Genomic DNA, 107916 nt, shown 5'->3' with positions numbered 1-107916 from the left:
TCATCCGCGTTTCAATCTCAGCCCGGTAACCAGCCTGCATCGTCTGTCCTCCAGAATGACCGCATCTTACCAGCGTCGCTTTGCACCGGCCAGGGTCACTTCGAGAAGTTATTTCTCACCCGTTCCTAAGATGGCTTTGGACGAGGCCCCGAATATCGTTCGGGGCCTTTTTTGGTTTTTTTTGCAATCATTTAACTGCGCGAGTCGCCCGCCCACTCTGGAAAACTCCATGACCACATATCGTTTCGAATGCATCGAAGGCCACACTGAAGGCATGCCCGTGCGGATGGTGACAAAAGGCGCACCCATCTTGAAGCGCGCTTCGATGGCCGCCGTTCGGGAAGCCTACCTCGCTGAATATGACTGGATCCGCCGCGCCCTCATGATGGAGCCGCGTGGACACGCGCATATGTCAGGCACGATCCTGTATCCGCCGATGTCAGCCGATGCGGACATGAGCCTGCTCTTCATTGAAACGTCGGGCTTCCTGCCGATGTGCGGCCATGCATCGATCGGTTCGATCGCGTTCGCCATCGAAACGGGTCTGGTCACGCCGCGTCAACCGGGAAAAGTCGTCGTCGATGTGCCAGCCGGTCAACTGTCCGCACGCTACGAGATGGACGGCAACCGCGTGAAAGCCGTTCGCTTCACCAACGTGCCGAGCTTCCTGCTCCATCGCGATGTCGAGGTGAATCACCCCGTACTCGGGAAACTCGTCGTGGACATTGCTTATGGCGGCAACTTCTATCCGATCGTCGAAGTGCAGCCCAACTTTCCTGGCTGCGAGCATTTCTCGCCCGAGCAACTGCTGGAGTACGGTCGGCAGATGCAGGAAGCGGTCAACCAAACGATCGACGTCGTACATCCCGACAAGCCTGCGATTCGCGGCGTGAAGCATTGCATGTGGACCGGCGCGCCACAAGCGGAGGACGCAGATGGCCGTGCGGTCGTCATTGCCGGCGCGACGCTGATCGACCGATCGCCTTGCGGAACGGGCACGTCCGCGCGTGTGGCGCAACGCTTCGCCAGGGGGCTATTGCGCGAGGGGCAGACCTTCACTCATCAGAGCCTGATCATGAGCGCTTTCGTCGGCCGGGTCGAAGCGGTCACCAGGCTTGACAGCGGTCTCGACGCGGTACTGCCAAGTGTCGAAGGACAGGCCTGGATCACCGGCCGGGGCGAACACTACGTGGATGACTCGCAGCCTTACGCGCATGGGTTCAGCCTCGACGAATTCGCGCGCTGAGCCGCGTCCCTTGCGTCGATGAGGGAGGCGCATGAAAAAAGCCGGTTCTGCAAATGCAGAACCGGCTTTTGCTTGTTAAGCGATTCACGCTGCGCGTTTGACCAGATCCCTAAGCTCCACCGGGAACAGCATATCTCGCGCGAAGGAATCATCGGTGCGAAGCAGGTCCGCCGCTTTGTGCACACCGAAGAAATCGAGAAACAACGGGGTTTGCAGAATCAACATGTCGAATCCAGGGAGAACCGCCATTCCCTTATCCATAGCGGCTCTGAGCAGCGGCGTGGGTTGATTCTTCATCAGGATGTCGCACACCTGCGCTTTCGGTGCGAGGCGATCGGTCGGCACAGGCAGCGGATCGCTCGTCTTGAGACCCAGCGGCGACGCATTGATCACGACTTCAAACGCGGCGGGATCATTGCTCTGCTGCACAGAAACGGGTACGCCGTACTGCTTCTGGATCGACTGAGCCAACTGGCGTGCCTTGGCGGTATCGGGGTCGTACAGACCGATCGAGGACACCGCGCCTTCCGACAGCGCAGCCGCAATAGCGCTTGCCGCACCGCCCGCGCCAACCAGGAACACCGACTTGCCGCGGTATTCCATCGCATAGCGCTCCATGGACTTGACGAAGCCGAGCCCATCGAACAACTCTCCTTCAAGTTCGCCGGCCGCATTGCGTCGAATGGCATTGACCGCGTTCGCAACCTGCGCACCCTTCGAGCGACGGTCGACGATCGACGCGGCCGCCGTCTTGTGGGGAATCGACAGAACCATGCCTCGCGTCGTTGGCGAACTGAAGAGCGAGCGCACCGTCGCTTCGAGATTCTCCGGGGAGACCTGTAGCGGGACCATGACCGCATCTTCGTCGCAAAGGGGCAATACCTTGTTGAAAATCTCCGGCGTACGCACCTGTTCAATCGGGTCCGCCACCATGAAGAAAACGCCAGTTTTTCCGGTAATCATGAAAGTCCTTCGTCATTCGTATCACTAACTGTGATGTTGCAGGGGAGGCGTCGAAAACGCGTCACTTCTTCGGAAAGCCTTCGCCCCAGGTATCGCTCAGCATGAAGCCGGCCGCCAGCGGATCGTCGGGGTCGACGCCGATCTGCTCGACGCTGTAAATCCACGCGCGCCCGCTGATGCGAGGCAGCACCGCAGCCTTGCCGCCCACCTCGGTCTTTCCGAGCAACTCGACGCCGAACTCGCTTCCGATCGTCGAGCGCGACTTGAGCTTTCCTCCCACGTCCACTTTCCCGCGAGCGGCAAGCGTTGCGAGATTCGCGGAACTGCCCGTGCCACACGGAGACCGGTCGATTCTCCCTGGCGGCAGTGTCGTGCAGGTTTGATACTCCACGTCACTCACGCGGTTGCGGAACATCACGTAAGCAATCTGGTTGATCTCCGGATAGAGCGGATGCTGAATCCTCACCTGTTCATTGATGATGTTTCGCAACTTGACGCCGAGGTCCGCCAGCTGACGCGCATTTTCCGGGGCGATGGCGAGTTTGACCTGCTCCACGTCGACGAGCGCGTAATACACGCCGCCGAAGGCGATATCCACCTTGATCTTGCCAAATTCCGCTGTTTCAATCGGCAGATCGAGATGCTCGACAAAGGCCGGAACCATGTTCAGCGATACCCCGACGCAGCGACCATCACGGCAGGTGGCTCGCGCAGTAACGAGGCCCGCCGGCGTGTCCAGCACGACGGTGGTTTCCGGCTCCTGCATCGGCACGATTCCCATCTCTAGCAGAGCCGTCACCACGCAAATCGAATTGCTTCCCGACATCGGATGCGCCTTGTCGGACTGAAGCACGATGAAGCCCGCGTGCGCCTCCGGGTGCGTCGGAGGCAACAGCAGGTTCACCGACATCTGCAGGCAACCGCGTGGTTCGAGCACGACGAGCTTTCGCAGGCTGTCGTCGACCTCGTTGAGGTAATTCATCTTGTCGAGCATCGTCGTGCCGGGGACGTTCACCACGCCACCCGTGATGACTTTTCCGATTTCGCCTTCGCAATGCACACCTACCAGTTGAAGTGTCTTTTTCCAGCGCATGATTGACTCACCTTAGAAATGTATTTCGTATCCGACGTTGCGTCGGTCATCAAAATCCGTCGTCAGAAGCGATACGCACTGAACGCCGCCAGATCCTGCTTCGGCGTTCGACCCATGGCCAGATCAGCAATCAGACGGCCTGTCGTCGCTCCGAGCGTCAAGCCCAGTTGCCCATGACCGATCGCCATCAGCACATTCGGCAAACGTCGCGACCGGTCGATGATCGGCTTCGTATCCGGCAGAAACGGCCGATAACCGACACCGAACTCGTGCTGGTCGGTCTTGAGTTGCGGCAGAACCCGACGCGCCTTCTCGAGGATGATTTCCGCGCGCCTGAAATTCGGTTTCGCGTTTCGCCCGGAAAACTCGATCGTGCCGCCGATCTGCAAACCGCGACGCATCGGCGTAAAGCAAAATCCACCGTCGGAATAGATCACCGAATGCCGGAAATCGACGCCGGGCTCGGGCAGAAGCGCCTGGTAGCCGGCCACGCCCTCGAGAGGAGCGTTGATACCGAGCTGGGAAAAGAAGCGTGTAGCGCCAGCGCCCGCAGCGAGCACCACCTGCGTCGCGCCAACGCGTTCGCCATTTGCAAGCGTGACGCCTGTAGCGCGCCCCGCGCCTTCATCGATCGAAACTGCCGTGGAACGAATCCGTCGTCCCCCCCGGCTTTCGAAGCTCTCTGTCAGCGCCGCGATGAAACCCTCCGTATCGCTCACGAAGCGCCACTGCGGCAGCAGGATGCCATGCGAAAATCGGCCGCGGAGCGCCGGCTCGAGATCGCCAATCTCCGACGCATTGAGCACCTGCGAAGAGAATCCGAGCGACTCGCGAAGCTCCATATGACCGCGTTCGCGTTCCACACCCTCGGGTCCGTCGAACACCTGCATGATGGGCCGCTGAACGAGGAGCGCCTTGTCGTCGCAAGCATCGAGCAACGGTGCGTAATCCGCGAACACCTCCTTCGTCAGCGAGGCCATCGAGCGGGCGATGCTGTCGATCTTCGAATGCCGTGCGCAGGACATGAAGCGAAGCAGCCACGGAATGATTCCAGGCAGTGCGCTCGGCCGCAGCGCGAGGGGACCCGTCTGATCCATCAGCCAAGCCGGCACTTTCATCAGAAGGCCCGGTTTCGAGAGCGGAATGATCTCGCCGACCGAAATCTGTCCGCAACTCCATTTGGCCGTGCTGTCGCCTGTGGCCGCCGGATCGATCAGGGTGACCTGAATGCCGTCGCGCTGAAGGTAGAGCGCGCAGCAGATTCCTACGATTCCGCCACCAATCACAACCGCCTGCTCAGTCGATGCGGGAGCCGCCGAAGGGTGGGAGAAATGCTCTCGAGGTAGCGAGTTCATCTTCGATAGTGTCCGTGCTGCAAATTGAATCGGATTTTTTTATTGAATACCCTGGGCGCTCAATATGCAAAGCGGCGCAGGAATCTCGTCTCGATCAAACCAACCAGACGAGTCAACGGAAAGGCAACCAGAAAGTAAATAATTCCAACCGTGGTGAGGAATTCGAGCGGACGTGCCGTGGCGTTCGAGATGCTCTGCCCCACGTACATCAGGTCGGCGACGCCGACAGACGATATCAGCGCGCTCTCCTTGAAGAGACTGATCACGTTCGACAGCAGCGGCGGAATGGCGCGGAGCAAGGCCTGCGGAAAGATCACGTGGATGATCTTGACCTGAGGTGAAAGACTGAGCGCAAAACATGCGTCATGCTGTTCACCCGAGATCGATTTAAGCGCGCCGCGAAATGTCTCACTGGTGATCGCCGTCATGTACAGCGTCAACGAGATGATGACCGACAGGTACGGCGGGATCGGCAGACGAAACACCACGGGAAAGCAGAAAAAGATCCAGAAGAGCTGTATGAGCAGCGGCGTGCCGCGAAAAAGCTCCACGTACAACCACGTCGGCGCCTTCACGCAGCGCGACGGCGACAGCCGCAACAGGCTGACGACGAAGCCGAGCAGGCTTCCCAGTATTGCGCAGCCCCCCGTGAATGCCACGGTGAGGGCAAGGCCCTTCAGAAGCACGAGCCAGTATGAGCCGATGATCCCGACATCGATATTCATTGCCATCCCCTTAACGCTGTACGGCGGCGTCTTGCCGACGCTCGATCACATGAACCAGACGCGAGATCGGAAGCGACAGCGCGAAATAGATGAGCGCGACGACCGAGTAGGTTTCCAGCGGTCGGTAAGCTTCGGTCGCGAGACTCTTCGCGACGTACATCAGGTCTGCTACCGCGACAATGGCGACCAGTGCGCTCTGCTGGAGCGTGCCGATGCCGTTGGTCATCAGCACGGGCAACGCGCTGCGCAACGCCTGAGGCAGAACCACGAAGAAGGTGCGCTGCCACGGCTTCAATCCCAACGCGACACAGGCATCGAGATGCTCCCGTGGGACGGCCTGCACCCCAGCGCGATAGGCCTCCGCGTTGAAGGCTGTCAGGTTCAGCCCGAGTGCGAGCACACCCATCGCGATAGGGTCGATGAAGAAATCGACCATCATTGGGATGCAATAGAAGAACCACACGATCTGCAGCAACGCCGGCGTGCAGCGGAAGAATTCGATAAAGAGCTGCGCCGGCCAACGTACGAACTGCCAGCGGCTCATCACCAGCAGGCACAGAAAGAAGCCGAGCACGAGACCCATCACGTTGGCAGCCAACGCCAGTTCCAACGTGACCTTCAGACCCTGCAACAGCGCGTCCGCGCTTCCCTTCAGAAAACTGAAATCAAACTGATAGCCCATGACCCGCCTCGCTCAATCCAGATGAAGGACCTTCTCCAGAAACTCGCGCGTGCGAGCTTCCTTCGGGCATTTGAACATCTCGGCGGGCGCCCCTTCCTCGACCACCTTGCCGCTCGCACAGAACACCACGCGCGTCGCGATGTCTCGCGCGAAATGCATGTCGTGCGTGACGATGATCATCGCCATCTTCTGCTCGGCCAGTTGCAGCATCACGTTCTGCACTTCGATGACCATCTCCGGATCGAGCGCGGAGGTCACTTCGTCGAAGAGCATCAGCTTGGGCTCCAGCATCAACGCTCGTGCAATCGCCACGCGTTGTTTCTGGCCACCGGAAAGCTGGCTGGGGTACGCTTGCAGCTTGCTCTCGAGTCCGAGCCGAGCCAGATACTTCCGTGCGCGCTCCGTCGCCTCCGCCTTGCAAAGCCCCAGCACCTTGACCGGCGCGAGGATCAGATTGCCGAGCACCGAGAGATGCGGAAACAGCGTGTAGTGCTGAAACACCATGCCGATCTGTTTTTGCAGCTTCGGGTCGATCCGTTTCGATCCGCCCACGTCAACCCCACGAATATAGGGCTTGCCCTGAAACGAAATCTCACCGCCCTGCACACCTTCCAGACCCATCAGCACGCGAAGCAGCGAACTCTTGCCGCTCCCGCTGGGGCCGATCACGACCAGGCGATCGTCGGCGCGCATGTTCAGGCTCATGCGGTCCATGACGACCAGATTTTCGCCGTATGACTTGTACACGTTTCTCAACTGCACAAAATCACCCGACATCGATGGCAAAGACGAGACGGTTCCCGGCCCGGTCGAGCTTGCCACCGGTTGTACTTTTATCTGAGATAACGACATGAGGATCTCCTCCGGCGGAGCGCGACGCTGGCGCTCGCAACTTCGTTCAAACGCTCGACCGAGCAATGACGTCTCACCCGTCGGCTGAACCTGATGGGGCCGCGATCTCCGCGGCCCCATCAATCCAGGCCGCTTATTTCGACGCGGCCACCGTTTCTTTCACCGACACATCAACGAGATGATTCACGGCACCGGATTGCTTCTGCTTCTCGATGAACTGATTCAGTAGGGCGACGTCTGCGGCAGGCGTATCTTTGCGAATCCCGAAAGCAATGCCTTGCTGGGCCAACAGAGGGTTCGGCTTGAAGGCTTCCGCCCAGTCCGGGTGCGCGCTGACCAGCAGCTGGTTGGTCATGTTATCGTCGGCGAGCAGATCGGCACGCTTGGACATCAACGCGAGGCGCGTCTCATCGAAGCCCGGCAAGCGCATGATGGTCGCCTGCTTGAGCACCGCCGAGATCGCCTTATCCTGCGCTGTGCCCGACATCACCGTGACCGTCGTGCCCGGCTTGTCGATGTCGGCGATCGTGTGGATCTGCTTAGGCACCTTCGGGTTGTTCCTGTTGTAGGTGAAGGTCACGCTGTAGTCGAGCACGGGCTCGGAAAATGAAATCGCCTTGCGTCGCTCCGGCGTGTCATTGAGCGCCAGCGAGAGGTCCCATTTCTCGGATTGCAGTCCCGCGACGATGTTGTCCCAGGTGGTGTCCACATACTCGACCTTGACCTTGAGGACCTGCTCGGCGAATTGACGGCACAGATCCGGAAACACGCCGCTATAGGCGCCCGTTTTCGGGTCCTTCATCGTGTACGGAGGCGAGGTGGCAACACCGCAGCGAAGCACGCCCGCCTGCCGTACGCTTTGCCAGGTGGAACTGTCCTGCGCGTAGGCACCCGAACTGGCGGCGAGCGCGCCAAACACCGTTGCGCCGACCAAAGCGCGACCAAGGATTCGAGACATCTTCAACATGATCAACCTCTAGTGATAAGGGGATTCAATAGATCGTTTTGTTTGTTGCTACACGCTCAAGCCTTACTTGAGTTCAAAAATGCCCTCGAGCTCGACCGCCACGCCTCTCGGCAGTGAGACGCATCCCACGGCGGCACGCGTATGCCGGCCAGCGTCGCCCAGTACCGCCACCATCAGATCCGACGCGCCGTTGATTACCTTCGGATGGTCGCTAAAGTCTTCCGTCGCGTTGACGAAGCCGCCAAGCCGGACACATCCCGCGACACGATTGAAGTCGCCCTCCACCGCGCGGTCCACCTGCGCCAGCATGTTGACCGCGCAGAGTCGCGCGGCGGCCTGACCGTCCTCGATCGAGACGCTTTTACCGAGCTTGCCGACGTACTGATCCACGCCGTCGAGCACGGGCACCTGACCGGACACGTACAGGAGGTTGCCCACCTTCTTGACCGGCAGGAAATTCGCACCAGGCTTGGGCGCGGATTGTGGCAACGCGATGCCCAGTTCGTGCAGGCGGTCTTTCAAACTCTGATTCATCGAGTCATCTCCTCTTGATTACTTCGCGTTGCGTGCCGCGTTCGAACGGGCCCGGTCGATCTGATCGCCGTCGAACACGACCCTGTGACGCTCCTGCGCGTATTGGCGGGTGATCTTGCCGTTCGCGAGGTCCGCTTCGATGCGCTCGAATGCGCGTGCCAGCGGATCGCCATAACCGCCGCCGCCTGCCTGTTCGTGACGGATGATCGCGCCCCGGTGCAGCGTCCGCGTAAACTTGCTGGGCAGCGGCGACAAGCCTTCAGCCGAGCGCAGATAGTTCGCCGAGCAGGCACCCGAGCCACCGCCGAACAGACCATAGGGCGCATGATTCGCGCGATCCGAGCGGATCTGCGCGACCACTTCTTCCGCTTCGATGCGGTATTCGCGCACCAGCCCGAGGCCGCCGCGATACTCGCCGGCACCGCCCGAATCCGTGGCGAAACCGTACGCTTCCATCACGATCGGATAGCGCGCTTCGAGCGTCTCGATCGGCATGTTCGACATGTTCTGCGACGGGTTGGTCACGCCTTCGATGCCGTCCTTGTTGTAGCGGCCGCCCCAGGCACCATTGATCATGTCGACCAGGATGAACGGTTCGCTCGAGCCTTTGGCATAGCCGCTCAATGCGATGACCGTATTGCCGCCTTCGCCCGCCGCCATCACCTTCTTCGGTGCGATCTGCGCCAGCGCACCGAGCACACAATCGACAACGCGATAACCCGTCAGCGCGCGCGCAGCGACCGGCGCTGGCATGCGCGGATTGAGGATCGAGCCTTCCGGTGCGGTGATCTCGATGCAGCGATAAACGCCTGCGTTATTGGGCACATCGGCTTCGAGCGCGCAGCGCACGCTGAGATACGTCGCCGACTTCACGAACGAGAGCGTTGAGTTGATCGCGCCGCGCACTTGCGGCGACGAGCCGGCGAAGTCGACGCTGATCTTCGATCCCGCGACGGTGATCGCGCATTTGATGGGGATCGCGTCCTCGGAGAAGCCATCGTTGTCGATGTAATCCGTGAACTGGTACACGCCGTCGGGCCATGCCTCGATCGCTTGACGCGTCAGCCTTTCGCCGTAGTCCAGCAGCTCGTCGAAATAGCTTTGCAGGTTCTCTTCGCCGTAACGATCGATCATGCGGAGCAGTTCGCGCTCACCGATGTTGCAGGTGGCGAGCTGCGCGTCGAGGTCGCCGAGCACGAGGTCAGGCAGACGCACGTTCTTCTTGATGATGTTGATCAGCGTCTCGTTCGGCTCGCCGCGCTGGTAGAGCTTCGTCGGCGGAATGCGGATGCCTTCCTGGAAAATCTCGGTTGAATCGGCCGCGTTGGAACCGGGCACGCGTCCACCGACATCGCAGTGGTGGGCGATGACCACCGAGAAGCCCTGCAGCCGTTTTTCATGAAAGATCGGCTTGAACATGAAGATGTCCGGCAGGTGCATGCCGCCTTCATAGGGGTCGTTCAGGATGATGACGTCGCCGGGCTCGACGGAGGCGGCGTACCTGTCGATGATCACGTCCACCGCATCGGGCACAGCGCCCAGATGCAGTGCCACCGTTTTCGCCTGCGCGAGAATGCGGCCTTTGGCATCGCACATCGTGACCGAATAATCGAGCACGTCGCGAATGATCGGCGAACGGGCGGTGCGCATCACGGCGAAGGCCATGTCGTCGACGATCGTGTCGAGCGCGTTTTTGACGACCGCGAAAGTGATCGGGTCAACGTTACGTTGGGTCATGACTACTCCAGTGAAATCAGTCGAGTGAGGCAATCACGCTGCCTACCTTGTCGGTGCTCACGCGCCAGCCCCGCGGGATCACGATCGTGGTATCGGAGCTTTCGAGAATCACAGGCCCCGTGAGCGGCTTGTCGAGTTTGGAGCGCGGCACGATGGGCGTATCGACCCAGCCGGTCTTGCGGTCGAAATAGACACGACGCGTGCTCTTTTCCTCGCCGCTTCCTGCTGATTTCGCGCTACGGATGTCGTTGAAGTCGAGCGTGCTGGTCGCAATGCCGCGTGCGAGCAGGCGGACGTTCGCGCATTCGATCGCATCATTGGATGCGTAGCCGTAGATCGCGGCGTAGGCGTCGCGGAATCCCTGGCGCAAGACTTCACGCGAGCCGTCGGTCAGTTCGGCGGGAATGCGGACCGGAATCTCGTAGTCCTGCCCTTTGAAACGCATGTCGAGATCGAACACGTATTCGATGCGGTCGGTCGAATAGCCTTCGTCCGCCAGCGCACGGCGCGCGTCCTCGCGCATTTCCGTCACGACGTTCGCGAGTGCATCGATGTCCAGCGTATCGAGCAAGCTCAGCGACGGCCGTACGAAATAGCGCTCGACGGCGCCTGCCAGCATGCCCATCGCGGTAAAGACGCCCGGCGCGGCAGGGAACACGACGCGCTTCATGTCGAGTGCGCGAGCCAGATCGCATGCGTGCACGGGACCGGAACCGCCGAACGCAACGAGCGTGAAATCGCGCGGATCGACGCCACGCTCCACGGTCACCGCCTTGATGGTCCGCGCCATGTTGACGTTCACGACTTCGCGAATGCCGACCGCGGTCTCCTCGACACCGATGCCCAACGGCTTCGCGAGCAACTTTTCGACTGCATCGCGCGCGGCCTGAATGTTCAGCTCCATCGTGCCGCCCGCAAGCTTCTGCGGCAGGAAACCGAGAATGGCGTTCGCATCCGTGACGGTGGGCTTTTCGCCGCCGATGCCATAGCACACCGGTCCGGGGAACGCACCCGCCGACACCGGACCGACGTTGAGCAGGCCGCCCGCATCGGTCCACGCGATCGAGCCCGCGCCGCTGCCCACTTCGGCGACGTCGATGGTCGGCACGCGCATCATGTAGCCGCCCGCCTTGATGAAGCGGCTCGGCGTCGAGATACCAGCCCGGAATTCGTACTCGTTGGTGCGCGCCAGCTGCCCCTCATGAATCAGCGACGCGGATGCGGTCGTACCGCCCATGTCGAAGACGACGAGTTCTTTCTCATTGATCGCGTCACCGAGCCGCCCCGCGCCGACCACGCCTGCCGAGCGACCGGACGAGATGAAAAACACCGGTGTGTCCTGAGCGATCCGCGCGCTGGACAAACCGCCATTCGAATTGCTCACCAGCAGCGGCGCATTGACGCCGATCCGCTCGAGTCCCGACTCCAGACGTTGCAGATAGGTCCGCAATGCCGGCAGCACATAGGCATTCACGACCGTCGTCGAGGTGCGCTCATACTCGCGCAGCTCGGGCAGCACCGAGATCGATGCCGTCACGCTGATGTCGGGGAACGCTTGCTGGAAGGCTTCCAGCGCCGCCTTTTCGTTCGCGCCGTTCTTGTACGAATTGATGAAGCAGATCGCGACGGACTCGACACCTTCGCTCTGGAAGAACTTGCCTGCCGCGATGACCTGGTCGACCGGTGTCGGACGCAGCACATCGCCGGATGCCAGCACCCGCTCATCAATCTCCAGACGATAGCGGCGCTCGACGAGCGGCACCGGCTTGTCCCACGAAAGGTCGAACATGGTCGGCGTGCGCACACGGCCGATTTCGAGGACATCCCTGAAACCCTTCGTCGTGATGAGGCCGCACTTCGCGCCGACCTTCTGCAGCATGGTGTTCGAACCGACCGTCGTGCCGTGCAGCACCTCGGTGACATCGGACGTCTTCATCCCCGCCTGTTCGAGGATGCGCCGCACACCCGTCAGCACCGCCTCCTCAGGCGCCGCGGGCGTCGAAGAGACTTTCGTGAAAGTCACATAACCCTTGTCGTCAAGCAACACAAGGTCCGTGAAAGTGCCGCCGATGTCGACCCCAATTCTCGCGCTTGCCATATCGATTCCCGATCGTTCTCGAGCCGTCTGAGGCCATCAGACCTTGGTGTTGGCTCGGATTCCAAGTTGAAGGTGCACGCCGCTTACCGTCTGCGCATTCCAGAAATAGCGGTACGCCGGCTCACATGGAATTGATGATTGGCGACAATAATTTGCTGCGGCTGTCGACACAGCCCCTACAGCTCCTTCGCCGCGACAAGTGCATCTCGTCCATGGATCGCATTGTCGATCAAAAGCCGACAATGTCAACGTGAAAATTAAAACCGATGGTTCGATTTGATGCGAAACTCCCTTCACATAAGGGTTTCAGCCTTGAACCAGGGTAAACATGTGTCGGCAATGAAACGCAGGATTTCTTGACATACGCATCTGCCAGCACGATCATTGTCGTCATTAGGTCGACTTGAATAAGTCGCTTTGGTGCGGGCAGGCGCAAAAATCGCCGGCCATCTAGGAGAGGAAAATGTCGGTCAACCAAGAAGTGGTCGTCGTAACGGGCGGCGCAAGTGGAATTGGCGAAGCCTGCGCGCGTCGCTTCGCTCGCGCCGGGCATCGTGTGATCCTGGCGGACGTGAATGCCGCCGGCGGGAAGCGTGTTGCCGAAGAACTGCGGGCCGAAAAACTGGACGCCCATTTTCATCAGGTTGATCTGGCGAGCGAAGACGACGTCGCCACGTTCGCATCGGTGGTGATTGGGGAATACGGTGCGCCCCATGCGCTCGTCAATGCAGGGGGCATCCTGCAGAACGCCGTGCGCGTGCTGGACATGGATCTCGCGGAATTCGACCGCCTGTTCCAGATCAACGTGCGCGGGACATTGATCGCATCGCGGGCATTCGGCGCTTCCATGTGCGAAGCAGGCCGCGGATCGATCATCAACCTATGTTCGATGACGACGTTCCGCTCGTCCGCACAGGTCGCCTATACCGTTGGCAAATCAGGGCTCAAAGCGTTGACGGAAACCATGGCCGCCGAATGGGGCCCGCGCGGCGTTCGTGTGAACGCGGTCGCGCCGGGCTACACGCTGACACAGGCAATGCAGGCGCGCATCGACTGTGGTCAACGTGATCCGAATGCCGTGATCGAACGTTCGGCGCTGCGCCGCTTCGTAAAGCCATCTGACGTCGCCGACGCGGTCTACTTCCTTTGTTCGGGCGAAGCCGCCGCGATTACCGGTGTCACGCTACCGATCGATTGCGGCTGGCTCGTCTCAACGGCCTATCTGGCGTTCGCATCGCAACCTGAGTAACGCCCAACCATCATCCGCTGAAGGAACTGTAATGCCCATCATTCACGTAGAAATGCTCGCAGGAAGGACACTGGAGCAAAAATCCGAACTCGCCGAGGCGCTCACGCGCGAAACCGTCCGCATCACTGGATGCACCCTCGCTGATGTGCAAATCGTATTCGACGAAAGGGCGCACGCAAGTTGGGCGATCGGAGGCCGGCTGGTTTCCGGTCATGCAACTGCTCACACGCAAAAAAGCTGAAGATAGCGCGAGCAAGGAAGCCTGCCGTGAAGACTTACGTTCCCGGCCGGCTTGTTTGTGGTGAAACCGAACTGAAGCAATCGCGCGAAGCGCGCCTTACTTCATGCCTACTTGCTCGTCGGATAGTTGATGGGCATCTGGGCCGTCAGGTTTCTATCGAGGAATTGCATGAAGCGGCCTTTGAACTGAACCGCGTGCTGGTGTGCGGTGGCCTCGGCCCAGTCGGCGTCGCCTGCTTCGATCGCGGCCACCATCTCCGTATGGTCGCTCGCCATTTGCTCGGAGCTCATGTTCGCGAGGGTCTGAAACTGGAAGTGAAGGTTGAGCATCCGTCGCCCTTCTTCCAGCAACCGGCGATAAATATCTGCGAAATACACGTTCCTTCCAGCCCTGGCGACAGCCATGTGGAACTCATAGTTCTTCTCGATCATCTCCAGGCTATTGTGCTTTTTAATACTCGACGCCGCCGCCTTTTCGTATGCCTTCGCCGCCAGGCGAATGGTCTGGATATCTTCATCGGTTCGGTGCAGTGCAGCGAGGCGGGTCGTCACGCGCTGCAACAGATCCAGTGCATCCAGAAATTCCGGCACCCGGCCGAAGTCCATGGGCGCAACGACGTTGCCCCGATTCGGAAGGATGTTCACGAGCCCTTCCGCCGACAGACGAACCAGCGCCTCGCGCACGGGCGACCTCGAAACACCGAAGCGTTCCGCAACGCCCATCTCGTCGAGATGCGTCCCGGGAGCAAGCTTCATCGTGAGGATTTCGTTGCGCAAGGTGACATAAACCCGTGCCGTGCCGGTTTCCTTGGCGCCCTGAATGTCCGCTACCGTCTCTTTTGCCATTTTCCTGTCCGCCATGTCTGTCGCAGGGCCGAAAATTGTTCGAACCATTGTCGACTTAATGCCGACAATTGTACTCTTCTTTTTGAGCGCATGGAGCGAATGACGATCGGGTTTCGAGATGCGGCGTAGATAGTTGTGGATTGTCTACAATGATGAATTCCAACGATAGCGATTCTGTCTGGCTGAAGTGGCGCAGTTATCCAGGTGGGAGCAATTCAAATGTCCTCTGTTCTGAATGTACCCAAGGTCGTCAAGCGGTCCATGGGATCGCAAGCTGTCGACATCCTTCGCGAATCGATCATCAGCGGAGATTTGCCCGCTGGCGCGCGAATCACTGAAATTCAGCTCGCGGAGCAGATGGATCTTTCGCGCGCGACTGTCAGAGCCGCGCTGCATCACCTGGCCAAGGAAGGGCTCACGACACTCGTTCCGTACACGGGCTGGACGGTCATCACCCTGAACCCGAAGGACGTCTGGGAGCTTTACACGCTGAGGTCGAGCCTGGAGCGTCTTGCCGCCCAGCTGGTGGCTGCCAAGCTGAACGTCGCGAAACGGGACAAGATTCGCAGCTGCTTTGCTGCTCTCGAACGCGCTTGTGCCACCTCGAACGAACGCGCCATTGCCGAAGCAGACTTTGCGTTCCATAAGGCCATGATCGATCTCGCCGATCATGGACGACTGAAAAGCCAGTACGAAGTCATCGAGCGTCAGATTCGGATCTATATCCGCTCGAGCGATTCCCTTGTCGAGAATGGAGACGCGATCGTCGAACAGCATCGCCCGATCGCCGAAGCGATTCTGGCAGGGAATGTCGACGAAGCGGGCAGACTGGCCGAAGCGCACAACATGACCGAGGGAAAGAAACTCACTGCTCATCTGGCGAACCGCGACTCGCCGGCGATTGGGCGAAAGCCAGTGGATCCCGCCGGACGCCTCAAGAACCTTAAAGCACGTCGAGGCAAGACAAATTGACAAGCGCCCAATGGATCCGCGATTTCTGCCTGTTGGCCGGCCGCGCACGCTAACGGCTGATACACCCCTTTGCACAAAAAATTGCCTGTGGAGCACTCATGTCTCTTCGTCACTTTGCTCTTGCGATCATCCTGCTTTTCTCTTTCGACGCCGGCGCGCAGGAAATCGGAAAGTCGGAAGATGTGGTGGTAGTCAAGATAGGAATCGCCGCACCACTGACCGGCTTTTCGGCATCGAACGGAAAGGATGTCGAGAACGCCGCTCGTCTCGCTTTCGAGCAAGCCAACGCGCAAAGTCTCAAAATCGGTGGAAAGAAAGTCGCATTCCAGATCGACGGCCAGGACGATGCCGCGGACCCCAAAACCGCCGTGCTGGTCGCGCAGCGCTTTGTCGACGAAGGTGTGAACGGGGTCATTGGTCACTACAATTCCGGATGTTCGGTCGCGGCATCCGCGGTGTACCGGCGGGCCGGAATTCCGCAGATTTCGCCGACGTCGAGTTCACCTTCGTACACCGCGCAAGGCTTCGAAACCACCTTTCGGACAATCAGCAATGACGATCAGATGGCGCTGCTCGCGGCAACCTATTCGGTTGAGCGGTTAGGGGCGAAGCGTATCGCGGTCATTGACGATAGCACCGACTACGGCACAAACCTCGTGACGGAATACGTAAAGGCAATTCAGAAGCGTGGCGCTCAACTCGTCACCTGGCAGTACACCACGGCGAACTCCATCGACTTCCGAGCCCTGCTTACGACGATCAAGGGTTTGAACCCCGACCTGATCTTCTATGTCGGTCAGGACATTCAGGCCGCGGGCCTGGCGAAACAGATTCGTCAGCTAGGTATCAAGGCCAGGTTCATGGGGGAAGGTGGATTCACGAACGACCATTTTCTTCAACTCGCCGGCCAGGGCGCGAAAGGAATGCTCAGCTGGGAATACGGGCTTCCGCGCGACCGGATGCCTCGCGCGGCCGAACTCGACGCCAGGCTGAAGGCCCGGTTCGGCGTTGGGATCGTGCAGTTCGCCCCGCTCGCCTACGACGCCGCATGGGCAATGATCAATGCAATGAAAGCGGCCGACTCGACCGACCCAAAACAATACATCAAAGCCCTGCGATCGAATTCCTTTGACGGAATCACCGGCACGATCGCATTCACCCAGACAGGCGACCTCAGAAACGCTTCGGCAACGCTTTACGAAGAACAGGATGGGAAATGGGTCGTTTTAGCGGTAGAGAGGATCCTGACAAAGTGATCTGCACCCTCTCTTCGCAGATGGCAGGCGCCGCTCAAGCAGGCTCGCTTCCGGGCCACGGCGCTACGGCATTGCGGGCCCACTCGCACTGCAACTCCAATCCCGGCAGTGCTGGAGCAAGTCTTGAGCGGACAACGGGTCCGGTGAGCGGCATCAAGCCAGGAGCGAAAGCGAGCGCGAGTACGCTCAGGCCATCGCTTTGGCGCACCAGGCTACCTGGCGCTCGAGGACGGATTCGGCTGATTCGCCGACCAGTTCCCGATAGGTAGCAGGCGCGGTCGCGCCTTCGGTATTGACGAGCAATACGCGGGAACCGCCATCAAGGCCAACTTGCCTCGCCAACTCCTGGTCCTGCAGCAATACCATGAGACCGGCGAGACCTGCTACGCCCGACTCGCCAGCGACGATCGGTGCATCTGCATCGCTGCCTGCCGCCAGGATACGCATGTCGTTCACTGCATCGTCGTCGCTGATCGTCATGAATGCATCGACGCCAGGCTGCAGAAACTTCCATGCGAGCGGCGACGTTTCCCCGCATGCGAGCCCTGCCATCACGGAGTCGACGGTACCCGTCGCACGTGCGGCTCGTCCGGCCAATGCGCTCTGATACAAACAGTCCGCCTGCTGTGGTTCGACCACGACGAATCGCGGACGATGCTCGCCATGGAATTCCCACAGGTAACTGACTAGTCCTGCCGCGAGGCCACCGACACCGCCCTGAAGAAACACATGTGTGTAGGCCGGCTGGTTCGGCTGGCTATCGCTCTGCTCCACAATCTCCGCGGCAATCGTTCCGTAGCCTTGCATCACGTCACGCGGGATGTCTTCATAACCGTCGTATGACGTGTCGGATACGACGCGCCAGCCGTTCAGAGAAGCCAGGCGGGCTGCTTCTTCAACCGACTCATCGTAGTTTCCGGTGATCCGGACAATCTCCGCACCATAAGCGGCAATCGCCTTCTCGCGCTCGACGCTGACATTGGCGTGCAGCACGATCACACAACGGCAACCCAGCGTCTGCGCGGCGGCAGCCAGACCCTTCCCATGATTGCCGTCCGTCGCGCTAACCACCGTGAAATGCGTCAGCAGATCCCAATAGCGCCCTTCGAACAGGCCACGGGCGTCGAGATCATGGTTCGGCCAAAGCCGCTGAATCAGGCGGACCAGTGCAACAGGCGCACCCAATGCCTTGAAGCTACCCAGTACAGAGCGCGCCGACTCGTCCTTGATGCCGATGCTGTCGATCTTGAGCCTGGCGGCCAACCCAGGCAACTCACGCAATGGGGTTAGCTCGGGGGAAATCTTGTCCCAGCAGGAAAGCCAGGCACGGCTTTCCTGTGCTTTCCCGATGCTGAGAATCTCTTTTAACTCACCGGGATACGAGGTGCGCGTTGCACGTGGATTGACTACCAGCATGAGCGTGATACTCCAGTAATGAATGATATGAATTGGCGAACAGGTACCGGCCTCACTTCTCTGCGAGGCGCCTGAGCACGACATCCAGCAGCACGTTGGCGCCATTGATGAGCTGATCGTCGTCCGTGTGTTCGCGCGGGTTGTGGCTGATGCCGCCGCGGCTCGGCACGAATATCATCGCGGCCGGCGCGATGCGCGCCATCATCTGGGCGTCATGGCCGGCGCCCGATGTCATCCGACGATGCGTGAAGCCCAGGCGCTCCGCCGAAGCTTCGACCGCATTTGCCAGTGCGACATCGAATACGACCGGCTCGAAACGGACCAGGCGTTCGGTCGTGATCCTCACGCCCTCCTTTTCCGCTACCGCTATCAGGAATTCCGCGAGGCGCCGCTCGGCGTCCTGCAGGCGATGTTCGTCCGGATCGCGCAGGTCCACAGTGAACACCGCCTTGCGCGGAATGACGTTGATGACGTTCGGCTCGATGCGCAGCATGCCGATCGTGGCCAGCGTGGTGCCGGCAGCAACGGCCAGTTCCCGCAGGAACGTCGAAACGGCAGCGGCCACCCAGCCCGCATCATGACGAAGACGCGTCGGCGTCGTACCGGCGTGATTCGCGTTGCCCTCAACGGTAATCTGCTGCCACGAGATACCCTGGAGGCTCTCGACGACGCCGATGCGGATGTTTTCAGCTTCGAGAATCGGGCCCTGCTCGATGTGCAGTTCGAGATACTCGTGCGGAACGATTGCGCCGGGCTCGAGCTCGCCTGCATAGCCAATCCGCTCTAGCTCATCGCCAAGGCGGGTGCCGTCGATGCCAACCGTATCCAGCGCTGCCTCGACGGAAAGGCCGCCGGCGTACACCAGCGAGCCCATCATGTCCGGCTGATACCGGACGCCTTCCTCGTTGGTGAAGGCGCCGATAGTGATCGAACGCGGCGGCCTGATACCTGCCTCACGAAACGCCCGAGCGACGGCAAGTCCGGCAAGCACACCATAGCAACCGTCAAGTGCGCCCGCATTCTTTACGCTGTCGATGTGCGAACCCATCATCAACGGGCGCTGGCGGCCATCATCGGAATCGGACCGCAACGTGCCGAAGATATTGCCGATGCGATCGATACGGACATCGAGGTCCAGCTCGCGCATCCATCTGACGACAAGATCGCGACCGGCGCGCTCATCGTCAGTGAGTGCGATGCGAGTCCGTCCGTCGACCTCGCGATCGGCGCCCAGTTCGCCGAGTTGATGGAGTTGCCGAAGCAGAACCGCACCGTCGAGTTTTGGTGAGGAAGATACAGAGGTATTCATTTATATCCCTTCAATCTTTAGCCACACGGCAACTCGAGCCGGGCGATCTCGGCAAAATACCGGGCGCCTGTCAGAAGGATCGCGTCATTGAAATCGTAAGTGGCGTTGTGCAACGGCGTGCCGCCCTCGCCCGCCAACTCGCCATTGCCAATAAAGATGAAGTTGCCGGGAACGACCTGCAGGAACGCGCCAAAGTCTTCCGAAATCATCATTGGCTGAATATTGGCGTCGACGCCATCCGTTCCCGCGACATTGCGCGCCGCCTTGACCGCGACGTCCACGTATTGCTCCGGGTTCACCGTCGGAGCGAACTCGTGTGTGTACTCAAAAGTGCAATTGGCCCCGAGCGTGCGGCAAATGCCTTCGCATACTTCACGCATGCGAGTCTCGAGCAGAGTCTGGACTTCGCGCGAATAGCTTCGCGTATCGCCCTTGATGATGACGTTCGACGGAATGACGTTTCTCAGGCCGTCAGCCATGAATTCCGTACAGGAAATTACTGCCTGCAAACTCGGGTCGAGATTGCGCGATACGACCGTCTGCAGTGCCATCACGATCTGCGAAGCGATGACGATCGGATCCACCCCCATGTGCGGACGTGCGGCGTGCGTGCCCCGCCCCTTGATGTGAATGACGAAGTTGTCTTCACTCGCCATGATGCCCCCCGGACGCGTTGCAAACGTTCCCGCGCGCATGCCCGGCATGTTGTGCGCGCCAAAGATGGCATCGACTGGAAACCGTTCGAACAGGCCGTCGGCCATCATCGCCTTAGCGCCACGGCCATGCTCTTCTGCCGGCTGAAAGATGAAGCGGACAGTGCCGTTGAAATCGCGCCGTTCGGCAAGAAGTCGCGCTGCCCCCAGGATCATCGACATATGCCCGTCGTGCCCGCACGCGTGCATTTTTCCGGCGCTGCGCGAAGCATGCGCCCGATCGGGTGCCTGCTCCGCGATGTTCAGCGCATCCATGTCGGCGCGCAGGCCGATAGCCCGCCCCCCGTCTCCGACCGTCAGGTTGGCAACGAGTCCAGTTCCGCCGATGCCGCGGTGCACCTCCAGTCCGAGCGTCGTGAGAATGTTCGCTACATAGTCAGACGTATTGATTTCCTCGAAGCCAGTTTCGGGATGTTGGTGCAAATACTGGCGCCAGCTCTTCAGCTGGCCTTGCAGAGTGCTTTCCATTGTCGGACGTCCTTGCTCATGAAGTTCGTGGAATGCTCATGTCGGTGCAGGAAATAATATTCCTCGGGATGCTAGAAAAAAGCTCTAAATCGACCCCTCTCATGCAAAAATATATCTCTTTCTCAAGCTTCCAGCCGAAACGCCATGACACTCAGCCTGGACGATTTTGATCTCAAGCTATTGATGGAAGTCCAACGCGACGCGCACATTCCTCAGAACGAACTGGGCGCGCGCGTCAACCTGTCGACGGCCGCCGTCAATCGCAGATTGCGACGGATGTCGGACGAAGGCATCATTCGCAACTACGCCGCGATCGTCGCGCCCGAAAAGGTCGGCTATCCTCTGACGATCATCGCGACGGTCGAGGTCGAGAGCGAGCAGATCGATCTGCTCGATTCGATGAAGCGCACGTTCGCACAGTGCCCGGAAATCCAGCAGTGCTACTACGTCGCGGGAGAATGGGACTTCGTGCTGATTCTGACGGTCCGCAACATGGACGAGTACACGGCCCTCACGCGACAACTGTTCTTCTCAAACAACAACGTCAAACGCTTCAAGACGCTGGTGAGCATGAGCAACGTGAAGGTAGGGCTCGGTGTACCCGTGGCTCCCGTGGGAGGCTGAGGCCGTCAACGCACGACTGACTTGTCGGTCCAGTTGCCCTGATCAAACTGGCGAACGGTAATTGCGCCGTTACGGATATCCCCCTTCTCGTCAAACTGGATGGCGCCCGTCACGCCGTCCAGCTTCGAGGCCCGCAGCTTCGGCAGATACACCTTGGGGTCTGTCGATCCCGCAGCCTGCATTGCGTCCGCCATCGCAAGCACCGCGTCGTAGGCATACGGGGCATACAGCTGCACGGGAACACCGAACCGCTGCTGATAGCGTTTGAAAAATTCGGGTCCTTGCGGCATCTTTGCAGGCGGCACGCCCGCGAGGGTGCAGTAGACGTCCTTGTCCATCGAAGACCCGGCCAGTTTGATGAACTGGGGCGTGCACGCTTCGTCGCCGGCAATGAACTTCACCCTCAAGCCAAGCTTTTGCGCCTGCTGCACGAACGCCGCTGCTTGCGTGTCGCCACCCGTGAAAGCAATACCTTCTGGCTGACGGCTCTTGATGGTGGTGAGAATCGCCATCCAGTTCGTTGTCTTGTCGGTGCCGTATTCGCGAGCGACCACGCTGCCTCCGGCGGCTTTGACTGACTTTTCGATCTCATCGGCAAGACCTTGACCGTATGCCGTACGATCATCGACAAGTGCAATTTTGCGCGCGCCAAGATCGTGGACCAGATACGCACCGATGACCGAGCCCTGTCTCACGTCATTCGCAACCATACGGAAAACGTTCGTGAATCCTTGCTGCGTGAGCTTCGGATTGGTTGCCGATTCGGTGATCATCGGGATACCTGCATCCGAGTAGCTTTTGGAAGCAGGTATCGATGTTCCAGAGTTCGCGTGGCCAACGACGCCCGCCACGCCATCATCTACCAGCTTCTGGGCGACGGTTACCGCCGTCTTGGGATCGGCCGCATCGTCCTGGGAGTCGAGCACGAACGTAACGTTTTGCCCGCCAATCCGGATCTTTCTGCTGTTCAGATCTTCGATCGCCAGCCGCACACCGTTTTCGTCATCCTTTCCGATGTGGGACAGCTCGCCGGTAAGCGGGGAAACCTGCCCGATCTTTACCGTCAAATCCGCGTGAGCCGCGAGAGGTTGCAGGACAAGAGTCAAAGACGCGAGACATATCAGTGGCCGGGGTGATTGCATGGTCGTACTCTCGATAGGTTGGCTGGAAATCGGATCGACAGAACGGATCGACAGAACCTACGACCCGTTGGGCCAGGCAACACTGCGCTGGCCTGCAATCATCCTAGTGATGCGAGCCGGTAGCCAAAATCAGCCGCGACGACCTTTCTGCAAATTCCTATCGAAATACGAGCACTTTTCGATATCTTTTCCCATGCTTGCCTTCCGAGCAGCGCCACTTTCCGGGCAGCCTCGTCCATCGCGCCGCTATCCAGGCGAGATTGCACGCGGCCCCTTTCTTCCGGGGCCGGACATCCTGCTAAGACGGGCACGGATCAAATGGAGCGCATCAGCCCGCCATCGACCCGGATGTTCTGTCCCGTGATGTACGCCGCGCCGTCCGACGCGAGAAACGCAACCGTTGCCGCGATCTCTTCGCTGGTGCCGTATCGTTGCATCGGAACGCTTTGACGACGCTCTTCCGTCGCGGGAAGACTGTCAATCCACCCGGGCAGGACATTGTTCATCCGGATGTTTTCACTCGCGTGCTCGTCTGCGAATAGCTTGGTGAAGGCAGCAAGACCTGCCCGAGCGACCGCCGACGTCGGAAACATCGCGCTTGGCTCAAACGCCCAGGCCGTCGAGATGTTGATGATGACGCCCGCGCGCTGTTTCTTCATGTGCGATACGACGAGGCGAGTCGGTCGAACCACGTTCAGGAAGTATGTGTCGATTCCCTGGTGCCATTGCTCATCGGTAAGCTCGAGCAGCGCGGCGCGTGGACCGTGCCCTGCGCTGTTGACTAGCACGTCGATACGTCCCCAGCGCGCAATGGCCAGGTCGACCAGTTTGCCGATGTCGTCGTTCGACTGGTTGGAGCCGGTCACACCGATTCCACCGAGTTCCGATGCTAGCGCCTCGCCTTTGCCTGAAGACGACAGCACCCCAACCTTGTAGCCATCTGCGCTGAGCCGTCGAGCGACGGCGGCACCCATACCCGAACCACCCGCCGTGACCAGCGCGACTTTCTCGTCTGCCATGTTAGCTTCCTCCAACTATGGTTAAAAAGTCAGGTACGTTTTCGTTCACATGTCGGAATGTAACTGACCCGACGCGGCGAAATTCCCCGAGGCGAACCAGCACTACAGCGCGCGAATCTCGTTGTAAAGTGACTCGCTGAGAACCACACCATCGGCAATGCTTCTAGCTCGTGCCGCAAATCTTCGTTGCGAAGGCAATCTCGCCCCTTGCTCCACGATCTTATCGAGCAGAAGCTCCGCGTGCTCCTGATTCTCGCGAGCTGTCCCAACAGCAAAGCGCTCTAGCGAAAACGCAAGTATGAGTTCTCCTCGAGGCAGCGGCACCCCACTTTCAGCATACGACTGCAGCGACTCGAAACTCATCGAGTCGCTCAACAAAGGTCCGGCAAGAAGCTCAATCATTGCCGACAGCGCCGAGCCCTTGTGCGAACCGAATGTGAGCAACGCGCCCTCCAATGCTTTCCCGGGGTCATTGGTTGGCTGACCGTTCTCGTCGAGCGCCCAGCCGTCGGGCAGCGACTCCCCTTTCTTTCGGGCAAGTTCAATCTCTCCGCGGGCGACCACACTGGTGGCAAAATCGAAGACAAACGGATTTTTACCATGTCGAGGCCAGGCGAACGCGAACGGATTGTTTCCGAGCAGCGGCTTCGTTCCTCCTGCCGGAGCGACACAGGGGTGGGCGGGCGTCATCGCCATCGCAGCGACACCATGCTCAGCCAGGTGTTCGACTTCCTGCCAGAGAGCGGAGAAGTGGTAGCAATGATTGATGGCCAATGCGGCGATGCCGCTCTCTTTCGCTTTGCGAACGAGCAGTGGGGACGCCTTTTCGAAAGCCACTTGAGCAAAGGTCGACTTTGCATCGACGCGCACCAAGCCAGGCGCTGCATCAATGACCTCCGGTTCAGCGTTGCCCGAGACTTTCCCGGAACGCAACGCGTTGACGCAGGTAAGCAGACGATACACGCCGTGAGAATGGCACTCGTCTCGCTGTCCTGCCACCAACGACTTTGCGACCGCAGTTGCGTGGGATTGAGACATGCCGTTGCGCAGAAGCACCTCACACGCAAGCCTGTACAACTCATCGAGATTGAGGCGGACCGTGCTGGATTCCATCAGGAGACTCACGCGTTATATGTTTGCTCGATCCGACTTTACATTGGGTCGTCGTCGAGCGGAGACTTCGGCGTCACATCACTGTTTTGCGAATCCTGCTAACGAATATAGCTACCACCGTTCACATCGAGAGTCGCGCCGTTCAGCGACGCTTGCGACGGCCGCAAGACAAAGCAAACCAGTTCTGCCACTTCCGACGGTGCAGCCATTTTGCCGATTGGGATATCGGCGACTGCAGCGGACATTCCATGTTTTTCAACGAAGTCCTCTGCCATATCGGTTAGCACCCACCCAGGCGAGATATTCACAGCGGTTATGCCGTCGGTCCCAAATGAGCGCGCGATAGATTTCGTCAGGTTCGCAAGCGCAGCCTTGGTCGCGCCATAAGGCATGGCATTGGCCGCGTAGCCCCTCTGGGCCGCCCGACTCGACATATTGACGATCCGCCCACCGCCGTGCAATTTGAAGTGTTTGACCGCTTCACGACACAAGTCGGCTGCAGCGAAAACATTCACTTGAAACTCCTTCTGCCAAACGGCGCGCCACTCCGCAGGGCTGGCGTCGACCGTGACTTCAGTACGAATACCAGCGTTGTTGATTAGGCCGTGAATGTGACCAGCAATGTCGATGGCTCCGCGCCAGAGTTCAAAAGGGCCGTCGGCAGTCGACAAGTCGCCCTGAATGATTGCGCCGTTGCCTTCGATGCGAGCTAAAAGTGACTGCGCTTTCGCTCTGTCACGACCGTAGTGGATGATTGGCCGCGCGCCTTCAGAAGCGAGCCGCTCGACGATGGCAGCGCCAATACCGCCTGTAGCGCCGGTGACGAGAATAGTTTGACCATCAAGCGGTTTGTTCAATTCAATCCCTCTGCCTAAGGACTCGCCGGCGGTTCCCCTCTGCCACGGACCACCGCGGGCTGCCTGGACGAGTCATCGATAACTCGCGTGTCTCCGGCAACAAGCGCGCCGCCATGCTCCGCAACCTGATAGCGCGTCTTCGCCGGAACTAACGCAGTTTATGGGGCCCCTCGATACCGAGGGGCCCTCAACGGTCATTGCTTTAACTCTTCCTGATGTACCAGCCCCAAGGTTCTTCGCCGACGAATCTGGTCACCTGCTTGGTCTCGAGGTAGTTATCGAGGCCCCAGCGACCCAGTTCGCGGCCGATGCCAGATTGCTTGTAACCGCCCCACGGCGCTTCGGTGAATGTTGGCTGCGAGCAGTTAATCCAGACAATGCCGGCACGCAAGGCAGCGGCAACCCGTTCGGCGCGCGCATCATTCTTCGACATCACAGCCGCGGCAAGACCGAAGCGCGAATCATTGGCGAGCGCGACGGCCTCTTCTTCAGTCTCAAACGGACGCACGCAGACGACCGGACCAAAGATCTCCTCGACCCATGCATCGCTGTCGAGCGGCACATCCGTCAGGATGGTCGGACGCAGGTAGTAGCCCTTGTCGAAGCCTTTGGGGCGCGTCCCACCCGCAGCAACCGTCGCACCCGCTGCCTTCGCGGCTTCGATGGCGGCCACAACCTGCTCGTGTTGGTGCTTCGAAACCAGCGGTCCAAGAAGGACACCGTCGTCAAGACCGTTGCCAACCTTGATGCGGTTTGTTTCTTCAATCAGTCGTGCAAGCAGCTTGTTGTAAATGCCCTTTTGCACCAGGACACGCGACGTGGCCGAGCACACCTGCCCCTGGTTCCAGAAAATGCCGAACATAATCCACTCGACGGCCTGTTCAATGTCAGCATCCTCGAAAACAACGAAGGGCGACTTGCCACCCAGCTCGAGGCTCACGCGTTTGATGTCGCGTGCTGCGGCTGCCATGATTTGCGAACCAATCGGGCCTGAGCCTGTGAAGGCCAGCTTGTCCACGCCCTTGTGGTCGATGATCGCTTGACCGGCAACAGAGCCAGAGCCCGTGAGGATATTCAGCACGCCAGGCGGCAGTTCCGCTTCGTGCGCAATGGCTGCCAGCTCCAATGCCGTCAGCGAGGTCACTTCCGCGGGCTTCAGGACCACCGTGCAGCCTGCGGCGAGTGCCGGCGCCACTTTCCATGCCGCCATCAACAACGGGTAATTCCACGGGATGATTGCGCCCGCCACACCGATGGGCTCCTTCACGGCCTTCGACGTGAATCGGCCATCGGACAGCTGGATTTTTTCTTCGGGGTGGTTGTCAAGCTCTTCTGCGAGACCCGCGTAATATTCGAAGCAGCCCGCAGCATCACCAATGTCCCACATTGCTTCCGGAAACGGCTTGCCGTTATCGATGGATTCGAGACGCGATATTTCTTCCTGACGCTTGCGGATGCCCTTCGCAATGGCTCGGAGGTATTTGGCGCGCTGAGCACCGCTCAGTCTGGGCCAACCGTCGTGGTCGAACGCCCGACGCGCGGCCTTGACGGCAATGTCCACATCTTCAGCCGAGGCAGCGCTGATTGTCTTAATGACTTCTTCCGTTGCCGGATTGATGACATCGCGCGTCTCGCCGTTGACGGGCTTGACCCACTTGCCATCGATGTAAAGTTCGTTTCGCATAAAGATTGCCTTGCCGATAGTTCAAATCAGTTAAAACCGGTCGACGCGATAGGGCCTCATGTCTACGGGCGGCGTAACGCCTGTGATGAGGTCGGCCATCAATCGGCCCGTGGTCGCGCCATACGTGAGTCCGAGGTGTCCATGCCCCGTGGCGTAAAACACGTTGCGACGCCTGGCCGACCGCCCCATGACAGGGACCGTGTCCGGAAGCGCTGGCCGATGACCCATCCACTCGCTGGTCTGTTCGGCCTTGAGTTCGGGAAGCGCCTCCCTGGCTCGCTTCACAAGAACCTTCGCTCGTCGATAGTCCGGGGGTGCGTCGAGGCCTGCCATTTCCACAGTGCCACCGACGCGAATGCCACCCGCAGTAGGCGTCACCATGAAGGCTTTGGCGGGCCAGATGATCGAATGCTTCATGGAGATGCCCGGCGCCATGATCTGCGTGTGATAGCCTCGCTCGGTTTCGAGCGGGATGTGCTCATTCAGTAGCGCAGATAGGCGACCGGTGAATGCTCCGGCGGCCAGCACAACCTGGCTCGCCTCCAGTAGGCGACCGTCTTTCAGTCTGACCGCCGAGATTCCATCTTCGGCATGCTCGAAGCCGCCGACTTCGCCTTGTTCGATTCGACCACCGAGCACCTTGAATTGATCTGAAAGCGCTACGACTAGCTTGTATGGGTCCGCGATAGACCGGTTGTCCGGAAAGAGAACGGCCTTCCCAATTTTGTGCGTCAGCGCTGGCTCCAGGTCACGAATGGCACTCCCATCCAGGACCTGATGCTGGAATCCAAAGCGCTCAAGGATTTCGATATGCTCGCGGTCGGCCCGGAACTCCGCCTCGTCGGTGTACAGGCTGAGGCAGCCTTCCTTGCTCAGCATGTGCTCGAGGCCGGTTTCCTTGAGAAGCGCGTCCAGGTCCTGGTAGACGCGGCCGCACAGTACCGCTCCAGCGGCTTCCAGCTCACGCAGCTTTGAAGGCCGGCTCGCAGAGAGAAAACGCATGAACCACGGTATGAGCTTCGGCATGTAGCCGGGTCGAATCCGTACGGGACCTTCTGGGTCCAGCATCCACTTCGGCATTTGCGCCCAAACTCCCGGGCGCGATGCCGGCATGAATTCCGTCACTGCAATACTGGCCATGTTGCCGAACGACGCCCCTTTACCAGGCGCGTCCCGGTCGACAAGTACAACCGACTGGCCGCGTCGCTGCAGGTCGTACGCGATGGTGGTTCCAATGATTCCAGCGCCGATGACAACGATAGGTGCCACAAATACTCCCCGCGAACGCTTGCAATTGGCTGGAGATCTCGCTCCAGCCGCCAATGACCACTACCAGTTCAGGATGGGCTCCATCGCTGCCCGGAATGCCTTCTTTTCTTCGTCCGTCAATTCTCCCAGAGGCGCACGGGCATGACCGACCGGCGTGCCCTGCAGTTCGCAGCCGTATTTGATTTTCTGAACGAACTTGCCGCTCTCGAGGATGTTCATGGCACGATAGAGCGTTGCCATCATTTCACGCGCCTTGTCCAACTCGCCGGAGCGGAACACACGGTCAAGGTCACAGCAAGCCTTCGCCATGCAGTTGGCCGGACCGCAAATCCAGGTGTCCGCGCCCCAGAACATGAAATCGAGCGCGACGTCATCGGAGCCAGAGATGAGGTCAATGCGGCCTTTGTAACGCGAGTAGATGTCGATAGCGCGCTGGAGAACTCCCGAGCTTTCCTTGATGCCGATGACGCGCGGGTCATCAGCAAGCGCGTCCATCAGCTCGAACGAGATTTCGATGCCATCCTTCGGCGGATAGTTGTAGAGGATGAGGTTGACGCCGGTCTCGTCCAGTACGGTCCGGTAATGCGCAAGGAGTTCTTCCTGTGTCGGACGAGTGTAGAACGGCGTTGCCAGAAGGACCGTGTCGTAGCCGATTTCCTTTGCTTTCGCCGTGTTCTCTATGACTTCGCGGGTTGCTGGTGCGTTCGTGCCCGCGATAAGGGCCTCATTGTCGTTGGCGAAGTCCTTCACGAACCGGAGCACCTCTTCGCGCTCCTCGTTCGACATCGAAAAGTATTCGCCGGTGGAGCCCAAGGGTACCCAACCAGTCACTCCTGCAGCACGCAGATTGAGCATGTGCTTCTCGAGCGCCTTAAAGTCGACCTTGTTGTTCGCGTCAAACGGCGTCACCAACGCCGGCATCACACCAGACAATTTCATCTCATTCTCCATCACAATTTCGTCATCGATTTCCGAAGCCTTCCGGTCTGCCCCTGCGCCTCGGTCTAACAAATGCTTTGCACCCAAATTCCGAATCAACCTACGGCGCCGCCCCCATTAGTAGTCCTCCGTATGGGTGCGATACCGCTTGCCCTGAGAACCGGTCCGAGGTGAGCGCCAGGTCTTACCCTGGCTGATGCGTCTGCGGCAGGAACCATGCTTGGCCGACGCTGGAAGTGCACCTGGTTCCAGCCCCAGCGGCTGGCGTCGAGACAGCCTTCCAAATACACCAATCGGTATGTTTGGCTGTGTGCAAGTATGTATGCAGTTTAGGAAGGTCATCTTCTCGTGTCAACTTGGCGATTGCCGTACTCTGCCTTTGGTAAAAGTCTGCTTTCCCGGCGCTGCCGGCGTGGTCATTTTTCAATTGAAATGGGCGATAAACAGTAAAAATCACTCACTCACATGGAAAACGATCGCACAGGCAATTGTGATTTACTGGTCCGTTCCTACCGTTCAGGCTTCCTGCAGCCTTGGAGCGGCCGTCCAACCCACCGACTTGCGCGGCAATTGCGAGTCCAGCCTCGATTTCAGCGACCGCCTCAACGAGAATGCTGCCAATGCCGGCGTTACCGTCAAAATCAAGGCGCCGGGATTTTAAAATTCAACCTGTGCAAACGGACTAGCGTTATCGAGCCAGTCAAATCGCGCGTCTACGGTGCCGCCGGGCGCGTCAGGATGGTGTGATGTTGCTGTGTGCCCTTCGATGGGGTTGCTGGAAGCATGGCTCTCTGCCGGTGCCAACGCGCCCTCAATGGCAAGTTCCTGAGCAGCCGTACTGTCGTCGAGATTTGTACGAGTCATTAGTGTGTTCCTTGTCTGGTAGCACGGGAATCGATTGCATTCGAAGTCGCCTTCCGCGGATCGGACCGGGATTTGTAATCTGGAGGCAAAAAAAGGGCCGGCGCCTTCGGTACGGAGCCGGCCGAAATCACTCACGCTTCTCGCTTACCCACAGTGAGTTCACTCCTGAAGAATCAAATCGGTCCTGACCTGCGCTGGAATTACTTTGCGACCGGCATCGTGAATTCAGCGCCCTTGCTGATGCTGTCGGGCCAGCGCTGCATCACGCTCTTGTATCGCGTATAGAAGCGGATGCCTTCTTCGCCGTACGCATGATGGTCGCCGAAGAGTGACTTCTTCCAGCCGCCGAACGAGTGCCATGCCATCGGCACCGGGATCGGCACGTTGACACCGACCATCCCCACCTGGATCTGACGCGTGAAGGCCCGGGCGACACCGCCATCCGACGTGTACAACGACACACCGTTGCCGAATTCGTGTGCGTTAATCAGCTTGACCGCACTGGCGAAATCCGGAACACGGATGACGGCAAGGACCGGCCCGAAAATTTCTTCCTTGTAGATTTTCATGTCGGTACGCACATCATCGAAAAGGGTGCCCCCGATGAAGAAGCCGTCTTGCGCTGCGACGGGATGAGCACGCCCGTCCACGATGAGCTTTGCACCTTCTGCTTCGCCCGACTCGATGTAACCGGAGACTTTCGCCTTATGCTCAGCCGTCACGAGCGGACCCATTTCCGCATCGAGATTCTCGCCGTTCTTGATGACCAGCGAATTCACGCGGGGAATCAGCTTTTCGATCAGCTGGTCACCCGTATTGCCAACGGCGACCGCCACCGAGATAGCCATGCACCGCTCGCCCGCCGAGCCGTAGGCTGCACCGATGAGTGCATCGACGGCCTGATCGAGGTCAGCGTCAGGCATCACGACGAGGTGATTCTTGGCGCCACCGAGCGCCTGGACGCGCTTTCCTCGCTTCGACGCTTCCGTATGGATGTACTCTGCAATCGGCGTGGAGCCGACGAACGAGATGGCCGCCACGTCCGGATGCTCGATGAGTGCATCGACCGCAACCTTGTCGCCGTTCACGACATTGAACACTCCGTCCGGCAGACCGGCTTCCTTGAGCAACTCGGCAAGGCGTAGGGAAGCCGACGGGTCGCGCTCCGACGGCTTCAGAATGAATGTGTTGCCGCAAGCGAGCGCCACGGGGAACATCCACATCGGGACCATGACCGGAAAATTGAACGGCGTGATGCCGGCCACGACGCCCAACGGCTGACGCAGATTCCAGTTGTCGATGCCGCCGCCGATCTGGTCGGTGAAGTCCGTCTTCAGGAGGTTCGGGATGCCGCACGCAAACTCGACGACCTCGATGCCGCGGACGACTTCACCCTGAGCGTCGGTGAACACCTTGCCGTGCTCGCGGGTGATGAGCATCGCGAGTTCGTCGTGGTGCCTGTTCAACAATTCCTTGAACTTGAACAGGATTCGCGCACGCTTGAGCGGTGCCATCTCGCTCCAGCTCGGAAACGCTGCTGCTGCGGCCTGCACGGCGCGGTCGACTTCCTCCACAGAAGCAAGGGCGACTGCGCCAGTGACTTCCCCGGTGGCGGGATTGAAGACGTCCTTGAAACGGTCGCTCGACGGAGCGACGACCTGACCATTGATGAAGTGGCTGACCTGCTTGGCGGAGAGGTTTGCCGTTTCGCTTGCTACGTTCATTTGAAGACTCCGGGATTCCAGTTTGGCCATGACGGCCGGGCGATTCAACTCAGGCCACGTCGCGCAAGGCGTTGCGCACGGTGGAGAAGATCTGGTCAATCTGCTTCTCATCGACGATCAGCGGCGGCGAGAAAGCGAGGATGTCGCCGGTGTAACGCACCAGCACACCGGCTTCGAAGCACTTCAGGAAGACCTCGTAGGCGCGCGCTCCCGGCGCACCCGGACGCGACTCGAGCTCGATGCCTGCGACCAGGCCTAGATTGCGGATGTCCTTCACGTGCGGGGCACCCTTCACTTCATACGCCGCGTCTTCGAACACGCCGGAGAGCTCTTTTGCACGCTCGAAAAGCCGGTCGCGCCTGTAGATGTCCAGCGTTGCAATCGCCGCGGCGGCAGCTGCCGGATGCGCGGTGTAGGTATAGCCGTGGAAAAACTCAATCGCGTTCTCGGGGCCGGCATTCACTACAGTGTCGTGAATCGTGCGGCTTGCCGCTACGGCACCCATCGGAATAGCCGCGTTGTTGATGGCCTTGGCCATCGTGATGATGTCCGGCTTGACGCCGAAGATTTCGCTCGCGGTTGCGGCGCCAAGGCGGCCGAACGCCGTAATCACTTCATCGAAAATCAGCAGGATGCCGTGCTTCGTGCATATTTCGCGCAGTCGTTCGAGGTAACCCTTAGGCGGAACGAGCACACCGGTGGAGCCGGCGAGCGGCTCGACAATGACCGCTGCGATGGTCGAGGCATCGTGCAACGCAACAAGTCGCTCGAGCTCGTCAGCCAGATGGGCACCCCAAGTCGGCTGGCCTCGCGTGAATGCCGTTTCTGCAACGTTGTAGGTGTGCGGCAAATGGTCCACGTGCGGCATCAGGTTGCCGGAGAACGCCTTGCGATTCGGCAAGATGCCGCCCACAGAAATGCCACCGAAGCCCACACCGTGGTAGCCACGCTCGCGGCCAATGAAACGGGTACGTTGACCTTCGCCGCGAGCACGGTGATAGGCGAGCGCCATCTTCAACGCCGTATCGACCGACTCGGAACCGGAGTTGGTGAAAAAGATGCGGTCAAGGCCGGCCGGCATGAACTCGGCGACCTTCGCTGCAGCCTGGAAGGCCAGCGGGTGTCCAATCTGGAACGTTGGCGCGTAGTCCATCGTCTCGAGCTGCTCGCTCACGGCACGCGTGATTTCGGTACGGCCGTGACCCGCATTGACGCACCAGAGTCCGGCCGTCGCGTCCATCACCTGACGGTCATCGACCGTCGTGTAGTACATGCCTTTGGCAGCCTTGAACAGTCGCGGCGCAGCCTTGAATTGGCGGTTCGCGGTGAAAGGCATCCAGAACTTCGTCAGGTCCAGGTTCGGTTGATTCGCGCTCATTTGGTGACTCCGTGAAGGTGAGCCAACTTTATCCAGGTAGCGCGCTACAATCACTGGACAGCATGCAATGAGCAGTCAGACCGTATTGATTATCCTCTTCGAACTGTATTGAAATGTTCAAGCTGAACCTGTCGCGCTCCCGCAAGAACGAAGGCACGCTGGTGGACCAGATCGTGTCGTCGATCGAACAGGAACTCAGACAAGGTACATTTCCGGCGGGCACTGCGCTTCCCTCAGTCCGCGCCCTCGCGAAGAGCCACAATCTGAGCACCTACACGGTCTCCGAGGCCTATCAGCGTCTCGTTTCACTCGGCCTGGTGATCGCGCGCGCCGGCGCTGGCTACCGCATTGCTACACCGGCGGCGAAACCACCTGCCGCCCCTGCGTGGAGTGCACCTAGTCTCAACAAGGCGTGGTTGCTGTCCGATGTTTTCGCGGACAAGACTGTGCCCATCAAAGCTGGCTGCGGATGGATACCTAACGACTGGATAAACGAGAGCGGTCTCCAGCACGCCCTGCGTGTGGTCAGCCGCGTGCCCGGGCCGCGTATCGGGGGCTATGGTCATCCGTACGGACTCGCGTCTTTGCGCGAACACATCGCAAATTCACTGAGAAGGTACTCGCTGTCTGTCGGCAGCGATGATGTTCTGCTGACCCAGGGCGTCACGCAGGCATTGGACCTGATCGTTCGCACACTGCTGCGACCCGGCGACACTGTGCTCGTCGAAGATCCGTGCTACTGCAATCTGCTCGAGATCCTGAAAGTCGCCTTCGTCAATGTCGTCAGCGTTCCGCGCACGCCCGAAGGCATCGACAGTGCACAGCTTGAAGAGGTCGTGAGGGCCCACAAGCCGAAGATCATGTTCGTCAACACGGTTCTGCAAAACCCCTCTGGGACTTCGCTGAGCGCTTCCTCGGCCTTCCGGCTTTTGCAGATTGCCGACCGTGAAGGCATCTGGATTGTTGAGGACGACATTTCGCGTGAGCTCGCGCCTGCGGGCGCGCCCTGCCTTGCCGCGATGGAGGGTTTGCAACGCGTCATCTACGTGTCTGGCTTTTCGAAAACCATCACGCCCGCAATGCGGGTCGGCTATATTGCAGCCAGTCGCGAGCTGCTGTCTCGCTTTGCGTTGACGAAGATGGCGGTCGGACTAACGTCGTCCGAGGTGACCGAACGTGCCGTGGCGAATGTTCTGATCGAGGGACACTACGACCGACACACAGCACATATCCGGGAGCGGCTCTTCAACGCTCATGCCAAAATCACGCAGTCGATGCTCAGCGCCGGTCTCGAGGTATTTCACACGCCGAACGCAGGCCTTTTTCTATGGGCCAGATTGCCGATCCGGCCGGAAGACAGCATTGCGGTCGCAAACAAAGCCCTCAAAAAGGGAATCTGGCTCGCCCCCGGCTCATACTTCCGCCCTGGCGAGCATACGTCCGAGTGGTTTAGGTTTAACGCGGCCACATCTGACGCTCCCGAACTCTGGACATTTCTGGAGGGCTTGCGGGGAAGCGCTTCTCACCAGTAACAAAAAAGGCCGCTCCTTTGTTAAAGAACAGCCTTCGGAGGAGCTAGGCTGGCGATTAGAGGATAGCCAACGATTCCGTCATGTTCTGCCGCATGTAGTCAAGGAACCGTTTCTGGAACAGCATCGTGTGCTCGTGTGCCAGTTTTTCGGCTTCGTCGGCATCCCGTTGTGCAATCGCGTCAATCATTTCCGCGTGATCCCGACCGAGCTTCGTCGCGGTCGGCGACGTAACGGTGAAGTCGAAGTGAAGATGCAGGAGGCGCTGCCCTTCTCCAAGCAGACGTTCGTAATACCCAATAAAGTACGGATTGTTCGCCGCATGGGCGATGGCGATATGAAGAGCTTTGTTCGTCTCCGACATTGCCTGGAAGTCGCCGCTTTCGACCGCCTGCATGTACTCCTCATCTGCCATTCGAATGCGCTTGAGGTCTTCTTCCGTCCGGTGCTGGGCGGCCAGCCGCGTCACCGCGCGCTGAATCAGGTCCAGCGCCGAGATGTACTTCGGGAACTCTTCAATCTCGAAAGGCGTCACGAGCGTCGTGCGGTTCGGGAGAATCGTCACGAGACCTTCGCTGATGAGGCGCGCAAGCGCGTCGCGCACCGGTGAGCGCGACAGACCAAACTGCGCCGCCAGAGAGACTTCGTCGAGCGGCGCGCCTGGCTTGAGCTTCAACGTCAGAATCTGCTTGCGCAATTCCTCATAGATATACCGCCCGCCGTGTCTGCGGACGGTGGATTCTGTCTCCGTTCCCTTGCTCATCGCTTCACCGCCGTAGTCGTGGGCCCGAAATGCCGGGCGCGCCTTCAAGTTTATCATCGTGTGGGCTCCTGCCGCCTCAGGCCTTCGGAAAACCGGAACCCCAGGTATCACTCAGCATGAAACCGGCAGCCAGCGGGTCGTCCGGGTCGACACCAAGCTGCTGGATGCCATAGACCCAGGCCCGCCCCTGCACTCGTGGCAACACGGCAGGCTTGCCGCCGACTTCGGTCTTTCCTCGCAGCTCGACAACGAACTCGCCGCCGATGGTCGAGCGCGACTTCAACCGGCTGCCGACGTCGACGAGACCGCGAGCCGACAAAGTGGCCAGATTGGCCGAACTGCCCGTGCCGCACGGTGACCTGTCCACCCGACCAGGCGGAAGCGTTGTGCAGGTCTGGTAAAGGTCTTCGCTCACCCGGTTACGGAACATCACATAGGCGACTTCGTTGATTTCCGGGAAAAGCGGATGCTGAATCCTGATCTGGCTGTTGATAACGTCCTTCAGCCCGACTCCGAACTCGGCAAGTTCGCGCGCGTTCTCGGGCGCAATCTTCAAACCCACCTGCTCGACGTCGACGAGTGCATAGTAGACGCCGCCAAATGCGATGTCCGCCTTGATTTTGCCAAACTTCGGCGTGTCGAAAATGAAGTCGAGTTCCTCGACGAACGCCGGCACCATATCGAGTGAAACGCCCGTGCAACGACCGTCACTACATGCGGCTCTTGCCGTGACCAGACCCGCCGGCGTGTCAAGGACGACCGTTGTTTCAGGTTCCTGCATCTCCACCATGCCTAGTTCCAGCAGCGCCGTCACAACGCAGATGGCGTTGCTCCCGGACATGGGGTGCGCCTTGTCCGCCTGAAGTACGATGAAGCCCGCGTGAGCTTCGGGACGCGTGGGCGGCAACAGGAGGTTCACAGACATCTGCAGACAGCCTCGCGGCTCGAGGACGACGAGCCTTCTCAGGCTGTCGTCGACCTCGTTGATGTAGTTCATCTTGTCGAGCATCGTCGCACCCGGGATTCCGATGACTCCCCCGGTGATGACTTTGCCGATCTCGCCTTCGCAATGAACGTCGATGATTTGAAGCGTCTTTTTCCAGCGCATGATTGACAGACCTTACTTGATGTACCAGCCCCAGGGCTTATCACTGTCGTACCGCGTGATCTGCTTGGTTTCAAGGTAGTTGTTCAAACCCCATTCACCAAGTTCGCGACCGATTCCGCTCTGCTTGTAGCCGCCCCACGGCGCCTCGGTGAAAGTCGGCTGGCTGCAGTTAATCCAGACAATCCCCGCGCGCAATGCCCTCGCCACGCGCTCGCAACGCGTGTTGTCACGCGACATGACCGCGGCCGCAAGACCAAATCGGGAGTCGTTCGCCGAGCGCACCGCCTCTGCTTCGTCATCGAACGGACGGATGCAGACGACCGGCCCAAAGATTTCTTCGTTCCAGACCCAACTGCCGGCCGGAACGTCCGCGAAGACGACCGGCTCCATGAAGTACCCCTTGTCCAGGTGAGCAGGTCGGCCGCCGCCGACCACTAGCCGGGCGCCTTCGGTCACGCCACGCTCGACCGCCTCGCGAACCTTCTCGTACTGGCCTTTGCTCACGATAGGCCCGAGCAGCACACCGTCTTGCAGGCCATTGCCGATGGTGAGCTTCTGGGTCTCTTCTTTCAGACGCTCCAGCAGGCGGTCATATATTCCACGCTGCACCAGCACGCGCGAAGTAGCGGAGCAGACCTCCCCCTGGTTCCAGAAAATGCCGAACATGATCCACTCGACCGCCGCCTCGATGTCGCTGTCATCGAAAACGATGAATGGTGATTTCCCACCCAGTTCGAGGCTGACATTCTTGATGTCTCGCGCAGCGGCCTGCATGATGCGGCTGCCGGTAGGCACGCTGCCTGTAAATGCAAGCTTGTCGATGTCCGGATGCTCGGCGAGCGGAGCGCCAGCGTCCTTCCCAAGGCCCGTCAGAACGTTGAGGACACCAGGCGGCAGGTCGGCGGCGGAAACGATGCTGGCTAACTCAAGCGCCGTGAGAGGTGTCAATTCCGACGGTTTCAGAACCATGGCGCAGCCAGCCGCTAACGCGGGGGCCACTTTCCATGCCGCCATCAGCATCGGGAAGTTCCATGGAATGATTGCGCCCGCCACACCGACTGGCTCCTTGCGAGCAACCGAGCTGAAGCGCTCATCAGAGAGAGCAACCGGCGTCTCGGCATTCTCATCAAGCTTCTCGGCCAGGTTTGCATAGAACTCGAAGCAGCCGGCGGCATCGCCCACGTCCCAGAGCGCCTCCGGAAGTGGCTTGCCGTTGTCCCGTACTTCGATTTCCGCCAGTTCCTGCAGGCGGTCACGAATACCTCTACCAATGCGACGGAGGACCTCGGCACGTTCGCCGCCGCTCATACGCGGCCAAGGACCTTCGTCAAATGCCTTCCGTGCGGCTTGCACCGCAAGGTCTACGTCTTCGGCGGTCGCAGCCGCAACCTTTGCAATAACCTGTTCGCTGCTCGGATCGATAGTCTCAAAGCTGCCATTCTTGACTGGCGCTACCCAGCGACCATCGATAAAAAGTCGTTCGTACGATTTCATGATTCAGCCTGCAATCGATTGGTGGGATTTGATGAGCTTGTTGTCGACCGCCTCAAGCCAGGTGTCTGCCAAGGTGAAGCCGGTCTGAAACCTGTCCGTGGGGTCAACGCCAACCTGCGAAATCGAGGTAATCCATGCCTGTCCCGACACCACTGGCACGATTGCATCGTAGTTGCCAACACGTGTCGTCGACGCAACCCGGCTTTCGAACCGTGACCCCGTGATGGATTCGTGAATGAAGGTCTCACCGACGTCGATCAGACCACGCGCGTGCAGCACACTGAGGCGCGCTGACGTTCCCGTTCCGCATGGAGAACGGTCGCATCGTCCCGGCGAAACAATCACCGTGTTGCGCGCGAAGAGCTTGCCGTTCTCCCGCTGGAGTGGCCCCATGAACTGGGTGTTCGTGACGCCCTTGATTAGCGGATTGAGAGGATGTGAAAACGGCAACTGGTCTACGGCTGCTGCCTTGATTTTCTGGCCGAGTTCGCAAAGCTCGCGCGCTACATCCGGCGTGATGCTGAAGCCAAGAGACTGCGCGTCGACCAGAGCGTAAGTCATGCCCCCATACGCGACATCGATCTTGATACTGCCGAGGCCCTTCACTTCGATATCGGCATTCAGGTTGGCGACGAAGGCCGGTTGATTCGTGAACTCGACGCGCGTTACTTTGCCATTCGAACACTCGCAGCGTGCGTGGATGAGTCCGGCTGGCGCCTCCAGTATGAGTTCGGTCACCGGTTCGTGCATCTTGAGGATGCCAGTTTCCAGCAGCACCGTTGCCACGCACATGGTGTTCGAGCCTGACATCGCGACGTACTCGGTGGACTCTCCAATCACGTAACCCATCTGCGCGCGCGGGTCCGTCGCAGGCAAAATGAAGTTGACGTTGTGATTCACGGAGCCGCGAGGCTCGAAAAGACAGATTTTGCGGAGCTCGTCGCCATACTCCTCAAGGTAAACCATCTTCTCGAACATCGTGTTGCCTGGCACGTCAATCAGACCGCCCGTAACGACGTTGCCGACCTCGCCTTCCGCATGGCAACCGACCATCGTAAGCGTCCTGTTCCAGCGCATCGCTCTTGTCCTTGATAGAGTGCCGGCGGACTGCTCCGCCGGCTTCACGTTTACGCCTGGGCGGCTTCGAAGACCTTGCGGAAGTCAGCCTTTTCCTGTTCCGTGAGAGGCTGCAGAGGCATGCGGGCAGAGCCCACCTTGAAGCCTGCGAGTTCGCAGCCATACTTGACCTTCTGCACAAACTTGCCAGCTTCCATCGTCGCCATGACCGGGAAGAGCGAGCGCATCACGTCCTGGGCGCCGCGAATGTCGCCGGCGGAGAACTTGTTGTAAAAGTCCACGACCGGCTTCACGAAACAGTTCGCCGGACCACAAATCCAGCTGCTCGCACCCCAGAGGAAAAAGTCGAGCGCCTGGTCGTCGGAACCGCAGGACAGCTGGTAGTTATCCTTGTACGTCTCGCCAATTTCGATAGCCCGCAGCAGGTTGCCGCTGCTTTCCTTGATCCCCACGACGCGCGGGTTGTCCTTGAAGGCATCCAGCACGCCGAAACCGACCTCCACATTCGTGCGAACCGGGTAGTTGTAGAGGACGACGTTGACGTCCGGCACTGCTTTCAGAATGGCTTCGTAGTGGCCGATGAGTTCTTCCTGTGATGGCAGCGCGTAATACGGCGGAGCGATGAGAACGTTCTCGTAGCCTGCGTCACGGACCAGTTGCGTTTGCTCGATCACTTCGCGAGTACACGAACCATTCGCACCAGCGATGAGCGTGCCGCGATCACCGACGACTTCGAGAACCGTCTTGAGAATCGCGCGACGCTCGTCATGGGCGAGAGCGTAGTATTCGCCCGTCGAACCGAGAGGGACAAAACCGGCGACGCCGGCCTTGAGTTGAAACTCAAGAATGTTGGCGAGAACGTCGTGGTCGACTGCACCGGCAGTGCTGAACGGGGTAACGAGTGCGGGCAGGATGCCTTTCATCTGCATGTGTTTCTCCAATAACATCAGTAGACGGGTAAGGTTAGTAAGCGAAGCGCCTGAGGAATCGCGACTCGACTACGCCAACGAGGCGCGTAAGCGGAAAAGCCACCAGGAAGTAGATGATGGCGACGGTCGTCAGAAACTCGACCGGCTTTGCTGTGCTATTCGAGATGTTCTGCCCGACGAACATCAGGTCCGCTACGCCCACCGACGAGATGAGCGCGCTCTCCTTGAACAGACTCACGACATTCGAGAGCAGCGGCGGAATCGCGCGCAGCAGCGCCTGAGGGAAAATCACATAAAGGATCTTCGCCTGGGGCGTCAGGCTCAAAGCAGTACAGGCATCGTGCTGTTCGGCGGAAATGGACTTCAATGCGCCCCGGAACGTCTCGCTGGTGATGGCCGCCATATACAAGGTCAAGGAAATTACAACCGAGACATAGGGTGGTATATCGACCCGGAAGACGACCGGAAAACAGAAGAACACCCAAAAAAGCTGGATGAGCAGCGGCGTGCCGCGGAAGAACTCGACGTAAAGCGTCGTCGCACCTTTGAGCAGGCGATTGGGCGACATGCGAAGCAGGCTCAGCACAAACCCGGCGAGACTTCCGATGACGGCACAGCTACTCGTGAACGCAACGGTAAGACCCAGCCCTTTGAGCAGGACCAGCCAGTAAGGAAGAACAGCTGAGAAATCGAGGTGCATGGCATTCTCCTCAACGCTTGACTGCCAGGTCCTGACGCCGCTCGATCACATGGACGAGCTTTGCGATGGGCAGGGACAGGGCAAAGTAGATGAGCGCGACAACCGTGTAGGTTTCGAGCGGCCGATAGGCTTCCGTCGCGAGACTCTTGCCGACATACATCAAGTCAGCGACCGCGACGATGGCGACGAGCGCGCTTTGCTGCAGGCTGCCGATGCCATTGGTCATGAGGACCGGCATGGCGCTGCGAAGAGCTTGAGGCAGCACGACATACAGGGTGCGTTGCCACGGCTTGAGACCCAAGGCGACGCATGCGTCGAGGTGTTCCTTGGGGACCGCCTGGACGCCTGCACGGTAGGCTTCAGCGTTGAACGCGGTCAGGTTGAGACCAAGCGCGAGCACCCCCATCAAGATGGGGTCGATGAAGACGTCGACCATCATCGGAATGCAGTAAAAGAACCAGACGATCTGCAGGAGCGCCGGCGTGCAGCGGAAAAACTCGATGAACAGTTGAGCCGGCCAGCGCACGGCGACCCATCTGCTCATTGCCATGAGACAGAGAAGGAAGCCGAGCACAAGCCCCATGAGGTTCGAGGCGACAGCAAGCTCGATGGTGACTCTGAGGCCATCGAACAGTGCGCCGAAACTGCCCTCGAGAAAGCGGAAATCGAAGTGGTAGTTCATGTTCGGACCTCAGTCGAGATGCAGCACTTTCTCGAGGAACTCACGCGTGCGAGCTTCCCTGGGGCACTTGAATATTTCGGCCGGAGCGCCTTGTTCGACGATTTTTCCGCTCGCACAGAAGACCACGCGAGTGGCGATGTCACGCGCAAAGTGCATATCGTGCGTCACGATGATCATCGCCATCTTCTGTTCCGCAAGCTGAAGCATCACGTTTTGCACTTCGATGACCATCTCCGGGTCGAGGGCCGACGTGACTTCATCGAACAACATCAGCTTGGGCTCGAGCATGAGGGCACGCGCAATGGCCACCCGCTGCTTCTGGCCGCCGGAGAGCTGGCTCGGGTATGCGTGGAGCTTGCTTTCAAGGCCGAGCCGGGCCAGATACTTGCGAGCTCGCTCAGTCGCTTCTGCTTTGGTGATGCCGCTGACCTTCATCGGGGCGAGGATGAGGTTCCCCAGGACGGACAGGTGCGGAAACAGCGTGTAGTGCTGGAACACCATGCCAACCTGCTTCTGCAGCCTGGTATCGATGCGCTTCGACTTTCCCGAGTCGGCTCCGTAAATGTAGGGCTTGCCCTGGAAGCCAATCTGGCCGCTCTGGACGCCTTCGAGGCCCATCATGACGCGAAGCAGCGAGCTTTTACCGCTTCCGCTCGGTCCGATGATGACTAGCCTGTCGTCGGCGCGCATGTCCAGGTTCATGTGGTCCATGACGACGAGGTTCGGACCGTAGGATTTGTAGACGTCTCGAAACTGCACGAAATCGCCGAAGGTTGAGTTGGCTGATTCGAGCGCGCCCGACGGAATATCGGGTTGACTGATCAGCGGTTGCGAAGAATGCATGGAATCTCTCCAGCGAACGCGCCCGCGGGCGCGTGGTGTGTGATTCGAATGAACAACGGCTGGCGACCGTGCCAGCCGCTGCCAAGTCAGTACTGCTTGGTAACTGGCGGATAACGATCTCGCGATCCTGTTCAATCTATGCGCAGTCTTGCGTACTGCGTTACGCCGTCAAACTTGTCGGAGTCTGATCGACGCGTGATTCTGCAAACGTACTCGGCGCTGCGCATTTCATGCGCGGTGCGCGCCGGCGGTGGCTTTACTTGTTTGCGACCAGCATGGCGTGAACAGACACCTTGATGAGGCGGTCGACTGCGCCGGATTTGACCTGTTCCTGCACGTATTTGTTGAGTACGGCGATGTCAGCGGCCGGCGTTTCCTTCTTGACACCGAAGGCGACTTCCTGTTGCGCGAGCGGCGGCTGCGGACGAATGACTGCGGCCCAGTCGGGATGCGCTTCCGTCAGAAGCATGTTGGTGATGTTTGCGTCAGCGAGGAGGTCCGCGCGCTTCGACATGAGAGCGAGGCGGGTCTCGTCGTTACCCGGCAATCGCATGATGCGCGCCTGCTTCAGCGCGGCCGAAATCGCCTTGTCCTGCGCAGATCCCGACATGACCGCGACGGTCACTTCCGGCTTGTCAATATCGGCGATGGTTTGAGCGCCCTTGGAAATCTTTGGATTGTTCCTGTTGTAGGCAAAGGAGACGTTGTAGTCCGTGGCAGGGGCGGAGAAGGAAATGGCTTTTTCGCGTTCCGGCGTGTCATTCAACGCCATCGAGAGGTCCCACTTGTCGGACTGCAAACCGGCGACGATGTTGTCCCAGGTGGTATCGATGAACTCAACCTTTACCTTAAGCACGTCCCGCCCAAAGCTGCGACAAAGGTCCGAAAAGAATCCACTGTATTCGCCCGTCTTCGGGTCACGCATCACATAGGGCGGCGCGATGGCCGCGCCGCAACGGAGAACACCAGCTTTCTTGACACTTTGCCAGGCGCTGGCGTCATCCGCGTGAGCCGGGATGCCAACAGCGAGAAGACCGGTTACAGCCAGGCACGTCAAAGCGTGCCGGGTGAAGCGAGCAAGCAGAACCATAATTACCTCCCGAGGTCATCGGTAAATCGTTGAAGTGAACCCGATCATCACACATTCCTGAGCACTTTTATGTGTGCATCGTTGCACACAGACTAGGATGCGCGATCTAGACTGTCAACCAGGCAGACGCCATGCGAGTTGTTGTTTTGGGCAGTGGAGTCGTCGGTGTGACGAGCGCGTTTTATCTCGCACGTGCAGGACACGAGGTCACCGTCATCGACCGCGAACGAGGTCCCGCGCTGGAGACGAGTTTTGCGAACGCGGGGCAGATTTCGCCCGGCTACGCGGCGCCGTGGGCAGCGCCGGGCGTGCCGCTCAAAGCCGTGAAATGGATGTTTCAGAAGCACGCACCGCTCGCGATTCGCCCAGACGACGCGGACAAGCAGTTCCAGCTGCAGTGGATGTGGCAGATGCTGCAGAACTGCACGGCCGAACGTTATGCCATCAACAAAGCGCGCATGGTGCGCCTCGCCGAATACAGCCGGGACTGTCTGCAAGCGCTACGCGCTGAGACCGGCATCCAGTACGAAGGTCGAACGGGCGGCACGCTTCAGGTTTTCCGGACTCAGCAACAGTTTGACGGCGCAGCCGTTGGTTCAAGTAACTTTGTTCCCGTTTTGCAAGTAATTTTGTTCCTCGCCCCCTTGGTGTCGCGATCGAGGCTGACCCAAAAACACGCGCACCTGCGCAGCGGCCTTCGGGTATTTGCGGGTTGTATCGGGCGCTTGCTGCGGATCACGTCCATGATTGGCTCCCGGGCAGCATCTTTGCAATGGTATATGAGGACGCCAGAGACTGCATTCGTCATCGGGGCTGCCGGTCACCATGTACCTCATCGCCAGCGCGAAGACAAAATCAGCATTCAGGTGGCCGTCTTTCGCCACCCGGGCGAGGTACATGCACGAACCGGCCCTTCGGGTTCCTTGACCCACCGGATGAGCGACAATCCGTCGTCGGTTTCCAGGAGGCGGATGCAATATTTTGGGTCATCCCGTTGCCCAGGTGGACGCCCACGGTCAATGTTATCCAGCCACACCGAGACAGCGCTGCGTGTGGCCTCGACTTCCCACTCTGCCGCCTTTTCGAGAAACTCCGAGAGCGGTGAACCGTGCAACCACGCGCAACACGATGCTATCTCCTGATCGGTATAGAGGTACCCCTTGGTTGATATCTTGGAATCCTTTACATATCGGATAAGCCCCGCAGCACGCATTTCGTGAGCCAGTCCGACGAAACGCGCCAGTTTTTGAGTTGGATTTCGGCCGATTTGCCCCGGATCCTGATGCGCCCAACAGAGATCAAGTTCAGCGAGAGCAACGTCAAATGGGCATCGGAACGACCAGTGTTTGCTTTCCTCCCTATGCGTCCTGACCCAGTTGGGGTGCCACCCTTCAACCGTCAGTTTCCATTCACAGCGACAGATGCCGTGGCGTTCCCGGAGGGAATCCTGGGCATGCCTGGCGAGGGTGACAAAAGAAGGCGAAGCCACGGAAAACGCGCTGATGCACTTGTAGAAGTCAAGGACGCTGGCGAATCCGAGACCTCGTGACCGGAGATGCTCGAGCTTGATCCTGGTCTGCGGTGGAAAACGACAGGTCTCCATGCCCCAGGTGTCTCCAGGTTTTACAAGGAGAGACTCAATTACTTCAGGCATCGGCACGAGAGCACGCAACTGGCCAAAAGCTTGGGCCAATGAGAGGTTTCCCAGAAATCCATCGTCTCCTGAGCGCCATATCTCTCTTCGCGCCATGTGTGCTGCGGCCAGGCTAGCGCGGGTGACCCAGTCTCGAAGAAGCGACAGATATTCATCTTCGCCAGAAGGAAAAGAGTTGTTGCAATGGGGCCAAGACCCGCAGTGCTCCTGCATCACGATTTTGAGTGCAGCCATGTGTCCGGCCGCGACGGAACCTGCATGCACTCCGACCCATGCGTCTTTCAGTTCGCACATATGGAACGGACATCTGGAAAGCCAACCCAGCTCATGCAGATAGCTGTGGTAGCCGCGCTGTGCACATGCGTCGCAATAGCGCACGCAATGACGATCGCGCCTGTTTGGCGGGGGGCCGTAGTGCCCACAATTTACGAACACGACGGACGGCGAAATGAAAGCCTGAACATCAGGCAACGCTTCGTGCAGGATCTCCGACAGACGAACTGCCTCCTCGTGCGGCAGCGGCGAATCTGGATCCGGGGCAATGCTCAGGAACCTCAAACACCTGTCGCTGCTGATACCGTTCAACTCCCGGAAACGGACAAGGACCGACAGCCTGGACTCATACGGGCGGAGATTGCCGGGCCACCAGTTGACGGAGGGATACGCAGCCATATCCGTCAGTTGCTGTTGGCGATTATTCGCATGTGATCCGAAAAATTGGATTTCGCGAGTTCACGCAGCCAGTTTTCGTAGGACGTCACCTCGTCCCAGGTCTCGCCCACGGCCAACTGGAAGAGTATCGCCTCGGTTGCCCTGGCGACATGCTGCATGGGAAACTCGAAATGCCGGCGTGCAGATTCGGGCGAAAGCTCAATAAGCGCTTTCCATAGGTGACTTGCGCAGTCCGCGAGCCGGCGCCCTTCCCTGAATTCGCCCGGTGCGAAGTATTGCAGGTATGAAACGCTGCTCCCAGGTGGCCACTCAGAATCGATGTCGTAGCCGTTGAGCACGTATGCGATTTCGTCCGGCGGGCGCAGACCATGAAACCGCGCATGCGCAGCCATAAAACGCGCGGCCAAGTGGGCGTTGCCCGTGATCGCCATATACTCATGACGATAGTTCAGCTGGTGCGAGCCGACGGAAAAAACGCTCAGCAGGTAGCCTTCATAATCGAGGTCATTCTGGATACCGAGCAGCCATTTCCACTCCCGGAACGTGATATCCTGCGCTTCGTCAATGATTAGCATCACGTAATTTCGCTTCGCGTTATTCGCAAGAGCAATGAAGCGCTGTTTGCAGAGGTAGATCCCTTCCGCTTTTTTCGGCGGTTTCGTCGGATGGGCGAATTCGAAGTGTGAAGCGAGCAACAGTTGATGCCAGAATCCCGCCTCGCTTGTCTGACTGTCCGGACGGCGGTTCCACACCACCAGTGGCACCACGGCGCTAAAGCGCTCTTGCAGCACCTTTTCAACATACCACTGTACGCAGCGCGACTTGCCCAGCCGCGAGGCGCCATAGATGTAGCCGCCCGGTCGTTGCTGGTCGATCCATTCGCCGATCTGCTCGATCATTTCGTGCATGGGTGGCGTATATACCGCGTACTGCTTCGTCACGATGCAATGTCGCGGATCGACGCGCTCGGGCAGGGAGAACCGCATGGCCTACCGCGATTCCGCCATTCGACGTGGCGGGAGCGTGGCGCCGGGACCCGCCTGCTTCGGTGGAGCCGCCGCGCCGTGCCGCACCGGGCTGCGTGTGGCCTTACCGCCCGTGCTGTCGTCGCCGGAAGCGTCGCTGGCCGCCTGCTGGCCCCGAGCCATCGCTGCGTCCAGCATGGCAGCCCCGATTGACGGGTCGGCAGCCGCAGACAATATGCGCCGTGCTTCCAGGTAGGCCGGATGGACGGGCAAGCGGTGATGCGCGTGGCTTTCTACATAACGCATGAAGGCATCGATGGCATCTGCGCCCGCCGGGATCGTGAACTGCCCGCGCGAACAGGCCTGACGGATTGCAGCTCGAACGGAAAGACTGTGCGGCGAGATGTTCCAGGGCGGCGCCGCCCGCAGCACGCCGAGCAACATGCCGTCGAGCGTGGAGGCGAGCGCGACCCGGCAATCGTCCTCCTTGTGACAGACCACCCAGATCGCGGACCCGACGAGGTCGTGCCGATTGTGAAGCACCTCGTTCGTGTAGCGTCCGTAATAGAACTCGACAAACGGGGCGCGCCCCGTCTGCGCGCCGCCGCGCACGATACAGCGCTTGCGAATGCTCAATAGTGCGTCTACAACGGCAGGATCGGCTCGACGCAAGGTTTGCTGCGAATGCTGATACAGGAACTTCGCATACGCCAGCGGCGTCCGGTTGCCGATGCCGCTGTGTGGCGTGGCGTTGTAGTTTGCGACGAGCACGTCAAGCAACTCTTCCGCATACTCGTACTGGAATCGGCTCGCCAGGGCAACCTCTTCCGGCTGCCGGCCCTTGCGGTCCTGAGGCTTGCCGCCAGTGGTGTTGGAAAGGCGCTGAAAGCCCTGTCCCGCCAGGTTACGAAAAAAAAGCTTCGATAAATGGCCGATCGTCCTTGCTTCGACGTTTCGAAAACGAGTTTTTTGGGTCAAGTACCGTGGCGCCAACCGCATCGCGCAGCGCATCGCGCACGTGCTGGCAGGTTTCCGCCAGGGCGCCGTCTACGCTGGTTTCATCCCAGCACAGTCCGGCGAAATCGTCGCCAAGCCCCGAGAGGAGCCCGGCTTCGGACAGATACGGTTTGTCGCAGAAACTCACTGGGCGCACGCACCACCTGCTCAATGCCCGTTTGAGCGCGCGCAGGACGTCGTCTTTTGATACTTCCCGCCTCATGCTGAGGTAGTAGCCGAGTACCGCGCGCGAAACCACCTCAAGGATCACGATGACCCACAGGCGATGAACGATCTTCTCCTGGAAACCGCCCCCCATCAGGGGAAGCGACACACAAAAGCGTCCGTCGAGTTTGTGTGCATCCATCTCGACACGCTGCATGAACTTCATAACCGGCCGTCCAGCGCCGTCCCCGGTCTTCAGCTTTAAGACCAGGTCCGGGCCGCCGCTCGTCGCGGCTAACGCTCTTGGGTTCGCCGACAGCACGCTGTCAACATACCGGCCAATCGAGACATAACCCAACCTTGCCGTATTAAACAGCCACTCGCCGCGCTGCTCATACCCAAGGCCACGAAGTTGGTCGAGAAACCATGCGCAATGGCGCCTTTTCGACTGCTTCGTTTCGACCAGCCGCTTGCCTGAGACGCCCGCCAAAATACGTGCTTCGAATGCGTGGCGAAGCTCTGGCCAGGCATCGAGTAGTGCCTGCAGCGCGCCAGCGGCGCCGCCACCGAAATGATCGAGCTGGATCTTCCGACACCGCCGGTAGTGCTTGAGCCGCACCCACGGCACCAGCCCCCGCCATCCGTAAGGCCGCCCGTCTGGATGGGTTTCGAGGCAACGTTCACGAATCAGACGATAGGCCTGTTTTGCGCCAAGTGAGGTACGCCGCTTGATGGTGTCGGCCGTCGCACCGGAAAGATACAGCGAGACCGCTTCCTTCCTCGCAAAATACAGCGCGCGCCGGCCGCCTTCGAGCGCACCCTCATCGGGACTGACCCACTGCGATGTGTCGATAGTTCGCCTGCCCATCGTCCGGGTGGAGCAGTAAAGGCTGTCGTCAACGTCGCCTGCTTCCATGGACGCTCCATAGCGCCCGCTCGGCGATAGCCAGGGGGCGGATGCCTATAAGACCATAGAGCGCTTTCGCAGGAATGCAAGGCGAAGATTCAGCCGCACTGTCGAAAAAGATACAAAATTGCTTGAACTGTCGGCCGAAGGAACAATTTTGCTTGAACTTTTTGCAAGCAATTTTGTTCTCGATAGTCGTGGAAGCCGCTAATTTCCGGCCGTCTAGTGGTAACAAAATTGCTTGCACCGACGCATCCGGCGTCGCGCTGTCGCGCTTTAGGCGGATCCTCAATCGTTGCGGCAAGGGAAATTGTTGCCGACTTTGCTTCGTTGGACGAGTGACCGTTTGTGGGCCGCCTGTAGTCCAAGGCCTAAAACTGCGGCTTCAGCTCCAGACACAGATCGCTTGATTTAACGCCGACATTTATTGGGACGGCCCACAAAGGTTCATGCAGCCGGGAGCGTTCTAACCGGAAATCTGCGCCAAAGACAAGGTTCCCCGAAAAGAAGCGCGGGAAAAAAGTCCCATGCGGGTGCATGGGACAAACGGGCGTCATCCCGTGGAGACCGGTTAGAAACGTTGCTCGGATGAAGATGCAACTCACCCTCGCAACGTTCCACGCAATTTAGAACTTGTGACGCAGACCAACCAGAACGAGGCCTTGCTTGTCCGAGCCGGCGTCGACGTCATTCGAACCGATAACAGCCTGGGCGGCACCAAGGCCATTTTGCCCGCTGGCCTTCGCGTAGGAAAAGACGGTATACACGTCGGTTCGCTTGCTGATGAAATAGTCGGCGCCTATGGAGACCGTATGTTGCTTCGCCGAAGAATCACCATGAGAAGTCATATAGTCGTAGCCGATTTGGCCCTGCAGCGCGGGCGTAACCTGCCAGACCGAATAGACTTCAAAGTTGTGATATTTCTCGGAGTTGGCGAACGTTGACTTGGCGTCGGCGTTGTACTGCGAGAAGCTGTAGTAATCGCCCAGCGTAAACTGACCAAGCACGTAGTTGCCACCTGCCCGGGTGATGTTGATGGAACGTGCCGAAGCGTAAGCGTTGTTGACAGAACTGTTGAAGAGCGAGTCTGCCGACGTCGTTCCTCGAATTGAAAGCGCTCCATTGCCGTTGTCGATATGTAGATATGCGGCGGCCAACGACAGTGCGCCATTGCTGTAGCTCGCGCCACCGCTGTATGTCTGTCCAGACCCAACAGCGCCAGCGACACCACCGAACGAATACAGCGCTTCGACTTGCAGACCACCCCAGTTCGGGCTGACCCACTTCACAGCATTGCTGATTCGGATGCTGTTGTCGGCGTTATCAATGTCTCCCGGGCTCGTGAAGAAACCGCCGAGCCAGTTGTCGCCTGAGACAGGCTGCACTAGGTCCACCGTTGGGTCGTACTGGCGTCCCAACGTGACAGTTCCCCAACCATTTCCGGTCAGGCCGACATAGGCCTGGCGTCCAAACATCCGACTACCCTGCCCAAGCTTGCCGTTCGTGGAGTTGAAGCCGTTCTCAATCTGGAAAATTGCCTTCAGGCCACCGCCCAGATCTTCAGTGCCCTTCAAGCCGAACCGTGGACCGGACTGCGCGCCACTCGCCATTGCAATCTGCGTGGAATGGCCTTCACTGTTGTGGATGTACATGAGGCCCGTATCTACCACGCCGTAGAGCGTGACCGTGCTTTGCGCATGCGCCTGGCCTGCTAGCGCCGCGAGCCCCGAAATGATTGCTGTCGTTGCGAATTTTTTCATTTTTTTCCAAATCAATTATTAGTAATACTATTAGTTGTACCATGTGTACCGTTAAATAATGTCTCCAGACAACGGGGAGACACGACCGCCATCCAAAGGAAGAGCTGGCTCGACCTTCTGTACTGCGAAACGGAGCGTCAAAAGTGCCGCAGGTCCTTGACATAGGCGCCAGCTGAGACATTGGCCCGTGGCCTTCGAATACAACGAGCAGCCCTTGTTCCCGAGTGACTACAGAGGCGCATCCATCAGAAACGATGGGCAATTCATCTCGATTATTGAAATCGGATTCGAGGAGGTACTGGTCGCGCTTCAAGCACCGCTGGAGCGCCTCCTGGCATTCAATAGCCCGTGAGTGGCATCATATCTACCGGCAGCGCCGCAAAGTCCACAGTCACCTTACATTCGGAAAACCATAAGTGAATGACCGCAATCCTGCGCGAAGCCGTATGCGCGTCCCATTTATCGCGTCTGTGCAGAAACGCGGCGAATGCAAGGAACGTCTTTAGATACTTACGCATTGTGCATCCTGCCTAGGAATCGGCGCGCCCGTGCAGCGACATGGGCGGCGCTTACCATTCGTGCGTCGTCTCAATAGACTGAGAACGGAAAGTACTTTGCGTTGATGGTCTTGTACGTTCCGTCCGACAGAATCTGCTTGATTGCCACATTGAATTTGTCGCGCAGGTCGTCTGAGTCCTTCCGTACAGCGATTCCCTTGCCTGGGCCGAAGTATTTTTCGTTGCGGATTTCGGGGCCCACAAACTTGCAGCACGAACCATCTTTGGTCTTGGACAGGAATTCGTAGAGCAGAACCGAATCCGACATCACGAGGTCGATGCGGCCAGCTGCGAGGTCCATGTTCGCATCATCGACAGACTTGTAGGTCTTGATGGTCGAGTTCTTGTACTGGTCCTGTAGATAGGTGGCCTGCGTGGTCGAGCCCTGCACGCCAATCGTCTTTCCTTCCAGTGCCTTGGGCGACACGTCCTTGATGTCAGTGTCCTTGGCCGCTATGAAGCGTGCTGGCGTGGCGTAATACTTGTCAGAGAAATCGACCTTTTGCTTGCGCTCATCCGTGATAGCCATCGAGGAGATGATGGCATCGTACTTGCCCGACATAAGGCCAGGAATCATGCCGTCCCACTCCTGGGTGGTGAACTGACATTGAACCTGCATCTTCGAGCAGAGCGCTTTCGCTATATCAACATCAAAGCCGACAAGTTGTCCCTTGTCCATGTAGTTAAACGGCGGATACACGCCCTCAACTGCGACACGAACAACCTTCCAATCTTTTGCCTGGGCCGAAACCGTTGCGATTGCCATCACTGTTGCGGCAGCCAAGCGGACTAAACGCTGATTCATCGTAGATATCCTCAAAAACATGTGGTTCCGTTGTGCGAGAGGCTCCTTCGCAACTGCTTGAATTCGCTAACGTGAAAGCAGTGTAACGCGCCAAAAATATAGCAATATATCGGTGTATTCCTTTGTGTCGCCTACGATGCGCAGCGAGGTCAAACACCCGCCAAAGCTCAGCGCTTGCCGCGACGCATGGATGGCGATGGTTCAACAAACACAGATGCGAGAGAACGAGCTTCCGCTGTTTGGCTCAGTGCTTCGTGGATGCCGTCGCCGAGAGTTGTTCTCAGGCTGTCTGCATCACGAAGAAATCGCTGAGTACCCGCGAGAGTTCTTGCGGGCATTCGCGCATGGGGTAATGTCCGGTCTGAGGCAATAGCACCAGGGTAGACTGCGGATACCAGCGAAGCGCCGTATCTTTCATCCTGCCCTCCGAACAGCCGGGGTCGACGTCACCCACCACCACGAGCGTTGGAACCTTCGAACCTTCCGCCTCGCTCTGGAAGTTGGTTCCTGCCCACGACTCGAGATATCCAAGCAGTCCGGCTTCAGATGTGGATGACACACTTGCCGACAGAAGGTCGTCCAGCCACGCATTGTCGCGCAGGCCGCCAGTGTTCAGATCAATGAGTTCGCGGCGAGCTGCCGTTTCGCGGATAGCCTTCGAGAGTAAGGCGCGTCGAGCATCGTCCAAGGTCGCCCCGCAAGCAGGAACGGGCGCTATCAGGGCGACCGACTGCAACCGGTCAGGCACGTCGACCATGAGGCGCTGGGCCACCATGCCACCCATCGAATGACCGACAACGTGGAATCTTTCCCACCCTAGTTGGGCAGCGACGCAAAGAACATCGTCAGCCGCAGCCTCGATTGTCTTCGGACCGCTCTCGCCTACCCGACTTCCATACCGACGGCAGTCGATAAATGCGTACGTGAACCGCTCCGCATCGATGAACGGAAGCAATGGGTCGAATAGGTGACTGTCGCCCATCCAGCCGTGTGCGACGATTACGTGGGTCGGTCCATGTCCACAAACAAACGTCGGGTGCAGAGGCTTAATTCCTCCGTCTCCTCGAAATGTGTCAGCCATCCTTCTCTCCTGGTTTCTCGATTGAACTTAGTAGCCGCCCGTCTGTGCGGCGGGTGTCTCGCTAATGACAGACGCCATTCCTTCGCGCACCTGTCGCACGCTGGCTGTTGCCGCCGCCGTTAGCAACCGGACGTCGTTGGACACGGTGACGAGGTCAAAACCCCACCCTAGCGCTTTGAGCGCATACTCCGGGGACCCGCAATGCAGCGCCGCGCGGATTCCGGCGCTATGTGCGGCCGTCAGGATCTTTTGAATTGCATCAGTCACTTCCGGTTCTTCGCGGTCGAAGCCTGGCTGATACTTCTTTCCGGTCAAATCAATGGCGAGGTCTGCGGGCCCGATGTAGACAGCATCAAGGCCTGGGGTCGCCACAATCTCGTTCAGGTTGGACATTGCTTCGCTTGTCTCAATCATCGCGAAGCCGACAACCTGCTCGTCCGCTTCAAAGCGATAGTTCGGACCTGCGGAGATGACCGCTCGCGTGGGTCCGTAGCTCCGGACACCGTTGGGTGGATAACGAAGGTATGAGACGAACTCTTCCGCTTGCTTCCTGCTGTTGATCATCGGGCAGATGATTCCGTAGGCCCCGGTATCGAGTGCCTTCATGATTTGTCCGGCGTCGAGCCAGGGCACGCGAGCCATCGGGGTCACGCCTGACGCTCGCATGGCCTGAAACATACCCAGCGACGTCTGCCCATCTACCACCCCATGTTGCAGGTCGATTGTGATGGAATCGTAGCCTTGCTCGGCCATGATTTCTGCCGTGAAACTATTGGGGATGGACAGCCAACCATTGAGCGCCTTCTGGTTGGACGACCAGAGTCCACGGATATGATTTGGAAGCATTGCTTTTTCTCTCTGACGAACTACGCGCGACGGTAACGTTTGAGGACGTCCATGTCGGGTTCAAAACCGAGCCCAGGTCCTTGCGGAACATTCACGACATCGCCGCGCCGGATGCCTTCAACGTCTGCAAGCCATGCATCTGGCTGAACAAAATTCCACTCCAACGCCTTGACCGAATCGAAGGCTGCGGCCAGTTGCAGACTTGCGAAGAAGCCCGGTCCGAAGTACGGTGAGTGCGGCATCACAGATGCGTCGAACTGACTCGCAACATCGAGTACAGCCGCAAACTCAGAAATGCCACCAACTTTCGTGACGCTAGGCTGGACGATATCGACGGCACCTGCTGAGAGCGCGGACCGGAACTGCTGCGTCGTGCACCAGTTCTCGCCTGCGGCGATGGGGAACGACGAACTACGGCGTTCAGCGAGCGCCTCGAAATCCTCGGGCGGGAAGATGGGCTCCTCAAGCCAGCTCAGATTCAACTCCTCAAGCTCGGCCCGGTTGGCGTCAATGAAATCCTTCGTCCATGCGCAGTTGACGTCCACACACATCGCGCGGGTGTCCCCGAGGACCTCGCGACAAGCTGCAATTTCCTTCAGCGCAATTTCGTGTAGCTTGATGTCGGAAAAGCCGGCCTTCATTGCTTCTTCGCAGGTCATTGCGGCGAGTTTCGGGTCGGCGTAGCGCACCGGACTGCAGTAAAACGGAATCGACGTACGCTGTCCGTTCCCAAGCAGCTTTGATACCGAAACGCCTTCGCGCTTGCCCTTCAGGTCCCAGAGCGCAAGGTCGACGCCACCGATTGCAAACATGGTCACGCCATATCGACCAAACATGTGAATGCGGCGCTGCGTCTGCAGATTCCACGCGGGGATATCCTCGATGGTCGTTCCGATGAGAGTCGGAAGAATCAGTTGGTCCATGATTGCTTTGGTCGCATCCACCGTGAAGTATCCGAAGCCTTCGCCCCATCCGACGTTACCCCGTTCGTCTTCAAGCCTGACCAGTGCGAACTCAAGACTCTTCCATGCTGTAGGCATGATTCCCACGCCCGTTCCGCGAAGCTGGAACGGGATTTCGACAACCATCGTCTCAGCCGATACGATCTTCATTTTTGCACCGTGGGGTCAGGAAGGTCGGAGACCGCAAAAAAGCCACCGACGTAGTCAATTCCGTCGTTTGCGCTTAGGGTCTCGAGAGGACGAAACTCTGGGGCCCGGTTCTCCGATGCGTAATCCATCGGGGAATATCCAAGACGCTCGGCCATTTCGTTGTTCAACAGGGGGCGTGGACAGTGGGAAACGCCATAAACCACCTCATATTTGAGGTCTTCCGCCTTCAGACCGATTTCAATGAGTTGAACCAGGTCGCGGCCACTCGTCCACAGCCGCTCACGTCGGCCGTCGACAACCTCTGGGTCAGCATTACCGATGCGAATTGCTAGCGTGCTGATACCGTAGCGATGTGCATACATTGCGCACGCAGCCTCACCAAATGCCTTGCTCAACCCATAGAACCCGTCAGGAGCGGGCAACGAGTCGTCCGCTACAGTCGAATCTGAGGACAGCAGTCCTACAGCGTGGTGACTGCTCGCGAAAATGAAGCGTTTGACTTCATGCATCCGGCACGCTTCGAGAAGGTTGAGAACTGCCTGATAGTTCGGTCCCAACGTTTCCTTAAAAGCAATCGACGGCGAAACCGCTGCTGCGAGATGGACGACACCACTCGCACCTGCGACCGCCAGCTTCGCAATGTGAGGGTCTGCGAGGTCGCCGCGAAAGACCTCTTCATCATCCTGAGCATCGACAATCGGCGCGAGGTCAATAAGACGCAGGTTGTAGCTGCTGCGCAGCATCGGGCGAAGTAGCGTGCCCACACGCCCCGCTGCACCGGTAATTAGAATAGTCTGCCTTGACATCAAAGCGTCTCCTGTTTAAGTGACGAGGCGGGCCACTGCACCCCTTGAAGCAGGCGAGAGAGTCTGAAGGACCTGAACTGGTCGCTCTCAGGAAATCTGCTCAAGGGTCATCTTGAAAATATCGAGGAATTCGTCGCTGTTCTCCCGGGTGAAAGGCAACGGCGGGCGAATCTTTAGGCTGTTGCCTGCAGGTCCGGTGGCGCTGATAAGCACGCGATTTTCGCGAAGCGCATTCACCAGTTTCAGCGCAAACTCACCGTCCGGTTCCTTCGTCTGCTTGTCTTTGACGAACTCTACGGCTAGGTAGAGACCGGAGCCGCGCACATCGCCAACGCCCGAATGACCAGCCGTCAACTCGCGCAATCCCTTGAGGATGTATGCGCCCATGTTCTTCGAGTTATCCTGGAGCTTCTCGTCCATGATGACGTCAAGAACTGCCTGAGCGGCTGCGATGCAGACAGAGTTGCCTCCAAAAGTGTTGAAGTACCGAACCTTGTTGCCGAACTCCACCAGCAGCTCCGGTTTTGCCACGACAGCAGCAATCGGAAGGCCGTTGCCCATCGGCTTGCCCATCACAGCCATGTCCGGCAGGATGTTGTGACGCTGGAAACCCCACATCGAATCGCCCAGGCGTGCGAAACCGGGCTGCACTTCGTCAGCAATGAAAAGGCCGCCGCGCTGATGCACGACATCGACGGCCTTGCGAAGGAAGCCCGCCGGGTGCGGGAAGAGACCGTCAGTCGAGAACACTGTGTCCACAATCATGCCGGCGAACCGGATACCGTGGCGCTCAAGTTCGTTAATGGCGCGCTCGACCTCCTGGGCAAACTCGGTATCGACGTCCACACCAGGAGCAGTGCGATATGCATCTGGCGCCTTTACCATTCGAACATGCTGACCCACGGGAACATGCGGCCCCATGGTCGGTGAAATTTCCGCGACCGACGCCGTAATGCCGTGATAGGCGTTACGCGTGACAATGAAGCCAGTGCCCTTGGTATTGAATCGGGCAACACGCATGGCAAGGTCGACCGATTCACTGCCCGTACAGGTGAACATCACATTGCTCATCTCCTGAGGGAAGGTCGAAAGCAACTGCTCCGCGTAGCTCAGAATCCCTTCGTTCAAATATCGCGTGTGCGAATTCAACGTAGACATCTGACGCGTGACAGCCTCCACGACGCGCGGGTGACAATGGCCGACCGACGGAACATCGTTGTACACGTCAAGATAAGGAGTGCCGTTCGAGTCATAGAGATAGACGCCATCCGCACGAACGAAGTGAACCGGGTGCTCATAGAACAGCTTGTACGACGGCCCGAGACGCTTCGCGCGCTGTGCGATGAGTTCCTGCATGTGCGGCTCGACCTTGTGTGTGTTAGCCACATCAAAGCCATTAAGCATGTAAGCGGTAGAAGACATGGGGCAGTTACTCCGTATGACAGAAACGAATCAGTTCGTGCTGTGCGCGGAACTGGTCAAGTGAGAGGAGACGGTTCAATTGCAAGCACGACCGCGGCGTGTTGCGAAGGATGTATTCGGCGTTTTCTGGAAATTCGATGGCACGCCACTCGGTGATTGCAATGCGAACGGCCATCCGGGTGGTGACGAGGTCGTACAACAGAGCGAGTTCGTCCTTCAGCAACGGGTTGACCTCGTGATAGCCACCAACCAGTACGGCAGCATCATTGAGCAGGTCTTCCGAGTCGCCCAGCAGGTAGGCCGCAGCAACTGCAACGTCGTTGATCAAAGGCGTGTGCGCCATATCACCGAAATCAAGCACCCCACTAACCTCGGAGTTGTCGCCGGCAAATACGAGTACATTGTCAGCGCTGAAATCGTTATGCACGACCTGGCGCCTGAAGTTACCCATTGAAGGGGCAATGACCGTGGCGAACTTGTCGAACACGCTCTCAAGCGAACTGCGGAGAGCACCATCTTTCACCCGAGGGAGGAATTCGACGAGCGACGTCGCGTGTTGGATGTCCCAGGAGAGGGGATGAAATGCTGCCGGATGCTCGAAATCGCGCAACGCGAGTCCGATTCGAGCAAGCATCCGACCAAGGTTTCGATGCAGCGCGACACTCGGTTTCGCATCTTTCAGAAGCATTCCGTCCACGAATGAAACCAGCCGCATCGAACGCTTCGAGCCATCATTGAGTTCGGCGTATTCAATCGCGTTGTTTTCAACGCTGGGAATGACATGCTGAACCGGAAGTGAAGGGTCCTTCCGCGCGGGGTGAAGTAGAACGGACACTTGCAGGTCGGTGACTGCGGGGTCCTCCGCGGGATGGGAAATCTTGAGAAGAAACTTCTGCCCTTGCGGGTCTTTGATGAGGAAGTTCTGGTCGCGCTCTCCGGAAAGTCGGGTCACCCGACCACGAATGTCGTAGTGGGAGGTAACGAGTTCTTCCGCCACTTTCTCTGATACAGGGGCAGCGGACTGCATGAGAAGCGAATTCGCTGATAGCGGTTCAATCATCATGGAAATAGGAGCGTTCATAGTTTCGCTGAAGAGGGCTCAACCGCAACGTCACCAATCGTGTCTTTATATCAATATATCGGTATAAACCGAAGTCGACGTGGGTAGTCGGTGCGTTAGTGCTGGAGAATCTGGGCCAGGAAGGCCTTCGCGCGGTCGGTCTCGGGCGCGTCGAAGAAATCACGGGGCGACCTCTCTTCCACGACCGTCCCTTGGTCCATAAATATGAGCCGGTCCGCCATCACTTTCGCAAAGCCCATTTCGTGGGTAACGCACAGCATGGTGATACCCGTGGAAGCAAGGTCCGTCATCACGTCCAGAACCTCTTTAATCATCTCCGGGTCCAGTGCCGAGGTCGGTTCATCAAAGAGCATCACTCTCGGGTTCATGCAGAGTGCGCGGGCAATGGCGACACGTTGCTGCTGACCGCCCGACAGCTGGCTGGGATAGCTCTCCGCCTTGTCGGCAATCTTGACGCGCTCGAGCAGCCCCATTGCCTTGTCGACTGCTTCCTTGCGCGGCAGTTTTAGTGCCGACATGGGTGCCAGAAGGCAATTCTCAAGGACCGACATATGGGGAAAGAGGTTGAATCCCTGGAAGACCATGCCAACCTCCTGCCGCACGCGATCTACGCCTTCGCGATTACCAAGCGTGGTCCCCCCGACGCTCAACGTACCCTTCTGATAAGACTCAAGACCATTGACGCAACGAATAAGAGTCGATTTGCCGCTTCCCGAAGGGCCGCAGATGACGACGCGTTCACCCTTCTTCACCGTCAGATTGATGTCGCGGAGTGCGTGATATTGGCCGTACCACTTCTGGATTCCGTCGAATCGAATCATCGTTTCCGCTACAGACGTATTCAATTTAAGCTCCTTCCTTCCCGGAACACGCTTGCGCGTCTTCGTGATTTTCAGTGGGCGCTCAAGCCCTGGATAACTTGCTCCGTCGGCTGCGGTTGACTCTTCGTTGACCGTCGCTCTGGCTTGATGACGTGCCTGCCAAGTCTGCGCTCGATGACTGTCCACAACCGGCGAATACCCTCGACCAGCACCAGATAGAGCACTGCTGCCCACAGTAGAACTGGAAATCGAAGGTCCGCGCGAATGCGATACCTGTTGCGCCCATCAGTTCGTGAACAGAGATGACGCTCGCAATGGACGAAGCCTTGAGCATGAGGATGAGCTCGTTACCGAGTGGCCGCAGAGCAATCAGCGTGGCTTGCGGGAGAATGACGCGGACGAATGCGACTGAGCGCGAAACGCCAAGGGCGTGCGCTGCCTCCCACTGCCCCCAAGGAACAGCCTGAAGCGCCCCTCGCCATATTTCCGCCTGATACGCCGACGTGTTCGCGGCAAAGGCAAGGACCGCACACCAGAAGGAATCCCGGAAAATCCACCAAACGTGGAATGCCTGCAGTTCGTGGCGAAACTTGCCTGCGCCGTAGTAAAGCAGAAAGACCTGGGCGAGAAGCGGCGTACCTCGGAACAGATACGTGTAGCAGAAGAAGCTCTTGCGAACGAAGCGGTTTGGGCTGAGACGGCCGGCTGCGATTGGCAAAGCGAGCACGGCACCGGCAAGCACCGAAATGCCGACCAGTTCGAGTGTGGTGCCGAGGCTCCGACCGAAGTCCGGGCCGTACTGGTTGAGAAGGTCGAGAAAGTTCATTTGCCAATCACCATGTACGGACGGTTCGCGCGGATTTCGAGCCGGCTCAGACCTTGACCCGAGATGATGGATGCAACCAGGTAAATCAGGAAGGCAGCAAGATAGAAGAAGAACGGCTCACGCGTTGCACTCACCGCGAGATTGGCTTGTCGTATCAGGTCTGGCAGCGCGATGACAGAGACGAGCGATGTATCCTTTAGGAGCACCAGCCAAAGATTGCCCAAGCCGGGAAGTGCCACTCGCCACATCTGTGGGAAGACAACACTGACGAAAGCTTTACCGCCGGACAGGCCCAGTGCGTGGGCGGCTTCGTGCTGGCCGCGAGGTACGGCGTGCAGCGCCGCCTTGAAGACTTCGCTGGAGAACGCGCCAAAAACAAGCGTCAAAGCGAGCATGCCCGCAAGAAAACCATTAATTTCAACCGGCGAGGTGATAGCGACCAACGGGAGCAATTTCTGAAGTGCAATCTGACCGCCGTAGTAGACGATGAAAATCGTCAACAACTCTGGAAGCGCGCGAAAGATAGTGACCAGCGCCGTGCAGAAGCGCGCCACCCCGGATCCCTCTGAGTCCTGCCCTCTAGCCAGTAGCAGGCCGGCGCAAAGCCCGAATGGCAGCGTGCATAACGCGAGTTCGACGGAAAGCAAGGCTCCTGACAGTAATTGTCTCCCCCACCCTTCCGTCGTCAACAAATTTCAGTATTCAGACATGGCACCTCCAGGACACACAGACAGTTCAAATACACCGATATATTGGTATATACGGAAACAGAAGCAAAGTTCGTACCAACCCCTACGGGTAATCCTTCGCATTTGAAATACCAGCGGGCGGACCACGTTGTTGTTGCATTATGAGCCGCTGCCGGTGCACGGTGTGCACCGCTCCGGAGATTGACTGGCTATTCGTCGACGTGCTGTGCGGTTCTCAGAACGTCTTTGAAGCGCTGAAGATCCTGCGTGACATCACCGTGGAACAGGTTGCGCCGCTTCCGGATTAGATGTTCAAGCGTTTCGATGGCGTCCACATGCGTGCGCATCAGGACTACCGCGCGCTCCTCGTCGTGCCCCTTGATGGCATTGATCAAGGCAGTGTGTTCCTTCACGACTTCGTCGAAGTGAGCCTGCACCGGAAATGCCAGTCGGCGCACGCGGTCCAGTTGTCCCTTCGCGCCGTTCAGTAGTGTCCACAGACTCGGGAAGCCCGAGCAATCACAGATGAGTTTATGGAACTCCTCATCGAGCGCGTAGAACTGGTCGGTGTCTTTTGCTTTTGCGGCGAGGCGCTGTTGATACAGCGATACGTCAAGCCGGCTCGCGTACTCACTGGTGCAGTACCGCGCGGCAAGGGCCACCGTGCGAGCTTCAAGTCCGTCTCGGACCAGTTGACCTTCGAGAACGTCGTTCAATCGAATAGGGCTAACGTATGTCCCGGAACTCGACTTGATGACGATGAGTTTCTGAGCTGCAAGCTGTAGAATGGCTTCCCGTATGGGCGTTCGTGAAATATCGAGCTGACGCGACAGCTCCTTCTCGTTCAGGACCTCGCCCGGCGGCAGCCTGCAGGACACAATCGCGTGGCGCAGCAGCTCGTAGACCTGAGCCGTTTTCGGAAGGCGCTGGTCGAGGTCTTCGGGCGTGAAGATGTCCGTGGATTTGTCAGCCATGATTTGCTCGCGATGTCGCAAATAAGCAGAGCGCAAAATTAAGAAGCGGACGATACACCAGTATATCGCTGTTTCCTGAACGAGACCACTCCGGTATTGGGAGGGCAAACCCGCACATGAAGGAGAGCGGCCCTATGATCGGTTAGGAACTCTCCTGCACAATGGATCCGCTACCCGGCACGGGGAAACCCGAGGACGTTGACCCCAGGTCAATGACGATGTCTTTACGCAGAGAGATTCGGTCGTCGCCAGAGTTGAAAAAGACCGGGATCTCGGGCCTGCTGGGCGGAACTGCCGGTCGCCGCTGAGAAACGTCTCGTCCCATCAGTTCACGTGTTTCTGGACGACGGGAGCGGCGCAGCGCGGCACTCGCATCATAAGCCTGATCCGCTCGGCTCAACTTGAGGAGCACAACCCGCGCGTGTATCTCAAGGATATCCTCACGCACCTGCCTGCGACAGGGGCAACACATTGCCGCCTTGCTGTCATACCGCTGGCAGCCACTCTCATCGACACAATTTAGTTCTTCAAGACGCGGTTGCAGTTCACCGATGGCAACGCTACGACTAAGAATTGGTTAAACGAACTCGTACGCAATAGTCGACCTTCCGATGAATGAACCTGTCGACTTCAGGCGCCCTGATGCCTGATCGTGGGAAGCGCCCGGTGAAGGCACGGGAGCGAGTTGGCTAGTTGCGATCGGGCAACGCGGGAGCCCAGCAGTGAGGAAGCAACTGTTCGATGTCGGAAGCGCGATGTGTTGGCAGGCGCGTGAGCACGTCCTTCAGATAGGCGAGCGGATCGTGCCCGTTCGATTGTGCCGAGCGCATCAGGCTCATGATGGCAGCGGCACGTTCGCCGGCGCGAAGCGAGCCCGCGAACAACCAGTTCCTCCCGTCGCCCAGGGACGGATCTGGTTCTCAATCCAGTTATGCCGACTCCCCGATTATGCCGCGTCATGCATACGCGTGGCGGTGGGTATGGCCTTTCACGATCGCTGTGTCGGCATAAACATATGATTTCTCAGGCTGGCTATCGCGCGGGCCAAGAGAGATCAGATGAATGCGACACGCACAGTCAGCGAATCCGGTGGGCTGCCGGACCATCACATCGATGCATTTCTTGATCGTCTACGGACGGCACACTATTCCGAGGTATCGCTTCGCAAGAAACGAAGAGTCCTGTGTGCGTTCTCTGGGTGGATGAAGAACGGCAACATCGACCTGATTGATCTCCATGAGTCTGTCACGGCTCGTTTTATGAATCGCATGATCGACGCTTCACGAGACCGCGTCCAGCGTGCGCGTCCCACCTTACGGCAGTTTCTTGCCTATCTGCGCGCGGAAGCCATTGTGTGTTCGCCGACGTTGGGCGGCCAGTCCGAGATTGCGCGCATTTATCGCCGATACCTGGACCATCTGAGGCAGGATCGTGGACTCGCGACGAACTCGCTGCTCGTCTACGGCCCCTTCATTCGCGACTTTCTCGACAGCCACTCGGCCAATGACGGAAGTATATTGTCAGATGCATTTTGCGCCGTAACGATCCGAGATCATTTCCTTGCCTACAGCAAAGGTCGATCGGCGGAGTACACGCGGCTGATGGCAGTTGCGCTTCGCTCGTTCTGCCATTTCCTCTTTCTGCGCGGCTACACGGCCCAAGACCCTGTATGAGTCCGTGCCCGCAGTTCGTAAGTGGCGACAGTCAACTGTACCGACGTTTCTCACGCCTGAGCAACAAGAAGCTCTCATCGCATCTGCAGACCGGTCGACTTCAACTGGGTGCCGTGACTACGCAATCCTGCTGTTGTTGGCGCGGCTCGGTCTACTTGCCGGAGAAATAGTTGCCATGCAGCTCGACGACATTCACTGGCGTTCGGGGGAACTCGTCGTTCATGGCAAGGGGCAGATGGTGGAGCACGTTCCCCTGCCATCGGAGGTCGGAGCAGCAATCGCTACATATCTCCGCGATGGTCGCGGAGCAAGTGCATCGCGGCACGTATTCCTTCGCAGATTGGCACCTCGGGTTGGTCTGGCGGGACCGGCGGCAATTGGCAAGATTGTTTGTCAGGCCTTCGCACGTGCAGGTTTACGCCCCGCGTGCCGTGGTTCCGCACATCTGTTTCGTCACGGTCATGTTCGACTACGGTCGCCCCGCCTCAACACGAAGTGTTGAGTATGCCTTCAAGATACTGCGTTCCGCCTTGCAATGGCGCGCCCGCGGCGACCGTCCTAGCCCGAGGCCGCATGATCTGCGGCACTCATTCGTCTGTCATCGGCTGCAGGATTGGTACGCCCGCGGACTGGATGTCGATCGCGGCATTCTCGCCCTGTCGACTTACCTTGGGCATGCCAAGGTCACGGACACATACTCGTACGAAACAGCTACGCCCGAGCTCCTTGGGATCGCAGCCCGGCGTTTCGTGCGCTCTCAGGGAGGTACATCGTGAACCAGCCAACCGTGCAACCATTTCCCGTCCTGGTACAGAAATTCTTTACGCAACGGTTGCAGCAGCAGCGACACGTGAGTCCTCGCACCGTAATCGCCTACCGCGACAGCTTTCGCTTACTGTTGGCCTTTGCGCACGACTTGACATCGCGCCGATCGAGTTATATTAACCACCGTGGAGTCGACGAGCGCCATGCCTGAAATACTGCGTGTCGCCTTGGCCACGGGCTTCATCCTCTCAAGGTTCGGACCGGCGAGACGCGAGTTCAACTGTCCCGAACGGGGCCAATCTTCTGCACAAACGCTCGCGGTACGACCGGTCCAACGAAGATCGGCCCGTTCACATGAGGGTCGCATCGCAAGCTGAAAATCAAAAGAGCTCCCCGCCGTATCGGTCCCGATAGGCACGACCCTCATGCCCTCCTCAAGCGCTGCGTTCACTTGGTGAAATCATTCGATCCAGTGCAGTCCATCCCCTCGGAGCCACAAGGGGAAGATCGATTCGGCAAACTCGCGGTCGTAGCCGCGCTGGAGCATCCCTTCAACGATGCGGTCGTGAAAGTGCTGCGGGCCGCCCTTGCGCTTCCATGCGGCCATCGCGCAGCGCAACTGGTCCGCCTCGCCCGCGCTGAAGCCTGCCGCGAGCATCGCAACCTGCATAGGCATTGCTGTGCGACTGTCGCCCGACAACTTGCATCAGACGCATTCAGCGCTGGTATTCGAAGCCGCGAAGAGATTGCTCAACGCGAACTTAAGGGCGGTAGCCCTTGACTTGGGCATAAGTGTGCGGGACCTGCGCGGCGTGCTCATCGAGGATTTTCGCTTCTTCGCGGGTGCCAGACCCGAAGCGTTCCGGCGCGAACTCGGCAATATGGGCGTTATTTGGGAGGATAGGCAGAGCGTTTTCTTGTAATCATTCCGCCCATATCGGTGACTGCTTCCGGATCGGAAGCTGCCATAGCCTTCACGAAGTCGATTTCCAGATCGCGAGCTTACGCGAGAGCGCTGTATGAACACTCTATCGCACATATTAGGCCAAGCACAGGCCGTCATGGGACGACGTTATGAGAGTTACTCGACAGCGTCGTCAGTCGGTCATGCATTCGGCTTCGCTGCCAACACCGGCTGCCTTCAAATCAGCGAAGTTGTTTCTTTGAAGGCCGATTCGATATCTGGGGCGGGTGCTTCCTTTAATTGGCGTTCAAAAATCTCAAGGATGTACGAGATTGCTGAGCTGTCTTCGTTCGTGAACCCCCACGGACCATTTGCCAAACCAGACGACACGGCGCGCTTAATCGCACGAGCCGCTTCACAAATCGCGGAGTCGCAAATCGCTCCGTAGCCCATATCCGCAAGTAGGCGCGTCGCCAGCGTGACTTCCAGAAGGGTCATTGAGGTCGAGGCCGTACCGCGTGACGTGTTCATCGCGTGTAATGCGAGGTGACAGCGAGTCGCGATCAATGTAACGCCTTCCGAAGAAAGCATTCAACTTCCCCAGATGGAGAAGGCGTCGCCGACCGTATGAGCATCCATCCAGTCATAGTGATCCGTTGTTTGTTTCCATGCCCATCCGAACGCAGGTGCCTGGCGCACTCTCGAATCGTGGTATTCGGTCAGACATCTCGTTGATTTATGGCCGGGCAGTGCTGCAGTGCAGCTCTGCCTGAATTCGTCATCGACCTGTTCTAGCGGGCTTTTGCGCATACAACCTCGGTTTCGTCCAATGCAAATTAATGGGATAAAGAGCCCATACCGTGATCCGAATACTCCGATCGGCCGAATCCTGCCGTGGCGGCATCCGGCGCTCAACAATCCAACGGCGTTTCGGTTTTGCCGCGGCGTCGCGATAGGTAGACCTTACTCGAGCGTCTCGTCTTGACGGATAACGCCCGCCGCGCGGAGTGCATCATTCAGCCAAGGCGAAACAAGAATTCCTTCTTTGATTTCTGCGATACGCTGGGCTTCTGCCTGCAGCTTTTTTTCAGCTGCATTCAGTACACTGTCAACGTCCCGACGCGGTATCACCACAACGCCATCACAATCTCCCACCACTAGATCGCCAGGCTCAACGCAGACATCTCCGATCGAGATCGGCACGCCGACGCGACCCTCAAGCCCTTTTGTTGGACCTGCGGGGTTTCTGCCAGCGGCAAAGATCGGAAGCGAATCTTTTGAGAGTGCGGCGAAATCGCGGGCTGCGCCGTCAACCACGAAGCCACCGAGTTTCGCCGCTATCGCTTGAGTGACCATTAACTCCCCGAAGAGCGCGCTCGACTGATATCCTTTTCCGTCCACAACAATCACATCGCCCGGTGTAGCCAGCGCCAACGCAACATGAAACATAAGGTTGTCGCCGGGCCGAACTTCGACAGGGAATGCCGGTCCAGCTAGAACCATACTTGGAGCGAGTGGCTGGATACGCCCATGCAAAGCTCCACGGCGTCCCGCGACATCGCAAAGTACCGCGGACTGAAATTCTAGTGCGCGCTTGATCTGGGCAGGCGTGACACGTTCGAATTCCGATGCGTTAGCGAACTTGGTAGATTTCATTCGATTATCTCGCTTGATGCGATCGCAGCCCATGACGAAGTCTATGGCCCTCCGCCCACGAAGGCAGGTAAGGTAACTGCGAGCGGGTTTTGCTTTCGACCCCGACTTCCCGGGGTTCCGAATAGAACAGGGCCGCTTTCAGGCGTCTTTGTCTTTGCGCTTAGGACTCACAGCGCAAGAAGCTGCTCCGTGATTGCGAGGAAACGCCGAACGTCGTCGACCGAGTGGCAGTGAAGAGGCGAGAGTCGAACAGCACCCTTGAGATTGAACGACTTCAGCATCCGACCAGAGTAGACGCTCGTTTCCAGGCGTTCGTAAACCGTCACTCCGCGCTTTTCGTATTCCCGGACCGCCTCAGTGGGATCAAGCTTCGGGAAGCCGATGCCAACGATCAGATCGCGCTTCTTAAGATCCGAATGGTCCCAATAGACTTCGAGCCCGCGCATGTGACGTAGTCCGCGCCGTGCACCGTGACCGTCCAGCAATGCAGCAAGCAACGCGCGCTCGTGAAGCTCAATCCGCTCCATGCCGTTCACGAACAACTCCCGTCGCTCCGAAGCGTCACTAAAATGTTGACCAATCCATGTGACGTAGTCGACGATCTCGGAAACCATTGCGAACTGACCGGGCGTCGGCGTGCCCAGTTGCCACGCCCCCTGTGGCTTGGCGAGTAGTCTGCGATGGGGTAAGGCGGCCGCTCTCGGGGAGAGCCAAGCGATGCCGGACCCGCGGCATCCAAAAAACTTGTATGGAGCGAAGTTGATCCCGTCGACCGGCGTCTTTTGTAGATCGATGATTCCATGCGGCGCGTGCTGCACGGCGTCGACAACAATGAAGAGGTCTGGTTTCTTCGCGCGCGCGGCATGAATGATGGCCGCCAGATCAAACTTGGCGCCCGATATATTGGAAGCGTACATCACGCTTAGCAGGGCCGTCTCTTCGTCAACCAGATCAACGATCTCCTGGACGTCCACACCGCCCGTTTCAGGGTTGCTACGCGCCACCCGCAAGGTCTTACCGGTGCGCTCGCAGTACATCGTCATCGCATCGTACGACGAGGGATGCTCCAGAATCGTAGTCACGGCGTTCGAGCCTGCAGTGTTTTCCATGATCGTCCGGATCATTTCAAACATCGCTTCGGACGCGGTCAGCGCGGTCAAAATGCTTCCGTCCCGTGCGTTCATGATCGTTCGGATGTCAGCCTCGCCAACGGCGATCACATCCTGCAATGCGAGGGCGCGTTCATGGATGCGCTCCGGGTTGTCCGGCACGCAGTCGGCCGAAGCTAACGCATCGACGGCACGCTTCAGGCGAAACGATCCGCCAGCATTATCGAAGAAAAGGCGCTCGCGTCCGTCGGAGTCGCGATCGATTTGGTGGAATCGGTCCTTAATTTCTCGCATCAAGGAATCGGAAAAGAGTTCGCCATGACTGCTCATCTTGAGTCTCCTGTTCGGGTCCGTCATGTGTCTGGTTCTCTGCTTATCGGTCAAGAGACGCGAGGTACGCCTTGCCCTTTTGTGCGTCGTACTGTCCTTCCCACTTCGCGATTACAAGCGGAGCAAGTGCATTACCGACCACGTTCAGTGCCGTGCGACCCATGTCCATCAGGCGGTCGACGCCAGCGATAAATGCGAGGCCCTCCAACGGCAGACCAGCGCTGGCGAGCGTGGTCAGCAAGATCACAAACATGAAACCCGGAACCCCGGCGGCACCCTTAGACGTCACCACCATCGTCAGCGTCAAGACCAATTGCTCCTGCCAACCGAGATGCACGCCGTACAATTGGGCAACGAATAGCGTGCCGATCCCGAGATAGATCGATGCGCCGTCGAGATTGAACGTGTATCCGGTAGGAACAACGAAGGTGGTTATGCTCTTCGGTACCCCGAAATCCTCCATCTTCTTCATCAACTGCGGAAGCACTGTCGCCGAGCTGCTCGTCGAGAAAGCGATGATCAACTCGTCTTTGATGATGCGGAAGAGCGTGAAGATATTGAACCCAAAAACGCGTGCGACGATACCGAGGACGGCGACGGCAAACAGGATGATGGCAAAGTACGTCACCGCTACGAGTTTGATGAGCGGCAAGAGTGACCCAAAGCCAAAGCTTGCGACGGTGACAGCGATCAGCGCGCAGACGCCAATCGGTGCGTAGAGCATCACCATGCCCGTTACCTTGAACATTGCTTCAGAGATCCCCTTCAGCGTCGCTACAACAGGCCGACGGTATTCCTCGGGAACCGACTGCAAGCCCAGACCGAACATCACGGAAAAGAAGATCACCGGCAGCAATTCCCCTTTTCCCATCACCGAAATGATGTTGTCTGGAATGACACTCAAGATGAGCGCCAACAGGCCGTGGTGCCCCTGTCCTTGACCGGTTGTGTGCTGGTATTGCGAGATGTCCGCGTGTCCGAGTTGCGACATATCGGTGCCAATGCCAGGATGCAGCACGTTCCCGATAACGAGTCCCAGGACGATCGCAATCGTAGTGACAACCTCGAAGTAAAAAAGGGTCTTGACGCCAATGCGTCCAAGCGATTTCCCGTCGCCCACGCCTGCGATTCCCACAACCATGCTCGTGAAGACGATAGGGACGACGACCATCTTAATGAGCTTGATGAAGACGTCGCCGGCCGGTTGCAACACGCCGGAAATTGCCTGGGCTCTGAACTCGGGATAATGGTTGAGGCCGATGCCAATACCAACGCCCAGTATTAGGCCTATGACGATCTGCCACGCGAGAGGTACGCGGGCAGTGCGCCGCCCTCTGGTGCAGGTAACGCTGCTCATACTTGTCTCCTTGAATCGAATTTAGGGCGCAATGTGTCGGTGGTACTGAGTGCCGCTACCGAACTAGCTAGGGAAGCTACACAAGCAGTACCGTCTCCATGGCCCACACCTTAAATCGCTAAATTCAATAGAAAAAGCGATTTTTTTAAATGTATTTAGATCGATAAAGGTAATGAACCGAGAACAGATTCGGTCCTCGCTTTGAACTAGGGTCGTATGTGAAAAAAAGAGATCGAAAACGCTCTACAATATTGCTTTATTTCACCCCGGGGGTGGCCATGCTCACTTTCAAGCAGATGGAAGCCCTGTTCTGGATCGTGCAGCTGGGTTCTTTTGAACAGGCGGCAGCGAAGTTGAACGCTAGTCAATCTGCCATCTCGAAGCGGATCCAGGAGCTAGAAACGGCGTTCGATTTCTCCGTCTTCGATCGTACGCATCGGACGGCAAGGCTTACCGAAAAGGGAAACCAACTGTTTGTCTACGCAAAAGAGCTTCTGGAGCGAAGGGACGAGATCATTGATCGCGTGAGCTCGAAAGAAGTCTTGGTGAGGCGCTTGCGGATTGGCGTCACTGAGTTGACCGCTTTGACTTGGCTACCTCGGCTGATTGAAGCCATCAAGGAAACGTATCCAAAGGTAATCGTTGAGGCGGAAGTTGAGTCGACGTCCGAACTGCGAGAAAGATTGATGGCCGACACGATCGATCTCGTTATCGTCCCGGAATCGCCACTCGGTCAAAAATTCACGTCAACGAAGGTAGGTGCCGTCGACAACGCATGGATGTGCGCGCCTACCCTTCATCCTGGTCGCGCGCTTCTTCCTCTTGAGGAGATCACGAGTTTCCCCTTGATTTTTCAAGGAAACATTTCTGGAACCGGACAGGTGTACGCTCAGTTCCTCGCCGAAAACGGCGTCAACGCAACGAGGTTTATCGTATCCAACAATCTGATCGCTCAAATCGGCCTCACCGTGTCGGGACTTGGCGTGAGCTATCTGCCGCAGAAGTGCTTAGGCTACTTGGTTGATTCAGGGATTCTGCGCGTTCTGCGTACGCGACCGCCCCTTCCTCCGGTGCACTACGTGGCACTCTTCCGTTCGGAGCATCAATACTCGTTAAGTAGTCAAGTCGCGCAGTTAGCTAAAGATTGTTGCGATTTCACAGCAAATCTGCTAGCGCCGTCGCTTAAATAAATAACGTGGCACTATCCAGCTAGGAGGGAACCGTTCTGATCGCTGAGGCGTCGACACACGGCGACGACTTCAATCCCAAAAGCGAAGCGGTCCACATCGGCGGTCGAGCGTATCGAGACAGAGAAGAAGTTGCCGTCAATGCATTGACTTCGAGTTGCCGTAGTCTCGTTCACGGAATGTCCTCTGGGCGAACGGTTCGCCCAGAGGACAATGCTGGCGACAGCAGGTTCACTTCAATGCAGAGCACGCTTGCGCAATTCGTCGACATCCTTCACGGATCGCTTCTTCGGAAGTAGCGAACGAGAATCGAATATAGGGAGAAAGCCCGTAGGCGCTTCCGTCCAAAGTCGCCACCTGCGCCGCTTCTACAAGGTAGCGAACCATGTCCACGTCACTCGCGATCACGTTACCCGAAGGCGTTATCTTGCCGATCAAACCGGTGATCGACGGATACAGATAAAAGGCTCCGCTCAGATTGCCGACGTCGAAACCGGGTACGTCACTCAACAAAGTGCGCATCAACTCCCCTCGTTTTGCGAAGAGTCCTGCTGCATGATGAGGTGCATCCTGGCTGCCTCCAAATGCCTCAACAGCGGCTGCTTGGCTAATAGCACTTGGACACGTGGTCATCTGGGAAATCAATTTCGTGATTGCATTGACGAGGGTTACCGGCCCAGCACCGTAGCCCAACCGCCATCCCGTCATTGAATACCCCTTGGACGCACCGTTGACGACGAGCGCGCGGTCGCGCAGGGTAGGAATTGCGGCTACCGGTGAGACATGTTTCGCACCGTTGAAAACGAAATGCTCGTAGATCTCGTCGGACAGTACCCAAACGTGCGGGTGTCGTGCGAGCACCTCGCCCAAAGCAGCAAGCTCGTCTTCAGTGTAAACCGCGCCCGTCGGATTGTTAGGCGTATTCAGGATCAGCCATTTGGTACGCGGGGTGATCGCCGCCTCAAGCTGCGCAGGAGACAGCTTGAAGCCCGTCGACTCATCACTTGTAACGATGACGGGTTGTCCGTCATTGATCACGACCATGTCCGGATAGGAGACCCAGTATGGCGCATGAATAATCACTTCATCATCTGGGTTCAAGGTAACGGAGAGAGCCATGAAGATGACGTGCTTTCCACCGCTGCCGACGACGATGTTCTCGGGCCGATATTCGAGGTTATTATCTCTCGCCAGCTTCTCTGCGATAACCTTGCGAAGCTTGGGCGTTCCATTGGCCGCGGTATAGCGGGTCTCGCCAGCTCTCATGGCGGCAACGGCCGCATCGACGATGTGGCTGGGCGTCGGTAGATCGGGCTCGCCAATAGTGAAATCGACGATGTCTCTGCCTTCTGCTCTCAGTTTGTCAACACGCGCCTTCGCGGCTACGCTAGGCGACGGCTTGATGCGTGCCAGGCGCTCTGAAAGATCGATAGAAAAACTCATGCGGTACTCCATGTCATAGAGCGGGGGTGGTTGCTTGCGTCGGTCGACTTCGAAAGTCCACCGGCCGCGTCGCATCGATTCGGAAAGGATAGGTTTTCCATATCAACGAAAAAAGCGATTTTTTTCGATCGTACTCGTACTCTTTTTTTCATATAACGCCACAAGGTTTTTGAGCCCACCCCCGACTAGCGGTAGCCGTTGCACAGAGGTACTCAGAATTGCGGATCAACGATCAACAGGTGGGCTAAAGGTCGTGATCTCGATTTCTACGTCTACCGCATTAGATAGCTGAGCCTCGACAGTGCTACGAACAGGCAGATCACCCTCAAAATATTCGGCATAGACGGCGTTGAAGCGCGGCATCAAATCTATTCTTGACAGCCAAACCGTGGCCCGCACGACCTAGCAGGCTGCTGAAGTACACTCGAGTTAAAGAGGCCCCGCTCCAATTACGCGACTCTCGTCGCAAGATTTTCGCATCGTGCAGATTCAATGCGAATTCAACGTCCCTTTAAGCGTTTTGAGGCCAACTCCTGGCCTCATTTCCGCGTTTTCCGTCACTATGAATTGGTAAGGAGCCTCGCAGCCGGGTGGTCGGTGGCACTCCGTGCCACCATTGCTGTACCCCCGCCACCGTCCGTCACGGAGGACATCATGAACGCGATTACCCGAGTCGGCATTGATCTCGCCAAGAACGTTATGCAGATTCACGCGGTCGACCAAGCCGGTCGCGTGGTGCTCCGCAAAACCATTTCCCGCGAGAAGTTCCTTAGCTGGTTCGTGAACCTTCCGCGGTGCCGCGTTGCGATGGAAGCGTGCAGCACCGCCCACTACTGGGCACGCCGGCTGAGCGAACTTGGGCACGAGGTCCGGCTGATACCCCCGAAATTCGCCGCACCGTACCGCAAAGGCGGCACCCGCGTGAAGAACGACGCGCTCGACGCTGAAGCCGTTTGTGAAGCTGACAGCCGTCCCCAGATGCGTTTCGTCCCCGTCAAGTCGCCAGGCCAACAGGGCGTGCTGACGCTCCACCGCATGCGCACTGGCTACGTCGAGGAGCGCACTGCGCTGGTCAACCGGCTGCGCGCACTCCTTGCCGAAATCGGCACTTTCATCCCGCAAGGTATCGACCGGTTGCGCAGGCACTTCGTTGCACAAGTCGAGGACGGCGCCAGCGAGCTCCCGGCACGGCGCGTGAAGCGTTAATGCGCGCCTGGACACAGTGGCGGACGCTCGACCAGGAAATCGCCTGGTACGACCGCCAGATCGCTGCCCACGCCGGTCACGATGGCGCCGCCAAGCGCTGCATGGATATGTGCGGCGTCGGCCCGCTTACCGCATCGGCCGCCGTCGCCACCATCGTCAATGCCAACCGATTCAAGAACGGCCGCCAGATGGGCTTGGCTTGGTCTCGTGCCGCGAGCCAACTCATCACCAGCATCGAGCGCTATGTCGCACGCTACAACCAGCATAACCGTCCGTTTGTCTGGACCGCAACCGCCGACTCCATCCTTCAGAAGGTGGCTCGGTTATGTAAAGTTGTTTCTGGGACACAACACGTACGTCCCATGATCGTCTCCAGCACACCATGACTCGATCATGAACATGCTTGATTTACGTAAAGTTTTTTCTGGGACGGAATACTAGAATCGTTCAAGCCGGTACCGGTGCAGGGCGACGGGTGGCTTGTTTTCCTGGAGTAAAGCAGACACGCAGCGGGCCGTAACGGCTGACAGCGTCAGCCCGTTATGGGCATGTCCGAAAGCGTAGGCAATCCTCGGCGAGTTTCGCAGAACGCCGATTGCGGGGAGTCCATCAGGCAAAGAAGGCCTTACTCCCATCCAAGGGACGCCGTCATCGCCGGCAAGTTTGGGTAAGTATCGTTTGGCCAATCTCAAAAGCATTGTCGCTCGCGACATATTCGGTGGAGAGTCGGCACGGGCGAACTCCGCTGTCCCGGCCAATCGCACACCTTCATCCATAGGCGTCGCGGCGAAATGCGGCTCTCCGAATACAATGGGTCGCTGGAGCCGGATTCCTGCTGTCGGGAGCATCAGGTGGTAACCCCGCTCAGCGACCAAAGGGACTTTGATGTTGAGTCGTTGCAAAAGCGCACCGGTCTCAAAGCCCATAGCAAGAACGACCCTCTTACAGAGGATCTTTGAACCGGAAACAGTATGAATGCGAACCCCGCGTTCAGCGTCCTCCACGAGACGCACTTCGTCCCTTACGAACGCAACGCCGCATGCTCTCAACCGTTGAGCATAGAGTTCACCCAGACCTCGCGGATTGCTGCACCTCCCGGAATTAGGGAATAAGATGCCGCCAACCATGTCCTCATTCAGCTCCGGTTCGAGGTCACGAATGGCGTCGGCCGAGATGCGATGCGCTTCCAGTCCGAAGGAATTCCAGATCGGGAGCGCGCGCGATTTCGCCTCAAGAGCAGAAAGTGTTCTGAACGCCACCAACCCGCCTTTTCGGCTGAGCAGATGTCCGGCACCCGCATCTGCCGTAAGTTCGTCGAAGCTAGCGTACGCCAGACTCGTTAGATCGGCGAGACCAGACACGATATTCTGATAAGAGTTTGGCTTCAGAGCAGAAACCGCTCTGACGGCCCACGGTATCATTTTTGCCGCGTAGCTTGGTTCGATAAGTAGCGGCCCGTCCTTCGACAGTATGAACTTCGGAAGTTGCTTCAGCATGTCAGGTGAAGCAGGCGGAAATATGTTTGCTTCGGACAGGTAGCCTGCATTGCCAGAAGACGCTCCTCCCATTGGAACAACTTTTTCCACGACGATGACTTTGAAGCCGTCGAGATGTAGACGCAAGGCGATTGACAATCCTATGATCCCCGCGCCAAGGACCGCAACGCTGCGTTCGTCCACTTGTTCGCTGCTCAAATCGATCATTCTCAGTGCGCTCGGATATCCGACAGAAACGCCTGAGCGCGCACGTGTTTAGGCTCGACGAAGAATTCCTTCGGTTCCGCGCGTTCAAGGATTACTCCGTTGTCCATGAACCAGATGGTGTCGCTCACTTCCCGAGCGAAGTTCATCTCGTGTGTGACGCAAACCATGGTCATCCCGTCTTTCGCGAGCGACTTCATGACGCTAAGGACTTCTCCGACCATCTCGGGATCGAGTGCGCTCGTCGGCTCATCGAAAAGCATCACTGGCGGGTCCATGGCCAACGCGCGCGCTATTGCGACGCGCTGCTGCTGTCCCCCGGACAACTGTTGTGGATAAGCCTCGGCCTTATGAGCAAGACCTACTCGATCCAGTAGCTCCATCGCCCTTTTTCTCGCTTCTGCAGGTTTTTTCCTCCCGAGTTTGACCGGAGCAAGACATATGTTGTCCGTTACTGAGAGATGCGGAAAGAGGTTGAACGATTGGAACACGAATCCAACGCCCGAGCGGAAATCATTCACATTGGTGGCTCTTGCATGGATATCCTTCCCATCCACCTCAATCGAGCCCGACTGAATTTCTTCGAGCCGGTTGATTGTTCGAATAAGCGTTGATTTTCCAGAACCGGAAGGACCGCAGACAACAACCACTTCGCCCTTCTTGACTTCGGCCGTAATGTCCGTCAAGACATGGTGGTTTCCGTAGAACTTATTGACTTTCGAGAATCGGATCATTTTCGAGGCTCCTAGGCGAGACTTGGTTATTCCTGGTACGTTTCCGAGCGACTCGGCGCTCAAGGTAATGAGCAAACTGTGTGAGCGCAAAACAGGCGACGAAATAAGTCAAGGCAAGAATCATAAACACAGCGAACGGGCGTGTAAGGAGATTGTTGTTCACTGAATTTGCCTCGAATGTCAGCTCCTGCACGCTAATAACGTAGCCAATCGAGGTTTCCTTGATCGTCGATACAAGTTGGCTGACGATACTGGGTACCATGTTAAATAGCGCCTGCGGAAGCAGCACGTAGAATATCGTGCGCCAATATCCGATCCCTAACGCACGCGAAGCCTCAGTCTGTCCTTTAGGAAGCGAAATCAAACCTGCACGTATTACTTCGGACAGGTAGGCCGCCTCATAGAGAACAAGCGTACAAAGCAGCGTCGTCACTCCTGACACGTTGTGACCAACCAAAACCGGTACCAAAAAATACGCCCAGAAGACCAGCATTACGAGCGGGATGCCGCGGACAATATAGACAAAGACGGTCGCCGCATTCGCTAGCCAACGGATAGATCCCGTGCGACACAATGCGATGGCGACGCTAATGGGAAAAGATAGTCCGAGTCCGAGGACCGAAAGGATTAGCGTGAGCGAGAGGCCACCAAGTGGACCGTTCGGATACTGGCCGATCAAAAAGATGAGCCAGTTGTCTCTGATGATGTCAATCATGATTACCTCGACGGTACACTGCTACGTCTCGCGGCCACAGCACCGGCCCCCATCAAGCAGAGAGAGACCGCAAGATAGAACGCCGTTGCGACAGCGTATGATTCGAAGGTTCGAAACGTCTGGTTCTCGACCTCGCGGACAACGTAAGTCATCTCCGCCGCGCCGATAACCATAGCGAGGCTTGTGTTCTTGAAGAGGAGAATCGTGTGGTTGATGAACGGCGGCAATGCGACTCGAAATGCCTGCGGCAAGATCACATATCGCATGGATCGCCCGTAGCTTAGGCCGAGAGATCTTGCGGCTTCATGCTGTCCCCAAGGAACCGCTCGAAGGCCGCTGCGGATGTCTTCGGATATGTAGGCCGACATGCAAAGACCGATCGCAATGGCGGCAAAGATCATTTCCCCGTTGTGCGCATTGATCCAAGTTTGCCAACTGTCCGGAAGCAACGTCGGCACGCCGAAGTACCAAAGGATAAGCTGTACTAGCATCGGCACATTCTGATGATAGGCGACGAACGCGGCCACGAGTCGGTCGACGATTGCATTGCCAGTCGCTCGTGCAACAGCTAAAACGGTTCCGAGGGCGACTGCGAGCAGCCAACTCTCGGCAGTCAGCGCAAACGTGAACTTGACACCCTTGATCAGTTCGGCGCCATGCGGTGCGGCAAAGATCGAACTGAAATCGAGATGGAAAGGCATAGCGAACTCCTGTTGCACGACATCTGGCGATAAGTGCTCTACCTCAGTTCGTCGGAATGGGGTCGGTCTTGAAGCTTCGAGCCATCTTGAGAGTCGACTTGTCACCGAGCCACTTGTCGAAGATCTGCTTGGACTCGCCGCTCTTTTCCATATTGTCCAAGGCCGTGTTCACAGCTTCTTGGAGCTTCGGCTCGCCTTTCTTAAGACCAAGTCCCCAATATTCCTGACCGACTGCCGGCACAAGTACCGAGATCTCTTTCGCGTTAGGACCGAGCTTCTCGATGAAGCGCCGCATCAGCGTTTCAGAAAGCACGAAGCCGTCGACCTTGTTCTGTACCATCGCCATGAAGGCAGACGGACCATCGTCATAGCTAACGAGTTGAGCGGTCGGCAACACCCGCTGGATTACCGGAATGTTACTTGAACCCTTGATGGTGCTAATTCGCTTGCCAGCTAGGTCATCGCGGTGTTTGTAGGGGCCATTGGTCTTGGCAGCCATCACCTGCTGGCTTACGAAATATGTCTTCGAGAAATCGATTTGCTGCGCACGCTGAGGGTTGTATCCGAGTACCGCTGCCAAGATGTCGACGCGACCTTGGGTCAGTTCGGGAATGCGCGAGTCGAGGGAGAGCACTTTAAGTTCAGGCTTAACGCCAAGTTGTTTGGCGACGCCCTTACAGAAGTCCACGTCGTAGCCGACGATCTCACGCGAATCGGGATCCTGGAACCCGAACGGCGGCAGGTTGCTCAGAACGCCGCATACCAAGGTGCCGCGGGCCTTCACGTCAGCCAACTGATCGGCATGCGCCACAGTTCCTACGGCACTTGATCCGAGTACCAATGCAACACCGACCAGCTTTTTAAACGTGCTTTTCATTTGACTCCTCCATTTGGACCGATGAATCCATCCCGGGCAAATCGTGCTCGGTTGAAAGCATTCTTTCCCACCGAAATAATAAGATAAAGCGATATTTTTCGATGTTGTCACATTCATTTTTTGGATAGAAAAACGCGGGTTTTCCCGATAAGACGTGACGCGTTCAGCAAAGGAGGAAGCGGTCCGTGACGCGCTCCAGCAAGCCAACTGACCTCGGGCCTCGGTTCGCTGAATCGCAGCTTTTCCCAAAGCTGCCGCAACACTTAGCCGGTCCTCGGAGCCACGCCTCGTCCTTGTGGTCCGCATCTATCGCGTCATCTGGGACGGCGGTGCATTGATCGTTAACGGGAAAAGGCGAAAAGGCGTTTGACCGCGGCATGTTCAACGCCAGCTCCATTGGGACCGGTGACAATATGTGCGCGATTTCGTTCACCCGACCCGACCCGACGCAACGCTTCTTGAAGCGCATGTCCCCACCGCAGCCTAAGCATGACCGACGTCGTCGCCGACGCTCGGTGTAGTTTTCCCCGACCGGTCGACCATTCAGCCAAATGCCCGCGCCGGGAGGATTTGCCTTTCAGTCACGAATTGCAGGCGTGCGAATCAACGAGGGCCGAAGAGGTGTTCGATCAGGTCCGCCGCTGGCGGTATCGTCACTACCAACAAAGTGAGGCCCTTCGCCCACGTGATCGCTTATCAACGCGGCGCGCGGTGGACGGGTGAATGAGGCGGCACTGGTTCGTGCGCCGACTCGTTCCGGCGCGGGTTTCGGTGTCGTCACTGACGAGCCGCTGACGGAAACCAATCCGTTCAATGAAATCGCATGCCCATGCGAAGCTCAATCATCAAACGATGTATTTCGATGTAGCAATGCATCGAAAAATTCATCAGTCGAAGCCTTACCCTAAGGCTTTGGCGTGAAAAAGTGAACGATGCATCGGCAAGGAAATAGATCCGGATAAATCGTTTCGGGCAGCATGACGGCACTCACGACTTCCCCTCCCCATGATAAGCTCGCCCTTACATCACCCGTCTGAAACGGCCTGTCTCCTGGAGGCGGGTATGCAAATGCTAGGCTTGGGACGCAGTCCCGTGCCGTCAGATCGCGTGGACTGCCGGTCCTGCCTACTCATGGCGACACGTAAAGGCAGCCGGCTATTGAGAAGCCAGGCGCTCGTCACGACGCCGGGCTTTTTTTGGCGAACTCTCGTCGCGAAAACGCGTCTCGACGGATGCAAAATTAACCTGGCATCAACGAGCGTTCTAACATGCGTCGGACGGACCACTGTCGCCTCCTTGAAATCAACGCATCGAGCGGAGGAGCTCGCAAGCGGACCATCCCATTGCTTAGGGACGGTAAAGGAGGAAGACGCGATCTCCACGGATATCAGGCCAATCCTTCGCCGCTCAATGCAAACGGAGCACGCGAATCCATCCAGTCGTAGCGCACTAGCGTGGTCCCCGACGCCCAATTGCGGTTGGCACTAGTAGCAGTTCGTTGCCAACCTTCGCCCGACTGCTCAGGTTCGGTATTGCAATCGACGTCTTTCCTGAGGTATCGGCTTGTCTTGTCATGTGCCTTGTCGTTCACGTTTGATCCTTGGCAACTGAGAAGTTCCACTAGCTGTGGCCAAAAAAAGCCCGGCAACCGCCGGGCAAAAAGCTCGCACTCTCGCGTGCGAACGCCAGGACGCCGGTTGGAGACCGAGCCGAACATCCGATGCCTTGTACGTGCCGAATTTGCTCCTCATTGCGCCGCTATCAACGGCCGTCAATCTGTTTCCATATCGGCTAACGTTAGTTTGATTGCAGCTGCCTCATCACCAACGACAGTCGAGGGCAGAACTCCTCCCACGGCCCAGTGTGCGGAGTCAACCTCCGTGATGATGACCTGCACATCAGTTACGGCACATTTCGTAATACATGCCATTTCTGAAGTGAACACATCGACCAATTCCTGCTTTTGCTCCCGGGTTCTTCCCTTGAGCATTTCGATTCTCACGATTGGCATGCGCTGTTCCAATATCGATTCTGCGAGATCCAACTCGCTCGTCCGAACCGTCCCATCGCTCGGCCCGGCGTCTTAGCCAACAGTCGTTCAGGGCTGCGCCGCGTACGACGAATAGGCCGTCGTGACGAGCCAGCCGCAGTCGATCGGCAACGTAACACCGGTGATCGCGGAGGCGTTCTCCGAACACAGATAAAAGATTGTGTCGGCGACTTCGTCGGGGCGTACGAACCGGCGTAGGGCCGACTTCTGAACGACCGCGTCCGGATCACGTTCACCTGAATCAATTCGTGCCTGCATTGCGGGCGTCAACGTGTAGCCCGGCGCGACTGCGTTGACGCGGACGCCCTTGGGACCCCACTCGGCGGCCATCACTTCCGTGAGCATCTTCAGACCTGCCTTTCCGACGGCGTAGCCGATCTGCGCGGACGCCCTGAAGGTGGTCAACGAACAGAGATTGATGATTGCGCCTTGGCCGGCTTCACACATCGGACCTCCAAACGCGCGCGACACCATGAGCGTTCCGCGGACATTGATATCGAAGAGGCGGTCAAATTCCGCAACATCCATATCGAGCAGGCGAACCGCGTTCTGCAGGATGCCGCCCGAATTCACGACTGCATACGGCACGCCATGTGTACCGAGCACCTTCTGTGCAAAGAGATCAATCGATTTGTCGAAGCCGAGATCGATCGGATAGAAATAAACGTCGTGACCCGCCTCGCGCAAGTCATCCGCTATCCGTTTGCCGCGCTCTGAATTTACGTCACCAATAACTACGGTCGCGCCGGCCGTTGCGAAACGACGTGCCGTTGCCTCGCCGATGCCACTTGCACCACCAGTAACTACAACCAGCTTTGAGTTCGTACCCATGTCCTAAACCTCAGTTGGTGGCTGCTTTCCCGATTTCCGCGAAACGGATCGTCTGTCCGGCGCCGCGCAAACCGGCCTAGCATCCGTGTTCTGCCGAATTAAAGTCGATTCTATGTCGACAATAGTTACATTTAGCCCTGTACAAGTCAAGGAACAACGAGGAAAAACAGGGGAAATCCGCCCCAAGGTTTACCACTACATTGCGCCGAAAACCAATATGGTCGGACCTCTCAGCCAGCCCGTCGAACTTTCTAGGATTTTGGTACGTTGACATTGTCGACATATAGTCGACAATAGGTACGCAAGCCTGACAACGTATGGAGGTCTACCGTGAACGCGTCTAAGTGGATGCTTACCGCACTCACCGCTGCATTCCTGGTTGGTGGTCATTCAACTGCGCAGGCCCAGTCCGGCGCTCCCAGTTACTGGCAGGATGTTCAGAAACGGGGGGTACTGCGCTGCGGCGCCGCGATCGCTCCACCGTACGTCATCCGCGACACGCAGAGCGGCCAGTACAGCGGAGTCTTTGTGGACCTCTGCCGTGAGTTCGGTGAGAAAGTCCTGGGTGTAAAGGTCGAGATGGTGGATACGAGCTGGGACAACATCGTCGCGGGCCTGCAGTCCGGTCGCTGGGATGTGGCAATGGCACTGAACCGTACGCCGAAGCGCTCTCTGGCCGTTGCCTACAGCCGATCTGCCTGGGACTACGAAATTGACGGGTTGTATGACCGTGCCAACCCGAAATTCCAGAAGGCTCCGAAGTCCCTGGATGATGTTGACAAGGCTGGCACCACAATCGCCGTGGTCAGCGGGACGGCTGCAGACCAGTTACTAACGGCAAAGGTCAAGAAGGCAACCATGCTTCGCCTGCCCGACGTTGACGCCACCCGCCTGGCACTCTCCTCCCGTCGCGCCGACATCTACTTTGACGACGCTGATCTGAATTCGCCCTTTGCCGCGACGGACAGTAAGCGCTGGGAAACCCTGCATCCGCAACCGGCCATCGCGAAGCAGGGAATCGCCTATGCGCTGCGCCGCAACGCAACGGAAGCAGATCTTCAGACGCTCGACATCTTCATTGAGGACAAGCTCGCCGTCGGTGAAGTCTCGGCGCTCGGCAAGTCGTACATGCAAAAGGTCTCAGCCCCGAAGTAAGCGGTCCACGCGGTGATTCAACACTTCTGTATGTGGCACTGCGACCGTCTGCATTGGGTATCCGAGGCATCACTACCGTGCAAACACTTGAGCATTGGGCACGCCCCCCAATCGGGGCGGCTGCCGACGCGTTCGAAGCCAGCGCCGAAACGCGATAACGAATTACCTGCTGGTGCACATCACTTTGGCAATGCGAAGGTCGGCACCAGTCACCTCTAAAGGCATTACCTTCGTGCAAACTCTGGAACGGATGGAATTATGGCAAGCGCTCGTATTGGCGTAGACATCGGCGGCACCTTCACCGACCTTGTTCTTCTGGACGACAAGGGACTGGTCACCTTTACAAAGGTCTCGTCCACCCCTGCTGCCCCCGAAGAAGCTGTTCTCACAGGTGTCGAACGCATCTTGAAGCAGGCAGGCCTGAAGACCGACGATGTCACGGAAGTCCTTCACGGCACAACGGTCGGCTCCAACACGATGCTTCAGAAGGTCGGCGCGAAGTGCGGCCTCATTACTACCAGGGGATTTCGCGACGTCCTGGAGATCGGCCGGGTTCGTACACCGACCATGTTCGACCTGACGTGGGACAAGCCCGTTCCTCTCGTCGAGCGTCGCTATCGGCTCGAAGTCGACGAGCGCACGCTGGCTTCCGGCGAGGTTCATCGCCCGACGCCGATCCACGAAGTGCTTAACGCAGGTGAGTTCTTTCGAAGCGAAGGGGTCGAGTCCGTTGCTATCTGCTTCCTCAACTCGTACAAGAACTCGGAGAACGAAGCTGCCGCTCTCGTCGCGTTCCAGGAGAAGTTCCCCGAGATCAGTGTCACCGCTTCCATTCAGGTATTGCCGGAACTTCGCGAATACGAGCGCACATCGACCACGGTCGTCAATGCCTACGTTCTACCCGCACTGCGTACCTACCTGCAGCGCCTTGAAAGCGGCCTGAAGCGGATCGGCGTGAACGCCCCTCTGCTGGTGAGCAACTCGAATGGCGGCCTTTCCAGCGCTCGCGTCGCGCAGGACGCCCCGGTGTTCTTCATCTCATCGGGACGTTCAGCTGGCGTCGTGGGTGCAGGACGTCTCGGCGAAGCGCGCAACGATACTGACCTCGTCGTTTTCGACATGGGTGGTACCACCGCGTCCGCCTCACTGATTCACGATGGTCAGTTGGCCCGCACAAACGAATACGAATTCCGCGCAGGTATTTCGACGCCGAGCCGTTTCATCAAGGCCGGCGGCTACATGATGCGTGTCCCGACGATCGACGTCGCGGAAGTTGGCAGCGGCGCTGGTTCAATCGCGTGGATCGATGCTGGCGGCCTGCTCAACGTTGGCCCGATTTCGGCAGGCGCTTTTCCTGGACCGGTCTGCTATGGCATCGGCGGTGAGCGTCCCACCGTGACCGACGCTAATGCGGTTCTTGGATTTCTGCCGCAAAAGCTCGCAGGTGGAACGATGGAACTGGACCTCACGGCCGCGCGCGGCGCGATTGATCAGATCCTCGCGAAGCCGCTCGGCATTTCGACCGAAGAAGCCGCGGTCGGTATCCGGGAAGTTGTAAACGTGAACATGGCGCGCACGATCAAGGCTGTCACGGTTGAGCGCGGCGTCGATCCGCGCGACTTTACGCTGATGGCTTTTGGCGGATCAGGTCCAGTGCACGCCTGCGATCTGGCCCGTACGCTGGAAATGAAGCGCGTGGTGTTCCCGGCCGCACCGGGTGTGTTTACCGCGATGGGCATGCTCGCTGGTGCAGTCGAACGCTACTTCGTTCGCCCGTTCCTAGATCTCCTCGACACTTTCGACGTCGACGCGCTCGCCCAGCACGTGTCGTCCATGCGTGAAGAAGCAGCAAAAGCGCTGGCGGGCGAAGGCTACTCCGCTGACCGGATCCAGTACGTGTTCGAGCTCGACATGCGCTTCCGCGGCCAGGACTATGAAATCCCCGTGGAGATCCCCGAAAAGTTTGACGAAGCGGGCCGCGAGCAGCTCCGCAGCGGCTTCCGCGACGCCTACACGGCGATGTACGGGTACGCGTCGAACGATGCGATCGAGTGTGCGAATGTGCGACTGCTCGCACGCGGCATCGCTACGAAAACGCTCGATTTCCGCGACATCCGAAGCGCAGCAAACAAAGAGACGCAGCAGCAACGCAGCAGTCGCCGGGTCTATTTCAATCGCGAATCTGGATGGGTCGATACGCCGGTCGTACCGCGCGCGCTTCTGGACAAGGAAATCGTCGGCCCCGTCATTCTCGAAAGCTCAGATACCACGATCGTCATTCCACCTGGCTGGCGCGTCAGCACTGACAAGGTCGGCAGTGTCATCGCATCGCTGGACTGAACCCAAACGGAGTAGAACATGGCACAACGTAAAGTCGATCCCATTACTTTTGCTGTCGTCAAGAACGCGCTGGACACGATCGTCGACGACATGGCATTCGCCGTCATGCGCACAGCGCGCTCACCCATCATCCGCGACGTCTTGGACTATTCCGTGACAATGTGTGATGCGGCTGGTCGAATTCTCGCGCAGGCCAAGACTGTCGCGCTGCATCTCGGCGCAGTCCCCGACGCGGTCGATGTAGTCATCAAGAAGTTCGCGAAAAATGTCCAGCCGGGCGACGTGATCATTTTCAATGACCCGTACGAAGGCGGCATGCATCTGCCGGACATTTTCATGTTCAAGCCCATCTTCTTCGAAGAGAGGTTGCAGGGCTTTTCTGTGGTCATCGCGCATCATTGCGACGTGGGTGGCCGTGTTCCGGGTTCCAACGCTGCTGACTCGACCGAAATTTTCCAGGAAGGGTTGCGAATCCCCCCGACCAAGCTGTACACGCGTGGGGAGGCAAACGAGACCCTCATCAACATCATCAAGAAGAACGTCCGGCTGCCCGACCTCGTACTCGGTGACCTGGACGCGCAGTTGGCCACCTGCAACATCGGCGAGCGCGAGCTCGTAAAGATGATCCAGCGGTACGGCGAGAAGGAACTTCGCGAGTATTTTGACGAATTGCTGGACTACGGCGAGCGACTGACCCGTCAGGCCATCACCGCCTGGCCGGATGGCGTCTATGAGTTCAGGGACTACATCGACAACGACGGCTTCACGAAAGACGCGATTCCCATCAAGTGCGCGATCACGGTAAAGGGAGCGAGTGTGTCGGTCGACTTTGCTGGTTCCTCGGCGCAGGTGCGCGGCGCGATTAACTCGACCCTTTCGTTCGTCAAATCAGCAACCTATCTGGCGATCCGTTGCGCGCTCGAAGCTGACGTTCCCAATAATGCAGGCGTATATCGCTGCATCGATATCACAGCACCGGAAGGTTCGATTCTGAATCCCCGTTTGCCTGCACCCGTGGCAGCGCGTGCGCTGACTGGCTACCGCGTGGTCGATACCGTATTCGGCGCACTGGCGCAGATTGCCCCAACCAAGGTCATGGCCGCTGGTGAAGGTGGCAACACCGTGATCGCGCTCAGCGGCTACGACAAGGATGCCAGCGAGCCATTCATCCTGGTCGACATGATCAACGGCGCATGGGGTGGGCGCTTTAACAAGGACGGTATCGAGGGCGTGACGAATCCGTCCCAGAACATGTCCAACATGCCGATCGAAACGCTGGAAGCTCGCTACCCGATCGTCATGGAAGCATACGGCTTTGCGGAGAACTCCGGCGGCGCCGGCGAATACCGCGGCGGGCTGGGCCTCGTGCGGGAATACACAATCCTTGCCGAAGAAGTGGTCGCACAGATCCGTTCTGACCGCGCCGATCACGCGCCGTATGGTCTTTTTGGCGGACTGTCGGGTGCACCCTCGTCGAACTACCTTCGCAAGGATGGCGAAACGGAGCCGCTGCCGAGCAAGTTCACGATGACCTTGCATCGCGGTGCGACCATCCGTCACGAACAGGCTGGTGGCGGTGGGTACGGCGATCCCCTGAAGCGTTCACTCGATCTTATCGAAGGCGATATCGCGAACGGGAAGATCACTCGGGACTATGCCGAGCGCTTCCACAAGGTTGCGTTCAAGGGCGAAAAGCTCGATCGCGACGCGTCCGCGAAGCTGCGCGGCGCGCTGAACTAATAGGGGAAGACATGAGCTTCGATCTTTCGCGCTTTGCGATCAACCAGATCACGACGCCCAAGTGGTCACTGCCCCAAGCCATTGAGGGTTATAAGCGCCACGGAGTCAACGGTATCGCCGTCTGGCGCAATTTCCTCGAGGACTACGGCGTCACACGAACACGCAAACATCTGCGCGAACTCGATATGTGGGTTCCGTCGCTGTGCACCAGCGAATGGTTCAACGTCTCGGTCAACAGCGACATGAATGGTGCCATTGATACCAACCGTCGCCTGCTCGACGCGGCTGCCGAGATTGGCGCCGGCTGCCTCATGATGGTTGTTGGCGGTATGCCTGCCGACAGCAAGGACATCAACGCCCAGCGCGCGAGGGTTCGTGACGCGCTCTTCGAACTTGCGCCCCATGCCAGGGAAGTGGGCGTCAAGCTGGGGCTTGAACCGCTCCACCCGATGTATGCCGGCGATCGGAGCGTGCTCAACTCGATCACGGTTGCGAACGACCTCTGTGATCAACTCGGTGACGACGCAGCCGGCCTGGTGCCCGACGTCTACCACTGCTGGTGGGATCCGCAGTTCGAGGCGGAAGTAAGACGTGCGGGTCCCAAGCGGATCCTCACTTTTCACTACTGCGACTGGCTGGTCCCGACACGCAATCTGCGCGACCGCGGCATGGTCGGCGACGGGGTAATCGACATCACACGCATCAAAGGGTGGCTCGACGACATCGGCTACACCGGTCCGTTCGAGCTCGAAATCTTCTCCGAACTCGACTGGTGGGAGCGTCCGCCGGAGGAAACGACCCGTGTCGCGATCGAACGCTGTGGGCCACATGTGCAGCCGATCGGTTCGCGTGGAGGTGCCTGATGGGAGCAAGTCTCGAACAGCGCCTGCGCGAACTTGGCATCGAACTTCCTTCGCCCGTGACGCCGCGGGCCAACTTCGTTCCAGCAAAGCGCGTCGGCAATCTGCTCTACATATCCGGTCAGGTTCCGGTGTTGGACGGCGTTGACCAGTACGTCGGTAAGGTTGGAGCCGATGTATCGCTTGAGGACGGACAGGCTGCAGCGCGGTTGTGCGGGATCAACATCCTCGCGCAGGTGAATCAGGCCGTCGACGGCGATTTTGACAAGGTCGTCGGTTGCGTCAGGTTAGGTGGCTTCGTGAACGCGTCTCCGGACTTCAAGGACCACCCGAAGGTCATTAATGGCGCTTCTGATCTGATCGTTTCGGTTCTCGGCGATAGCGGGCGCCACACCCGTGCGGCAGTCGGATGCACTTCCCTGCCCCGCAACGTCGCCGTCGAGGTCGACGCCATCTTTGAACTTGCTGACCGGTGGTGACTGTCGGCTGGAGCCGCTGCGTTTTGACTCTAGCCAGCCTGGCACCGAGATGAACGGCCAGGACTCAAACCCGCTATCCAAAGCTTTTTTCATAGCATCACATCGAGTGCCCGAGTATGAAGAAAATCCGAAATTCAGATGAAATCCTCTCGCAGGGTGACATAGCCTCACGGCAGTTCGTGCTTGAGATTGCCGACCGGACACTTCAGAGGCTGGACAGCTATCAGCGGATCAGGAGCATCATGCGCCTGGAAGGTAGCTTGTTGCACATCGGGACCCGCTCCTGGGATCTTTCGCGCAAGCGGAACATCTACCTGATCGGCGCCGGGAAGGCCTGCAATCATATGGCGATGGCGGTCGATCATGTTCTGGGTGACCGCCTGACGAGGGGCATCGCTATCGTCAAGATTCACGAGGATACGGATCGATTCAACAGGACTGAAGTGTTTGTTGGCGGTCATCCGCTGCCTAACGAAGAAGGGCACCGGGCTTCGAGGAAGATCATTGAGATCGTGGATCAGGCAGGTCCGGAAGATCTGTTCATTGCGGTGATCAGCGGCGGCAGCTCTGCTCTGATGTCGTGCCCGATCGAAGGCATTAGCCTGCAGGACGAAATCGATACCACCGACGTGTTGCTGAAGTCCGGCGCCGGCATTTACGAAATCAACGCTGTACGTCGCCATATTTCTGCCCTGAACGGCGGGATGCTGGCAAAGCGCATTCAGTCCGTGGGCGCCGAACTCATCGGATTCGGGATCAGTGACGCGGTGGGTTCACCTGCCACGGGCGACATCTCTGTGCCCTATGCGGCGTACAAGAGCACGCCGATCGGTCCGGACATGACAACGCTGGACGACGCTCGTGCGACGATCATCAATCGCAATGTCACCGATCGTCTGCCTAGGAGCGTCGTTGACTATATGATGAACGCGGGCCCCGAAGCGGAAACGCCGAAAGCGTTTCCCGACAACACCTACTTCCTGCTCAACACGTTGCCGGACTCCTGCATATACGCGAAGCAGATTTGTGACGAGATGGGCATTCCCGCCATGATCGTCTCCTCCTTTCTTGAGGGTGAAAGTCGCGATGCAGGCACTTTCTTTGCATCGATTGCCCGCGAAATTCAGACATACGGAAACCCGATCAAGGCGCCGTGTGTGCTTCTCAGTTCCGGTGAGGTGACGACGCTCATTGAGGACAGCAGCGTGATCAAAGGGCATGGTGGCCCGGGTCAGGAGATGGCTGTGAGTTTTGCGATCACGGCGGCAAAGACCAAAGGCGCTTGCCTCCTATCTATCGATAGCGAAGGCACAGACGGAACCGCCAAGGTTGCTGGGGGCATCACGGATTCGACCAGCTTCCAGGCCGCTGCGGATCAAGACATCAGCCTGTATCGGGCTCTGCGTGAACATAGCTGCTTTGAAGCGCTTGAGGCAATTAGGTCTACTGCATTTACAGGGAACACAGGAACGAATCTGTGCGACCTTAACATTCTTTATGTTCCGGAAATTCAGGGGGGGCAATAACATGGAGGACAGGATCGTATCAGTGCGGGCACAGCAGATTATCGACTGCAAGTGCCGGCCTGCCGTCGAAGTCGAGATCCGCACCGAGTCCGGAGCGGTTGGCCTCGGGGCTGCGCCGACCGGCACGTCGGTGGGTATGCATGAGTCGTTTGTCCTGCGCGACGGCGATCCGTCGACCTATCAGGGACTCAGTGTTCACAAGGCAGTCGAACACGCAGTGAACATCATCGGGCCCGCGCTGGTCGGCACGAATGTGTTCGACCAGCGAGCCATCGACGAAAAAATGATCGCGCTTGATGGTACGCCGGACAAGAGACGCCTCGGAGGGAACACGATCTACTCGGTCTCCATCGCCGCTTTCCGTGCAGCCGCGGACTCGCTCTCGATCCCCCTATACAAGCACATTGCGGGTCGCGACATCTTTACGGTCCCGGTTCCCTGCTTCAACGTCATCAATGGGGGTCGATATGAGGGACTCACACAGGCATTCAATGAATTCCTGATCGTACCCTACCTGACCAATAGCATCGATACCTCCATTGAAATGGCGGTGGACGTATTCCAGAAACTCGCCGATGTCCTGGCTGCCTATCTGGGACATAAGCCACAGGTGGCCAGTTCCTATGGCTATGCTGCGCCCTCCGACGATCCGGAAGTGATCCTGGCACTAATGCAAAAAACGGTCGACGAGTGTGGCTATACGAGCCAGATCGCCTTCGCGCTCGATTGTGCGTCAAGCGAGATGTACGACAAGGAGTCTGGCACATACCTTCTGAAGGGCAAACGCGTCTCGTCCGACGAACTGATCGACTACGCTAAGTTCCTGACCGAGAAGTTCAACATGGTCTTCATCGAGGATCTGCTCGATGAGAACGACTGGCCGGGCTATATCAAGGCGGTAAAACGGCTGACCCGCACCATCGTGCTGGGTGATGACCTCACGGTGACCAACCGGGAACTACTCCGGAAAGCATACGAAACGCACGCAGTTGATGGTTTCATCCTGAAGCCCAACCAGGTCGGCACAATCACCGAAGCCATGGACGCCTACCGGTTTGCGACGGCACACGGAATGATCGCGGTGCCGTCGGGCCGCTCTGGCGGTGTAGTCGATGACGTTGTGATGGATTTCTCGGTCGGCCTTGAGGTTCCGTTTCAAAAAAACGGTGCACCGCGTTCAGGAGAGCGCATCGAAAAGCTCAACTTCCTGATGCGGGCGAACGCCCGCAGTCCCGGTTGCCGTCTATACGACATTGCACCGCTCCTCAGATTCTGACGCGGCAACGCTAGGCCGGTCGACCGGTATGTTATCCACCCTTTCTCAAAAAAGGTTAGCCACATGTACCCGAAAATTGACTTCCTCTATCTTTCTGAGCCGGACATGATTGAAGCCGGTGTCCTGGACGCTGCGCGTTGTGTTTCCGTCTGCGAGGAAACCTTCAGCCTGCTAGGCAAAGGTGACTACCTGATGGGCGGTCCCAATCACAACAACCACGGCATGAACATCGTCTTCCCGAAGGAGACGAAGTTTCCCAATATGCCCGTTGCAGGACCCGACCGTCGCTTTGCGGCCATGCCGGGATATCTTGGCGGACGTTTCGATGTCTGCGGCAACAAATGGTACGGCTCGAACCACGCGAATGCCGAGAAAGGACTGCCGCGCTCGATTCTGACCATGATGCTCAACGACAAGGACACCGGCGCGCCCCTGGCGCTCATGTCGGCTAACCTTCTGAGCGCCGCGCGCACTGGCGCTGTACCGGGCGTCGCCGCCAAGCATCTGGCGAACAAGGATGCCCAGACGGTGTCCGTCATTGGCTGCGGCCCGATCAACAAGGCCTGCTTTTCGGCGATCATGACCCAGCTTGGCGCGGTGAAGAAGGTCGTCTGCTTCGACGTCTTTCTTGACAAGGCCAACGAGTTTGCCAGTTGGGTGGAGGAGAAATACGGTGTCAGCGCGATCGGCGTCGACGAGGCCGAACAGGGTTTCCGCGATGCGGATGTCATCACCGTCGCGGCATCGCGTCTGAAACCGCTCTATTTCAAGGATGAATGGATCAAGGAAGGTGCCACCCTTCTGGTGTCCGGTCCGTTCAACACCGACGAATCTTTCCTGACGAACTGCAAGATCGTCTTCGATCACACGCCGCTGCAGGAAGCATATGTCGAAGATGCCATCGCATCGGGCAACAAGGAAGCATATTACAGCGGCGTGATCGGTGGTCCTTTCTACCGTCTGATCGACGCCGGGAAGCTGCCATCTCTGGCCGACTCAACCGGTCTGGGTGACGTCGTGAACGGCGACAAGCCTGGTCGTGAGAACGCGAAGGAAAGGGTGATTTTCATCGCCTGTGGTATGGCCGTCTTTGATATCAGTTGGGGCTTCGAGATGTACAAGAACGCCACGCAAAAGAGCATCGGACAATTGTTGAATCTCTGGGACAAACCTAGCGGATTCTGATCCATCCGACCGTAGAGCCTCCGGATGACCTTGCGAAATCCGGTGGCTCCTTCTCACTAACCTTGTGCCGCTTACAACGGCACTGGAAAGCCATTGCAGTGCATTTCCACGCGCGCGCTTCTACAGCGTTCTGAACCTCGCGTGGGCCCCGCGCGGGAAGGTAAGCCACACCTCCCCAAAGGCTATTGGCCGTCCCGTCTGGTGCGACCGCGTCGCACAGTTCCTCGCTACGGCTCCGTGAGGGACACGGATCGCCGCTAGGCCCCATTAGCATCATTGCTACTCGCGTGCTACATCCCGCTGCGTCCGCAGCGGCTTCAGTTGCGCACGCGAAATTGTGATCCGGCGCATGGTTCGGTCCGGCCATACTTATTTAAAGCCGCCGGATTACCGCCTGTCCCGCCAGTAGGCCGATTGAATCGCTCAATCAGCCTGACGCTCATTATTGCCAGGATAAATCCAGCCTCGGTGAGTCTCAAAACGGTCGAAATTCAACGGTCTGTACTTTCAGATCGCGCGACTTGTGAGGTCTGCAAACCCGATCTGATGTTCGCCTAGGGTCCCTGCAAAGGCCCGCCACACAAAGCTAAGGAGCCTGCCGCAGTGCATCAATCTTTTTTGGCATATTGACATTGTCGGCATAACGTCGACAATAGGTACACAAGGATGTCGAAAAATCTCATGCCGAAGAATGTAGTGAGGAGAGTTGCACCCCAAGGCTGTCCGTACGCATTCGCGGACCGGTCCGGCGGACCAAACAGCGGTACACGCTCATCATACTTCCGGTCACGCCACGTCGTCGCCGCCCCCGACGACGAGAGCCTTTGGCCGCTGCGCGGGAAACTGCCAGCATTACTGCAGCGATAGCCTGTCGCGACTGTTAGCGATCCAAACCAACGGACGGATATATGTTGATGAGCACGCCCTCAACCACCCTCAACCAGCGAGTCGGATGTGCAGTGGATACCAGCACCGAAAGTCAGCCTTTCGTCGCCATGCGTGGCCTGAAAAAGTCTTACGCGAACGGAAGCGTAAAAGTCCTTGACGGCCTCGACCTGAATATGACCCGCAACGACCGTCTGCTCGTGGTTGGACCGAGCGGCGGCGGCAAGAGCACGTTGCTGCGTTGCATGATGGGACTCGAGGATATCGACGAAGGCACGATTGCGATCGATGGCAAGCCATACGTTACACGTACGGCACGGAAGACGACGATCGATAAGTCGATCCAGAAACAGGTGGGAATGGTGTTCCAGAGCTATACCCTGTTTCCGCACATCACTGTGCTTGGCAACCTGATGCTTGCCCCGTTGCGGTCACGCCATGCGAACAAGACCCAGACAGAACAACGGGCGATGGAGTTGTTGCGCAGGTTTGGTCTGGATCACAAGGCAAAGGCCTTTCCCGCTGAACTGTCAGGCGGCCAGAAACAACGCGTTGCGATCGCACGTGCACTGATGCTTGATCCGAAGCTGATGCTGTTTGACGAAGTAACGTCCGCGCTCGACCCTGAGTTGGTTAGCGAGGTGAGTTCAATGATTATCGAACTCGCGGAAACGGGCATGCCCATGATGATCGTGACTCACGATATGTGGTTCGCCAAGAAGATCGCCAGCCGTGTTGTCTTCTGCGCAGGCGGCAAGATCGTCGAAGATGCGCCGCCTGAAGAGTTCTTCAATAACCCCCAGACCCAACGGGCTCGCGACTTCATCCACAACGTCCTTCACGCTGACGCTGAGGCCACGCCGCTGCGATCATCGACGCTCTGACACGGGTGCGAACATGGAAAACACCGATTTTTACTTCGTGCTGCACTCGTGGGACTTCCTGCTTGAGGGTTTGAAGATCACGTTGCAACTGACATTGTGGGCCATCGCGATCGGCCTGACGTGCGGCTTCGCGCTGGCGCTCGCAGCCAACAGTCGCGTTCGCATGATCCAGGTACCCGCTCGCGCGTACATTGACTTTTTCCGCTGCACGCCGGCCTTGGTCCAGGTCGTCTGGTTCTTCTTTTGCATCCCGATGATCTTCGATGTGTTCTGGACGCCCGTGTTCATGGGGGTCGTGATCCTCGGCATGAACCTGACGGCGTTTAACGCAGAAGCATTCCGCGCGTCAATCCAGGCTATTCCGAAGGCGCAGAACGACGCATGCACCGCGCTCGGCCTGAATTCGAAGGCCCGCATCCTGTTTGTAGTGCTGCCGCAGGCATTCCGTCATGCTGTGCCCGTACTGATCACGCAGGCGATCGGAATCTTCCAGCAAAGCTCGCTGGTCTCGCTTGTCGGTGTTGCCGATCTTATGTATCAAGGCAAGCAGCTTTCGACGCAAACCTACCGGCCGATTGAGACATTTACCGTGCTTGCGCTGTTCTATCTCGCTGTTGCCATCCCGTTTGGCAGGTTTGCAGCGTATCTCGAGCATCGCAGCGAACGACTTCTGAGAGTGTGAGGGCTAGAAAATGGGTAACCTTAATTTTGCCGTGCTCTGGCAATTCAAGGATGCGTTGGCCAAGGGGCTCCTGGTCACTGTCGAACTGAGCGTCGTATGCAGCATCCTCGGCATGCTCCTCGGTTTCGCGATCGCGATGGGTCGCACGTGCCGCTTCCGGGCGCTGCGCTCAGTGACGGCCCTCTATGTCGAAATCCTGCGTGGCCTCCCGGTGCTTGTCACCTTGTTCTGGGTCTTCTTCTGCCTGCCGGTAATCCTGCATGTTGAACTCGGAACGTTCGTTTCCTCGGTCATCGCCTTGACGCTATATATGGGTGCCGTGACAAGCGAGACGTTTCGATCGGCTCTCAAAGGCGTTGGCCGCGACCAGATGGATGCCTGTAATGCGCTAGGGCTTTCCTCATTCGTCCGCTCTGTCTTCGTTATCGCGCCTCAGGCTGTAATTCGTTCGATTCCGAACCTGCTGTCCAACACGGTCAGCCTGTTCAAGGAAAGCGCGCTAGCTTCTGCCGTCGGGATGGTGGAACTGATGTTCACGGCACAGAACATCTCGAATACGACGTCCCGACCCGTTGAAGTGCTCACGACTTCCGCGTTGATCTACTTCGTGATCGGTTTCGTGCTGACCCGCGTGGTCAACCGTGTCGAAGTCAGAATCCTGCACCGGATCCAAACCTGAGGATTGCGTGAGGCGCCGTTTTTATCCAACGCCAGGGTCGCAGGTGCGACCCCAGCTATTGCCAATAGTATGGGGGCAGTATGAACAATGCAGCGCGCCCGCTGCGCAGCGAAGCCTGGTTCAGGCGTATCGATAACACGGGCTTCGAGCACAGGACACACCTGAAGGCCCGAGGCGCACTCCCGGACATGTTCGAGGGGCGCCCGGTGATCGGCATTGCAAATTCCGCATCGGATCTTGTGCCGTGCAACGCACACCTGACAGGGATCGCCGAGGCGGTTGCCAAAGGTGTGCTCGAAGCCGGGGGTTACCCACTGGTGTTCCCGACGATGTCCATCGGCGACATGCTGATGAGACCGAGTGGCATGCTTTTCCGCAACCTGATGAGCATGGAGCTCGAAGCGACGCTGCGTGCCAATCCGCTCGATGGTGTCGTCCTGCTTTCCGGCTGCGACAACACTGCTCCCGCATACATGATGGGTGCTGCCAGCGTCGATCTGCCAACGATTCTCGTGAACGGTGGTGCGATGATTAATGGTCGCGTCGGCGATCGCACTGTGGGCTCCGGGACTGACATTTTCCGGATGCACGCAGACTATCGCGGTGGCAGGATGTCCAAGGCTGCGTTCCTGGACGCCGAATACGGCATGTCGCGTAGCAACGGCCACTGCAATACGATGGGTACGGCGTCGACGATGGGGTCGATCGCAGAAGCGCTTGGCCTAAGTCTGACGGGCACAGCCGCTATCCCCGCTGTTGATGGGCGACGGTACAGTTCCTCACAACTCGCGGGGCGTCGGATCGTTGAGATGGTCCGCGAGGACTTGACCTTTTCGAAGGTCGTTGACCGTCGCGCGCTCGAGAACGCGATCCGCGTGAATGCTGCACTCGGGGGAAGCACGAACGCAATCATCCACCTGATCGCGCTTGCCGGTCGTGTGGGCATCGAGTTGACGCTAGACGACTTTGAAAATAACTGCTCGGAAATTCACCTGATGGCGAACGTTCTACCGAATGGAAAGTTTCTCGCCGAGGAGTTTTACGGTGCCGGTGGCGTGAGAGCGCTCATGGGCGAGTTGCGCAGCAAACTGCATCTCGATGCCATGACCGTCTCTGGAACGACAGTCGGCGAAAATCTTGAAGGAATTCAATCGACGGATAGGGCCGTAATCTCGCGGATCGACGAGCCAGTCAAGCCACAAAATGCCTTGCGTATCCTCCGTGGCAACCTTGCGCCGAACGGCGCGATTATCAAGCCGTCGGCTGCAAGCCCACGGCTGCTCAAGCATACGGGTCGGGCCGTCGTGTTCGATAGCGTCGAGGATCTCGACGCGCGAATCGATGACCCTGAACTCGATGTGGACGCCGACAGCGTGCTGGTACTGAAGGGGATCGGCCCGAGAGGCTATCCTGGCATGCCCGAACTTGGCAATATCCGTCTTCCCGCGAAGCTGCTTGCTGCAGGAGTCACTGACATGGTCCGGATTTCGGACGGCCGGATGAGTGGTACTGCGTACGGTACCGTCGTGCTGCACGTGTCCCCAGAATCGTCCGTGGGTGGGCCGCTTGCGCTCGTGCGAAATGGCGACATGATTTGCCTCGACGTTGAAAAAGGTGCTTTACAATTGGAGGTCTCGCCCGAAGAACTGGAGCGACGGCGCGCCGACTTCCGGACGTCGGCGGCATCCGGTGCGCGCGGCTACGAACGACTCTTCACGGAGCACGTTCTGCAAGCCGACAAAGGACTCGATTTTGACTTCCTCGTAGGTAACAGCGGTAACGCTGCACCCTCGCGACGTCCCTTCTAGTGAGCCAAACGTGCTGCGGATTTCGGTGGCACGGCAGCAATACATCCGCATCTGTGCGGCCAGACCGGGAAAGCGGGAAGTCAGCCTGTACCGTTAGAACTGATTCGAGACGAACCATGCCCAAAGCCCCACCTGAAACGCAAGCGGTCAAGGAAACAGGCGCGGTCCGCATCTACGGGATTCTGCGCGACGAAATCCTGAGAATGCGGCTCTCGCCTGGCACTGCACTTGACGAAATAGGACTGGCTGAGCGGTTCAATATGTCCCGCTCGCCCATTCGTGAGGCGCTGGTCCGCCTCTCGGGCGACGGCCTGGTCCAGATCCTGCCGAACCGCAGCACGATCGTTACGCCGATGGACTATCGACGGGTGCCAGAGTTTCTTGATGCACTTGATCTGCTTCAGCGGGTGACTACCCGACTCGCAGCGCTCCATCGCACCAGCGCCGACCTCCTCGAAATTCGAGAAAAGCAGAAGGCCTACGAAAAGGCGATCGCGAACAGCATCAAGTCCTACGACAGCCTTGGAATGATCGACAAGAACTACGAGTTCCATATGGCCATCGCCAAAGCTGGGCGCAATGTCTATTTCGCAGATCTCTACCGTCGTCTGCTCGACGAAGGCAGGCGGATGCTGCACCTTCATTTCGAATATGAAGCGTTGGGCACGGAACTGAGCGTGGAAAAAATGGCGGGCGGCCACGCTGACATCGTTGACGCGATCGAGGCCCGTGACGCCGATCGAGCCGAAGAAGCGGCGCACGAACACGCCATGCAGTTCAGAGGCCGCTTCATGCAATTCCTTAACCGGAATCTGACGGCAGCGATGCCCTTGAATATCCAGTCGGCCGACGCAGAACAGACCGTACCGTAACCCGACGTCCTTCGGCGGGTGCTCTGATCTGACGCTCGGGTACCCCGTTATACCTCCTACCAACTATGTCCAAAATCGAGCCTTCCGCCTTCACAACGTGTCGGTCTGACGTGACCAACGGCGCCACTCGCGTCTATTTCATTATTGGCGATCCGATTGCTCAGGTGCGCTCACCTGCTTCGGTAACGGCGCAACTACGTGAAGCGGGCAAAAACGCGATCGTTGTGCCAGCCCATGTACGGCCTGCAGACCTGAAAGCCTTTCTTGCAGGGATCGGACCTCTCGATAACGTTGATGGCATCATCGCAACGGTGCCCCATAAATTTTCCGTTCTCGAATTCTGCGACTCACTTGGTTCAGAAGCGCAGTCAGTAGGCGCCGCCAATGTGCTTCGACGCGGGGCCAAAGGGCGGTGGCGCGGCGACATGTTTGACGGCATCGGGATGGTGCGGGCGCTGGCCGGGGCGGGTTTCACGGCCGATGGGAAACGTGCGCTTTTGCTCGGTGCAGGCGGAGCGGGCACTGCAATTTCGCATGCGCTAGTGAGCGCCGGAATCGGCGCAGTTGCAATTTTCGATCCGGATCATGATCGACGCGAGCGACTCACGGATGCATTGAATGAGCGCAGCCGGGCACGCGCGATCGCGTGGAGCGAAAGCGACGGTGTCGGAACGTTCGATCTCCTAGTTAACGCGTCGTCAATCGGCCTGCGTGAGAACGATCCAGCACCGATCGACCTCGCTGGTGCGCAGCAGTCCATCTTTATCGCCGACGTTATCACCGGCCGCGTTACTCCGCTGGTAGCGCAGGCGAGAGATCGCGGCTATGCGACGGTGACCGGCGATCAGATGTTCGATGAAGTTTGTTTGTGCATGTTCGCCCAAGTGTGCGCGCGCATGGTTAGCTTCTTTCTACATGATTAGATATGGGTTTTTACCGCGATAGACAGGTTTTTTCGTCTCTAACATACTTCGACTAGGGACACTAATCATCGCCCTTTTCAACGGAACAGCCTGCTTCAATTACGGAGCTTCACATGCAACTGCACAACAAAGACAGAGCCATCCGTTTTCAAGCGCAAATCGGCATGTGCATGGCAAGGACTCGGGGGCTGCTGAAAGCCGCATCTTCGCGGCTGAATCCCTGGACCCCACTCACCACTACTGCTGGTGAAACCCACGAGAACGAATCATTCGAGCCTCACCAGAACGACTGCGACGACCTAACGTTTGTCGAGACGTGGGCATATCGTTGTCCCCGCTACTAATGCCGGGATCGAATGGTCCTTCTGCCACAAACAACCGTCACGACAACCATCCACAACGACGATCGGCCGCGCACGGGGAAACGATCATCTACCGGCAAGCCACGACCCCGGTCGCCCACAGCTAACACGATGCGCATCGGCTCTTCGGAAAGATTACCCTAGGCGAACTTCGAGCAATAGCAACGTGGGGGCGTCAGCCACGCTTTACACCGCGCCCCATCTGGCAGCGTACCGACTGCGATTTGAGTGATTCTGCTACGGCCGCAAGCTGTTCCACGAGCGCCGCGTTCTGTCGTGTTACTTCATCCATCTGCACACTGCTCGCCCCGCCTTTTTCACCCCGTCGGCTTTGTTCTTCTGACGCCACGAAGCCACTGCAGTTTCGCTCACATTACCGCCAATCCTCCGGACGCCAGCTTGGCTGCGTCCATCGTCGGAGCAACCGCATATGCCTGGCGGGGCGTCTTCGCGTATTCGCGCGGCCGAGGAACCGATCGGCTAGATTTTCCTTGCAGCGTTGTGCCAGGCTATGCACTTCACTTGCCGCTCTTGCCGCCAAGGTCGCGAAAAAAATCCCGCGCCGCATGTACTGTCGGGGCGGGATCAAACGGGGTATCATCCCGTGGAGATCGATGAAACAGATATTTTCGGCGGTCGAATGGCCGTTCATGAAGACTCGCCCTGACCTCCCAGTCGTAGTTTAGAACTTGTGTCTTAGCCCGACCGTGACCAACGCCTGTTTATTAGAGCCGGAATCGACGTCATTTGATCCGATAACTGCCTGTGCAGTGCCGGCCCCGTTTTGACCGCTCGCGTGTGCGTAGGCCGCGATTGCATACACGTCTGTCCGCTTACTCAGAAAATAGTCGGCGCCGATCGAGAACTGATGCTGTTTGGCGGACGAATCGCCGTACGACTTCATATAGTCGTATCCGACTTCCGTCAGCAACGACGGAGATATCTGCCACACGGCATACACTTCACCGTTGTGATACTTCTCGGATTTTGTGAAAGTCGAACTTGCATCCGGCTTGTATTGCGAGAAGCTATAATAGCCACCCAATGTCACACTCCCGAGCACATAGTTCCCACCTGCCCTTGCAATGTTGATCGAACGTGACGACGTGTAAGCATTGTTGACAGAGCTGTTGAACAGCGAATCGGCGGACGTAGCTCCACGCGTCGAAAGCGAAGCGTTCCCGTTGTCGATATGCAGATAACCTGCTGCCAGCGAGAGCGCGCCGTTGCTATACGACGCTGCGCCGCTGTATGTCTGGCCCGAACCAACGGAGCCCGCTACGCCGCCCAACGAATACATTGCTTCCAGCTGCAAACCCGACCAGTTCGGGCTTGCCCATTTCACAGCATTGCTGAAGCGCACGCTGTTGTCCGCGTTATCGATGTCACCCGGACTCGTAAAGAATCCAGCAAGCCAGTTGTCACCCTGAACCGGCTGAACGAGGTCAACCACAGGGTCATATTGGCGCCCCAAGGTAAGGGTGCCCCAGCTGTTACCACTCAGCCCGACATATGCCTGGCGGCCAAAGATACGGCTGCCCTGTCCCAGCTTTCCGTTCGTCGAATTGAAGCCGTTCTCGATCTGGAAAATGGCCTTCAGACCGCCGCCGAGATCCTCGCTTCCTTTCATGCCGAAGCGGGAACCAGAGACGCTGCCGCTCGTCATCAGGAACTGGGTCGAATGGCCAGCGCTGTTGTGGATGTACATCAGTCCGGTGTCCACGACACCATACAGGGTAACGGTGTTCTGCGCATATGCCTGAGTCGCCAGGCAGGCAGCCGCCACTGCAATGCCATTTTTTGCGAAATTCTTCATTGCTTCTCTAAACGATGATTTGTACTACTATTTGTTTAATGAAGATTCAACTGCAGAAATCGGATCTTGTGTTTGGTTAAAATTGCGCTGTCATGACTCGGCAACGCACGCTGAGCCCTCAGGTGTCAAGCCTGTATAGTCGTTCCGTCGTCGGGCGATGATCCCTCTCCGATACATCTGTCGCATACATTCACCCATTTAAGAACGTGCCGCGCTACAACTGCAAGACGTCCGTCCGAAGTTGTGATCTTTACATCAGCGGTAGAGCGGTTCGAATCCCGATCGATACTCACGACTTCATAAACTACGGTAATTGTGTCTCCAATCCTGACACCGTGAAGAAATCTGATCCGGTCATAACCCAGCGAGACCGCGATCTTGCCCTCCCAATTCCGGAAACGTTCTGAAGCTTTGGTGGAGCAAGCCGACATATATCCAACAAGCAACGCGCCATGTGCTATACGCCCCCCGTACTGCGAGCGCTTCATCTCTTCTTCGTCAACATGATTCGGCGACAAGTCGCCCGTGATACCCGCGAACAGGTACACGTCTGACTCCGAAATCGTCTTCCGAAACACGAAGTGCTCGCCTGTGCTAACCGGGAAATGAACCATTTGTCCTTTCAGCAAACGTTGACACGCAGACACCGGGGGACGGCCGCTCTTTCGTGGCTCAAGGTCCTAACACCACCACGTCAATGCGCGAGAATCTGCGCGAGAAATGCTTGGGCGCGGGGATGACTTGGAGCACTAAAAAATTCCTTCGGTGGCCCGCTTTCGATAATCTGGCCGCCATCCATGAACAGCACACGATGTGCGACGGACTTCGCGAAACCCATTTCGTGCGTGACACAGATCATGGTGATTCCGTCGTCCGCGAGCCCGATCATCGTGTCAAGTACTTCCTTGACCATTTCAGGATCGAGTGCTGATGTCGGCTCATCGAAAAGCATGATCTTGGGATCCATACACAGCGCACGGGCAATTGCGACACGCTGTTGCTGGCCACCGGAGAGTTGCGCGGGATATTTTTGCGCCTGGTCGGCAATCTTTACTCGCGACAGATATTTCATCGCTTTCTCTTTTGCGACCTCGGCCTTGACCTTTTGAACTCGCCGAGGAGCCAGCATGCAATTTTCGAGAACGGTCAGATGTGGGAACAGATTGAACTGCTGAAAAACCATCCCGACGTCATTTCGGACTTTATCCGCACCTTTTCCGTGCGTGCCCAGCTCGACACCGTTGACGACAATCGTTCCGCCCTGAGTCTTTTCAAGGTAGTTGATACACCGGATCAGGGTGGACTTCCCCGATCCGGACGGTCCGCAGAGCACCAGGTGTTCGCCGCGCTTTACCGTCAAATTCACTCCCTTGAGGATATGCGCTTTGCCGTACCACTTCTCTACGTCTACCATTTGGATTACGTCATCCATGATGTCTCCGGAACCAAATATTCAGAATCTCAATTCACAACTGCGTTCAGTTCGACGCCATCGGGATGTTGGGTAAAGACTTTGGCAGCGACGGCTTGTCCACTCCGAACCACTTCTTGTACAGGGTATTCCAGCTTCCGTCCTTGTCGGACTTGTCAAGATAGGTGTTGATCCATACAGCGAGGTCCTTGTCGGCGGGCCGCACTGCAATACCGAGGAACTCCTGACTGAGAACCACCTTCTGTTCGTACTGGTTCGGAGCTGCCTTGTTCAACACCGGGAAATAGTGGCTATAACCGGAAAGTACCTGAGCCTGTCCGGAGAGCAGCGCCTGGATTGCTGATGAATCATCGTCGTAGCGCCGGATCGTCGCGGTCTTCGGTGCCACTTCGGTAATTGCCTTGTCCATCGAGCTGGCGCGGGCAACGGCAATACTCTGATTTGCCAGGTCATTGACCGCGGTGATCTTGTCGTCCTTCTTCGCGTATAGCGAAGCGTTGATGACGGCATAAGGCTCCGTGTACTGCACGACCTTTGCCCGATCCGGATACATTCCGAGGACACAGATGAGTGCATCAACCTTGCCCGTCAGAAGCAATGGAATCCGATTCGCCGCTGTCACAGGCACGAACTCGGGCGTAACACCCAGTTTCTTGGCCATGTCGCGAGCGAGTTCGATATCATAGCCATCGTTGTTGCCATTGCTGTTGATGAAGCCAAACGGATTCTGGTCCGTCACGATCCCAAAGACCATCTTCCCTTTCGACTTCAAGGTGTCGATTTCGCCGGCGTGCACGGCGGCAATCGGTAACATCACACCCGCTAGGACAGCACACAGTGCCTTGACGCATTTGCGGCGGTCTACCTTCAATGAGCTCTTCATTTCCCGTTCCCCTATCCGCCTTGGCGGCGTGTAAAAAAACAACAACAGTTAAAACGGCATCCGCTCACCGTCCCGTAGCCAGCTTTCGCTCGATTCGGGTTCCAAAATGCGAAAGCGGCCAGCACAGCAGAAAATAAAGCGTACCGACAATGCCAAACACCATGAACGGCTCGAACGTGCTATTGGCGACGACCTGCCCCGCCCGTGTCAGTTCTGTGAAGCCGATAATGGCGCACAGAGACGTGCCTTTGATAAGGCCAACGGTAAAGCCAACGGTCGCTGGTAAGGAGACACGGAATGCCTGGGGCAGCACAATCGCCTGCATGCGATCGAAATACTTCAGTCCGAGCGCCCTGCTTGCCTCGCTTTGCCCTTTCGCGACCGCCTCGATGCCTCCGCGCCAGATCTCGCCGAGAAAGGCGCTTGCGTGCGCAGTCAGCCCAAGTGCCGCAGCGGCCCAAGCGCTGATGTCAAGATTGAGCAGCGAAACGCCGTAATAGACGACGAACAGCTGCATCAAAAGCGGTGTGCCTTGAAATATTTCGATGTATCCCGTTGTCAACCAACGGACGAACGGATACTCCGAGGTACGCAGGAGCGCGATACACAATCCCAATACGCCACCGCCGATGACGGCAATCACAGCCAATGCGATCGTCCATTTCAATCCCTGCAAAAGCAGCAGGACGTCGCTCATGCCAAATACCGGAATCATGCGTGCCTCACTTGGTTGGATAGGCGAAATAGACGCGCCCGAACAACTTGAAGATGGTGGACAGCATGATCGATAGCGCGAGATAGATTGCCGTTACGACTATGTAGACTTCGAAGCTTCTGAACGAGGCCGACTCCACCTGCTGGGCTGCCGAAGTGAGTTCAGGTGCCGAGATCGACGAAACGATGCTTGAACTCAGCACGAGGAGAATGAACTGGCTACATAGCGCCGGATACACGGAGCGGATCGAAGGACGGAGGACGACGTTCCAGAAGATCTGGTAAGGCTTGAGCCCCAGCGCGGCTCCGGCTTCCAGCTGTCCCTTGTGGATGGCGTCCACACCTCCTCGCACGATTTCCGCGACATACGCCGCCGCATTGACAGTCAGTGCGGTGACCGCTGCTTCAATCACACTGAGCTTGACGTTGAGCGAGGCCAGACCGAAGTAGATGAACAGCAGTTGCACCAGAAACGGTGTATTGCGGATGACCTCGATAAACGCAGTACCCATCCATCGGAGTGGAGACATTGCGCTCTTCTTGGCGAGCATCACAATGATTCCGGCGACCAGTGCGAACGCCATCGAGATCAGAGACATCTTGAGTGTCTCGATGGTCCCCTCGACCAGCAATTGCCGGTATTGTGCTATCGCACTAAAGTCGAATTGATAGTGCATGACAGAACCTCAGATACTGTGTGTTAGCGAAAGATCGCTGCTCTCTTTTCACGGAATGCAGCAACGCCTTCTTCCGCGTCCGGCGTCGACTTGCAGACCGTGGCAGCGAATTCATGTGCGGCTTCTGTGCCGGAAGATTCGATAAGCCGAAGAAGACGCTTGCTGACTGAGATAGATGCGCTCGAGCGCTTGTCGATGAGTTCGCAGACGCCCTGTACGTGCTCATCCAGCTGTTCGGTGGTTTCGCTCACGCCGTTAACCACGCCCCATTCCAAAGCCATTGGCGCGGAGATCGGCGAACCCAGCAGAATCATCTGCCGAGCCCGCGCAGGCCCCACCAGATCCGACAATCGCTGGCACCCCATCCAACCGGGGATCGCTCCAACTGCTGCCTCCGGAAAGCCGACCTGAATCGACGAGAGCGCATATCGCAAGTCGCATGACAGCGCCAATTCGAGCCCACCGCCAAGGGCACTTCCGCTCAGAACGGCAATCGTGGGATTGTCGAGTTCAGCAATCCTGCGCATAACTCGGTTGCCTGCCCGGATAAAGCGACTCCCCATCTTCTCCGGTTCAATCGCACCCCACTCGTTCACATCGGCTCCCGCGCAAAAAAAGCGGTCACTTGCCGATCTGAATACCAGTACCGAGATCTCCCTGTCCGTTTCAATCTCATCCAGAATCTGGTCAATCTCAGCCAACATCTGTAGCGTCAATGCATTCAGTCGAGTCGGCCGATTCAACGTCACAACTGCCGCGGTCCCGGTACGTTGAAACAGCACAGGTTTATCGGTGTTCATTTTCGGCACACGTCCCTAGTAATTTCGATGGTCCATCACGGATTATTGCGAGACCATTCCCGCAACCTGCTGATCGATGATTGGCGCGAAAGCCATCCTGTCCAGAACGTCGCGTTGAAGGTCGACTCCCTTGGCGACTTCGACGAGGTGAACACCGCGCTCCGACAGTCGGAACACGGCGCGCTCCGTGATGTACAGAACTTCCTTGCCCTCATGGAGCGCTTGCGAACCGCTGAAGGTGATATGCGCGACCTTTTCGACGAGTTTGGGTACCTGGCCTGCACTGAGAATCTTGAGGTCGCCGTCATCGCCAAGATTGACCTGAAGCCCTTTGGTTTCAAACGCGCCGCAAAACACGATCTTTCTGGAGCCTCGCGTGATATCCATGAAACCTCCGGGTCCGACGACGGTACTGCCCAGTTTCGAGACATTCACATTGCCTTCTCGGTCCAGTTCTCCCATTCCGAGGAACGTCACATCGATCCCGCCGCCGCTGTAGAAATCGAACTGGTCGACGTTGGGAATGATCGCGTCCGCGTTGCGGGCAGCGCCAAACATCACGCCGTCGAGCATGTCTCCGTTGTGTATACCCTGTTCGACCGAACCCCAGTAACGGCCGTGCAGATTCTGCTCGGCCAGCACGGCTGGGATTGCGCCTGGAAAGCCGAATCCAAAGTTCACGGACTGCCCCGCCGTCATTTCGCGCGCCGCGCGTTCGGCGACGATCCGGCGGATGCCTTCCGGAGACTCGAATTCGCCTTGCCCAGTCTTGGTTAGCAGTTCGCCGCTTAACGTTGGATCGTATTCAGTGATTGCGCATTGCCGCTGGGACGAGACTTCCACCAGCGTGTCGACCAGGATTCCTGGCACCCGAACAAGCCTCGCTGGAACGTGATCGCCTGTCCTTTTCTTGACCTGGGCGATCACCTTCCCACCGGAGTTGTGTGCCGCAAGACATACCGCGTAAATGTCGAGATCGGCCGGCTCGTGACGCATTGTCAAATTCCCTTTTCCGTCGGAGGAAGAGGCTTTCACGATTGCAAAATCGATCTTGAACGGCTTGAAGCGCAGGAATTCCTCTCCGTCGAGTTCAATGACTTCAACCAGATCTTCCTTTGCGGACGGATTGAGCTTCCCACCGCCAAATCGTGGGTCAACGAAGGTACGCAGCCCCACACGGCTGATCACGCCCGGTCGTCCAGCCCCAATTTCCCGGAACAGCGTCGCGATGACGCCGGCAGGCAAGCTGTACGCCTCGATCTGGTCGTCCTTTGCAAGATCCTGCATCGCACGCGACCAGCTCCAGTGGCCACCGATGACGCGCTTGACCAGGCCGGGGTGGGCAAAACGCCCTACACCGCTTCCCTTACCGTCACCGATACCTAGGGCATGCACGAGCGTCAGATTGCGCGGATGTCCAGTGCGCAAAAAACGCTCTTGGATCGCGGCAAGGACCGCATCCGCTTCGAGGAGCCCGCCTCCGGATCCCGTGATTGCGATCGTTGCCCCGTCGTGGATTTCACCGACGGCCTCGTCCAGGTTTTGCCATTGAGCCACGCTACCTCCCAGAAATTTTCAGCGCTCTGTTAACTACCGAACTGGATCGTTACTTGTGAAAGATCGTGCTCTGGACGAAAATGAGTGTCAAGCGAAGATATCGAGGATGGGGTAAACGATGAGTTCCACCCTATCCATCTCCCTTAAACTGGGCCACCCTCCGAACAAAACCCTGAGATGTCTACATCCGCAGCGATACGAGCCAGAAAATTACGTGCTGTTAGCGAGCACCCCGAGCCGCGGGCCAAGCAGGTCCGAAATCCGGCGCTCACCAAGGAAAAGATCCTGGCCGCCGCCAAGGAGGAGTTCTCCGCGCTCGGCTTAGGCGGCGCACGCATTGACTCGATCGCCGAGCGCGCAGGCGTCAACAAGCGTCTGATCTACGAATACTTCGAGAACAAGGACCAGCTGTTCCAGTCGGTGCTGGAAGAAGCCTGGGGGGGAATTCGGGAAGCGGAAGCTGAACTGGATCTGAAGCATCTGAGCCCGACAGAAGCCATCAAGAAATTGATGACGTTTACCTGGGACTTCTACCTTAAAAACCCGGATTTCATGTCATTGGTCAACAGCGCGAACCTTCACCATGCGCAACATATTGCGCACTCACAGCGGTTCAAGGAACTGCACGTTGGGTTCATTGACATGCTTCAGGACATTCTTGATCGAGGGGTCGCGGCAGGCGAATTCCGACCGGGCGTTGACGCTCGCCAGCTTCACATCACCCTTGCGGCGATTGCCTACTATTACCTCAACAACCGCTACACCAATGAGGTGATCTTTGGATTTAATTTCGTTGACAAGGACAGGCGTGCGGAACGGCTTGCGTTTAACATTGACACGGTATTACGAATTCTCGCGCCTGAAAGCAAGTAGCTGCCTTTTCAACGATCTAATACGGCGCTGCGCCGAAGCACTCTGCCCGGAGAGTGCGCAACATGAGCAAAGAAAATCACGACTCGCGGTGGTCCGAAGGGATGCTCCACTTTCCGAGCGCCAGGGACTAGAAATTTACTGTTTGCATATTCTGCCCGCCGAATATTTTGATTTTGTGAGCTTTCCCAGTGCGAATCGATCTGTACCACTCCGAGGACGGTCCACTTTCCGTTTTGCTGTTGATATAGCGTAGCCGATGCCGTCTTAAGGTCGCCACGCGGCGTGAACGAAATGGCACCCGTCACACCGTTGAACGTACGTGATCTCAGTGTTTCGAGGTACTTTCTCGGGTCTGTTGAATCTGCGTTCTTCATCGCGTCAATCATCGCCCAGGAGGCATCATAGGCGAGTGGGGCATACTGCACGATGCCGACGTTAAACCGCGCTTTCATCCTCTTAGGAACGCGCTCGAAATAACTTCCCGCTATGCGCCGTTCCTTGAGCGAATGCTGTAGTTCCACGAAGGCAGGGTTGAGTCGTACGCGATGTTGAGCGAAGCGCGGACGTGGCGGGTGACCGTCC

At 57.9% G+C, this 107916-nt stretch carries 100 protein-coding genes and 6 pseudogenes; 32 read left to right on the top strand and 74 right to left on the bottom strand.

Annotated elements, in window-relative coordinates:
- Window positions 1–1246, top strand: a 1246-nt coding sequence (locus AB3X96_RS35060; RefSeq protein WP_368593302.1) for a 4-hydroxyproline epimerase, incomplete at its 5' end; no start/stop codon positions are given.
- An 84-nt stretch (window positions 1247–1330) separates the two neighbouring features.
- Here the strand turns inward: AB3X96_RS35060 and AB3X96_RS35055 are convergent.
- The 11 genes from AB3X96_RS35055 to AB3X96_RS35005 all read right to left on the bottom strand — a co-directional run bounded on the left by AB3X96_RS35055 (window position 1331) and on the right by AB3X96_RS35005 (window position 12805).
- On the bottom strand, window positions 1331–2209 hold the full coding sequence (locus tag AB3X96_RS35055; RefSeq protein WP_368593301.1) for a shikimate dehydrogenase: 879 nt from the start codon (window positions 2207–2209) through the stop codon (window positions 1331–1333).
- A gap of 61 nt (window positions 2210–2270) precedes the next feature.
- Entirely contained in the window at window positions 2271–3302 is a 1032-nt protein-coding gene (locus tag AB3X96_RS35050) for a proline racemase family protein (protein WP_368593300.1), read from the bottom strand.
- Between the two features lie 62 nt (window positions 3303–3364).
- Complete coding sequence (locus AB3X96_RS35045) at window positions 3365–4657, bottom strand: NAD(P)/FAD-dependent oxidoreductase (RefSeq protein ID WP_368593299.1); 1293 nt, start codon at window positions 4655–4657, stop codon at window positions 3365–3367.
- 59 nt (window positions 4658–4716) lie between these two features.
- Window positions 4717–5382 (bottom strand): amino acid ABC transporter permease, encoded by a 666-nt coding sequence (locus AB3X96_RS35040; RefSeq protein ID WP_368593298.1) that lies wholly within the window; start codon window positions 5380–5382, stop codon window positions 4717–4719.
- A gap of 10 nt (window positions 5383–5392) precedes the next feature.
- A complete protein-coding gene (locus AB3X96_RS35035) occupies window positions 5393–6064 on the bottom strand; it encodes an amino acid ABC transporter permease (RefSeq protein WP_368593297.1) in 672 nt (223 codons plus the stop codon).
- A 12-nt stretch (window positions 6065–6076) separates the two neighbouring features.
- Window positions 6077–6916: an amino acid ABC transporter ATP-binding protein gene (locus AB3X96_RS35030; RefSeq protein WP_368593296.1), complete on the bottom strand. Its 840-nt coding sequence runs from the start codon at window positions 6914–6916 to the stop codon at window positions 6077–6079.
- A gap of 133 nt (window positions 6917–7049) precedes the next feature.
- Entirely contained in the window at window positions 7050–7850 is an 801-nt protein-coding gene (locus tag AB3X96_RS35025; protein ID WP_368593295.1) for a substrate-binding periplasmic protein, read from the bottom strand.
- 96 nt (window positions 7851–7946) lie between these two features.
- Entirely contained in the window at window positions 7947–8417 is a 471-nt protein-coding gene (locus AB3X96_RS35020; RefSeq protein ID WP_368593294.1) for a RidA family protein, read from the bottom strand.
- 18 nt (window positions 8418–8435) lie between these two features.
- Window positions 8436–10154 carry a hydantoinase B/oxoprolinase family protein gene (locus AB3X96_RS35015; RefSeq protein WP_368593293.1) on the bottom strand — a complete coding sequence of 573 codons (1719 nt, stop codon included), beginning with the start codon at window positions 10152–10154 and terminating at the stop codon, window positions 8436–8438.
- A gap of 16 nt (window positions 10155–10170) precedes the next feature.
- On the bottom strand, window positions 10171–12252 hold the full coding sequence (locus tag AB3X96_RS35010) for a hydantoinase/oxoprolinase family protein (RefSeq protein ID WP_368593292.1): 2082 nt from the start codon (window positions 12250–12252) through the stop codon (window positions 10171–10173).
- A gap of 229 nt (window positions 12253–12481) precedes the next feature.
- A complete protein-coding gene (locus AB3X96_RS35005; RefSeq protein ID WP_368593307.1) occupies window positions 12482–12805 on the bottom strand; it encodes a hypothetical protein in 324 nt (107 codons plus the stop codon).
- Between AB3X96_RS35005 and AB3X96_RS35000 the strand changes: the two genes are divergently transcribed.
- Together AB3X96_RS35000 and AB3X96_RS34995 are read left to right on the top strand one after the other, a co-directional pair.
- Complete coding sequence (locus AB3X96_RS35000) at window positions 12716–13501, top strand: SDR family NAD(P)-dependent oxidoreductase (RefSeq protein WP_368593291.1); 786 nt, start codon at window positions 12716–12718, stop codon at window positions 13499–13501. The genes AB3X96_RS35005 and AB3X96_RS35000 overlap by 90 nt on opposite strands.
- A gap of 31 nt (window positions 13502–13532) precedes the next feature.
- Complete coding sequence (locus AB3X96_RS34995; protein WP_129962162.1) at window positions 13533–13742, top strand: tautomerase family protein; 210 nt, start codon at window positions 13533–13535, stop codon at window positions 13740–13742.
- Window positions 13743–13849: 107 nt separating this feature from the next.
- Here the strand turns inward: AB3X96_RS34995 and AB3X96_RS34990 are convergent, their stop codons facing one another.
- Window positions 13850–14587: a GntR family transcriptional regulator gene (locus AB3X96_RS34990; protein ID WP_368593290.1), complete on the bottom strand. Its 738-nt coding sequence runs from the start codon at window positions 14585–14587 to the stop codon at window positions 13850–13852.
- Between the two features lie 219 nt (window positions 14588–14806).
- Here AB3X96_RS34990 and AB3X96_RS34985 point away from each other — a divergent pair, with 219 nt between their 5' ends.
- Both AB3X96_RS34985 and AB3X96_RS34980 read left to right on the top strand, forming a co-directional pair.
- Window positions 14807–15559, top strand: a complete 753-nt coding sequence (locus AB3X96_RS34985; protein ID WP_368593289.1) for a GntR family transcriptional regulator — start codon at window positions 14807–14809, stop codon at window positions 15557–15559.
- Window positions 15560–15657: 98 nt separating this feature from the next.
- Window positions 15658–16815, top strand: coding sequence for a branched-chain amino acid ABC transporter substrate-binding protein (locus tag AB3X96_RS34980; RefSeq protein WP_368593288.1), 1158 nt, complete (start codon window positions 15658–15660; stop codon window positions 16813–16815).
- A gap of 186 nt (window positions 16816–17001) precedes the next feature.
- On the opposite strand, the gene AB3X96_RS34975 is transcribed toward AB3X96_RS34980, so the two are convergent.
- From AB3X96_RS34975 to AB3X96_RS34965, 3 genes are read right to left on the bottom strand one after another with little or no spacing between them, the layout of a single operon-like run.
- Window positions 17002–18231, bottom strand: a complete 1230-nt coding sequence (locus AB3X96_RS34975; RefSeq protein WP_368593287.1) for a diaminopropionate ammonia-lyase — start codon at window positions 18229–18231, stop codon at window positions 17002–17004.
- 52 nt (window positions 18232–18283) lie between these two features.
- Window positions 18284–19540, bottom strand: coding sequence for a Zn-dependent hydrolase (locus AB3X96_RS34970; RefSeq protein ID WP_368593286.1), 1257 nt, complete (start codon window positions 19538–19540; stop codon window positions 18284–18286).
- Window positions 19541–19557: 17 nt separating this feature from the next.
- Entirely contained in the window at window positions 19558–20721 is a 1164-nt protein-coding gene (locus tag AB3X96_RS34965) for a M20 aminoacylase family protein (RefSeq protein WP_368593285.1), read from the bottom strand.
- Between the two features lie 144 nt (window positions 20722–20865).
- On the opposite strand from AB3X96_RS34965, the gene AB3X96_RS34960 reads away from it, so the two are divergent.
- Window positions 20866–21345: an Lrp/AsnC family transcriptional regulator gene (locus AB3X96_RS34960; protein ID WP_368593284.1), complete on the top strand. Its 480-nt coding sequence runs from the start codon at window positions 20866–20868 to the stop codon at window positions 21343–21345.
- Between the two features lie 5 nt (window positions 21346–21350).
- Here the strand turns inward: AB3X96_RS34960 and AB3X96_RS34955 are convergent, their stop codons facing one another.
- From AB3X96_RS34955 to dapA, 7 genes are all read right to left on the bottom strand, one after another.
- Window positions 21351–22487 (bottom strand): branched-chain amino acid ABC transporter substrate-binding protein, encoded by a 1137-nt coding sequence (locus AB3X96_RS34955; protein ID WP_368593283.1) that lies wholly within the window; start codon window positions 22485–22487, stop codon window positions 21351–21353.
- A gap of 314 nt (window positions 22488–22801) precedes the next feature.
- A complete protein-coding gene (locus AB3X96_RS34950) occupies window positions 22802–23506 on the bottom strand; it encodes an SDR family oxidoreductase (protein WP_368593282.1) in 705 nt (234 codons plus the stop codon).
- A gap of 102 nt (window positions 23507–23608) precedes the next feature.
- Entirely contained in the window at window positions 23609–24619 is a 1011-nt protein-coding gene (locus tag AB3X96_RS34945) for an Ldh family oxidoreductase (protein WP_368593281.1), read from the bottom strand.
- 98 nt (window positions 24620–24717) lie between these two features.
- On the bottom strand, window positions 24718–25476 hold the full coding sequence (locus AB3X96_RS34940; protein WP_368593280.1) for an SDR family NAD(P)-dependent oxidoreductase: 759 nt from the start codon (window positions 25474–25476) through the stop codon (window positions 24718–24720).
- A gap of 202 nt (window positions 25477–25678) precedes the next feature.
- Window positions 25679–27160 (bottom strand): aldehyde dehydrogenase family protein, encoded by a 1482-nt coding sequence (locus AB3X96_RS34935; RefSeq protein ID WP_368593279.1) that lies wholly within the window; start codon window positions 27158–27160, stop codon window positions 25679–25681.
- A 30-nt stretch (window positions 27161–27190) separates the two neighbouring features.
- Window positions 27191–28429 carry an NAD(P)/FAD-dependent oxidoreductase gene (locus AB3X96_RS34930; protein WP_368593278.1) on the bottom strand — a complete coding sequence of 413 codons (1239 nt, stop codon included), beginning with the start codon at window positions 28427–28429 and terminating at the stop codon, window positions 27191–27193.
- A 60-nt stretch (window positions 28430–28489) separates the two neighbouring features.
- Window positions 28490–29368: a 4-hydroxy-tetrahydrodipicolinate synthase gene (gene dapA / locus AB3X96_RS34925; RefSeq protein WP_368593277.1), complete on the bottom strand. Its 879-nt coding sequence runs from the start codon at window positions 29366–29368 to the stop codon at window positions 28490–28492.
- Between the two features lie 220 nt (window positions 29369–29588).
- Here dapA and AB3X96_RS34920 point away from each other — a divergent pair, with 220 nt between their 5' ends.
- Window positions 29589–30029: a hypothetical protein gene (locus AB3X96_RS34920; protein ID WP_368593276.1), complete on the top strand. Its 441-nt coding sequence runs from the start codon at window positions 29589–29591 to the stop codon at window positions 30027–30029.
- Here the strand turns inward: AB3X96_RS34920 and AB3X96_RS34915 are convergent.
- The 3 genes from AB3X96_RS34915 to AB3X96_RS34905 form a co-directional block, all read right to left on the bottom strand.
- A complete protein-coding gene (locus AB3X96_RS34915) occupies window positions 30026–30232 on the bottom strand; it encodes a hypothetical protein (protein WP_368593275.1) in 207 nt (68 codons plus the stop codon). The genes AB3X96_RS34920 and AB3X96_RS34915 overlap by 4 nt on opposite strands.
- A 200-nt stretch (window positions 30233–30432) precedes the next feature.
- Entirely contained in the window at window positions 30433–31956 is a 1524-nt protein-coding gene (locus tag AB3X96_RS34910) for a CoA-acylating methylmalonate-semialdehyde dehydrogenase (RefSeq protein ID WP_368593274.1), read from the bottom strand.
- 49 nt (window positions 31957–32005) lie between these two features.
- Complete coding sequence (locus AB3X96_RS34905) at window positions 32006–33334, bottom strand: aspartate aminotransferase family protein (RefSeq protein ID WP_368593273.1); 1329 nt, start codon at window positions 33332–33334, stop codon at window positions 32006–32008.
- A gap of 113 nt (window positions 33335–33447) precedes the next feature.
- On the opposite strand from AB3X96_RS34905, the gene AB3X96_RS34900 reads away from it, so the two are divergent.
- The gene (locus tag AB3X96_RS34900; RefSeq protein ID WP_368593272.1) at window positions 33448–34866 is read left to right on the top strand and encodes a PLP-dependent aminotransferase family protein; all 1419 of its coding nucleotides are present in this window, start codon (window positions 33448–33450) and stop codon (window positions 34864–34866) included.
- Window positions 34867–34921: 55 nt separating this feature from the next.
- Here the strand turns inward: AB3X96_RS34900 and AB3X96_RS34895 are convergent, their stop codons facing one another.
- The 9 genes from AB3X96_RS34895 to AB3X96_RS34855 form a co-directional block, all read right to left on the bottom strand.
- Window positions 34922–35683, bottom strand: coding sequence for a GntR family transcriptional regulator (locus AB3X96_RS34895; RefSeq protein ID WP_368593271.1), 762 nt, complete (start codon window positions 35681–35683; stop codon window positions 34922–34924).
- Window positions 35684–35702: 19 nt separating this feature from the next.
- Window positions 35703–36734, bottom strand: coding sequence for a proline racemase family protein (locus tag AB3X96_RS34890; protein WP_368593270.1), 1032 nt, complete (start codon window positions 36732–36734; stop codon window positions 35703–35705).
- A gap of 12 nt (window positions 36735–36746) precedes the next feature.
- A complete protein-coding gene (locus AB3X96_RS34885; RefSeq protein ID WP_368593269.1) occupies window positions 36747–38228 on the bottom strand; it encodes an aldehyde dehydrogenase family protein in 1482 nt (493 codons plus the stop codon).
- A gap of 3 nt (window positions 38229–38231) precedes the next feature.
- Window positions 38232–39305: a proline racemase family protein gene (locus tag AB3X96_RS34880; protein WP_368593268.1), complete on the bottom strand. Its 1074-nt coding sequence runs from the start codon at window positions 39303–39305 to the stop codon at window positions 38232–38234.
- A 50-nt stretch (window positions 39306–39355) separates the two neighbouring features.
- Window positions 39356–40234 (bottom strand): dihydrodipicolinate synthase family protein, encoded by an 879-nt coding sequence (locus AB3X96_RS34875; protein WP_368593267.1) that lies wholly within the window; start codon window positions 40232–40234, stop codon window positions 39356–39358.
- 34 nt (window positions 40235–40268) lie between these two features.
- The gene (locus AB3X96_RS34870; protein WP_368593266.1) at window positions 40269–40934 is read right to left on the bottom strand and encodes an amino acid ABC transporter permease; all 666 of its coding nucleotides are present in this window, start codon (window positions 40932–40934) and stop codon (window positions 40269–40271) included.
- Between the two features lie 10 nt (window positions 40935–40944).
- Window positions 40945–41616, bottom strand: coding sequence for an amino acid ABC transporter permease (locus tag AB3X96_RS34865; RefSeq protein WP_368593265.1), 672 nt, complete (start codon window positions 41614–41616; stop codon window positions 40945–40947).
- 9 nt (window positions 41617–41625) lie between these two features.
- Window positions 41626–42459 carry an amino acid ABC transporter ATP-binding protein gene (locus AB3X96_RS34860; RefSeq protein WP_368593264.1) on the bottom strand — a complete coding sequence of 278 codons (834 nt, stop codon included), beginning with the start codon at window positions 42457–42459 and terminating at the stop codon, window positions 41626–41628.
- A gap of 256 nt (window positions 42460–42715) precedes the next feature.
- On the bottom strand, window positions 42716–43549 hold the full coding sequence (locus AB3X96_RS34855; RefSeq protein ID WP_368593263.1) for a transporter substrate-binding domain-containing protein: 834 nt from the start codon (window positions 43547–43549) through the stop codon (window positions 42716–42718).
- A gap of 131 nt (window positions 43550–43680) precedes the next feature.
- Between AB3X96_RS34855 and AB3X96_RS34850 the strand changes: the two are divergent.
- Both AB3X96_RS34850 and AB3X96_RS34845 read left to right on the top strand, forming a co-directional pair.
- Window positions 43681–44136, top strand: a pseudogene (locus tag AB3X96_RS34850) (FAD-dependent oxidoreductase); the annotation flags it as partial.
- A 629-nt stretch (window positions 44137–44765) separates the two neighbouring features.
- Window positions 44766–45098 (top strand): hypothetical protein, encoded by a 333-nt coding sequence (locus tag AB3X96_RS34845; protein WP_368593262.1) that lies wholly within the window; start codon window positions 44766–44768, stop codon window positions 45096–45098.
- Between the two features lie 782 nt (window positions 45099–45880).
- Here the strand turns inward: AB3X96_RS34845 and AB3X96_RS34840 are convergent.
- The 15 genes from AB3X96_RS34840 to AB3X96_RS34770 form a co-directional block, all read right to left on the bottom strand.
- Window positions 45881–46861 (bottom strand): ATP-binding protein, encoded by a 981-nt coding sequence (locus AB3X96_RS34840; protein ID WP_368593261.1) that lies wholly within the window; start codon window positions 46859–46861, stop codon window positions 45881–45883.
- A 3-nt stretch (window positions 46862–46864) separates the two neighbouring features.
- Entirely contained in the window at window positions 46865–47818 is a 954-nt protein-coding gene (locus AB3X96_RS34835; RefSeq protein WP_368593260.1) for a hypothetical protein, read from the bottom strand.
- The gene (locus tag AB3X96_RS34830; protein ID WP_368593259.1) at window positions 47745–48917 is read right to left on the bottom strand and encodes a hypothetical protein; all 1173 of its coding nucleotides are present in this window, start codon (window positions 48915–48917) and stop codon (window positions 47745–47747) included. The genes AB3X96_RS34835 and AB3X96_RS34830 overlap by 74 nt, the downstream gene beginning before the upstream one ends.
- Window positions 48918–49534: 617 nt before the next feature.
- The gene (locus tag AB3X96_RS34825) at window positions 49535–50668 is read right to left on the bottom strand and encodes a porin (RefSeq protein ID WP_368593258.1); all 1134 of its coding nucleotides are present in this window, start codon (window positions 50666–50668) and stop codon (window positions 49535–49537) included.
- Window positions 50669–51256: 588 nt separating this feature from the next.
- Complete coding sequence (locus tag AB3X96_RS34820; protein ID WP_368593257.1) at window positions 51257–52030, bottom strand: lysine/arginine/ornithine ABC transporter substrate-binding protein; 774 nt, start codon at window positions 52028–52030, stop codon at window positions 51257–51259.
- A gap of 280 nt (window positions 52031–52310) precedes the next feature.
- A complete protein-coding gene (locus AB3X96_RS34815; RefSeq protein ID WP_368593256.1) occupies window positions 52311–53111 on the bottom strand; it encodes an alpha/beta fold hydrolase in 801 nt (266 codons plus the stop codon).
- A gap of 27 nt (window positions 53112–53138) precedes the next feature.
- The gene (locus AB3X96_RS34810; protein WP_368593255.1) at window positions 53139–53957 is read right to left on the bottom strand and encodes an HpcH/HpaI aldolase/citrate lyase family protein; all 819 of its coding nucleotides are present in this window, start codon (window positions 53955–53957) and stop codon (window positions 53139–53141) included.
- A gap of 20 nt (window positions 53958–53977) precedes the next feature.
- A complete protein-coding gene (locus AB3X96_RS34805; RefSeq protein ID WP_368593254.1) occupies window positions 53978–55069 on the bottom strand; it encodes a mandelate racemase/muconate lactonizing enzyme family protein in 1092 nt (363 codons plus the stop codon).
- The gene (locus AB3X96_RS34800; RefSeq protein ID WP_368593253.1) at window positions 55066–55875 is read right to left on the bottom strand and encodes an NAD-dependent epimerase/dehydratase family protein; all 810 of its coding nucleotides are present in this window, start codon (window positions 55873–55875) and stop codon (window positions 55066–55068) included. Before AB3X96_RS34800 ends, AB3X96_RS34805 begins: the two co-directional genes overlap by 4 nt.
- A gap of 87 nt (window positions 55876–55962) precedes the next feature.
- Complete coding sequence (locus AB3X96_RS34795; protein ID WP_368593252.1) at window positions 55963–57297, bottom strand: aspartate aminotransferase family protein; 1335 nt, start codon at window positions 57295–57297, stop codon at window positions 55963–55965.
- A 7-nt stretch (window positions 57298–57304) separates the two neighbouring features.
- A complete protein-coding gene (locus AB3X96_RS34790; protein WP_368593251.1) occupies window positions 57305–58378 on the bottom strand; it encodes a phosphotransferase in 1074 nt (357 codons plus the stop codon).
- A gap of 95 nt (window positions 58379–58473) precedes the next feature.
- Entirely contained in the window at window positions 58474–59199 is a 726-nt protein-coding gene (locus AB3X96_RS34785) for an amino acid ABC transporter ATP-binding protein (protein WP_368593305.1), read from the bottom strand.
- Window positions 59200–59281: 82 nt separating this feature from the next.
- Window positions 59282–60025, bottom strand: a complete 744-nt coding sequence (locus AB3X96_RS34780) for an ABC transporter permease (protein ID WP_368593250.1) — start codon at window positions 60023–60025, stop codon at window positions 59282–59284.
- On the bottom strand, window positions 60022–60714 hold the full coding sequence (locus tag AB3X96_RS34775) for an ABC transporter permease (RefSeq protein ID WP_368593304.1): 693 nt from the start codon (window positions 60712–60714) through the stop codon (window positions 60022–60024). The genes AB3X96_RS34780 and AB3X96_RS34775 overlap by 4 nt, the downstream gene beginning before the upstream one ends.
- 209 nt (window positions 60715–60923) lie before the next feature.
- The gene (locus AB3X96_RS34770; protein ID WP_368593249.1) at window positions 60924–61688 is read right to left on the bottom strand and encodes a GntR family transcriptional regulator; all 765 of its coding nucleotides are present in this window, start codon (window positions 61686–61688) and stop codon (window positions 60924–60926) included.
- 373 nt (window positions 61689–62061) lie between these two features.
- Between AB3X96_RS34770 and AB3X96_RS34765 the strand changes: the two are divergent.
- Window positions 62062–62200 (top strand): annotated as a pseudogene (locus tag AB3X96_RS34765) (transposase domain-containing protein); the annotation flags it as partial.
- A 177-nt stretch (window positions 62201–62377) separates the two neighbouring features.
- Here AB3X96_RS34765 and AB3X96_RS34760 read toward each other — a convergent pair.
- Window positions 62378–62622, bottom strand: a pseudogene (locus tag AB3X96_RS34760) (transposase domain-containing protein); the annotation flags it as partial.
- A gap of 124 nt (window positions 62623–62746) precedes the next feature.
- On the opposite strand from AB3X96_RS34760, the gene AB3X96_RS34755 reads away from it, so the two are divergent.
- Complete coding sequence (locus tag AB3X96_RS34755; protein ID WP_368593248.1) at window positions 62747–63361, top strand: hypothetical protein; 615 nt, start codon at window positions 62747–62749, stop codon at window positions 63359–63361.
- A 4-nt stretch (window positions 63362–63365) separates the two neighbouring features.
- On the top strand, window positions 63366–63863 hold the full coding sequence (locus AB3X96_RS34750) for a tyrosine-type recombinase/integrase (RefSeq protein WP_368593247.1): 498 nt from the start codon (window positions 63366–63368) through the stop codon (window positions 63861–63863).
- A gap of 765 nt (window positions 63864–64628) precedes the next feature.
- Here AB3X96_RS34750 and AB3X96_RS34745 read toward each other — a convergent pair.
- The 5 genes and pseudogenes from AB3X96_RS34745 to AB3X96_RS34725 all read right to left on the bottom strand — a co-directional run.
- A pseudogene (locus AB3X96_RS34745) lies at window positions 64629–64796 on the bottom strand (hypothetical protein); the annotation flags it as partial.
- Window positions 64797–65267: 471 nt separating this feature from the next.
- Complete coding sequence (locus AB3X96_RS34740; protein ID WP_368593246.1) at window positions 65268–65621, bottom strand: hypothetical protein; 354 nt, start codon at window positions 65619–65621, stop codon at window positions 65268–65270.
- 372 nt (window positions 65622–65993) lie between these two features.
- The gene (locus AB3X96_RS34735; RefSeq protein WP_368593245.1) at window positions 65994–66686 is read right to left on the bottom strand and encodes an RraA family protein; all 693 of its coding nucleotides are present in this window, start codon (window positions 66684–66686) and stop codon (window positions 65994–65996) included.
- Window positions 66687–66853: 167 nt separating this feature from the next.
- Window positions 66854–68125 carry an aminotransferase class V-fold PLP-dependent enzyme gene (locus AB3X96_RS34730; protein WP_368593244.1) on the bottom strand — a complete coding sequence of 424 codons (1272 nt, stop codon included), beginning with the start codon at window positions 68123–68125 and terminating at the stop codon, window positions 66854–66856.
- A gap of 43 nt (window positions 68126–68168) precedes the next feature.
- The gene (locus AB3X96_RS34725) at window positions 68169–69482 is read right to left on the bottom strand and encodes a cation:dicarboxylase symporter family transporter (protein WP_368593243.1); all 1314 of its coding nucleotides are present in this window, start codon (window positions 69480–69482) and stop codon (window positions 68169–68171) included.
- Window positions 69483–69760: 278 nt separating this feature from the next.
- Here AB3X96_RS34725 and AB3X96_RS34720 point away from each other — a divergent pair, with 278 nt between their 5' ends.
- A complete protein-coding gene (locus tag AB3X96_RS34720) occupies window positions 69761–70672 on the top strand; it encodes a LysR family transcriptional regulator (protein ID WP_368593242.1) in 912 nt (303 codons plus the stop codon).
- 228 nt (window positions 70673–70900) lie between these two features.
- Here the strand turns inward: AB3X96_RS34720 and AB3X96_RS34715 are convergent, their stop codons facing one another.
- Window positions 70901–72112 (bottom strand): pyridoxal phosphate-dependent aminotransferase, encoded by a 1212-nt coding sequence (locus AB3X96_RS34715; RefSeq protein ID WP_368593241.1) that lies wholly within the window; start codon window positions 72110–72112, stop codon window positions 70901–70903.
- Window positions 72113–72337: 225 nt separating this feature from the next.
- Entirely contained in the window at window positions 72338–72511 is a 174-nt protein-coding gene (locus AB3X96_RS34710; RefSeq protein ID WP_368593240.1) for a RidA family protein, read from the bottom strand.
- A 255-nt stretch (window positions 72512–72766) separates the two neighbouring features.
- On the opposite strand from AB3X96_RS34710, the gene AB3X96_RS34705 reads away from it, so the two are divergent.
- Complete coding sequence (locus AB3X96_RS34705; RefSeq protein ID WP_368593239.1) at window positions 72767–73318, top strand: IS110 family transposase; 552 nt, start codon at window positions 72767–72769, stop codon at window positions 73316–73318.
- A complete protein-coding gene (locus AB3X96_RS34700) occupies window positions 73318–73704 on the top strand; it encodes a hypothetical protein (protein WP_368593306.1) in 387 nt (128 codons plus the stop codon). Before AB3X96_RS34705 ends, AB3X96_RS34700 begins: the two co-directional genes overlap by 1 nt.
- Before the next feature lie 51 nt (window positions 73705–73755).
- Here the strand turns inward: AB3X96_RS34700 and AB3X96_RS34695 are convergent, their stop codons facing one another.
- From AB3X96_RS34695 to AB3X96_RS34675, 5 genes are read right to left on the bottom strand one after another with little or no spacing between them, the layout of a single operon-like run.
- Window positions 73756–75021, bottom strand: coding sequence for an NAD(P)/FAD-dependent oxidoreductase (locus AB3X96_RS34695; RefSeq protein WP_368593238.1), 1266 nt, complete (start codon window positions 75019–75021; stop codon window positions 73756–73758).
- A gap of 2 nt (window positions 75022–75023) precedes the next feature.
- Window positions 75024–75752 carry an amino acid ABC transporter ATP-binding protein gene (locus AB3X96_RS34690; RefSeq protein WP_368593237.1) on the bottom strand — a complete coding sequence of 243 codons (729 nt, stop codon included), beginning with the start codon at window positions 75750–75752 and terminating at the stop codon, window positions 75024–75026.
- Window positions 75727–76467 carry an amino acid ABC transporter permease gene (locus AB3X96_RS34685; protein WP_368593236.1) on the bottom strand — a complete coding sequence of 247 codons (741 nt, stop codon included), beginning with the start codon at window positions 76465–76467 and terminating at the stop codon, window positions 75727–75729. Before AB3X96_RS34685 ends, AB3X96_RS34690 begins: the two co-directional genes overlap by 26 nt.
- A gap of 2 nt (window positions 76468–76469) precedes the next feature.
- On the bottom strand, window positions 76470–77168 hold the full coding sequence (locus AB3X96_RS34680) for an amino acid ABC transporter permease (RefSeq protein WP_368593235.1): 699 nt from the start codon (window positions 77166–77168) through the stop codon (window positions 76470–76472).
- 43 nt (window positions 77169–77211) lie between these two features.
- A complete protein-coding gene (locus AB3X96_RS34675) occupies window positions 77212–78045 on the bottom strand; it encodes an ABC transporter substrate-binding protein (protein WP_368593234.1) in 834 nt (277 codons plus the stop codon).
- A gap of 692 nt (window positions 78046–78737) precedes the next feature.
- Between AB3X96_RS34675 and AB3X96_RS34670 the strand changes: the two are divergent.
- Window positions 78738–78866 (top strand): annotated as a pseudogene (locus AB3X96_RS34670) (glycerate dehydrogenase); the annotation flags it as partial.
- A gap of 566 nt (window positions 78867–79432) precedes the next feature.
- Here the strand turns inward: AB3X96_RS34670 and AB3X96_RS34665 are convergent.
- The 3 genes from AB3X96_RS34665 to AB3X96_RS34655 all read right to left on the bottom strand — a co-directional run bounded on the left by AB3X96_RS34665 (window position 79433) and on the right by AB3X96_RS34655 (window position 80926).
- Complete coding sequence (locus tag AB3X96_RS34665; protein WP_368593233.1) at window positions 79433–79636, bottom strand: hypothetical protein; 204 nt, start codon at window positions 79634–79636, stop codon at window positions 79433–79435.
- A gap of 180 nt (window positions 79637–79816) precedes the next feature.
- Window positions 79817–80089, bottom strand: a complete 273-nt coding sequence (locus AB3X96_RS34660) for a 4-oxalocrotonate tautomerase family protein (protein WP_368593232.1) — start codon at window positions 80087–80089, stop codon at window positions 79817–79819.
- Window positions 80090–80143: 54 nt separating this feature from the next.
- On the bottom strand, window positions 80144–80926 hold the full coding sequence (locus AB3X96_RS34655; protein WP_368593231.1) for an SDR family NAD(P)-dependent oxidoreductase: 783 nt from the start codon (window positions 80924–80926) through the stop codon (window positions 80144–80146).
- Between the two features lie 330 nt (window positions 80927–81256).
- On the opposite strand from AB3X96_RS34655, the gene AB3X96_RS34650 reads away from it, so the two are divergent.
- The 14 genes from AB3X96_RS34650 (at window position 81257) to AB3X96_RS34585 (ending at window position 98220) form a co-directional block, all read left to right on the top strand.
- Entirely contained in the window at window positions 81257–82081 is an 825-nt protein-coding gene (locus tag AB3X96_RS34650; RefSeq protein ID WP_368593230.1) for a transporter substrate-binding domain-containing protein, read from the top strand.
- Between the two features lie 258 nt (window positions 82082–82339).
- Window positions 82340–84421 (top strand): hydantoinase/oxoprolinase family protein, encoded by a 2082-nt coding sequence (locus AB3X96_RS34645; protein ID WP_368593229.1) that lies wholly within the window; start codon window positions 82340–82342, stop codon window positions 84419–84421.
- 18 nt (window positions 84422–84439) lie between these two features.
- Window positions 84440–86161, top strand: coding sequence for a hydantoinase B/oxoprolinase family protein (locus tag AB3X96_RS34640; protein WP_368593228.1), 1722 nt, complete (start codon window positions 84440–84442; stop codon window positions 86159–86161).
- A gap of 11 nt (window positions 86162–86172) precedes the next feature.
- The gene (locus AB3X96_RS34635) at window positions 86173–87024 is read left to right on the top strand and encodes a sugar phosphate isomerase/epimerase family protein (protein WP_368593227.1); all 852 of its coding nucleotides are present in this window, start codon (window positions 86173–86175) and stop codon (window positions 87022–87024) included.
- Window positions 87024–87500, top strand: a complete 477-nt coding sequence (locus AB3X96_RS34630) for a RidA family protein (RefSeq protein WP_368593226.1) — start codon at window positions 87024–87026, stop codon at window positions 87498–87500. Before AB3X96_RS34635 ends, AB3X96_RS34630 begins: the two co-directional genes overlap by 1 nt.
- Window positions 87501–87616: 116 nt before the next feature.
- The gene (locus tag AB3X96_RS34625; RefSeq protein ID WP_368593225.1) at window positions 87617–89026 is read left to right on the top strand and encodes a glycerate kinase; all 1410 of its coding nucleotides are present in this window, start codon (window positions 87617–87619) and stop codon (window positions 89024–89026) included.
- 22 nt (window positions 89027–89048) lie between these two features.
- Window positions 89049–90302, top strand: coding sequence for an enolase C-terminal domain-like protein (locus AB3X96_RS34620; RefSeq protein WP_368593224.1), 1254 nt, complete (start codon window positions 89049–89051; stop codon window positions 90300–90302).
- Between the two features lie 63 nt (window positions 90303–90365).
- A complete protein-coding gene (locus AB3X96_RS34615; protein ID WP_368593223.1) occupies window positions 90366–91487 on the top strand; it encodes a tyramine oxidase subunit B in 1122 nt (373 codons plus the stop codon).
- Window positions 91488–92446: 959 nt separating this feature from the next.
- Window positions 92447–93256, top strand: coding sequence for an amino acid ABC transporter ATP-binding protein (locus AB3X96_RS34610; RefSeq protein ID WP_368593222.1), 810 nt, complete (start codon window positions 92447–92449; stop codon window positions 93254–93256).
- Between the two features lie 13 nt (window positions 93257–93269).
- Entirely contained in the window at window positions 93270–93938 is a 669-nt protein-coding gene (locus AB3X96_RS34605) for an amino acid ABC transporter permease (RefSeq protein WP_368593221.1), read from the top strand.
- A gap of 10 nt (window positions 93939–93948) precedes the next feature.
- Window positions 93949–94617, top strand: a complete 669-nt coding sequence (locus tag AB3X96_RS34600) for an amino acid ABC transporter permease (RefSeq protein WP_368593220.1) — start codon at window positions 93949–93951, stop codon at window positions 94615–94617.
- 80 nt (window positions 94618–94697) lie between these two features.
- Complete coding sequence (locus AB3X96_RS34595; RefSeq protein ID WP_368593219.1) at window positions 94698–96425, top strand: dihydroxy-acid dehydratase; 1728 nt, start codon at window positions 94698–94700, stop codon at window positions 96423–96425.
- 116 nt (window positions 96426–96541) lie between these two features.
- A complete protein-coding gene (locus AB3X96_RS34590; protein WP_368593218.1) occupies window positions 96542–97297 on the top strand; it encodes a GntR family transcriptional regulator in 756 nt (251 codons plus the stop codon).
- Between the two features lie 65 nt (window positions 97298–97362).
- A complete protein-coding gene (locus tag AB3X96_RS34585; RefSeq protein ID WP_368593217.1) occupies window positions 97363–98220 on the top strand; it encodes a shikimate dehydrogenase in 858 nt (285 codons plus the stop codon).
- Window positions 98221–99264: 1044 nt separating this feature from the next.
- Here AB3X96_RS34585 and AB3X96_RS34580 read toward each other — a convergent pair.
- The 8 genes from AB3X96_RS34580 to AB3X96_RS34545 form a co-directional block, all read right to left on the bottom strand.
- Window positions 99265–100398 (bottom strand): porin, encoded by a 1134-nt coding sequence (locus tag AB3X96_RS34580; protein ID WP_368593216.1) that lies wholly within the window; start codon window positions 100396–100398, stop codon window positions 99265–99267.
- Window positions 100399–100523: 125 nt separating this feature from the next.
- The gene (locus AB3X96_RS34575) at window positions 100524–101012 is read right to left on the bottom strand and encodes a MaoC family dehydratase (RefSeq protein WP_368593215.1); all 489 of its coding nucleotides are present in this window, start codon (window positions 101010–101012) and stop codon (window positions 100524–100526) included.
- 80 nt (window positions 101013–101092) lie between these two features.
- Window positions 101093–101830: an amino acid ABC transporter ATP-binding protein gene (locus AB3X96_RS34570; RefSeq protein ID WP_368593214.1), complete on the bottom strand. Its 738-nt coding sequence runs from the start codon at window positions 101828–101830 to the stop codon at window positions 101093–101095.
- Between the two features lie 46 nt (window positions 101831–101876).
- The gene (locus tag AB3X96_RS34565) at window positions 101877–102713 is read right to left on the bottom strand and encodes a transporter substrate-binding domain-containing protein (RefSeq protein WP_368593213.1); all 837 of its coding nucleotides are present in this window, start codon (window positions 102711–102713) and stop codon (window positions 101877–101879) included.
- A gap of 64 nt (window positions 102714–102777) precedes the next feature.
- On the bottom strand, window positions 102778–103425 hold the full coding sequence (locus tag AB3X96_RS34560) for an amino acid ABC transporter permease (protein WP_368593303.1): 648 nt from the start codon (window positions 103423–103425) through the stop codon (window positions 102778–102780).
- 10 nt (window positions 103426–103435) lie between these two features.
- The gene (locus tag AB3X96_RS34555) at window positions 103436–104104 is read right to left on the bottom strand and encodes an amino acid ABC transporter permease (RefSeq protein ID WP_368593212.1); all 669 of its coding nucleotides are present in this window, start codon (window positions 104102–104104) and stop codon (window positions 103436–103438) included.
- Between the two features lie 23 nt (window positions 104105–104127).
- Window positions 104128–104904 carry an enoyl-CoA hydratase/isomerase family protein gene (locus AB3X96_RS34550; RefSeq protein ID WP_368593211.1) on the bottom strand — a complete coding sequence of 259 codons (777 nt, stop codon included), beginning with the start codon at window positions 104902–104904 and terminating at the stop codon, window positions 104128–104130.
- Between the two features lie 42 nt (window positions 104905–104946).
- On the bottom strand, window positions 104947–106461 hold the full coding sequence (locus tag AB3X96_RS34545) for an acyl CoA:acetate/3-ketoacid CoA transferase (RefSeq protein ID WP_368593210.1): 1515 nt from the start codon (window positions 106459–106461) through the stop codon (window positions 104947–104949).
- 177 nt (window positions 106462–106638) lie between these two features.
- Here AB3X96_RS34545 and AB3X96_RS34540 point away from each other — a divergent pair, with 177 nt between their 5' ends.
- Window positions 106639–107334: a TetR/AcrR family transcriptional regulator gene (locus tag AB3X96_RS34540; RefSeq protein WP_368593209.1), complete on the top strand. Its 696-nt coding sequence runs from the start codon at window positions 106639–106641 to the stop codon at window positions 107332–107334.
- A gap of 8 nt (window positions 107335–107342) precedes the next feature.
- Here AB3X96_RS34540 and AB3X96_RS34535 read toward each other — a convergent pair.
- A pseudogene (locus AB3X96_RS34535) lies at window positions 107343–107916 on the bottom strand (hypothetical protein); the annotation flags it as partial.

The organism is Paraburkholderia sp. BR13439 (assembly GCF_040948805.1).
In the GTDB taxonomy this organism is placed as follows: domain Bacteria; phylum Pseudomonadota; class Gammaproteobacteria; order Burkholderiales; family Burkholderiaceae; genus Paraburkholderia; species Paraburkholderia youngii.
This window is presented reverse-complemented; position numbering and strand designations above follow the sequence as displayed.

Coding starts and splice junctions, on each gene's coding strand:
- AB3X96_RS35055 (WP_368593301.1), bottom strand. CDS start 2,209: ATGATTACCGGAAAAACTGGCGTTTTCTTCATGGTGGCGGACCCGATT.
- AB3X96_RS35050 (WP_368593300.1), bottom strand. CDS start 3,302: ATGCGCTGGAAAAAGACACTTCAACTGGTAGGTGTGCATTGCGAAGGC.
- AB3X96_RS35045 (WP_368593299.1), bottom strand. CDS start 4,657: ATGAACTCGCTACCTCGAGAGCATTTCTCCCACCCTTCGGCGGCTCCC.
- AB3X96_RS35040 (WP_368593298.1), bottom strand. CDS start 5,382: ATGAATATCGATGTCGGGATCATCGGCTCATACTGGCTCGTGCTTCTG.
- AB3X96_RS35035 (WP_368593297.1), bottom strand. CDS start 6,064: ATGGGCTATCAGTTTGATTTCAGTTTTCTGAAGGGAAGCGCGGACGCG.
- AB3X96_RS35030 (WP_368593296.1), bottom strand. CDS start 6,916: ATGTCGTTATCTCAGATAAAAGTACAACCGGTGGCAAGCTCGACCGGG.
- AB3X96_RS35020 (WP_368593294.1), bottom strand. CDS start 8,417: ATGAATCAGAGTTTGAAAGACCGCCTGCACGAACTGGGCATCGCGTTG.
- AB3X96_RS35015 (WP_368593293.1), bottom strand. CDS start 10,154: ATGACCCAACGTAACGTTGACCCGATCACTTTCGCGGTCGTCAAAAAC.
- AB3X96_RS35010 (WP_368593292.1), bottom strand. CDS start 12,252: ATGGCAAGCGCGAGAATTGGGGTCGACATCGGCGGCACTTTCACGGAC.
- AB3X96_RS35000 (WP_368593291.1), top strand. CDS start 12,716: ATGTCGGTCAACCAAGAAGTGGTCGTCGTAACGGGCGGCGCAAGTGGA.
- AB3X96_RS35005 (WP_368593307.1), bottom strand. CDS start 12,805: ATGCCCGGCGCGAGCGAAGCGACGCGCGCAGGCTTCGCCAATTCCACT.
- AB3X96_RS34995 (WP_129962162.1), top strand. CDS start 13,533: ATGCCCATCATTCACGTAGAAATGCTCGCAGGAAGGACACTGGAGCAA.
- AB3X96_RS34990 (WP_368593290.1), bottom strand. CDS start 14,587: ATGGCAAAAGAGACGGTAGCGGACATTCAGGGCGCCAAGGAAACCGGC.
- AB3X96_RS34985 (WP_368593289.1), top strand. CDS start 14,807: ATGTCCTCTGTTCTGAATGTACCCAAGGTCGTCAAGCGGTCCATGGGA.
- AB3X96_RS34980 (WP_368593288.1), top strand. CDS start 15,658: ATGTCTCTTCGTCACTTTGCTCTTGCGATCATCCTGCTTTTCTCTTTC.
- AB3X96_RS34975 (WP_368593287.1), bottom strand. CDS start 18,231: ATGCTGGTAGTCAATCCACGTGCAACGCGCACCTCGTATCCCGGTGAG.
- AB3X96_RS34970 (WP_368593286.1), bottom strand. CDS start 19,540: ATGAATACCTCTGTATCTTCCTCACCAAAACTCGACGGTGCGGTTCTG.
- AB3X96_RS34965 (WP_368593285.1), bottom strand. CDS start 20,721: ATGGAAAGCACTCTGCAAGGCCAGCTGAAGAGCTGGCGCCAGTATTTG.
- AB3X96_RS34960 (WP_368593284.1), top strand. CDS start 20,866: ATGACACTCAGCCTGGACGATTTTGATCTCAAGCTATTGATGGAAGTC.
- AB3X96_RS34955 (WP_368593283.1), bottom strand. CDS start 22,487: ATGCAATCACCCCGGCCACTGATATGTCTCGCGTCTTTGACTCTTGTC.
- AB3X96_RS34950 (WP_368593282.1), bottom strand. CDS start 23,506: ATGGCAGACGAGAAAGTCGCGCTGGTCACGGCGGGTGGTTCGGGTATG.
- AB3X96_RS34945 (WP_368593281.1), bottom strand. CDS start 24,619: ATGGAATCCAGCACGGTCCGCCTCAATCTCGATGAGTTGTACAGGCTT.
- AB3X96_RS34935 (WP_368593279.1), bottom strand. CDS start 27,160: ATGCGAAACGAACTTTACATCGATGGCAAGTGGGTCAAGCCCGTCAAC.
- dapA (WP_368593277.1), bottom strand. CDS start 29,368: ATGAAATTGTCTGGTGTGATGCCGGCGTTGGTGACGCCGTTTGACGCG.
- AB3X96_RS34915 (WP_368593275.1), bottom strand. CDS start 30,232: ATGACTCGTACAAATCTCGACGACAGTACGGCTGCTCAGGAACTTGCC.
- AB3X96_RS34910 (WP_368593274.1), bottom strand. CDS start 31,956: ATGAACGTAGCAAGCGAAACGGCAAACCTCTCCGCCAAGCAGGTCAGC.
- AB3X96_RS34905 (WP_368593273.1), bottom strand. CDS start 33,334: ATGAGCGCGAATCAACCGAACCTGGACCTGACGAAGTTCTGGATGCCT.
- AB3X96_RS34900 (WP_368593272.1), top strand. CDS start 33,448: ATGTTCAAGCTGAACCTGTCGCGCTCCCGCAAGAACGAAGGCACGCTG.
- AB3X96_RS34895 (WP_368593271.1), bottom strand. CDS start 35,683: ATGATAAACTTGAAGGCGCGCCCGGCATTTCGGGCCCACGACTACGGC.
- AB3X96_RS34890 (WP_368593270.1), bottom strand. CDS start 36,734: ATGCGCTGGAAAAAGACGCTTCAAATCATCGACGTTCATTGCGAAGGC.
- AB3X96_RS34885 (WP_368593269.1), bottom strand. CDS start 38,228: ATGAAATCGTACGAACGACTTTTTATCGATGGTCGCTGGGTAGCGCCA.
- AB3X96_RS34880 (WP_368593268.1), bottom strand. CDS start 39,305: ATGCGCTGGAACAGGACGCTTACGATGGTCGGTTGCCATGCGGAAGGC.
- AB3X96_RS34875 (WP_368593267.1), bottom strand. CDS start 40,234: ATGCAGATGAAAGGCATCCTGCCCGCACTCGTTACCCCGTTCAGCACT.
- AB3X96_RS34870 (WP_368593266.1), bottom strand. CDS start 40,934: ATGCACCTCGATTTCTCAGCTGTTCTTCCTTACTGGCTGGTCCTGCTC.
- AB3X96_RS34865 (WP_368593265.1), bottom strand. CDS start 41,616: ATGAACTACCACTTCGATTTCCGCTTTCTCGAGGGCAGTTTCGGCGCA.
- AB3X96_RS34860 (WP_368593264.1), bottom strand. CDS start 42,459: ATGCATTCTTCGCAACCGCTGATCAGTCAACCCGATATTCCGTCGGGC.
- AB3X96_RS34855 (WP_368593263.1), bottom strand. CDS start 43,549: ATGGTTCTGCTTGCTCGCTTCACCCGGCACGCTTTGACGTGCCTGGCT.
- AB3X96_RS34840 (WP_368593261.1), bottom strand. CDS start 46,861: ATGCGGTTCTCCCTGCCCGAGCGCGTCGATCCGCGACATTGCATCGTG.
- AB3X96_RS34830 (WP_368593259.1), bottom strand. CDS start 48,917: ATGGAAGCAGGCGACGTTGACGACAGCCTTTACTGCTCCACCCGGACG.
- AB3X96_RS34825 (WP_368593258.1), bottom strand. CDS start 50,668: ATGAAAAAATTCGCAACGACAGCAATCATTTCGGGGCTCGCGGCGCTA.
- AB3X96_RS34820 (WP_368593257.1), bottom strand. CDS start 52,030: ATGAATCAGCGTTTAGTCCGCTTGGCTGCCGCAACAGTGATGGCAATC.
- AB3X96_RS34815 (WP_368593256.1), bottom strand. CDS start 53,111: ATGGCTGACACATTTCGAGGAGACGGAGGAATTAAGCCTCTGCACCCG.
- AB3X96_RS34810 (WP_368593255.1), bottom strand. CDS start 53,957: ATGCTTCCAAATCATATCCGTGGACTCTGGTCGTCCAACCAGAAGGCG.
- AB3X96_RS34805 (WP_368593254.1), bottom strand. CDS start 55,069: ATGAAGATCGTATCGGCTGAGACGATGGTTGTCGAAATCCCGTTCCAG.
- AB3X96_RS34800 (WP_368593253.1), bottom strand. CDS start 55,875: ATGTCAAGGCAGACTATTCTAATTACCGGTGCAGCGGGGCGTGTGGGC.
- AB3X96_RS34795 (WP_368593252.1), bottom strand. CDS start 57,297: ATGTCTTCTACCGCTTACATGCTTAATGGCTTTGATGTGGCTAACACA.
- AB3X96_RS34790 (WP_368593251.1), bottom strand. CDS start 58,378: ATGAACGCTCCTATTTCCATGATGATTGAACCGCTATCAGCGAATTCG.
- AB3X96_RS34785 (WP_368593305.1), bottom strand. CDS start 59,199: ATGATTCGATTCGACGGAATCCAGAAGTGGTACGGCCAATATCACGCA.
- AB3X96_RS34780 (WP_368593250.1), bottom strand. CDS start 60,025: ATGAACTTTCTCGACCTTCTCAACCAGTACGGCCCGGACTTCGGTCGG.
- AB3X96_RS34770 (WP_368593249.1), bottom strand. CDS start 61,688: ATGGCTGACAAATCCACGGACATCTTCACGCCCGAAGACCTCGACCAG.
- AB3X96_RS34755 (WP_368593248.1), top strand. CDS start 62,747: ATGAATGCGACACGCACAGTCAGCGAATCCGGTGGGCTGCCGGACCAT.
- AB3X96_RS34740 (WP_368593246.1), bottom strand. CDS start 65,621: ATGCTTTCTTCGGAAGGCGTTACATTGATCGCGACTCGCTGTCACCTC.
- AB3X96_RS34735 (WP_368593245.1), bottom strand. CDS start 66,686: ATGAAATCTACCAAGTTCGCTAACGCATCGGAATTCGAACGTGTCACG.
- AB3X96_RS34730 (WP_368593244.1), bottom strand. CDS start 68,125: ATGAGCAGTCATGGCGAACTCTTTTCCGATTCCTTGATGCGAGAAATT.
- AB3X96_RS34725 (WP_368593243.1), bottom strand. CDS start 69,482: ATGAGCAGCGTTACCTGCACCAGAGGGCGGCGCACTGCCCGCGTACCT.
- AB3X96_RS34720 (WP_368593242.1), top strand. CDS start 69,761: ATGCTCACTTTCAAGCAGATGGAAGCCCTGTTCTGGATCGTGCAGCTG.
- AB3X96_RS34715 (WP_368593241.1), bottom strand. CDS start 72,112: ATGAGTTTTTCTATCGATCTTTCAGAGCGCCTGGCACGCATCAAGCCG.
- AB3X96_RS34705 (WP_368593239.1), top strand. CDS start 72,767: ATGAACGCGATTACCCGAGTCGGCATTGATCTCGCCAAGAACGTTATG.
- AB3X96_RS34700 (WP_368593306.1), top strand. CDS start 73,318: ATGCGCGCCTGGACACAGTGGCGGACGCTCGACCAGGAAATCGCCTGG.
- AB3X96_RS34695 (WP_368593238.1), bottom strand. CDS start 75,021: ATGATCGATTTGAGCAGCGAACAAGTGGACGAACGCAGCGTTGCGGTC.
- AB3X96_RS34690 (WP_368593237.1), bottom strand. CDS start 75,752: ATGATCCGATTCTCGAAAGTCAATAAGTTCTACGGAAACCACCATGTC.
- AB3X96_RS34685 (WP_368593236.1), bottom strand. CDS start 76,467: ATGATTGACATCATCAGAGACAACTGGCTCATCTTTTTGATCGGCCAG.
- AB3X96_RS34680 (WP_368593235.1), bottom strand. CDS start 77,168: ATGCCTTTCCATCTCGATTTCAGTTCGATCTTTGCCGCACCGCATGGC.
- AB3X96_RS34675 (WP_368593234.1), bottom strand. CDS start 78,045: ATGAAAAGCACGTTTAAAAAGCTGGTCGGTGTTGCATTGGTACTCGGA.
- AB3X96_RS34655 (WP_368593231.1), bottom strand. CDS start 80,926: ATGGGTACGAACTCAAAGCTGGTTGTAGTTACTGGTGGTGCAAGTGGC.
- AB3X96_RS34645 (WP_368593229.1), top strand. CDS start 82,340: ATGGCAAGCGCTCGTATTGGCGTAGACATCGGCGGCACCTTCACCGAC.
- AB3X96_RS34640 (WP_368593228.1), top strand. CDS start 84,440: ATGGCACAACGTAAAGTCGATCCCATTACTTTTGCTGTCGTCAAGAAC.
- AB3X96_RS34635 (WP_368593227.1), top strand. CDS start 86,173: ATGAGCTTCGATCTTTCGCGCTTTGCGATCAACCAGATCACGACGCCC.
- AB3X96_RS34630 (WP_368593226.1), top strand. CDS start 87,024: ATGGGAGCAAGTCTCGAACAGCGCCTGCGCGAACTTGGCATCGAACTT.
- AB3X96_RS34625 (WP_368593225.1), top strand. CDS start 87,617: ATGAAGAAAATCCGAAATTCAGATGAAATCCTCTCGCAGGGTGACATA.
- AB3X96_RS34615 (WP_368593223.1), top strand. CDS start 90,366: ATGTACCCGAAAATTGACTTCCTCTATCTTTCTGAGCCGGACATGATT.
- AB3X96_RS34605 (WP_368593221.1), top strand. CDS start 93,270: ATGGAAAACACCGATTTTTACTTCGTGCTGCACTCGTGGGACTTCCTG.
- AB3X96_RS34600 (WP_368593220.1), top strand. CDS start 93,949: ATGGGTAACCTTAATTTTGCCGTGCTCTGGCAATTCAAGGATGCGTTG.
- AB3X96_RS34595 (WP_368593219.1), top strand. CDS start 94,698: ATGAACAATGCAGCGCGCCCGCTGCGCAGCGAAGCCTGGTTCAGGCGT.
- AB3X96_RS34590 (WP_368593218.1), top strand. CDS start 96,542: ATGCCCAAAGCCCCACCTGAAACGCAAGCGGTCAAGGAAACAGGCGCG.
- AB3X96_RS34585 (WP_368593217.1), top strand. CDS start 97,363: ATGTCCAAAATCGAGCCTTCCGCCTTCACAACGTGTCGGTCTGACGTG.
- AB3X96_RS34580 (WP_368593216.1), bottom strand. CDS start 100,398: ATGAAGAATTTCGCAAAAAATGGCATTGCAGTGGCGGCTGCCTGCCTG.
- AB3X96_RS34575 (WP_368593215.1), bottom strand. CDS start 101,012: ATGGTTCATTTCCCGGTTAGCACAGGCGAGCACTTCGTGTTTCGGAAG.
- AB3X96_RS34570 (WP_368593214.1), bottom strand. CDS start 101,830: ATGGATGACGTAATCCAAATGGTAGACGTAGAGAAGTGGTACGGCAAA.
- AB3X96_RS34565 (WP_368593213.1), bottom strand. CDS start 102,713: ATGAAGAGCTCATTGAAGGTAGACCGCCGCAAATGCGTCAAGGCACTG.
- AB3X96_RS34555 (WP_368593212.1), bottom strand. CDS start 104,104: ATGCACTATCAATTCGACTTTAGTGCGATAGCACAATACCGGCAATTG.
- AB3X96_RS34550 (WP_368593211.1), bottom strand. CDS start 104,904: ATGAACACCGATAAACCTGTGCTGTTTCAACGTACCGGGACCGCGGCA.
- AB3X96_RS34540 (WP_368593209.1), top strand. CDS start 106,639: ATGTCTACATCCGCAGCGATACGAGCCAGAAAATTACGTGCTGTTAGC.